This is a genomic window from Streptococcus cuniculipharyngis (assembly GCF_007859195.1).
In the GTDB taxonomy this organism is placed as follows: Bacteria; Bacillota; Bacilli; order Lactobacillales; family Streptococcaceae; genus Streptococcus; species Streptococcus cuniculipharyngis.
The window spans coordinates 172,139-287,481 of sequence record NZ_VOHL01000001.1 but is presented as its reverse complement, the minus strand read 5'-3'; the positions used below and the strand labels follow the sequence as shown (position 1 = coordinate 287,481).

General features: G+C 40.5%; 98 protein-coding genes and 10 pseudogenes (1 of these 108 cut by a window edge). 31 read left to right on the top strand and 77 right to left on the bottom strand.

Annotated elements, in window-relative coordinates:
• Positions 1–3,480: the 3' portion of a hypothetical protein gene (locus FRX57_RS07590; RefSeq protein WP_186600807.1), read on the top strand. The gene continues 1,296 nt to the left of window position 1, outside the view; the window shows 3,480 of its 4,776 coding nt (coding positions 1,297–4,776); the start codon falls outside the window, past its left edge; its stop codon occupies positions 3,478–3,480.
• 115 nt (positions 3,481–3,595) lie between these two features.
• A complete protein-coding gene (locus tag FRX57_RS01425) occupies positions 3,596–4,684 on the top strand; it encodes an iron-containing alcohol dehydrogenase family protein (protein WP_146565897.1) in 1,089 nt (362 codons plus the stop codon).
• A gap of 127 nt (positions 4,685–4,811) precedes the next feature.
• On the opposite strand, the gene FRX57_RS01420 is transcribed toward FRX57_RS01425, so the two are convergent.
• Positions 4,812–5,324 (bottom strand): helix-turn-helix domain-containing protein, encoded by a 513-nt coding sequence (locus FRX57_RS01420; protein WP_146565895.1) that lies wholly within the window; start codon positions 5,322–5,324, stop codon positions 4,812–4,814.
• A 247-nt stretch (positions 5,325–5,571) separates the two neighbouring features.
• Here FRX57_RS01420 and FRX57_RS01415 point away from each other — a divergent pair, with 247 nt between their 5' ends.
• The 6 genes from FRX57_RS01415 to FRX57_RS07725 all read left to right on the top strand — a co-directional run bounded on the left by FRX57_RS01415 (position 5,572) and on the right by FRX57_RS07725 (position 9,765).
• Positions 5,572–6,045: a hypothetical protein gene (locus FRX57_RS01415; RefSeq protein ID WP_246100889.1), complete on the top strand. Its 474-nt coding sequence runs from the start codon at positions 5,572–5,574 to the stop codon at positions 6,043–6,045.
• Positions 6,046–6,051: 6 nt separating this feature from the next.
• The gene (locus FRX57_RS01410) at positions 6,052–6,468 is read left to right on the top strand and encodes a hypothetical protein (protein ID WP_146565893.1); all 417 of its coding nucleotides are present in this window, start codon (positions 6,052–6,054) and stop codon (positions 6,466–6,468) included.
• Between the two features lie 411 nt (positions 6,469–6,879).
• A complete protein-coding gene (locus FRX57_RS01405; RefSeq protein ID WP_146565891.1) occupies positions 6,880–8,196 on the top strand; it encodes a Rep family protein in 1,317 nt (438 codons plus the stop codon).
• Positions 8,197–8,398: 202 nt separating this feature from the next.
• Positions 8,399–8,617, top strand: coding sequence for a DUF3173 family protein (locus tag FRX57_RS01400; protein ID WP_146565889.1), 219 nt, complete (start codon positions 8,399–8,401; stop codon positions 8,615–8,617).
• On the top strand, positions 8,610–9,587 hold the full coding sequence (locus FRX57_RS01395; RefSeq protein ID WP_246100887.1) for a site-specific integrase: 978 nt from the start codon (positions 8,610–8,612) through the stop codon (positions 9,585–9,587). Before FRX57_RS01400 ends, FRX57_RS01395 begins: the two co-directional genes overlap by 8 nt.
• 7 nt (positions 9,588–9,594) lie before the next feature.
• Positions 9,595–9,765: a hypothetical protein gene (locus FRX57_RS07725; RefSeq protein WP_246100885.1), complete on the top strand. Its 171-nt coding sequence runs from the start codon at positions 9,595–9,597 to the stop codon at positions 9,763–9,765.
• Between the two features lie 167 nt (positions 9,766–9,932).
• Here the strand turns inward: FRX57_RS07725 and guaA are convergent, their stop codons facing one another.
• Positions 9,933–11,498: a glutamine-hydrolyzing GMP synthase gene (gene guaA / locus FRX57_RS01390; RefSeq protein ID WP_146565887.1), complete on the bottom strand. Its 1,566-nt coding sequence runs from the start codon at positions 11,496–11,498 to the stop codon at positions 9,933–9,935.
• Positions 11,499–11,647: 149 nt separating this feature from the next.
• On the opposite strand from guaA, the gene FRX57_RS01385 reads away from it, so the two are divergent.
• From FRX57_RS01385 to FRX57_RS01365, 5 genes are all read left to right on the top strand, one after another.
• Positions 11,648–12,346, top strand: a complete 699-nt coding sequence (locus FRX57_RS01385) for a GntR family transcriptional regulator (RefSeq protein WP_146565885.1) — start codon at positions 11,648–11,650, stop codon at positions 12,344–12,346.
• A gap of 421 nt (positions 12,347–12,767) precedes the next feature.
• Positions 12,768–13,100, top strand: a complete 333-nt coding sequence (locus FRX57_RS01380; RefSeq protein WP_146565883.1) for a putative DNA-binding protein — start codon at positions 12,768–12,770, stop codon at positions 13,098–13,100.
• 9 nt (positions 13,101–13,109) lie between these two features.
• A complete protein-coding gene (gene ffh / locus FRX57_RS01375) occupies positions 13,110–14,672 on the top strand; it encodes a signal recognition particle protein (protein WP_146565881.1) in 1,563 nt (520 codons plus the stop codon).
• A gap of 165 nt (positions 14,673–14,837) precedes the next feature.
• Positions 14,838–15,374, top strand: a complete 537-nt coding sequence (locus FRX57_RS01370; RefSeq protein WP_146565879.1) for a YqeG family HAD IIIA-type phosphatase — start codon at positions 14,838–14,840, stop codon at positions 15,372–15,374.
• 5 nt (positions 15,375–15,379) lie between these two features.
• Positions 15,380–16,219 carry a VanW family protein gene (locus FRX57_RS01365; RefSeq protein ID WP_146565877.1) on the top strand — a complete coding sequence of 280 codons (840 nt, stop codon included), beginning with the start codon at positions 15,380–15,382 and terminating at the stop codon, positions 16,217–16,219.
• Positions 16,220–16,251: 32 nt separating this feature from the next.
• Here FRX57_RS01365 and FRX57_RS01360 read toward each other — a convergent pair whose 3' ends face one another.
• The gene (locus FRX57_RS01360) at positions 16,252–16,923 is read right to left on the bottom strand and encodes a hypothetical protein (RefSeq protein WP_146565875.1); all 672 of its coding nucleotides are present in this window, start codon (positions 16,921–16,923) and stop codon (positions 16,252–16,254) included.
• Positions 16,924–17,556: 633 nt separating this feature from the next.
• Here FRX57_RS01360 and FRX57_RS01355 point away from each other — a divergent pair.
• The 4 genes and pseudogenes from FRX57_RS01355 (at position 17,557) to FRX57_RS01345 (ending at position 23,836) form a co-directional block, all read left to right on the top strand.
• Positions 17,557–19,311: pseudogene (locus FRX57_RS01355) on the top strand (DUF4365 domain-containing protein).
• Positions 19,312–19,416: 105 nt separating this feature from the next.
• Complete coding sequence (locus FRX57_RS01350) at positions 19,417–20,178, top strand: DNA/RNA non-specific endonuclease (protein WP_146565873.1); 762 nt, start codon at positions 19,417–19,419, stop codon at positions 20,176–20,178.
• A 200-nt stretch (positions 20,179–20,378) separates the two neighbouring features.
• A pseudogene (locus FRX57_RS07670) lies at positions 20,379–20,489 on the top strand (DUF5960 family protein); the annotation flags it as partial.
• Between the two features lie 44 nt (positions 20,490–20,533).
• Positions 20,534–23,836: an Eco57I restriction-modification methylase domain-containing protein gene (locus tag FRX57_RS01345; RefSeq protein ID WP_146565871.1), complete on the top strand. Its 3,303-nt coding sequence runs from the start codon at positions 20,534–20,536 to the stop codon at positions 23,834–23,836.
• 446 nt (positions 23,837–24,282) lie between these two features.
• On the opposite strand, the pseudogene FRX57_RS01340 reads toward FRX57_RS01345, so the two are convergent.
• Positions 24,283–24,574, bottom strand: a pseudogene (locus FRX57_RS01340) (transposase); the annotation flags it as partial.
• Between the two features lie 111 nt (positions 24,575–24,685).
• On the opposite strand from FRX57_RS01340, the pseudogene FRX57_RS01335 reads away from it, so the two are divergent.
• Positions 24,686–25,054 (top strand): annotated as a pseudogene (locus tag FRX57_RS01335) (IS3 family transposase); the annotation flags it as partial.
• A gap of 132 nt (positions 25,055–25,186) precedes the next feature.
• On the opposite strand, the gene FRX57_RS01330 reads toward FRX57_RS01335, so the two are convergent.
• The gene (locus FRX57_RS01330; protein ID WP_186600806.1) at positions 25,187–25,657 is read right to left on the bottom strand and encodes a S24 family peptidase; all 471 of its coding nucleotides are present in this window, start codon (positions 25,655–25,657) and stop codon (positions 25,187–25,189) included.
• Between the two features lie 170 nt (positions 25,658–25,827).
• On the opposite strand from FRX57_RS01330, the pseudogene tnpA reads away from it, so the two are divergent.
• The 4 genes and pseudogenes from tnpA to FRX57_RS07585 all read left to right on the top strand — a co-directional run.
• Positions 25,828–26,277: pseudogene (gene tnpA / locus FRX57_RS01325) on the top strand (IS200/IS605 family transposase); the annotation flags it as partial.
• Between the two features lie 837 nt (positions 26,278–27,114).
• Positions 27,115–27,489, top strand: a complete 375-nt coding sequence (locus FRX57_RS01315) for a hypothetical protein (protein WP_186600805.1) — start codon at positions 27,115–27,117, stop codon at positions 27,487–27,489.
• A gap of 102 nt (positions 27,490–27,591) precedes the next feature.
• On the top strand, positions 27,592–28,662 hold the full coding sequence (gene xerS / locus FRX57_RS01310; RefSeq protein ID WP_146565867.1) for a tyrosine recombinase XerS: 1,071 nt from the start codon (positions 27,592–27,594) through the stop codon (positions 28,660–28,662).
• 133 nt (positions 28,663–28,795) lie between these two features.
• On the top strand, positions 28,796–29,542 hold the full coding sequence (locus tag FRX57_RS07585; RefSeq protein WP_186600804.1) for a PASTA domain-containing protein: 747 nt from the start codon (positions 28,796–28,798) through the stop codon (positions 29,540–29,542).
• Positions 29,543–29,568: 26 nt separating this feature from the next.
• On the opposite strand, the gene trmFO is transcribed toward FRX57_RS07585, so the two are convergent.
• Complete coding sequence (gene trmFO / locus FRX57_RS01300; protein WP_146565865.1) at positions 29,569–30,903, bottom strand: methylenetetrahydrofolate--tRNA-(uracil(54)-C(5))-methyltransferase (FADH(2)-oxidizing) TrmFO; 1,335 nt, start codon at positions 30,901–30,903, stop codon at positions 29,569–29,571.
• Between the two features lie 146 nt (positions 30,904–31,049).
• On the opposite strand from trmFO, the gene FRX57_RS01295 reads away from it, so the two are divergent.
• On the top strand, positions 31,050–31,946 hold the full coding sequence (locus FRX57_RS01295) for a transporter substrate-binding domain-containing protein (RefSeq protein ID WP_146565863.1): 897 nt from the start codon (positions 31,050–31,052) through the stop codon (positions 31,944–31,946).
• Positions 31,947–32,064: 118 nt separating this feature from the next.
• Here FRX57_RS01295 and topA read toward each other — a convergent pair whose 3' ends face one another.
• The 16 genes and pseudogenes from topA to FRX57_RS01220 all read right to left on the bottom strand — a co-directional run bounded on the left by topA (position 32,065) and on the right by FRX57_RS01220 (position 49,019).
• Positions 32,065–34,182, bottom strand: a complete 2,118-nt coding sequence (gene topA / locus FRX57_RS01290) for a type I DNA topoisomerase (protein WP_146565861.1) — start codon at positions 34,180–34,182, stop codon at positions 32,065–32,067.
• 103 nt (positions 34,183–34,285) lie between these two features.
• A complete protein-coding gene (gene dprA / locus FRX57_RS01285; protein ID WP_146565859.1) occupies positions 34,286–35,134 on the bottom strand; it encodes a DNA-processing protein DprA in 849 nt (282 codons plus the stop codon).
• A 150-nt stretch (positions 35,135–35,284) separates the two neighbouring features.
• Positions 35,285–36,061: a ribonuclease HII gene (locus FRX57_RS01280; protein ID WP_186600803.1), complete on the bottom strand. Its 777-nt coding sequence runs from the start codon at positions 36,059–36,061 to the stop codon at positions 35,285–35,287.
• Positions 36,051–36,905, bottom strand: coding sequence for a ribosome biogenesis GTPase YlqF (ylqF, locus tag FRX57_RS01275; RefSeq protein WP_146565855.1), 855 nt, complete (start codon positions 36,903–36,905; stop codon positions 36,051–36,053). The genes FRX57_RS01280 and ylqF overlap by 11 nt, the downstream gene beginning before the upstream one ends.
• A gap of 89 nt (positions 36,906–36,994) precedes the next feature.
• A pseudogene (locus FRX57_RS01270) lies at positions 36,995–38,507 on the bottom strand (tyrosine-type recombinase/integrase).
• An 82-nt stretch (positions 38,508–38,589) separates the two neighbouring features.
• The gene (locus tag FRX57_RS01265) at positions 38,590–38,826 is read right to left on the bottom strand and encodes a DNA-binding protein (RefSeq protein WP_146565853.1); all 237 of its coding nucleotides are present in this window, start codon (positions 38,824–38,826) and stop codon (positions 38,590–38,592) included.
• Positions 38,827–39,095: 269 nt separating this feature from the next.
• Positions 39,096–39,320 (bottom strand): annotated as a pseudogene (locus tag FRX57_RS01260) (helix-turn-helix domain-containing protein).
• A 1,267-nt stretch (positions 39,321–40,587) separates the two neighbouring features.
• Entirely contained in the window at positions 40,588–41,784 is a 1,197-nt protein-coding gene (locus tag FRX57_RS01255; RefSeq protein ID WP_146565852.1) for a hypothetical protein, read from the bottom strand.
• Positions 41,762–42,286: an isochorismatase family protein gene (locus FRX57_RS01250; protein ID WP_146565850.1), complete on the bottom strand. Its 525-nt coding sequence runs from the start codon at positions 42,284–42,286 to the stop codon at positions 41,762–41,764. The genes FRX57_RS01255 and FRX57_RS01250 overlap by 23 nt, the downstream gene beginning before the upstream one ends.
• Positions 42,283–43,380 (bottom strand): arginase family protein, encoded by a 1,098-nt coding sequence (locus FRX57_RS01245; protein ID WP_146565848.1) that lies wholly within the window; start codon positions 43,378–43,380, stop codon positions 42,283–42,285. Before FRX57_RS01245 ends, FRX57_RS01250 begins: the two co-directional genes overlap by 4 nt.
• Positions 43,381–43,638: 258 nt before the next feature.
• Positions 43,639–44,733, bottom strand: a complete 1,095-nt coding sequence (locus FRX57_RS01240) for a HesA/MoeB/ThiF family protein (protein WP_146565846.1) — start codon at positions 44,731–44,733, stop codon at positions 43,639–43,641.
• A gap of 449 nt (positions 44,734–45,182) precedes the next feature.
• On the bottom strand, positions 45,183–45,320 hold the full coding sequence (locus tag FRX57_RS07580) for a hypothetical protein (protein WP_186600802.1): 138 nt from the start codon (positions 45,318–45,320) through the stop codon (positions 45,183–45,185).
• Between the two features lie 152 nt (positions 45,321–45,472).
• Entirely contained in the window at positions 45,473–46,345 is an 873-nt protein-coding gene (locus tag FRX57_RS01235; protein WP_146565844.1) for a helix-turn-helix domain-containing protein, read from the bottom strand.
• Between the two features lie 88 nt (positions 46,346–46,433).
• Positions 46,434–48,302, bottom strand: coding sequence for an SAG1250 family conjugative relaxase (locus FRX57_RS01230; RefSeq protein ID WP_146565842.1), 1,869 nt, complete (start codon positions 48,300–48,302; stop codon positions 46,434–46,436).
• Positions 48,289–48,654, bottom strand: a complete 366-nt coding sequence (gene mobC, locus FRX57_RS01225; RefSeq protein ID WP_146565840.1) for a plasmid mobilization relaxosome protein MobC — start codon at positions 48,652–48,654, stop codon at positions 48,289–48,291. Before mobC ends, FRX57_RS01230 begins: the two co-directional genes overlap by 14 nt.
• Positions 48,655–48,656: 2 nt before the next feature.
• Entirely contained in the window at positions 48,657–49,019 is a 363-nt protein-coding gene (locus FRX57_RS01220; protein ID WP_146565838.1) for an SAG1252 family conjugative relaxosome accessory protein, read from the bottom strand.
• 339 nt (positions 49,020–49,358) lie between these two features.
• Here FRX57_RS01220 and FRX57_RS01210 point away from each other — a divergent pair, with 339 nt between their 5' ends.
• A complete protein-coding gene (locus tag FRX57_RS01210) occupies positions 49,359–51,119 on the top strand; it encodes a hypothetical protein (protein WP_146565835.1) in 1,761 nt (586 codons plus the stop codon).
• A gap of 101 nt (positions 51,120–51,220) precedes the next feature.
• On the opposite strand, the gene FRX57_RS01205 is transcribed toward FRX57_RS01210, so the two are convergent.
• The 29 genes and pseudogenes from FRX57_RS01205 to FRX57_RS01060 all read right to left on the bottom strand — a co-directional run bounded on the left by FRX57_RS01205 (position 51,221) and on the right by FRX57_RS01060 (position 84,978).
• Positions 51,221–51,523 (bottom strand): hypothetical protein, encoded by a 303-nt coding sequence (locus FRX57_RS01205; protein WP_146565834.1) that lies wholly within the window; start codon positions 51,521–51,523, stop codon positions 51,221–51,223.
• Between the two features lie 42 nt (positions 51,524–51,565).
• Positions 51,566–51,988 (bottom strand): DUF5945 family protein, encoded by a 423-nt coding sequence (locus FRX57_RS01200; RefSeq protein ID WP_146565832.1) that lies wholly within the window; start codon positions 51,986–51,988, stop codon positions 51,566–51,568.
• Positions 51,985–52,227: a DUF5965 family protein gene (locus FRX57_RS01195; protein ID WP_425472607.1), complete on the bottom strand. Its 243-nt coding sequence runs from the start codon at positions 52,225–52,227 to the stop codon at positions 51,985–51,987. Before FRX57_RS01195 ends, FRX57_RS01200 begins: the two co-directional genes overlap by 4 nt.
• 59 nt (positions 52,228–52,286) lie before the next feature.
• Positions 52,287–53,378, bottom strand: coding sequence for a toprim domain-containing protein (locus FRX57_RS01190; RefSeq protein WP_146565830.1), 1,092 nt, complete (start codon positions 53,376–53,378; stop codon positions 52,287–52,289).
• A gap of 43 nt (positions 53,379–53,421) precedes the next feature.
• On the bottom strand, positions 53,422–54,066 hold the full coding sequence (locus FRX57_RS01185) for a hypothetical protein (protein ID WP_146565828.1): 645 nt from the start codon (positions 54,064–54,066) through the stop codon (positions 53,422–53,424).
• Positions 54,067–54,167: 101 nt separating this feature from the next.
• On the bottom strand, positions 54,168–54,467 hold the full coding sequence (locus FRX57_RS01180; protein WP_146565826.1) for a DUF5966 family protein: 300 nt from the start codon (positions 54,465–54,467) through the stop codon (positions 54,168–54,170).
• Position 54,468: 1 nt separating this feature from the next.
• Positions 54,469–54,774 (bottom strand): DUF5962 family protein, encoded by a 306-nt coding sequence (locus FRX57_RS01175; protein ID WP_146565824.1) that lies wholly within the window; start codon positions 54,772–54,774, stop codon positions 54,469–54,471.
• 68 nt (positions 54,775–54,842) lie between these two features.
• Positions 54,843–61,814, bottom strand: a pseudogene (locus tag FRX57_RS01170) (DEAD/DEAH box helicase family protein).
• Positions 61,815–62,401: 587 nt separating this feature from the next.
• A pseudogene (locus FRX57_RS07575) lies at positions 62,402–62,548 on the bottom strand (calcium-binding protein); the annotation flags it as partial.
• Complete coding sequence (locus FRX57_RS01155; RefSeq protein WP_146565820.1) at positions 62,541–66,953, bottom strand: SspB-related isopeptide-forming adhesin; 4,413 nt, start codon at positions 66,951–66,953, stop codon at positions 62,541–62,543. The pseudogene FRX57_RS07575 and the gene FRX57_RS01155, both read right to left, overlap by 8 nt.
• 442 nt (positions 66,954–67,395) lie before the next feature.
• Positions 67,396–67,860, bottom strand: a pseudogene (locus FRX57_RS07830) (hypothetical protein); the annotation flags it as partial.
• 1 nt (position 67,861) lies between these two features.
• On the bottom strand, positions 67,862–68,854 hold the full coding sequence (locus FRX57_RS01145; protein WP_146565816.1) for a hypothetical protein: 993 nt from the start codon (positions 68,852–68,854) through the stop codon (positions 67,862–67,864).
• A gap of 116 nt (positions 68,855–68,970) precedes the next feature.
• Positions 68,971–71,802 carry a phage tail tip lysozyme gene (locus FRX57_RS01140; RefSeq protein ID WP_146565814.1) on the bottom strand — a complete coding sequence of 944 codons (2,832 nt, stop codon included), beginning with the start codon at positions 71,800–71,802 and terminating at the stop codon, positions 68,971–68,973.
• Position 71,803: 1 nt separating this feature from the next.
• Entirely contained in the window at positions 71,804–74,173 is a 2,370-nt protein-coding gene (locus FRX57_RS01135; RefSeq protein ID WP_146565812.1) for a VirB4-like conjugal transfer ATPase, CD1110 family, read from the bottom strand.
• A complete protein-coding gene (locus FRX57_RS01130; RefSeq protein ID WP_146565811.1) occupies positions 74,124–74,480 on the bottom strand; it encodes a PrgI family protein in 357 nt (118 codons plus the stop codon). Before FRX57_RS01130 ends, FRX57_RS01135 begins: the two co-directional genes overlap by 50 nt.
• A gap of 88 nt (positions 74,481–74,568) precedes the next feature.
• Entirely contained in the window at positions 74,569–75,420 is an 852-nt protein-coding gene (locus FRX57_RS01125) for a VirB6/TrbL-like conjugal transfer protein, CD1112 family (protein ID WP_146566678.1), read from the bottom strand.
• Between the two features lie 19 nt (positions 75,421–75,439).
• A complete protein-coding gene (locus FRX57_RS01120) occupies positions 75,440–75,682 on the bottom strand; it encodes a hypothetical protein (protein WP_029175065.1) in 243 nt (80 codons plus the stop codon).
• Positions 75,683–75,691: 9 nt separating this feature from the next.
• A complete protein-coding gene (locus FRX57_RS01115; RefSeq protein ID WP_425472606.1) occupies positions 75,692–77,584 on the bottom strand; it encodes a VirD4-like conjugal transfer protein, CD1115 family in 1,893 nt (630 codons plus the stop codon).
• Positions 77,584–78,072, bottom strand: coding sequence for a hypothetical protein (locus FRX57_RS01110; protein WP_146565806.1), 489 nt, complete (start codon positions 78,070–78,072; stop codon positions 77,584–77,586). Before FRX57_RS01110 ends, FRX57_RS01115 begins: the two co-directional genes overlap by 1 nt.
• A gap of 58 nt (positions 78,073–78,130) precedes the next feature.
• On the bottom strand, positions 78,131–78,727 hold the full coding sequence (locus tag FRX57_RS01105) for a CPBP family intramembrane glutamic endopeptidase (protein ID WP_146565804.1): 597 nt from the start codon (positions 78,725–78,727) through the stop codon (positions 78,131–78,133).
• Positions 78,705–78,938: a hypothetical protein gene (locus tag FRX57_RS01100; RefSeq protein WP_043026288.1), complete on the bottom strand. Its 234-nt coding sequence runs from the start codon at positions 78,936–78,938 to the stop codon at positions 78,705–78,707. Before FRX57_RS01100 ends, FRX57_RS01105 begins: the two co-directional genes overlap by 23 nt.
• 9 nt (positions 78,939–78,947) lie before the next feature.
• A complete protein-coding gene (locus FRX57_RS01095; RefSeq protein WP_146565802.1) occupies positions 78,948–79,325 on the bottom strand; it encodes a hypothetical protein in 378 nt (125 codons plus the stop codon).
• Positions 79,310–79,759, bottom strand: a complete 450-nt coding sequence (locus FRX57_RS01090) for a hypothetical protein (protein WP_246100883.1) — start codon at positions 79,757–79,759, stop codon at positions 79,310–79,312. Before FRX57_RS01090 ends, FRX57_RS01095 begins: the two co-directional genes overlap by 16 nt.
• On the bottom strand, positions 79,743–81,092 hold the full coding sequence (locus FRX57_RS01085; RefSeq protein WP_146565800.1) for a DNA cytosine methyltransferase: 1,350 nt from the start codon (positions 81,090–81,092) through the stop codon (positions 79,743–79,745). Before FRX57_RS01085 ends, FRX57_RS01090 begins: the two co-directional genes overlap by 17 nt.
• A 153-nt stretch (positions 81,093–81,245) precedes the next feature.
• The gene (locus FRX57_RS01080; RefSeq protein ID WP_146565798.1) at positions 81,246–81,998 is read right to left on the bottom strand and encodes a replication initiator protein A; all 753 of its coding nucleotides are present in this window, start codon (positions 81,996–81,998) and stop codon (positions 81,246–81,248) included.
• Positions 81,985–82,164 carry a hypothetical protein gene (locus FRX57_RS01075; protein ID WP_146565796.1) on the bottom strand — a complete coding sequence of 60 codons (180 nt, stop codon included), beginning with the start codon at positions 82,162–82,164 and terminating at the stop codon, positions 81,985–81,987. The genes FRX57_RS01080 and FRX57_RS01075 overlap by 14 nt, the downstream gene beginning before the upstream one ends.
• 437 nt (positions 82,165–82,601) lie before the next feature.
• A complete protein-coding gene (locus FRX57_RS01070) occupies positions 82,602–83,309 on the bottom strand; it encodes a CPBP family intramembrane glutamic endopeptidase (protein WP_146565794.1) in 708 nt (235 codons plus the stop codon).
• Positions 83,310–83,416: 107 nt separating this feature from the next.
• Positions 83,417–84,058 carry a putative quinol monooxygenase gene (locus FRX57_RS01065; RefSeq protein WP_146565792.1) on the bottom strand — a complete coding sequence of 214 codons (642 nt, stop codon included), beginning with the start codon at positions 84,056–84,058 and terminating at the stop codon, positions 83,417–83,419.
• A 14-nt stretch (positions 84,059–84,072) separates the two neighbouring features.
• The gene (locus tag FRX57_RS01060) at positions 84,073–84,978 is read right to left on the bottom strand and encodes an amidohydrolase family protein (RefSeq protein ID WP_146565790.1); all 906 of its coding nucleotides are present in this window, start codon (positions 84,976–84,978) and stop codon (positions 84,073–84,075) included.
• Positions 84,979–85,090: 112 nt separating this feature from the next.
• On the opposite strand from FRX57_RS01060, the gene pepF reads away from it, so the two are divergent.
• Entirely contained in the window at positions 85,091–86,881 is a 1,791-nt protein-coding gene (gene pepF / locus FRX57_RS01055; protein ID WP_146565788.1) for an oligoendopeptidase F, read from the top strand.
• 137 nt (positions 86,882–87,018) lie between these two features.
• The gene (gene guaC, locus FRX57_RS01050) at positions 87,019–88,005 is read left to right on the top strand and encodes a GMP reductase (RefSeq protein WP_146565787.1); all 987 of its coding nucleotides are present in this window, start codon (positions 87,019–87,021) and stop codon (positions 88,003–88,005) included.
• 44 nt (positions 88,006–88,049) lie between these two features.
• On the opposite strand, the gene FRX57_RS01045 is transcribed toward guaC, so the two are convergent.
• The 11 genes from FRX57_RS01045 to FRX57_RS00995 all read right to left on the bottom strand — a co-directional run bounded on the left by FRX57_RS01045 (position 88,050) and on the right by FRX57_RS00995 (position 99,133).
• Entirely contained in the window at positions 88,050–88,388 is a 339-nt protein-coding gene (locus tag FRX57_RS01045; protein WP_146565785.1) for an ATP cone domain-containing protein, read from the bottom strand.
• 18 nt (positions 88,389–88,406) lie between these two features.
• Positions 88,407–89,474: an aspartate-semialdehyde dehydrogenase gene (locus tag FRX57_RS01040; RefSeq protein ID WP_146565783.1), complete on the bottom strand. Its 1,068-nt coding sequence runs from the start codon at positions 89,472–89,474 to the stop codon at positions 88,407–88,409.
• A 250-nt stretch (positions 89,475–89,724) separates the two neighbouring features.
• A complete protein-coding gene (gene cls, locus FRX57_RS01035; RefSeq protein WP_146565780.1) occupies positions 89,725–91,302 on the bottom strand; it encodes a cardiolipin synthase in 1,578 nt (525 codons plus the stop codon).
• 80 nt (positions 91,303–91,382) lie between these two features.
• Positions 91,383–93,053, bottom strand: coding sequence for a formate--tetrahydrofolate ligase (locus FRX57_RS01030; protein WP_146565778.1), 1,671 nt, complete (start codon positions 93,051–93,053; stop codon positions 91,383–91,385).
• 28 nt (positions 93,054–93,081) lie between these two features.
• Positions 93,082–94,101, bottom strand: a complete 1,020-nt coding sequence (lplA, locus tag FRX57_RS01025; RefSeq protein WP_146565776.1) for a lipoate--protein ligase — start codon at positions 94,099–94,101, stop codon at positions 93,082–93,084.
• The gene (locus tag FRX57_RS01020) at positions 94,092–94,985 is read right to left on the bottom strand and encodes an SIR2 family NAD-dependent protein deacylase (protein WP_146565774.1); all 894 of its coding nucleotides are present in this window, start codon (positions 94,983–94,985) and stop codon (positions 94,092–94,094) included. Before FRX57_RS01020 ends, lplA begins: the two co-directional genes overlap by 10 nt.
• A 17-nt stretch (positions 94,986–95,002) precedes the next feature.
• Positions 95,003–95,779, bottom strand: coding sequence for a protein-ADP-ribose hydrolase (locus tag FRX57_RS01015; RefSeq protein WP_146565772.1), 777 nt, complete (start codon positions 95,777–95,779; stop codon positions 95,003–95,005).
• Positions 95,772–96,104 carry a glycine cleavage system H family protein gene (locus FRX57_RS01010; protein WP_146565771.1) on the bottom strand — a complete coding sequence of 111 codons (333 nt, stop codon included), beginning with the start codon at positions 96,102–96,104 and terminating at the stop codon, positions 95,772–95,774. The genes FRX57_RS01015 and FRX57_RS01010 overlap by 8 nt, the downstream gene beginning before the upstream one ends.
• A 15-nt stretch (positions 96,105–96,119) precedes the next feature.
• On the bottom strand, positions 96,120–97,103 hold the full coding sequence (locus tag FRX57_RS01005) for an MsnO8 family LLM class oxidoreductase (protein ID WP_146565769.1): 984 nt from the start codon (positions 97,101–97,103) through the stop codon (positions 96,120–96,122).
• Positions 97,093–98,292, bottom strand: a complete 1,200-nt coding sequence (locus tag FRX57_RS01000) for an NADH-dependent flavin oxidoreductase (protein ID WP_146565767.1) — start codon at positions 98,290–98,292, stop codon at positions 97,093–97,095. The genes FRX57_RS01005 and FRX57_RS01000 overlap by 11 nt, the downstream gene beginning before the upstream one ends.
• A 1-nt stretch (position 98,293) precedes the next feature.
• Entirely contained in the window at positions 98,294–99,133 is an 840-nt protein-coding gene (locus FRX57_RS00995) for a lipoate--protein ligase family protein (protein WP_146565765.1), read from the bottom strand.
• Between the two features lie 141 nt (positions 99,134–99,274).
• On the opposite strand from FRX57_RS00995, the gene FRX57_RS00990 reads away from it, so the two are divergent.
• The 4 genes from FRX57_RS00990 to FRX57_RS00975 all read left to right on the top strand — a co-directional run bounded on the left by FRX57_RS00990 (position 99,275) and on the right by FRX57_RS00975 (position 102,868).
• Positions 99,275–99,988, top strand: coding sequence for a phosphopantothenate--cysteine ligase (locus FRX57_RS00990; RefSeq protein WP_146565763.1), 714 nt, complete (start codon positions 99,275–99,277; stop codon positions 99,986–99,988).
• The gene (gene coaC / locus FRX57_RS00985) at positions 99,954–100,499 is read left to right on the top strand and encodes a phosphopantothenoylcysteine decarboxylase (protein WP_146565761.1); all 546 of its coding nucleotides are present in this window, start codon (positions 99,954–99,956) and stop codon (positions 100,497–100,499) included. Before FRX57_RS00990 ends, coaC begins: the two co-directional genes overlap by 35 nt.
• Positions 100,492–101,058 (top strand): ECF transporter S component, encoded by a 567-nt coding sequence (locus FRX57_RS00980; RefSeq protein ID WP_146565759.1) that lies wholly within the window; start codon positions 100,492–100,494, stop codon positions 101,056–101,058. Before coaC ends, FRX57_RS00980 begins: the two co-directional genes overlap by 8 nt.
• Positions 101,059–101,149: 91 nt before the next feature.
• Complete coding sequence (locus tag FRX57_RS00975; protein ID WP_146565757.1) at positions 101,150–102,868, top strand: phospho-sugar mutase; 1,719 nt, start codon at positions 101,150–101,152, stop codon at positions 102,866–102,868.
• 35 nt (positions 102,869–102,903) lie between these two features.
• On the opposite strand, the gene FRX57_RS00970 is transcribed toward FRX57_RS00975, so the two are convergent.
• From FRX57_RS00970 to FRX57_RS00935, 8 genes are read right to left on the bottom strand one after another with little or no spacing between them, the layout of a single operon-like run.
• On the bottom strand, positions 102,904–103,521 hold the full coding sequence (locus FRX57_RS00970; protein ID WP_146565755.1) for a lysozyme family protein: 618 nt from the start codon (positions 103,519–103,521) through the stop codon (positions 102,904–102,906).
• Positions 103,518–104,492, bottom strand: coding sequence for a nucleoid-associated protein (locus tag FRX57_RS00965; RefSeq protein ID WP_146565753.1), 975 nt, complete (start codon positions 104,490–104,492; stop codon positions 103,518–103,520). Before FRX57_RS00965 ends, FRX57_RS00970 begins: the two co-directional genes overlap by 4 nt.
• Position 104,493: 1 nt before the next feature.
• Positions 104,494–105,747 carry a serine hydroxymethyltransferase gene (gene glyA, locus FRX57_RS00960; RefSeq protein WP_146565751.1) on the bottom strand — a complete coding sequence of 418 codons (1,254 nt, stop codon included), beginning with the start codon at positions 105,745–105,747 and terminating at the stop codon, positions 104,494–104,496.
• Positions 105,737–106,183 (bottom strand): GNAT family N-acetyltransferase, encoded by a 447-nt coding sequence (locus FRX57_RS00955; protein WP_246100881.1) that lies wholly within the window; start codon positions 106,181–106,183, stop codon positions 105,737–105,739. The genes glyA and FRX57_RS00955 overlap by 11 nt, the downstream gene beginning before the upstream one ends.
• Entirely contained in the window at positions 106,183–106,788 is a 606-nt protein-coding gene (locus FRX57_RS00950; RefSeq protein WP_146565749.1) for an L-threonylcarbamoyladenylate synthase, read from the bottom strand. Before FRX57_RS00950 ends, FRX57_RS00955 begins: the two co-directional genes overlap by 1 nt.
• Positions 106,788–107,612 carry a peptide chain release factor N(5)-glutamine methyltransferase gene (prmC, locus tag FRX57_RS00945; protein WP_146565748.1) on the bottom strand — a complete coding sequence of 275 codons (825 nt, stop codon included), beginning with the start codon at positions 107,610–107,612 and terminating at the stop codon, positions 106,788–106,790. The genes FRX57_RS00950 and prmC overlap by 1 nt, the downstream gene beginning before the upstream one ends.
• Positions 107,612–108,691: a peptide chain release factor 1 gene (gene prfA, locus FRX57_RS00940; protein ID WP_146565746.1), complete on the bottom strand. Its 1,080-nt coding sequence runs from the start codon at positions 108,689–108,691 to the stop codon at positions 107,612–107,614. Before prfA ends, prmC begins: the two co-directional genes overlap by 1 nt.
• A gap of 11 nt (positions 108,692–108,702) precedes the next feature.
• Entirely contained in the window at positions 108,703–109,281 is a 579-nt protein-coding gene (locus tag FRX57_RS00935; RefSeq protein ID WP_146565744.1) for a thymidine kinase, read from the bottom strand.
• Between the two features lie 113 nt (positions 109,282–109,394).
• Between FRX57_RS00935 and FRX57_RS00930 the strand changes: the two genes are divergently transcribed.
• Positions 109,395–110,339: an FAD:protein FMN transferase gene (locus FRX57_RS00930; protein WP_146565742.1), complete on the top strand. Its 945-nt coding sequence runs from the start codon at positions 109,395–109,397 to the stop codon at positions 110,337–110,339.
• Between the two features lie 81 nt (positions 110,340–110,420).
• Here FRX57_RS00930 and FRX57_RS00925 read toward each other — a convergent pair whose 3' ends face one another.
• From FRX57_RS00925 to FRX57_RS00895, 7 genes are all read right to left on the bottom strand, one after another.
• Positions 110,421–110,729 carry a hypothetical protein gene (locus FRX57_RS00925; protein ID WP_146565740.1) on the bottom strand — a complete coding sequence of 103 codons (309 nt, stop codon included), beginning with the start codon at positions 110,727–110,729 and terminating at the stop codon, positions 110,421–110,423.
• 335 nt (positions 110,730–111,064) lie between these two features.
• On the bottom strand, positions 111,065–112,108 hold the full coding sequence (locus tag FRX57_RS00920) for a DUF6568 family protein (RefSeq protein ID WP_146565738.1): 1,044 nt from the start codon (positions 112,106–112,108) through the stop codon (positions 111,065–111,067).
• Between the two features lie 713 nt (positions 112,109–112,821).
• On the bottom strand, positions 112,822–113,028 hold the full coding sequence (locus tag FRX57_RS00915; protein WP_146565736.1) for a Blp family class II bacteriocin: 207 nt from the start codon (positions 113,026–113,028) through the stop codon (positions 112,822–112,824).
• A gap of 442 nt (positions 113,029–113,470) precedes the next feature.
• On the bottom strand, positions 113,471–113,659 hold the full coding sequence (locus FRX57_RS00910; protein WP_146565734.1) for a hypothetical protein: 189 nt from the start codon (positions 113,657–113,659) through the stop codon (positions 113,471–113,473).
• Between the two features lie 35 nt (positions 113,660–113,694).
• Positions 113,695–113,901, bottom strand: a complete 207-nt coding sequence (locus FRX57_RS00905) for a Blp family class II bacteriocin (protein WP_146565732.1) — start codon at positions 113,899–113,901, stop codon at positions 113,695–113,697.
• Positions 113,902–114,114: 213 nt separating this feature from the next.
• Positions 114,115–114,306 carry a class IIb bacteriocin, lactobin A/cerein 7B family gene (locus tag FRX57_RS00900; RefSeq protein WP_146565730.1) on the bottom strand — a complete coding sequence of 64 codons (192 nt, stop codon included), beginning with the start codon at positions 114,304–114,306 and terminating at the stop codon, positions 114,115–114,117.
• 65 nt (positions 114,307–114,371) lie between these two features.
• Entirely contained in the window at positions 114,372–114,575 is a 204-nt protein-coding gene (locus tag FRX57_RS00895; RefSeq protein ID WP_425472605.1) for a Blp family class II bacteriocin, read from the bottom strand.
• Positions 114,576–115,343 lie beyond the last annotated feature (768 nt).

Below are 115,343 nucleotides of genomic sequence, written 5' to 3'. Positions count from 1 at the left end.
TCGCAATCACTATCAAATCGTGCCAGTGAATCTAGAAGTACTAGCCAGTCAATTAGTCAATCAACTTCCCAAGAACAATCGGAGAGTTTATCTGCCTCAACAAGTACGATTCACTCAACATCGGATTCGATTAGTCAGAGCACTTCACAGTCAATCTACACCAGTCAGTCCGAATCACTCAGTACCGTTGAGTCAACCTCATCCTCTGAATCAACAAGCTTGAGTCAATCTGAATCATTAAGTACAAGTGAATCAACATCAGAATCCGATTCTGCAAGTGCAAGTCAATCTGAATCACTAAGTACAAGTGAATCAACATCAGAATCCGATTCTGCAAGTGCAAGTCAATCTGAATCACTAAGTACAAGTGAATCAACATCAGAATCCGATTCTGCAAGTGCAAGTCAGTCTGAGTCACTAAGTACCAGTGAATCAATGTCAGCGTCAGACTCTGCAAGTGCAAGTCAATCTGAATCACTAAGTACAAGTGAATCGACATCAGTATCTGAATCAACAAGCTTGAGTCAGTCTGAGTCACTAAGTACCAGTGAGTCAACCTCAGTATCAGATTCAACAAGTGTGAGTCAGTCTGAATCATTAAGTACTAGTGAGTCAACCTCAGTATCAGATTCAACAAGCTTGAGTCAGTCTGAGTCACTAAGCACTAGTGAATCAACCTCAGTGTCAGATTCTGCAAGTGCAAGTCAGTCTGAGTCACTAAGTACCAGCGAATCAACCTCAGTATCCGATTCAACAAGCTTGAGCCAATCTGAGTCACTAAGCACCAGCGAGTCAACATCAGTATCTGAATCAACAAGCTTGAGTCAGTCTGAGTCACTAAGTACCAGTGAATCAATGTCAGCGTCAGACTCTGCAAGTGCAAGTCAATCTGAATCACTAAGTACAAGTGAATCGACATCAGTATCTGAATCAACAAGCTTGAGTCAGTCTGAGTCACTAAGTACCAGTGAGTCAACCTCAGTATCAGATTCAACAAGCTTGAGTCAGTCTGATTCACTAAGCACTAGTGAATCAACCTCAGTGTCAGATTCTGCAAGTGCAAGTCAGTCTGAGTCACTAAGTACCAGTGAATCAATGTCAGTGTCAGATTCTGCAAGTGCGAGTCAGTCTGAATCATTAAGTACCAGCGAGTCAACCTCAACATCAGATTCTGAAAGTGTCAGCCAGTCTGAATCACTAAGTACAAGTGAATCGACATCAGCCTCTGATTCAACAAGCTTGAGTCAATCTGAATCACTAAGTACAAGTGAATCAACATCAGAATCCGATTCTGCAAGTGCAAGTCAATCTGAATCACTAAGTACCAGCGAGTCAACTTCAGCGTCAGATTCTGCAAGTGCAAGCCAATCTGAATCAACAAGTGTGAGTCAGTCTGAGTCACTAAGCACCAGCGAGTCAACCTCAGTATCAGATTCTGCAAGTGTGAGCCAATCTGAGTCACTAAGCACCAGTGAATCAACCTCACAATCTGAATCAACAAGTTTGAGTCAGTCTGAATCATTAAGTACTAGCGAGTCAAGCTCACAATCTGAATCAACAAGCTTGAGTCAGTCTGAGTCATTGAGCACCAGCGAATCGACATCAGTATCTGAATCAACAAGTGTGAGTCAGTCTGAATCATTGAGTACCAGTGAGTCAACCTCAGCATCAGATTCTGCAAGTGTCAGCCAATCTGAGTCATTAAGTACTAGCGAGTCAACTTCAGCGTCAGATTCTGCAAGTGCAAGCCAATCTGAATCAACAAGTGTGAGTCAGTCTGAGTCATTGAGTACAAGTGAGTCAACTTCAGTATCAGATTCTGCAAGCTTGAGTCAGTCTGAGTCATTGAGTACAAGTGAGTCAACTTCAGTATCAGATTCTGCAAGTGCAAGTCAATCTGAGTCACTAAGCACCAGTGAATCAACATCTGCATCAGATTCTGCAAGTGCAAGTCAATCTGAGTCACTAAGCACCAGCGAGTCAACTTCAGCGTCAGATTCTGCAAGTGCAAGTCAATCTGAATCATTAAGTACTAGCGAATCAACCTCAGTGTCAGATTCTACAAGTGCAAGTCAGTCTGAGTCACTAAGCACTAGTGAATCAACATCAGTGTCTGAATCAACAAGTGTGAGTCAGTCTGAATCATTAAGTACCAGCGAATCGACATCAGTATCTGAATCAACAAGTGCAAGTCAGTCTGAATCACTAAGTACCAGCGAATCGACATCAGTATCTGAATCAACAAGTGTGAGTCAGTCTGAGTCACTAAGCACCAGCGACTCAGTCTCAGCATCAGAATCAACAAGTGCAAGTCAATCTGAGTCATTGAGTACAAGCGAGTCAACCTCAGTGTCTGAATCAACAAGCTTGAGCCAATCTGAGTCACTAAGCACCAGTGAATCAACATCAGTGTCAGATTCTGCAAGTGCAAGTCAGTCTGAATCACTAAGTACCAGTGAATCAACCTCAGTGTCAGATTCTGCAAGTGCAAGTCAGTCTGAGTCATTGAGTACAAGCGAGTCAACCTCAGTGTCTGAATCAACAAGCTTGAGCCAATCTGAGTCACTAAGCACCAGTGAATCAACCTCAGTGTCTGAATCAACAAGCTTGAGTCAGTCTGAGTCATTGAGTACCAGTGAATCAATGTCAGCATCAGATTCAACAAGTGCAAGTCAGTCTGAGTCACTAAGTACAAGCGAGTCAACCTCAGTGTCAGATTCTGCAAGTGCAAGTCAGTCTGAATCACTAAGTACCAGCGAATCGACATCAGTATCTGAATCAACAAGTGTGAGTCAATCTGAGTCATTGAGTACCAGTGAATCAACATCAGCATCTGAATCTACAAGTGCAAGTCAGTCTGAGTCACTAAGCACTAGTGAATCAACCTCAGTGTCAGATTCTGCAAGTGCAAGTCAGTCTGAGTCATTGAGTACAAGCGAGTCAACCTCAGTATCAGATTCTGCAAGTGCAAGTCAGTCTGAGTCACTAAGCACCAGCGAATCAACCTCAGTATCCGATTCAACAAGTGTGAGTCAGTCTGAGTCACTAAGCACCAGTGAATCAACATCAGTGTCAGATTCTGCAAGTGCAAGTCAGTCTGAGTCATTGAGTACAAGCGAGTCAACCTCAGTATCAGATTCTGCAAGTGCAAGTCAATCTGACTCACTAAGCACCAGTGAATCAACCTCAGTATCAGATTCAACAAGTGCAAGTCAGTCTGAGTCATTGAGTACAAGCGAGTCAACCTCAGTATCAGATTCTGCAAGTGCAAGTCAATCTGACTCACTAAGCACCAGTGAATCAAGGGCAGAGCTACATAATAGTAAGCTTTCACTCAAGGCTAGTGCAAGTAGTCAAGCCTTGGTAGCTGTTCAGCAGCAATTACCAAAAACTGGTGAAGAAGATAACAATGCCCTCTTATTAGGATTAGGTCTTGTTGGTGTATCCAGGTTCATGAAACGCAAAGACAAAAAATCTTAGTAAAATAAAAATCAACAGGCTTAAGGCTTGTTGATTTTTATTTACGATACTATTGACAAGTCAGATCAACTTGTGGTAAAATTCAGAAAATAAACGAAATAAAGGAGATGATTGAATGACCACACTGACCATGCCCAACTACAGTTATGGAGAAAATTGCTTCCAAGAAATCCCGCAAGTCTTAGCCGCCTATGGCTTTAAAAAGATTGTTTTTATCGGCGGTGAAAAAGCCTTGGCTAGTGCTCAAGAGGAAGTGAAAGCCATCTTGCTAGAACATAATTTTCAGGTGACAGGCAGCTTTATTTACGGCAAAGATTCCACTCAGGCCAATATTGACCGCTTGGCTAATCTTAAAGAGGTGCAAGAAGCAGAGCTCATCTTTGCCTTTGGCGGTGGTCAAGCACTAGACACAGCCAAAATGGTTGCCAAACAAGTCAAGAAACAAACCATGACCTTTCCCACCATTTGTTCCAATTGCTCCGCAGGGACAGCCATTGCTGTGATTTATAAGGAAGATCATTCGCTGGATACTTATGGTTATCCTGACGCTCCGCTTCATATCTTTATCAATACTAGAATTATTGCTCAAGCACCGGTAAAATATTTTTGGGCCGGTATTGCTGATGGTATTTCCAAGGCCCCAGAAGTGGCTAGAGCCAGTCAAGAGGCAGAAAAAAGAGGTGTCGTCCTTCCCCATACAGCAGTTTTGGGCCGAGCTGTTGCTTTATCGTCTAAGGAGGCATTTTACACTTATGGTCGCAAAGCCCTAGACGATGTAAAAGCTCAACGTCCCTCACTAGCTGTAGAAGAAATTGCCCTTGCCATTTTAATTTCTACTGCCTATGCGTCAAATTTAGTCAATCAACCTGAATTTTACTACAATTCTTGCCATGCCCACGCCTTCTATAATGGAAGCACTGCAGTTCCCCGAGAAGGAGAATACCTGCATGGTATAGTCGTTGCTTTCGGTGTTATGGTTCTTCATGCCTACTATGATGAGGAAGAAGAGCTTAGAAAAGTTGCTCAATTTAACAAATCTCTGGGATTTCCGACCACCTTGGCTGAGTTAGGCCTAACTATCGACGACTTAGATTCCGTCTTAGGCCTAGCCATGAAAACCTCGGAATATCAACACACACCATTTGACAGAGAAACATTCCATCAAGCCATCTTAAAGTCAGATAGTCTTGGCAGAAATTTATAAGAAAGAAAAAACCTTGCTCCTAAGGGGCAAGGTTTTTTAATAACAATAAAATCTATTCCCACTCGCTAACAGTCACATATTGATTGACTAGAGTAGTTGATTTTATAGCGTTTGATAATACAGTAAGTTAGTCTAAATTTGTTTCGTTTGTATCTTTTGGTGCTGAATTGGTGTTGATACCAGCTAGCCTTGTTAGGTCATTTTCTTTACCTTTGAAGTTAATGGCAATACGCTCGGCAAGTGAAACATCTACTTTATCGCTATAAACAGCTTCCAATAGACCATGGTAAAAAGGTTCATTTCCAGTTAAATCAATTAGTTGATGAGCCTTTTCAATTTCTAATCCAGCCTTTTTCATACTTTGGAAAGTATTGTACATAGTTTCCATTTTATCGTATAGAATAGCTTTTCTTTCCTCTTCGGTTTTATCTGTTACATCAATTACTTGTCCAGATGTTAGATAATCGGTTGTGGTATCTAGAATTTTTGCTAGTTTAGTGAGATAATCTAAATTTGGCTGGGTTTTACCTCTTTCCCAATCACTGTATGTGTTTTGCTTTATTCCAAGTTGTTCGGCTAATTCTTTTTGAGTTAGCTTTTTATTTTTTCTCTTTTCTTTTAATCTACCAGTGAAACTCAATATACTACCTCCTTTTTATCGAAAAAAACGATATTAAGCTTTACAAATATCTGGAAATCCGATATAATGATTTTATCGAATATTTCGATATACAAATTATACCAAACTATTCTAATGTTTGGCAAGTGAAAGTGAGGTACCAGCCTATGATTGCATGAAAAAAAGTCCTTGATTAAACAATCAAAGACTTATCAAAATAACTATGATTAGATTATATCATATCATGTCAAAATAGAAAAGGAGACAAGTGGATAAGGATTATAAAGACTATAAAGATATTATGCAAGCCACAGGTAAGTCATTTAGTGCCGTTAAACGGTGGCGATTAAAGATTGAGGAGTTATCTGGTTATGAGTTTAAGAAGGTCCGTATGCGTGTTAGTCGCAGGCGTGTGCAAGATGTCTTTCAATTTACTGATGAAGAGTTTGAAAAATTTATCAGACTATCCCATCGGTTAGATGAAACCAAAAACATGAACCAATCAGTAGTTGAGATTTGGGGCGACTTAAAGGCTCGTGAAGAACGCCAATTAAGGATTGATGTGGCTAACTTGAAAACAGGACAGGCTAAGCTGATACAGGCTCTTAATGACAAAACTAAAGAAATTACTTCCCTAACATATAGGGTCAAAAAACTAGAAGATGAGAGGGCTAACCTCGACAAAGAAGAAACAGAAGTACAAGGTTTCTTCTCAAAATTAAAAAAGAAAGATAAAAGGTAAGAACTAATGTCAAACAATAAATTTAAACTAACAAGCGAATTATCACTGAAAGAAATGGCTTTGGATGGCCGACAATTCGATATTCCTAAAAAAGTCTTGGTGGATTTTTCAAAAGCTCGCCCACGTTATCAGTACAAGGATAATAAACAAACAGATGTGGTTGAAGCTTACATCTTAGGGGCTATTGATGATAAGACTGCACAAGCTATTGAACAGGGGTTGATTGATATTGATATGGTTAAGTCAATTCGGTTAGAAGTCTTAGGTGGTTTAGATGATCTTGAGACAGCTATTGAGCAAGAACAGGTCGCCTATGTGGAATTGCTTGATACCAAGGTCATGGCTCAATGGGTCGCACAGGGTAGTCGTGGTGGCTTTCGTGAGTTGAAATTGGTCGCTAGTGGTTTGAAATGGTTGGTCTAGATTAAAAATTGGAGAAATTCAGTGAGTGAAGCCAGCACCCTCGCAGGCGGGGCGAAGACCCCTAGCCAGAGGGGGTGCGTTGGCTAGACACTCACGCTAAATTTGTCCAATTTTTAAGCAAAAAAGTTTTTTTAGCGTGAGTATATATCCATATATCCAAAATCCCATGCGCGCACCATTCTTGGACTTGACGACAGAATGGTGCAAAACAAGGAAAAGCCTTGATTTGACAGCGTTTAGGGGTAGGCAGAACCGAAGGTGCCAGCGGACGCGTTCCCCAAGAAAACGGCGAAAATCATGGATTTATACTTGGATATATACGTGGATATATTCTCGCAAAAAAGCTAGTATATATCCACTTTGAAAGAGTGTAGAAACATTTGCGACAATTAGAAAATTCGAGGAGTATAGATGGTAAAACGTATTAGAAACAGACGATTTTTATTTGAACAACAATTAAAAGCAGATTACTGGGATTGGTCAAGTGAAGAGAAAGCTTTATTTGATAACTGGCAGGAAAATAAGCAAGAAATCTTTCAGATAATTTTTGACCGTATCCGTCAGCTAGTAGAAGATGATGAGTTTGTCGAGGTTGCCCTCGTTGTCCATGATAAGGATATATCCTACGGAACAAAATTGGTAGAGCCACATATTCATGCTTATCTTGATTTTCCTAAGTTGATTGATTTATCACGTTTGGCTATGGCCTTAGGCTTGGGACGTGAACGATTAGAAACTCCAAAATCAAAAGGTGGTCGAGCCTATACCCGTATCAATGCCCTAGCCTACCTTATCCATGCCAAGGATAAGGACAAGTACCAATACCCTGTTAGTGATGTAGAAACTTTTGGCACTCTTGATTACGAACGCTTTATTGAACAAAATAGAGTAGATTTTGACAATTACGCGGCTACTCGAAAACGTGAAAAATCAGATGAAAGACTAGATTTAGTTTATGATCAGATCGTCCGTGGTGAGTTGACAGAAGACAATATTTTAGATGATGATGGCTTACGTTACTTATGGTCACATAACCAACAAAAATTTGATGAAGCTTTTAAGGCTTATGGTAAAATATCTTCTCGCTTAACCCTAAAAGCTATTGAAAGGGGAGATTTTAAGCCGACAGTTCTCTATATTCATGGCCAGTCTGGTGTTGGTAAAACGCACTTAGCTAATGAGTTAATTACAAGAATTGGTTTAAAAGCTAAGACAGCAGGTTATAACTGGAATAGATATGACGCAGGAACAAAAAATATTTTTGATGAGTATTTTGGTGAAGAAATTATCCTACTAGATGACCCACGCTATGATAGCCTATTGCCATCAGATTGGTTAAAACTACTTGACCCACTCAATAAGTCGCACTTATCAGCACGCTATAAGAATAAACTTGTCATTGGTCGTATTATCGTCATTACAAACTATATGAGCTTGTCAGAGTTTTTTGGACAAATTCCCAAAGAAGATCTCAATCAATATCTAAGACGTTTCCATAACGTGATAGAAATTACTAAACTAGGAACCATGAGACAACACCGCCTATCTGAAATCAGAGAACTAACCGTGCCGAATACAGATGGCTACAAGATGTTAAATTTTGGCGAGTTTGAAGTCTTATCTGATTATCAACAAGACCAGTTTTTAGATAAAATGTTAGAAGATTATATCTACCCTAGAATATTACCCAAACAAAGAAAAGATGTGACAGATGAAGGGGTAAATTAAAGTGAAAAATAGATTGGTTGTGTTCATGAGCGACAAGCTATGTTTGAAAGACGATTATAGATTCTGTTATGGTGGGATTAGGTCTTACTTTTTAAGACCTATCACATGGCAGAGCATAAAAAAAGAGATGCAGTCGAAGAACTACATCAGGGATTTATCAAAGTAACTAACTATATTTTAACATGAAAGGAAAATAAAAGCTATGTTTGTAGTGAAAAATGATTTAATGAAACTTGGTTTTAGTTCTTGGCAATCCTATATGCTTATTAGACAAGCTAAGGCTAAATTAGCTAGTCAAGGTTTAACATGGTATGAAAGCAAGGGATTGGGTCGTGTTCCTCTTGAAACAGTTGAGGAGATTTTAGGTGTGAAAATTGATGAAGAAAGTTTGAAAGATATGGGAGTAGAAAAACATGCCTAAGTTAGCAAATATCTATCCATTACCTAATGGGACATTTAGAGCGTCTGTGTCGCTTGGATTTGACCCTGTAACAGGTAAAAGGATACGGAAGTTCAAGAATGGATTCAAAACTCAAAGAGAGGCTCAAATTTGGCAGTTACAGGTACAATCAGACTTTGGTAAAGGTGCATTATCATCTAATAGTTCAATGACTTTCAAAAAATTTTTAGATGATTATTTTATTCCTGATTATCAAAGTCAGGTCAGGCAGCGTACTTTTGATATGACACGGTCAAAGTTTAGGCGATTAATCTATTTTGAGAATATGAAACTATCAGATATTCTTGCACCTCATGTGAAGCAGTGGCAAAACGCTATGTTCATTGAGGGATTGTCTAATAACTATATTCGCTCTGTTCATCAAATATTACAGCAAGTCTTTGATTTAGCTGTTCGGCTAGGTATGTTATCTAGTAATGTAGCTAAACAAGTTGGCAATGTGAAAAAAGACCGTCCAAAAGTTGACTTTTGGACGGTTGAAGAGTTTCAAAAATTTATTGGTACGTTTGACAAGTCTAATATTTATGACTTGCTCTACTTCACAACATTTTGGTTTTTCTTTATGACTGGTGTCCGCACTAGTGAATTACAAGCTATTGAGTGGTCAAAAGTAAATTGGGATACTGGCTCTGTTTTGATTGACTGCTCTATGTATTATAAGAATCAGAAAGAGTGGTATATTACTGATACCAAATCAATTTCTGGTGTTAGATTGATATATCTTGATGACGATACTCTTGAAAATCTAAGAGAATGGCAGAAAGTTCAATCTGAAATAGGTAATCACCGCTTTATCTTTACTTTGACGGACAGCCCTTTGGTAAAATCAACCTTAAAAAGGGTCTTACAGGTACATAGTGATTATGTTGGTATAAAAGCTATCCGGATTCATGATTTAAGGCATTCTCATGCTTTCTTTGGGTATGAATGATTTGGAAATGCAAAATCGCTTAGGACATGCTGATATTAAGACGACACTGGGCACGTATTCTCACTTACGACCGAATGCTATGAAAGAGGTTGCTAGTCGTATGACAGGGCAAGTAGTAGTTGCTGAAAACAATATCAGACCAAGTAAGTTCAATGGCAATCAACATCGCCAAAAATAGAAGTCGTGGCTTTTGGAAAACTAGCGTAGTCTGTTTGACAAAAACGCAGACTGGAAACAATCGAATTTTATTCGGTTGTTTTATTTTTTTTGGTGCTGAATTGGTGCTAATAGCAAAATAAAACCGCTGAAACACCTGATTTCATGCGGTTTTTTGAGTAACTTATTCTATTCCCACTCAACAGTTGCGGGTGGTTTGCTAGTGATGTCATAGACAATGCGGTTAACGTGGTCAACTTCGTTAACGATACGGACAGAGATTTTTTGCAGAACTTCCCAAGGGATTTGTGCAAAGTCAGCAGTCATGCCATCAACAGAAGTGATGGCTCTAATGGCGATGGTATAATCGTAGGTCCTACCATCTCCCATGACACCAACGGAACGCACACCAGTATTGACCGTAAAGTATTGCCAAATATCACGGTCAAGGCCGGCAGCAGCAATTTCTTCACGCAAGATAGCGTCAGATTCACGCACGGTAGCTAATTTTTCTTCGGTAATCTCTCCCATGACCCGAATGGCTAGACCTGGCCCAGGGAAGGGCTGGCGCCAGACAATCTCATCAGGCATGCCAAGGGCAGTTCCCAAGGCACGCACCTCGTCCTTAAAGAGGGTATTCAATGGTTCAATCAGTTTGAACTGCATATCCTCTGGCAGACCGCCAACATTGTGGTGGGATTTGATGGTTTGGGCAGTTTCGGTACCTGACTCAATAATATCCGTATAGAGCGTACCCTGAGCAAGGAAGGCAACATCTTTTAGCTTGCTAGCCTCATCATCAAAGACATAGACAAATTCGTTACCGATAATCTTGCGTTTTTGTTCTGGGTCAGACACCCCAGCCAATTTGTCAAGAAAACGGTTGGCAGCGTCAGCCTTGATGATATTGAGGCCAAATTTACCTCCCAGCATGGTCATGACTTGGTCAGCTTCTCCCTTACGCAAAAGACCATGGTCAACAAAGATACAGGTCAACTGGTCGCCAATGGCACGTTGCAGCAGGACACCAACAACAGATGAGTCTACACCACCTGATAGCCCCAAGAGAACCTTCTTGTCGCCTACAGTTTGACGGATTTTCTCAATTTCCATGTCAATGAAATTATCCATTGACCAGTCGCCACGAGCTCCACAAATATTGAAAGCAAAGTTACGCAACATGTCGTTACCATAGACCGAGTGACGGACTTCAGGGTGGAATTGAATACCATAAATCTTTTTAGCTGGGTTTTCAATAGCAGCGTAAGGGCAGTCAGCTGATTGACCTGTACGGACAAAATCCTCTGGAATTTCCGTTACAGCATCACCATGACTCATCAAAACCAACTGCTCAGCAGGTGTATCGGCAAAGAGGGCTGATTTTTCATCTTGGTTAAGGGTGGATTGACCATACTCACGATTACCAGCATGGCCCGCAGGGACAACTTTGCCACCCAAGGTGTGGGTAATTAATTGCATGCCATAGCAAATCCCTAAAATGGGAATACCTAACTCTAAAATTTCTGGATCAATATTGAATGAACCGTCAGCATAAACCGAATTTGGCCCACCAGACAAAATAATACCAATTGGATTAATGTCACGAACGTCCTGGGCTGATAACTGATGGCTCATCAATTCAGAGAAAACACCAAATTCACGAATACGGCGGGTAATAAGCTGATTGTATTGGCTACCGTAGTCAAGAACGATAATTTTTTGCAAATCAGCGGTTTGCGGTGAAATGTCAGTCATGATAACCTTCCTTTTTTTATAATACTTGTTCCATTGTATCATATTTTACGAGATTAAGGACAATTTTTCAAAAGTTTATCAGATAAATCCATATCAGAAACAGAAATATGCTAAAATAGGAGGAAGAGAATCAATAAGAGAGGATAAGTATGCTACCAGCCTATATACAGATTCGTGATAAGATAAAAGGAGACATTGACCAAGGTATTTGGAAAATCGGTAGTCGCTTGCCGAGCGAGCGGGATTTGGCCGAGCAATTTTCCGTCAGTCGCATGACCTTACGTCAAGCAATTACTATTTTGGTGGAGGAAGGGATTGTTGAACGTCGCGTAGGAAGTGGCACCTATGTGGCTAGTCAACGGGTACAGGAACGTATGCGGGGAACAACCAGTTTTACCGAGATTATCAAATCACAAGGAAAAACACCTTCGACACGCTTGATTTCCTATGAAAGAATTTTGCCGAATGAGCAAGAGGTTAAACACCTTAATATTCCTCCGAACTCTTACATTATTCGAATGGAACGGGTGCGCTATGCTGATGATCTCCCCGTAGTTTATGAAGTGGCCAGTATTCCTGAAAAAATTGCCAAACAACTAGACCGACAGGCTGTTAGTGAACATTTCTTTCAATCACTAATAGATGCGGGTTTTACTGTCGGCAAGAGTCAACAGACCATCTCAGCTAAAGTGGCTAATTCAAAAGTGGCTACAGACCTCCATATTGCAGAAGGATCGGCTGTTTTGACCCTTAAACAAAGTTCATTTCTTGATGATGGAACCTGCTTTGAATATGTTCGAAGCCAGTACGTGGCTGAGCGGTTTGAATTTTACCTGGAAAATAATTAAAAGAATCCATGAAAATAGATATTATAGGGTCTGTTGGTTCAAGAAAAACAACCTGGGCAAGATAACTTTCCAAGCTTTACCAGATCCTGCATTACGAGAAAGACAAGACCGTCTGGGAGCCAAATTCAACCAGTGATAGACAATGTGTACATGAAGAACAGGATAAAATTTCTTGAAGAGCAGTACCACGCAAGCGATTAAAGGAAAGTTTTCAGTCCGCTTGTTTCAGTGGTCTTGGGAGTATCAGCAAAATTGCTCCACTATTTTCCAAGAACTCGAACAGTACGGTGAGAAGTAGTAAGAAAGCTGAAGAAATCATTACTTATCATTTTAGGTCTGCTATTTCCCAAAAGTAAAAATAAATCGAGCCAAAACCTCAATAGGATTGGCTTTTTTAGGCTTTTTTGATAAAATGGAGAGTATGGAAATAGAAAAAACCAATCGCATGAACGCCTTGTTTGAGTTTTATGCAGCCCTGTTGACCGACAAACAGATGAACTACATCGAGCTATATTATGCTGATGATTACAGTTTAACGGAAATTGCGGAAGAATTTCAGGTCAGTCGTCAGGCTGTTTACGACAACATCAAGCGGACAGAAAAGATTTTAGAAGATTATGAGATGAAACTGCACATGTATTCCGATTACATTGTTCGCAGCCAGATTTTTGATGACCTTTTGGAAAAATATCCAGAAGACCAATACTTGAGAGAGCAGATTATGACCCTCAGTCAAATTGATAATAGAGAGTAGGAGACTATTGTGGCATTTGAAAGTTTAACCCAACGCCTGCAAGGGGTGTTCAAAAATTTACGCCGTAAGGGCAAATTATCAGAAAAAGAAGTCCAAGAGGTAACCAAGGAAATTCGTTTGGCTCTCTTAGAAGCTGACGTGGCCTTGCCCGTTGTCAAAACCTTTATCAAACGTGTGCGTGAGCGCGCTGTCGGACACGAGATTATCGAGACCCTTGATGCGTCCCAACAAATCATTAAGATTGTCAATGAAGAATTGACAGAGATTTTGGGAGCTGAAACTGCAGATCTTAACCAGTCAGCAAAAATTCCAACCATTATCATGATGGTAGGTTTGCAAGGGGCTGGGAAGACGACCTTTGCGGGTAAGTTAGCTAATAAACTGATTAAGGAAAAATCAGCTCGTCCCTTGTTGATTGCAGCTGATATTTACCGCCCAGCGGCCATTGATCAATTAAAAACCTTGGGCCAACAAATCAATGTTCCTGTTTTTGACAAGGGAACAGAAGTAGCCGCAGTGGAAATCGTGGCTGAGGGCTTGGCTCAAGCTCGGGAAAATCATAATGACTATGTCATCATTGATACGGCGGGTCGTCTGCAAATTGATGCTAAACTCATGGAAGAGTTACGAGATGTCAAGGCACTGGCTCAACCAAATGAAATTCTCTTGGTTGTTGATAGCATGATTGGTCAGGAAGCAGCCAATGTTGCCTTTGAATTTAACCAACAACTGGACATCACAGGGGTTGTCTTGACCAAGATTGACGGGGATACCCGTGGCGGTGCCGCCCTATCAATTCGTGAAATTACAGGCAAGCCCATCAAGTTCACTGGTACCGGCGAAAAAATCACTGATATTGAAACCTTCCACCCTGACCGTATGGCTAGTCGTATCTTGGGCATGGGAGACCTCTTGACCTTGATTGAAAAAGCTAGTCAAGAATATGATGAGAAAAAATCACTTGAACTGGCTGAAAAAATGCGGGAAAATACCTTTGATTTCAATGATTTTATTGAACAGCTAGATCAAGTACAAAATATGGGGCCAATGGAGGACCTCCTGAAAATGCTGCCAGGCATGGCCAACAATCCAGCCCTAGCCAATCTCAAGGTGGACGAAAAAGAGATTGCTCGTAAGCGGGCCATCGTTTCTTCCATGACCCCTGCTGAACGTGAAAATCCTGACTTGTTAAGCCCTAGCCGTCGTCGTCGTATTGCCGCAGGGTCTGGTAATAGCTTTGTGGAAGTCAACAAGTTTATTAAGGACTTTAACCAAGCCAAGGGCATGATGCAGGGGGTCATGTCTGGTGACATGAACAAGATGATGAAACAAATGGGACTTAACCCTAACAATCTTCCTAAAAATATGCCAAATATGGATGGTATGGATATGTCAGCCCTTGAAGGCATGATGGGCCAAGGCGGTATGCCTAACCTCTCTGCTTTGGGAGATATGGACATGAGCCAACTTCTAGGTGGTGGTCTCAAAGGCAAGGCCGGCAGTTTCTTCATGAAACAAGCCATGAAGCGTCAGGCTAATAAATTGAAAAAAGCCAAGAAGAAACGAAAATGAAACTAAGATCCCCCAAAACCTCTCAGATTCAAAAAACTGAGAGGTTTTTCATCATAAAAATGAGTTAATGTCCGTGAATAAGCTAGTCATTTGACATTTCTTGTACTAATATGATAGAATAATATTCATAATCACTTTTTATTTACTGAGAAAGGGAGAAAAGATATGCTAAAATCACTTTATCCTTATGAATTCCTTGACAGTGTTTTTGCTATTGATTATCAAAAGCTACGTGATAAGGGGTATAAGGGGTTGATTTTTGACATAGATAGCACCTTGGTCCCCCATGGTCGCCCATCAACTCCTGAGATTGATGCCCTCTTTAAGGAGATTCAAAACTTAGGCTTCAAAACTCTTTTATTGTCCAATAATAGTGACGAAAGAATTAAGGAATTTACGGTCAATATTGATAGCTTATACATTCCCTTGGCAGATAAACCTAAAACTGACAATTACCTCAAGGCGTTGAAGTTGCTTGATTTACCCAAAGACCAGGTTGTGATGATTGGCGATCAGCTCTTCACCGATATTCTAGGGGCCAATCGCAGTGGCATAGCTTCAATCCTCGTTCAATTTTTAATGCAAGAAAATGAAACAAAAATCGGGAAAAAGCGCATGGTTGAAAAACTTATTTTAGCAAGTTATGGTCTGCAAAAAGCCTATCAGCACCGTCTCGGGGATATTGAAAAGAAAGGAGTTTAATCGTTATGGTATTTTGGAATAAAGATTTGCTATTTTGTGAAATCAATCCCACCTGCTACGCGATTTCAATGCAAAAGGAAATTTTAAAGCGTCACCTTCAAGATTTTAGGGCAAAGAAAAATTTTGCAAGAACCCTTAGTCAAGATATTTTGCCTAACTTAGTGGCTAGTCGTGTCTCGGGATTAATTAAACGTGGTCCAGGAATTGATCCTGTTCTCCAAGAAAATAAGGCAGTTAATATTGATTTAGCAGCCCAGCATATCCACAAAATTGTTATTCACCCCGGAGAAGAGTTTTCTTTTTGGAAACTAGTTGGGAAGATTACCAAACGTAAGGGCTACCTAGATGGTCGCGTTATTATGGGGGATAAAATTGAAGCTGGCATGGGCGGTGGACTCTGTAATTTAGCCAATACTATCCATTGGGTTATTGTTCATAGCCCAATGGAAATCACTGAATTTCACACCCACTCAGATGCCCTTGCACCGGATGAGGGTCCTCGCCAACCGTTCAGCAATGGAACCTCTATCAGCTACAATAATATTGATTATCGCTTTAAAAATCCAACTGACCAACCTGTTCAACTCTTGGTTTGGTGTGCTAACGAAAATCTTTACGTAGAATTACGTAGTCAAAAAGAGTTTCCTTATTCTTACGAGTTAGTAGAAGAAGACCACCATTTCAAGAAAGAAGGGGAGAAATTCTATCGTAATTCTAAAATCTATCGGGAGACGATGGACCGTCAAACCAATAAAATTTTGGAAAAAGAATTGATTCTTGATAATCACTCAGAAGTTATGTTTGATTACGAACTGATTCCTAAAGAATTGATTAGGGAGTCATAAAAACCACTGAAATTCAGTGGTTTTTATCGTTATTATGATGATTGCTGAATGTAATCACAGACCTTGTCAATTTGTTCAGCAAAGCTTCCATCAAATTGATTGTCAAAGAAAGCACTACCGATAGTAAATGTCCAAGGGTTGGCATCTTTGACCTCATCAAGCCGCTGATAACTATCAATGCTACCTGCCAAACAAACAGGTGCCCCTACCTGCTCAACAAACCCCTTGTTTAGGGCCACGGCATCACCTGTATACCGGTAACCCAAAAGGTCAAAACCATAGACCCCTTTAGCCAAGTATTCTTTTGCCTCAGCAACCATGTCTTCAAGGCTTCCCTCTAAAACAGAAGGGCGGCCAGTGATTTGACCAACAAAAGGCATGTATTTTAGGTTATTTTCCTGACAGAATTGATTAATCTTATCAGAAAAAATCGTTCCCATCAAGATATCACAGCCACAATCTAAGGCAGTTTTCGCACCTGCCAAACCTTCTTCCTCAGTATAGGCAACGACTTCAAGGAAGGTTGTTTTCCCCAAGGATTTCATCTTGGCATAAAGTTCCTTCATTTCTGCCAAGGGGAGGGGCTTTTCTTTAAATCCCCAAAATTTGGCCTTGGAGTTTTTGCACTCTTCAAAGATTTGTGCCGCATTTTCGACAGTCGAATCATTATAGGTTAACATCACAATTAATTCAGGTGTGTTCATAAGATAGAGCCCTTTCCATACAAAAATCTATCAAGTAATCTAATAGTATTATATCATATATACAAGAAAAACAATAGTAAAATGTTCCGAAGCAGGTATCTTTTCTTAACATTAAGGTGTTTTCTATCTACTTTATCATCCCTAAAAGGAACAATCGCTGTGCATTAATCAACAAACATATTATTTTAAGATAGATTTAGTAGAAAATAAATGACCCTAAGGGGATTAAAGGTTTTAACTCTAATATTTAAAATAAAACTAAAAATTTATGAACAATTGACCCAACACTGTCTAAACCCGTGATAATACTGGGATAGAAGCATAAAGTACATTGATTAAAAAATGTACTTTACTTTTATTTTGTACTTTTGAATAGGGTTATTTATTGTACATAATGATTAGTTTATTTTGTTCTTTGTATCTCTGTTGAAAAGTACATTTATCATCCACAATTTGATAAAATTCAGTACTTTTAAAAGTACATTTTTTCAGTTACTTTATATTATAGAGGATTTTGGGATAATGCTATTTTTCTCGATTTGATAGTGAATTTTATAGACGCAATTACTAACAAAGCTCGAAATACGCTATAATATAATTAATCGATTTATTTTGATAAATGGAGGTACTGCATTGTCTAACAATAAGAAAATTGAAACATTGGGAGTTTCTTACCTAACATCTTTTATCAATAAACATGAGTTGCTTCAAACTTATTTTGATAGTAATGATAAAACACCAGCGTGGGATGGAGAAATCCATATTTTAAAATCTGCATCGGAAAGAAAGAGCGATATACTGGGAAAGGTACCTGTTCAAATAAAAACTACAACAAGGAAAGTTAATGAACTAAAAAATTTTCAGTTACAAGTGAACGATTTAAAATTATACTTAAAAACTGGGGGAGTTGTGCTATTTGTCGTTTGGCTTGATGAGCATAATAATCTGAGAAAAATATTTTATAAGTCTCTTCCCCCATTTACAATAAAAAAACTGCTTAAACGAAGCAATTCAAAATCAACTATAACACCCTTAAAAAAGATTACGATTCAAATTCATGAGTTAGAAACCAAAATACTTTATCCAATGTTATGTGATTTCACCAATAATAGTGGTAAACAATTTAGTTTTGTTAACAGTGGGGGACTTTCAAATGTAAATTTACCCGATTATAAAAGTTTAAAATTTTATCATTATGGAGAGTCCACTAGGAGTTTTCGATTATCAAAGACAACATGATTTATTCGTTTATGTTGTTGATAAAGAAACTGGTCTTGAAATTCCTGTAGAAGAAACTATAGAAGTTTTTGAAATGTTTACTGATACAAACTTGACTTTATCCATAGGTGACTCTTATAAATTTGAAAATATTACTCGTCATTATTTTTCAAATGGGAATGTCGAACTACATGCAGGTAACGGTTTTAAACTAACTTGTAATGAAAAAGAAGGTAAATTTAAATTAAATTACAATAGACCGAACTTATTGTCAGAAGCTATATATTGTACCCGTTCGCTTATTGAATTAAAAGAAAAGGGATATATCAAATTAAATGAATCAAAGATTCAATTTGATCGTAAAACACTTCAGAGTCTTGAAAAAATGACTTTAGAAATTCACCTAGATGAACTTTTAAAAATTTCTCAGTTCCTAGAAAAGCTAGACATAAAAAAAGACATAAATTTATCACTTTTTGATGAATCTTCCAAAAAGAACTTTGATAGTCTATATAAAGGATTAATTTTGAAAGAAGAAATCAAATCAAATTTCAATGAATCAAAACTACTTCACTTGAACATATCATTACCTTGTACCAATTTGTAAAATCAGGTCTTGGTACTATGATAGATATTTTTAATGAAACTCCTTGGTGTAGAGTTGAAGATTCTGAAGGAGATAGAGACATATCTATTTTTGAAGCATTCGAAACTAATGATTGGCAAAAAATTGATAATTGTAATTTTGATTCTGTTATTGCCTCTTTCCAAAGATTAGTTGATAATAACTTAAATTATGAAAGTGCAAATGATACAATAATCAAAATTATTTCAGCTTCAGATTTGGTAGATGATAAATCAAGAAAAAACTTGTTGTTAGAATGGGCTCAAAGGCTTTCAAATTGGAACATGGAATATTTTGGTAATACTGAATTTGCTATCATAAATGATTTACAAATTAAATCTCGAATTAGGGATTTAAATGATTTTGAGTTCAAAACGTTGAGTGAAATCATGATCAATAACAACGGGAATAATGAGGTTTGTTTTGTGGCTTCCATTCTATTAAGATCGAAGCCACAAGCCAGTTTATATTGGAATAATTTGGATGAAGAAACTCGCGAGAAATATGGGGAATATTCAATTTATTATCTGTTTAACCAATTGTGATGAAGTTCCAAAGATCATTTCAATGTAATATATCTTAATTTTGATTAATAATCATTCATAATAGTATTAAATACTATGATTAGCTTTATATAACAGGAGGATAAAATGGGAAAAAGTATCAGATACTCAAAAAAGTTGAAGCCATCTAAACAAAGTATAGAAGCAACATATTCAGATTTTAGAGAATTAAACTTATTGATAGGATCTGAAACAGTTGAATACGCTGGATTTTTTATTCTAAATAACGGAAAGTGGTTTAGCCGTTCTGACTACCCAAATTTTTTAAATTTTAGAATTAAGCACGACCGTAAAAATATATATTTAGAAAAAATTGAAATGCAATTATCTCCCCAAAATAAGCGTCTTCGAGATAAAAGGAAAAAGATTGATAAAAATTGGAAAAATCATAAAAACAAGCCACAAAATACATATGGATCCAAGTTTGTTTCAACCTATAAAGACATATTTAACAGAGGTCACCTAGTAGCTGATGCGTTATTAGAATTTTCGGATAACTCTGAATTATATAAATGGCAAGATTTTGTAATGCTCACAGATTGGTGCAATAGAGCAAATTCAAATAATGAAGCTTGTGGTATGTATTATTTTGAAGAAATAATTCTAAATTCTTTAAAGAGTGGAGTAGAGTTAAATTATAGAGTGACGCCTGTCTTTAAGAAAGTAGAGGGGATTAATAAATTTGAAGTTCTACCTCGTGGGATTATTCTTGAAGCAAAAATAACTAATAATAAGGAATTTGTTACTTCTCATAAAAATAAGCTTTTTCCTTCCAATGAACTTAATGTATTTATTCCTAATGCACAAGAGAATTACATTATCAATTATGAAACAGGTGAAATAACATGAGTGATTTGTTTATTATAGGTAACGTTTTTGATTTAGCACATGAGTTACAGATTGGGAGAGGTAGAATACGATTACGCTAATAGTGGTGTACCTATAAAAATAAATTTTGGTTATAAAAGAAAGACTAAAAATTTATGAACAACTGACCCAACATAGTCTAAAACCTTGACAACACTTACTGATGATATCCTCAGAGCAATGGCAAGGACGGACGAGACCATTATTTCTATTTTACTGTTGAATTCAGTAAAACAGAAGTGGGAGTGAGGAAATTTAGATATAGAGGAAATACTCTTTCTAGCGATTTTTAGCTGTGGTATAATAGAATGTAATAAGATAAACAGGGAGTAAACAAATGTCGATATATATTGATGACTTACTTAGAGAGTTTAGGAGTAGAACTCTAAAAACAGAGGACGATGTAAAGATATATGCTTATAGTGATATATTTTCCCCGATTCAAAAAGAGTACGCACCGCATACTACATTTCAATCAGAAAGAACCTTTGTTAAAGGTGGTAGAGCGGATGGGACGATAGCTAATTTAGTTATTGAGTACAAAAAGTATAATCACTTTGAAAAAAGCAAGGGTGAGTTTGAGGCGCTATTTGGACGTGATCAAAGCAAAAATGATAGTGGATTGTATCAATATATATTAAATAGTATTATAGGTGATGTAATTGACGATTCGATTCTAGAAACTTTCGGTGTCGGATTTGATGGTAATGAGTGGTTATTTGCAAGATTTGCAAAAGTTGTTGAAGAACATAGTATCGATTTAACTCGGACACGTTTTGAGGAAATATACGAAAGTAATGAGACTAAGTGTCCATATAAATTTACATGGAAGAAGTATAATTTTAGAGATGGTCTTGAGCAACTAATTCTTCTATTTAATTCAACAGAAAAAACGAAAATCACCAAGGAAAATTTATCAGCAGTTTTTTCTCCTAGGAACCAAAAGATTTCAGACGGAATTCAGAAAATCTATAATATTATAGATTCCCAACTCTTGCTGGATGGAAACCAAAGAACGAAGACTCTTTATTATGAATGGGATAGGACATTCGGAGCTATGTTTGGTAATGAGGAACAGGAAACGGAATTCAATGAAACTTCTGATGCTATAAAAAAACTTTATGGTGTGGAAGAGCAAATTGATATAGATTCTAAGCTTTTCCTTTTTTCAACGCAGACATACTTTAATATTTTTCTGAAATTATTGATTGATTCTTTTATAAATAAGATGGTCAATCCAGCTTTAGTAAATAATTTTAGTCCAACATGGAGTGAAGTGGTTTCATTGTTTGAAGGAAGGGATACAGAGAATTCAAAAATAATCTCTAACTTTTTTGAAATCCACTATTATGAATGGTTTACTTATCTCTATGATAAGTCAGATACAAGTGAAATGTTGGAAATCGTTAAGGATATCTATGTGATGCTCAGTAATTTCGATTTAGCAACCTATAAGTTAAGGCCGGAAAGCGTCCAAGATGTTTTACAAGAAATCTATATGACTCTTATCCCTGATAAAATCAGACATCTTTTGGGAGAATATTTTTCACCTGATTGGGTTGTTGAACATTCATTAGATAGAATCGGTTATACAGGGGAACTTGACAAAAAAATAATTGACCCTACCTGTGGTTCAGGTGCCTTTGTGATTCAAGCTCTAAAAAGAACGATTCATAGCGAAAATAATAGTGTAAACTTTGGGGCTGCGAGAGTAATTACAGGCAACATTGTTGGTTTTGATTTAAATCCAATTTCAGCAGTTTCCGCAAAAGCGAACTACATACTGACTCTGTTTTCATCGATAGAGGGAAAATTCTCTGATTTCCCTGAACCACTCGCAATCCCGATATATATTTCAGATTCCGTATTATCACCTATCGTATATTCAGAAGAAAATAGAGAAACTTTTAAAGCTCAGACTTCTGTAGGAGATTTTGTAATACCGAAGTTTGATAGCTTTGATGCAGGAAGCAGATTTTTAGATGATATTAGCGATTCTGTTGAAAAAGATAGACCATTTTCAGTCTTTGAGGCACTCATTTTAAATAGACTTGGACTTTCTAAATCGCAAAGAAAAGCTGTTGCAGAAATGTACGAAGATATGATACGCTACCATAGAAGTGCACAAGATTCATTTTGGGGACGTATTTTGAAAAATAGCTTTGCTCCAGTAATGCTGAAACAAAGGTTTGATTATGTAGTCGGTAATCCACCGTGGATAGCGTGGAAATCAATGAGTAAAGTCTACAGAGAAGGAACCTTAGAAGTTTGGAAGAGCTATGGAATTTTTGAAAAGAATGCCTACGACAAGAAAACGACACATGATGACTTTGGAATGGCGGTAACATATGTCGCACTAGACCAATATCTTAAGGAAAATGGAAAAATGTACTTCCTGCTTCCGTGGACATTTTTGAAGTCAACAAAAGGTGGAGAAGGTTTTAGGAAACTTTCCATAACAAGAAATGACCAACAAATTCCGGTTAAAATTACTTCGGTAGATGATTATAACGATATCCAAATTTTCAAACCAAAACACACCGTAAGAACAATAGGGGTGCTATTTGAAAAAAATAAGCTAATGTCCTATCCAATGGACTCCTGGTATGAGTGGTCTTATAAGGAAAAAGTTCCATTTGAAGCACATTTTAGTTGGAATCAGGTTTCAGAATATATTGAAAACCGAAAATTATCTGCGAAGCCGATTGATGAGTCTGATATTCAATCGTCTTGGTTAACTCTGGAAGCAGATGAAATTGCACTAGTCAACAATGTATTACTAAATGGTACGACTGCAGAATACAGAGGAAGAAAAGGTATTGAACCTGCTGGTGCTAAAGGAGTATACGTACTACAAACTCCATCTAAAAATAAAGATGGCTCGTTGAATATAATAAATGATATGTCTCGCCAGAGAAGGAAAGACTTGAAGTCAAAGGGTGAACAGAGAGGGATAATAGAAGATACATTTGTATATCCAATGTTAGGAGGTCGAAATATCCAAAGATGGAAAGTAGTTTCAAATGAGTTTATGTTGGTTCCTCACAAAATTGATACCCCATATGGACTTGATGAAACTATTTTAGCTGCAGAGGCTCCAAAAACTTATATGTGGTTAGAATACTATAGAGATGGGCTTTTGGCTAGCAGAATACAGAGTGGGAAATTCTATAATCCAGACACGCAACCATGGTATCGATTGGACAATGTTGGTGACTATACATTTGCAGATTGTAAGGTGATTTGGAAAGAACAAGCAAGTAGTTTTGCAGCTGTTGCAATCGGGAACTATAGTTCTATACCTAATGCGGATTTATCTCTGTTTGACGGTAATGATAAACCTGTTGTAGTGGATTCAAAAGTTCTAATGTTAGCAACTGAAACCATGGAGGAAGCGTATTATATATCAGCTATATTAAATTCAAAAAGCATAAGAGATATTATTGATGCATATTCAGTGGGCTTAAATAGAGGCGTAGATGTGTTGAAAAACATTAGAATTCCTAAATTTGATGAGAACAACAGTTTACATGTTGATATTGCAAGAAAATCCGAAGCTATTCACCTAAATGCCAAAAAAGATTTAAGTATCACTGAACTAGAAAGTGAACTGGATGCGTTGGTGAAAATGCTTTATTAAAAATCAAACTTTTGCAATAGAAGAATGTCGATACGATACTCATTTAAAAAAACTTAGCATAAAATACTAGGAGCGAACGTTTTAGTGTAATAAGTAATAATAAATGATTAATCAACAAATAAAAAATATATTTCTGAAAAATAACCGTTTTTCGGAAATATAAAAAAGAAATTTCCATGATTGACTTGTAACTCATTCCAATCTTATGATATAATTTATATGCTTTTGAAGTAACATTATTGAAAACACAACGTTTTGAAACTATATGGGATAGGGAGCTATGCAACCAGGTCTTAAGAAAGCTCGTAAAGCTAGCCATTTCTCAAAACGTTAATTATCAGCGATATATCAACATTTCAAAGCATTCAAGAGTTTAGGCTCTTTGTCAATTGTAGTGGGTAGACGAAAAGCTAACACCTAGAGAGGACGAAATTCGTTCTCTCATTTTAGATGTTTAAAGCAATATAAATCTTTGTTTTTAAAGTTCGTAAAGTTCCTCAAGCCGAACGCTTGCCTCTTGATGTCTTTAATGAGTTTATTAGTCGCTTCCAGTTTAGCGTTGAAATATGGAAGCTCCATGGCGTTCGTGATGTAAGTTTTATATTTTAGAAATGTCTTAAAAACAGTCCTAAAGGTAGGATTGATAAGATTCAGATTGTCCTCTAGAAGCTCGGAGAAATGTTTCGAGTTCTTCTCTTGGAAATGGAAGAGTAGGATCTGGTAGAGTTCGTATGAATAGGTTACACTAAACTAGACAGAATTTATAAAGTGTTCTACACTAAAGAAAAAAGGAGTAAAACTGTGTCTAGAAAAATTCGCCGTTACTTCACTGATGACTTCAAACAATAAATCGTTGACTTGCACAATGCAGGAAGAAAACGCAGTGAGCTGATTAAAGAATATGATTTAACGCCCTCAACCTTCGATAAGTGGGTCAGACAAACAAGAACAACTGGTTACTTCAAAACTATCGATAATCTGACAGATGAACAAGGTGAGTTGATAGAACTCAGAAAACGAAATAATGAACTGGAAATTAAAGCAAGCAGCAGTGATTATGGCACGAAAAGGAGAATAATCACGTCTAACAAGGACAAATACAACATTTCATCCATGTGTCGATGGTTGATCATTCCTCGCTCTAGCTATTACTACAAAGCTGTAGAGCCAGTATCTGAAGCAAAACTTGAGGAAAAATTCAAAGCCAACTTCCTCCAAATTTTTGACTTCATTCTAAAACATAGATAACACCTTTCGGCACATTTTGTGTAGAACTTGAAACTAGTCTAAAAAGAAAAAAATCACAGCTACTGTATTCCATTTAACTGGACTATAGTAACTGTGTTTTTATTAATTCTCAATCGGTTTAAAATGTCCTACAATCTCACCAATTATTTCAGGTTTTTCTTCAAATGGAGCGAAAATCGTGTCATATTTATTATTGATAGGCATAAACTTGTAGTATGTGCTATGCTCATATACTTTTCTAAACATAGGTTGTCCATTAAACACAACTAGATAGAGTTTGCCGTCTTCAACCTCATTTGCAAATTTAAGTAGAACAACCTCACCCATAGGTATCTCAGGTTCAAGGGAATCATCTTGCATCCAAAGTGCAAACTGATACAGAGTCTTTGTGTAATCATAGTTCAAAGTGAAGCTAGGAATTTTACTGGAATCATTCAACGCCTCTAAGAATGATTTCATGTTATATGTCTTATATGGATATTTTGTTGCCGAAGATGGATTATTAAGCTCTTGACTTGGAACAGATTTCCCAGTCTCCCAATGGGAGATTGCAACTTTAGAAACTTCTAGCAATGAGCCGAGTTTACCTTGGCTCAATTTTTTATTATGGCTTCGAGCCAGTTTTTCTCGTAGAGAAAAACAAGAAAACCACCAGCTATGCTGGTGGCTGCCAGGCTTAGAGCTTCCATTTCTTTTTCCTGATATAATCTAATTGTTCAGGTTAGATAAAGGAGGAAAAAGAAATGGTTAAAACCAGTTACAGTTTATCACATACCAAATGGATGTGCAAATATCATATAGTTTTTACACCTAAGTACCGGAGAAAATCCATTTACTACAAAATTAGGCAGGACTTAATTGATATTTTCCGTCATCTATGTCAATACAAAGGGGTGGAAATCATTGAGGGCCACATGATGCCAGACCATGTTCATATGCTTGTCTTGATACCTCCAAAACTTTCGATTTCTGATTTTATGGGATATTTGAAAAGCAAAAGTGCTTTAATGATATTTGATAAACACGCTAATTTGAAATATAAGTATGGAAATCGAAAGTTTTGGGCTAGAGGCTACTATGTTAGTACCGTTGGGTTGAACGAAAAGACGGTTGCGAAATACATTCGCGAGCAGGAGAAAAATGACATTGCACTTGATAAATTGAGTGTCAAAAAGTATGAATATCCATTTTCAGATGGCAGTTTGCAATTCACAAATTTTCATCAATATGTTAAGACCTCATCTAAGATAAAGTCTATCACGGATGATGGCAATAAACGTTTTTCTTATGTGACGAAATTTTTAAACTATGTCTTCGGAGAGATAAAAATAACAAGCCTAGATTACTTAACACTTGATATGGTGAGAGAGTTTCTGATGCACTATGGTTTAGGAACCTTGCCTGGCGATACCAAGCACAGAAAGAAAAGTACAGTGGAGATTTGTGTAAACACCGTACTTGATTTTTTAACACTCTATCTTGATGAACGAAAAGGGAAGGCTTTGCTGACATCTAAGGAGCTCTATACGACTACCTCCTTTACAAATAAGCGAGGAAGGTTAATCAAGCGTAAGGAGCCGAGTTTTGAGGTGTTTTATGACGATAGCAATACTGAACAAGTAATCTTTCGTGACATGCCAAATGCTGCCTTTGAAATGCTCTTTGCTCATATCGCCAAAAATCACAAAGACATACTCATGGTAGTTGCACTAGGAGCGTTTGCTGGTTTACGACTATCTGAGGCTTGTAATGTGAGAAGAGAGGATAGTCCGTTAGGACCAGGTATTCTCTTCCACCAAAGCTACGGTGAAACTTCCAAAGTAGAAATAGACTTAAGAAAAGAAATTCCCCTCAGAAGTGATTTTAAGCCCACAGGACGCATCAAGAAGGAGCGGATGCTCGCCGTCCCATATATCATCTTTCTAGAAGTATTTGTGGACACCTACAATGATTATATGGCGTATCTAGTATGATGTCTATTATCAGCGTTTCTGAAAGATTATCCGAGAAGAGATGATCCCAATATTCCTTTGAAAGTGCTTGGGTTTATTTACAAAACAATAGAGTTAAATGCAGATACTCCAAAAATGAGAGAGAAGATTAGTCAATATTTATTAGATAATAAGTGGTTTTATATTGGGATAAATAAAGATAATCAGTGTATTAAAGATCATGATACTCAGCTTTTAAAGAAGCGAATAGTTAGCTTTTTAACAACTGAGCCTGGAATTGAATCGATGGAGGCAATTTTTAAACAAAAATTTCCCATGTCACACCAATATTTTAAAGAATTTGCAACTGTTAATAATCTTAAAGAAGTTAGTCAATTTTATCTGATGGATTTTCTTTGTTATTATTTGGAGAAGGACATATTTGGAAAGAATTGGACACCCCACTCAACATAAAAATGTAAATTTCTTTAACATTTTTCCGAAAAACTATAATTTTCTTGAAAGATGTTAAGGGATATGCTATACTAGAGTTACCAAGATGATTGGAGAATTTTTATGAATCGGCAACAACTGCTAATCAAAATCGAACACCTTAAAACTAACATGCCCTGGTATATTTTAGATTATTACCAATCGAAACTAGCTGTTCCTTACAGCCTAACCACCTTATATGAATATTTGAAAGAATACCAGCGTTTTTTTAATTGGTTACTTGAATCAGACCTTGTTGAGGCTGAGCAAATTGCTGATATTCCCTTGAACACCCTGGAAAACTTGACCAAAAAAGATATGGAAGCCTTTATTCTTTATCTACGCGAGCGCCCCTTACTCAATGGCAATCAAGTTCAAAATGGTCTCTCCCAAACCACCATTAACCGCACCTTGTCAGCTCTTTCTAGTCTTTATAAGTATTTAACAGAGGAAGTTGAAAATGAAAATGGTGAACCTTATTTTTATCGAAATGTCATGAAAAAGGTCATGACCAAAAAGAAAAAAGAAACCCTAGCAGCTCGAGCCGAAAACATCAAGAAGAAACTGTTTCTAGGCGATGAAACCATGGCCTTCTTAGATTATGTTGATCACCACTACCAACAGCAATTATCCAATCGTGCCTTGTCCTCCTTTCTGAAAAATAAAGAACGAGATCTAGCCATACTAGCCCTCCTACTTGCCTCAGGAATTCGCCTCTCAGAAGCCGTTAATCTAGATATAAAAGATTTTAATGCTCAACTCATGATTGTTGATGTTGTCCGTAAGGGAGGCAAACGAGACTCTGTTAATATTGCTAGCTTTGCTCAAACCTACCTTAAATCTTATTTAGCTATTCGACAAGATCGTTACCGCCCAGCAAAAACGCAAACCGCTCTGTTTCTCTCTCTTTACAGGGGACAGGCTAATCGAATTGATGGGTCTAGTATTGAAAAAATGGTAGCCAAATACTCAGCTAGTTTTAAAGTACGGGTTACTCCCCATAAATTACGTCATACTCTAGCTACCAGACTCTATGATGCAACCAAATCTCAGGTTTTGGTCAGTCACCAATTAGGACATGCGAATACTCAAGTCACGGATTTATACACCCATATTGTTGATGACGAACAGAAAAATGCCCTAGATAAACTTTAATTTACATAACTAAATTTATGTAAATTAAACTAGTCATTCTTAAGACTGATTTTGTTCCACTTTGAGTCAAGCTACCCCCTTCCCGTTTAAAATTCTGCTATAATCAAGGTATCATTAAAAGATGGAGAAACTAATGACAAATAAAACAATAACTAACTTAGGTAAAAAAAGTAGCCAAGGCCTAGGCAAGGCTTTGGGAAGTGTTAGCAAGATTTTTGGTTTGCTAGATACTGTTGATATTGTCAGCAAGGTAACAGATAGTACCATTCCTATTATCGACAAGGCTCTAGACCGTCGACATGAAAAACAAAGTCGTTTAATACGTTTGGACAATCTGATTCATATGGATGTCCTAGAAGCCAAGGCTCACTTAGAAAATCAAGGATTTACCGTTAGTACCATTTTAGCCAAACCTAGCAAGGCCTATCAAACTGCTCGACTAAATGAGGTGGTGGCCATGTCACCCAAAGGGGGGAATCTGCCTACGGGTTCTTTGATAAAACTCTATTATATCAATCAGGAAGTTATTGACGAAAGTAAATTAGAAACCAGTCTACCAGATGTGACAGGAATAGCTTTGGATCAGGCTCAAATGCTCTTAGAAAATCAAGGATTTACCGTGGTGTTGCAATCCTTGCCGGCTAAAAAGGAATTAGCAACAATGACTGCCAATACTGTTTTAGCCATGTCCCCAAGACCTAATGTCTTTCAATCAACAATCAAGACAGGTGGGATCATTAAACTGTCCTATCTTGAACAAGATAACCTATTAGCTAGTCAAGAATTAGCTCAAATCAGCCTTGAAAAACAGGCCCAACGTCAACAAAAAGTCCTTGACAGTTTTAACCAAGTGGGGCAATTATTAAATAGAAAAAAATAGTGAGGATTTCTCACTATTTTTTATTTTCAAAGAGATAAATAAGCTTCTAAATCGGTCAAGGCACGTTGGGCGATGGCCTCGTAGCGTTCCTTTTTATCACGAATACGTGGTCCATCTAGTTCTTGAATAATTCCAAAATTAACGTTCATGGGTTGGAAATGCTTACTTTCAGTATGGGTAATGTAATAAGGCAGGCTACCGATAGCAGTTGTTCGTGGAAAGACCACTTCTTCTTCTGCCTTGAAGAGACGAGCAGCATTGATACCAGCGACCAAGCCACTAGCTGCTGACTCAACATAACCCTCGACCCCTGTCATTTGACCAGCAAAGAAGAGATTTTCCTGGCGTTTAGAACGGAAGGTCTGCGTTAGTAGATTCGGTGAATCCATGTAAGAATTACGGTGCATAACGCCATAACGGACAAAATCAGCATTTTCTAAACCAGGAATCATTGAAAAGACCCGCTTTTGCTCGCCCCACTTGAGATGGGTTTGGAAACCAACAATATTATAGAGGCTACCAGCTGCATTGTCTTGACGGAGTTGAACGACCGCATAAGGCGTTTTATAATCACCGTCTCGTTTGCCCTTATAATCATCTGGATATTCCAGTCCAACAGGCTTCATTGGGCCATAGAGCATGGTTTTAACCCCACGTTTGGCCATGACTTCAATAGGCATGCAGCCCTCAAAGTATTTTTCTTTTTCAAAAGCATTGAGCGGTGCTTCTTCAGCATTGACCAGAGCCTCATGAAAGGCCATAAATTCTTCCTTGGTCATAGGACAGTTGAGGTAGGCCGCCTCTCCCTTATCATAGCGTGATTTGAGATAAACCTTATCCATGTCAATGCTTGATTTGTCAATAATCGGTGCTGCCGCATCATAGAAATAAAAACCTGAGCCGTCATTTAGTTGATGGATTTTTTCAGCCAAAGCGTCCGATGTCAGAGGTCCCGTCGCAACAATAGTGATGGCATCTGTTGGAAGCTCTGTAATCTCATCACGACTGACCTCAATCAGTGGGTGTTGATGGATGAGGTCAGTCACCATTTGAGAAAAATTTTCACGGTCAACAGCTAAGGCACCGCCAGCAGGCACACGATGGGTTTCAGCTGCTTTCAAAATCAGTGAGTCCAAACGACGCATTTCTTCTTTCAACAGACCGACAGCATTTGTCAAAGCATCCCCACGTAGAGAATTTGAGCAAACCAGTTCGGCAAAATTCTCCGTCTTGTGTTGGGGTGTTGGCTTCATCCCACGCATTTCATAAAGTTTAACTTTAATGCCTCGTTTGGCAATTTGATAGGCCGCTTCGCTCCCTGCCAAGCCAGCTCCAATGACATTGATATAATCTACTGTCACAATTTTCCCTCCTTGTTTGTCACTTTGCCTATTATAGCAAAATACTAATAATTTTGCTATTATCTTGCATGATGGTAAGCGTTTAATTTGTAAGCGATTCAAAAATAAGTTATAATTAAGGTATCATTTATTGAAAGGAAATGTTCATGAAAACATCTCGTCTATTAGCAACCTTAGGCTTAGCTGCCCTTCTCACTGCCTGTTCAACGAATAATACCAGCTCATCGTCGGATTCTACGGCTAAAACAACAAAGACAACTTGGGAAACCGTTCAGGAGCGTGGGGAGTTGATTGTTGCTACACCAATGACCTATCAACCAACCTCTTATTACAATGACAAGAAGGAATTAGTTGGTTACGAAGTTGACATGATGAAAGAAATCGGTCAGCGTCTCAAACTGAAAGTAACATTTGTCGAAACAGCCTTTGACCAAGCTTTCTCATCTGTTGATAGCGGTCGAGTTGATGTCTCGCTTAATAACCTTGATATTACACCTGAACGTTTGGAAAAATACAATATTTCAGAAGCCTACAAGTACAGTGTCAGCGGTTTGATTGTTCGTGCAGATGGCTCATCAGGCATTTCTGCCAAGGATCTTAGTGACTGGGCAGGCAAAAAAGCTGCCGGTGCTGCTGGAACCAACTACATGAAAATTGCTAAAAAACAAGGAGCGGAATTAGTTACTTATGATAACGTTGCTGGGGATGTTTACTTAAATGATGTTGCCAATGGGCGGACGGATTTCATCCCTAATGATTACATCTCTCAAAAATTATTTGTTGACGCCATGAAAAAAGATAACCCTGACTTAAATGTCAAGGTTAGCGATGTGATTTACAATCCCAGCCAACAAGGTATTATCATGAGTAATAAGGATGACAGTCTCTTTAAAAAAATTGACGAAGCCCTGTTATCAATGAAAGAAGATGGTTCCCTAGCTAAACTTGCTGTGAAATACTATGGTGAAGATGTCAGCAAACCTTATGAATCAGATCAGGAAATTCCAACCATTGATATTAGTGATGTCTCAGACGCAGGCTAATAGTAGGTTTAATGAGAGGACTTAGTTTTCCAATTGTGAAACTAAGTCCTTTTTAACAAAACATCTGTTTACACAAATAAATTTATGTAAAACGAAAAAAAAGTCAAGTAGATTTAAACTACTTGACTTTTTCTTCTTGGTAATCACAATCTTCAGTATTACTACAAATGACCTGTTTGGCGCCACCACGTAATTTTTTCTCGATGAGATAGGACTGGCATTTAGGGCAAGCACGACCGACAGGAATATCCCAGGAGGTAAATTCGCAATCTGGGAAACGGTCACAGCCATAAAAGAGGCGATTTTTCTTACTCTTCCGCTCAATGACTTGGCCTTTTTGACAAATTGGACAGGTAACACCAATTTCTTTGGTGATAGCCTTAGTGTTGTGACAGTCAGGGAAGTTACTGCAAGCATAGAACTTGCCATAACGTCCCAATTTAATCACCATATCGTGGCCACAGAGGTCACAAGCAAAACCTGCAGGTTCATCTTTGATTTGAATTTTTTCGATTTCTTGCTCAGCTTTGGCTAATTCTTTTTCAAATGATTGATAAAACTGGTCAATCACCTTTTGCCACTGGGCCTCTCCAATTTCAATCTTGTCCAATTTGGCTTCCATATCGGCTGTAAAAGCAATATTGACAATGTCAGGGAAGAATTCAACAATTAATTGATTGACGATTTCTCCCAACTCTGTTGGCTCAAAACGTTTAGCAGCTAATTTGACGTAGTAACGTCTTTGAATGGTTTCCAGAGTTGGGGCATAAGTTGACGGCCGTCCTACACCATTTTCTTCCAAAGCCTTAATTAAGGTCGCTTCTGAATAGCGAGCTGGTGGCTGAGTAAAGTGTTGTTCTGGGTTGAGCAACTCTTTTTTTACCACTTCTCCTTCTACCATATCGGGTAACATTTTATTTTTATCCGAGTCATTATAAACAGCCAAATAACCGTCAAATTTAATTTGGCTTCCGTTAGCCACAAAGATGACCCCGTGCTGTTCCAAGTTGACCTTCATGGTATCAAAGACAGCCGCTGTCATTTGGCTAGCCACAAAACGATTCCAAATTAAGGTATAGAGTTTTAACTGATCCTTATCCAAGTATTTAGCAATAGATTCTGGTGTTTGATGGACATTTGATGGTCGAATGGCCTCATGGGCATCTTGAGCACCAGTGGCATTTTTAACCTGACTAGCATGTTTGGAATAGCCCTTGCCAAATCTTTCTGTGATAAAGTTAGCAGCATCTGCCTTAGCAACTGGACTGATACGAGTAGAATCCGTCCGCATATAGGTGATTAAACCCTGTTGACCACCACTTCCCAAACTAATCCCCTCATAGAGCTGCTGGGCTACCATCATGGTTTTCCGGGTGCGGAAATTGATTTTATTGGCAGCATCCTGTTGTAAAGATGAGGTCGTGTAAGGCAGAGGGGCATTTCGCCGACGCTCTTTTTTTTCCACTTTTTGAACAAGAAAATCTGGTCCATCCAGTCTTGCTAAAACCTGCTGAACATCTTCATTGGTATTGAGGTTTAACTTTTTACCATCAAGACCGTAAAAATGAGCTTGAAATTTTTTGTTTCCTTTTTTAAAGAAACCATCAATAGACCAGTATTCTTCAGGTTTAAATTGCTTAATGTCATTTTCCCGATCAATAATCAATTTGAGGGCAACAGATTGCACACGGCCGGCAGAAAGGCCTTTTTTGACCTTGCGCCAAAGGATAGGGGAGATAGAGTAACCGACAATACGATCTAGAACGCGGCGAGCTTGTTGAGCATCAACCAAATCCATATCAATTTGTCTAGGTGAGACAAAGGCATTTTTAACCGCATCTTTGGTGATTTCATTAAACACTACCCGGTTTTTATCATGACTATCTAAATTAAGAATATGGGCTAGGTGCCAAGAAATCGCCTCACCTTCACGGTCTGGGTCACTTGCCAAATAAACTTGTTTGGCTTGTTTAGCTTCCTTTTTTAAGGAATTAATCAAGGGTCCCTTACCGCGAATATTGATATATTCTGGTTCATAGTTATTTTCAAAGTCAATGGACATGCTGGATTTTTTCAAGTCCCGAATATGTCCCACACTGGCTACAACCTTGTACTGACGCCCAAGGTATTTTTCAATCGTTTTAGCCTTAGCAGGTGACTCAACAATAACCAAATTTTTTTTCGGAGTTGTTTTTTTGCGACTGCTTTTCTTCTTTGTAGCAACTGTACTTGCCATAGTATCCTATTACACTTTCTTTGAGAGTTGAAACTCCTAGTATAATATACCACTTTTGGTCAACTGTCAAGAATTTTATCAAAGCTTGTGAAAAATTTAAGTTTTATTCAAGAAAAGCATACTCTGATAAGATATCGTAACCTGAGCTTGTGCAGATAGCTCCTTCCTTGATGAGATGGTGACAACCATCTGATAATCCTTCAATAATATTACCAGGAACAGCAAAAACATCACGACCTTCTTCTAAGGCCCGCTCACAAGTGATCAAGCTACCTGAACGTTGTTTAGCTTCAACAACAACGACTCCTTTAGACAGCCCAGCAATGATCCGATTTCGTTGAGGAAAGTGATAGTTGAGAGGCTGGGCCTGAGGATGATATTCAGATAAAACGAGATGATGTTTAGCAATGTAATCTTGCAAGGCTTTATTTTCTTTGGGGTAATAGGTGGCTAAACCTGTGCCAATCACTGCAATAGTTGATCCCCCATTTTTTAAGCTGGCTATATGAGCGGCAGTGTCAATCCCTCTAGCTAGGCCGCTGACAATAACAAACCGATTACCCAGTTCAGAAATAATTTTTTTAACGGATTTGACACCAACTGTTGAACAATTTCTAGACCCAACAATGGCTAGTTTGGCTCGAGTTAAGAGTTCTAGATTCCCTTGATAAAACAAAAGAACCGGAGGATTGTGGATTTGCTTTAGTTCTAGCGGGTATTCCTTATCCAAAATGGAAAGATGAGGAAATTGATTAAATTCCTGTCGCAATTGTTTACTATCTAATTGTTTGTAGCTTTCAATAATCTTAATCGGTTGCTGGCAACCTGAAACAACAATCATATCCCTTAGGGATAGAGACTTCTGTTCTTGTTTTTGATAAGCCAGAATATTAAGAATATGCTGGTTGGTTAAGCCTGCCCTTTTTAATTTATAGAGTTCAAAATTATTCATGATTACCTCCTTGTATCTTTTTATTCGTAAAAAAGAACTCACAAAAATGCGTGTTTCTATGTCAATACATTGAAAACAGAGGGGAAGATATTAACTCTAAAATAAAAAAGAACCTTTTTCACATGACCAGTATGTCATGTGAAAAAGGTTCTATCTAGTATTAAGTGCTTGAGCAGCTAGTGATTTGACTGGTTCAAAACTCCGGCGATGAATAGGGCTAGGTCCTAATTTTGCTAAGGCGTCTAGGTGTTCTTTAGTACCATATCCTGCATTGGTGGCAAAACCATAATGGGGATAGATACTGTCATAAGCAACCATCAATTGGTCTCGAATGACTTTGGCTACAATAGATGCGGCTGCAATGGACTGAGATTTCGCATCTCCTTTAACAATAGATTCTTGAGGAATAGAAACCGGCAACTCCATAGCATCAATTAGCAAGGCATCGGGCTCTGGCACATTGTTTAAGGCATCTAGCATGGCTAATTTAGTTGCTTCATAAATATTAACCTCGTCTATGACAGTGGATTCTTGAATCCCAATACCGACAGCAACGGCTTGACTCATAATATCGTCGTATAGCTTAGTATGTTGTTTTTTCGGAATTTTTTTGCTATCATTCAGTCCTTTTATGTGACAAGTTTCAGGTAGGATGACACAGGCTGCGACAACTGGCCCAGCCAAGGGACCCCGTCCGACTTCATCGATTCCCGCAATCAACTGGTAGCCCTGTTGGAGATACTGACGCTCATAGGTCAGCATTTCAGCCAAACGTTCCTTTTCAGCTAATTCTTTTTGAATGGCTTTTTTACGTTGAACAATAGCCTGTTGGACCCCCTTACGGCTGTCTTGTTCAAATTCTGCCCAGCGTTTATCTGATAAAGAATCAATCTTAGCGAGTTCTTCTTTGATTTCTTTAACGGTCATTTGTCGCAATTTCTCCAATTCTGTCTAAGGTATAGGTTCCCAATTTACCATCTCTGACTTCTTTTACAAATAGTTGGTAAAAACGGTCATAGTCCTCTCGAAAACCGAGTTGTTTAGTGAGCTGCATAATGATTTCAGGGGCTTCTTCTGACAACTCAATTTGCTTAAAACGCTCTTCCAGACGTTCTGGATAATACTCCTTGAAATAGTTTAGACCAAAAATGGTTACTTCATCCATAGGTAAAAGATGATCTTTGATGGCGCCAGTCAGGGCTAATTTCAAACCAACCACCTGATCCTCAAATTTAGGCCAAAGAATGCCAGGAGTGTCTAAAATCTCCAAGTCTTTATTGGTCTTTAGCCATTGCTGGCCCTTGGTTACACCAGGTTTATTACCAACTTGGGCAATTTTTTTACCAGCTAAGCGATTCATTAAGGTAGACTTTCCCGCATTTGGAATACCAATAATCATGGTTCGTAAGGTTTCTTTTTGAATCCCTCGTTCGCGCAAGCGAGTTATTTTATCGGCCATCAATAATTTAGCTGCTTCAGTGATTTTTTTAACCGTTACCTGTTCCTTGGAATTAATAGCCAAAGTTCTTATGCCCGCTTGTTCAAAGTAATGACGCCATTCTTTGGTTTGGGAAGAATCTGCCAAATCCGCTTTATTTAAAACCAATAATTTTGGTTTATCGCCAACAATCTTGGTCAGCATGGGATTTTGACTGGATAAAGGTAACCTAGCATCCACTAAAATGGTCACAAAATCAACAAATTTTAAATTTTCCTGTACCTGTCTTCTAGCCTTGGACATGTGGCCAGGAAACCATTGAATGTTAGCCATGTGTTATAATTCCTTTCGTAGCAAGGGGTTTCAGCCCCTTGTTTTGTAAAAATCATGTGAGTCACCAAAAAGTCACCAAATGTTAGACACTATTCCCAAACCAGCCGGTATGATTGCAACTGATTCTGATTATTTTTTATACAAATAATATCAAAGGAATGATAAATGTTAGATAGGTCTTTGCGGACTTTCGGCAAAATATTCGAAGCGATATGCCTTACAGTATAGCTTGGAGCAAGGCCAATAGCTTTTCTAAACTCATCTACTGCAAGTTCAATTTTTCCCTCCGAGATATGCTCCTCAATCACTTCTTGCAATAAAGGAGAATATTTGCAAGACCACTTTATTGATGGCCTAAACTCAAACCCGTTGTCTTGAGCAAACTTGTTCAGAGTAGCAAGAGCTTGTTCCTGATCAGATGGGAGTTTGTGAGTATATCCCATTGTCGTCTCAAAGTGAGCATGCCCTACACGTTCCATAACTTCTCTAATGGCAATGCCTGAATCACCAGATTGCAAATAAGTGATATACATATGTCGGAATGAATGCGGGGTCACATGCTTTTTCCATTTGAAGCCATACCTTTCCTCGCATGTTGCCAATAATTCCTTTTCAACTCTCGCTAAAACTTCTCTGAATGAGTGTGATGTAATCGGCGAACCATATTCTGTTCTAAAAATACTCGGAGAGGTTCTGAAACTTGGGCAAGGATTAGCTTCAGTATAGCTATCAAACTCTTTACCACGTTCTATAGTTCTTAAAATTGCTTCACAAGCTACTTGGGGTAAAACAACCTGTCGCTCAGAGTTAATGGTCTTGGTGCTATCAAAATAATAATCTTCAACTCGTAAATCGTTATACTGGAGCGATTTATCAATCGTCAATACACCTGTTTTCACATTAAAATCTTCCTCTGTGAACGCTGCTTCTCCAATTCGTATTCCAGAAAATAAAAGCACGATGGCTAAGTCATAATAGCTAGGATTTCGACGCCTTCTCAAAGTGTCAAAGAAAGCATGTAACTCATGGATTTCTAAAAATTTTGCTTCGCGTCTCCTACTTGCCTCTCGTTTTTTTTCAAGAGGTATATCCAACTTAATAGCTGTCATCGGTGAATAAGCAATGATGTTATATAAAACACCATGATTAAATATCTTATTGCACGTACTCTTTATATGCGTCATTGTTGACGGAGAAGCATCATACTTAGACATATAAGTTGAAAGACTATTTTTCATCAACAGTGGTGTGATTTTACACAGTAAGTAGTCATCTCCTATAATCTGCCCTAATCTCTTGATAACCAACTCTTCCCGTTTTACTGTCTGAGGCTTAACAGAGACTGACCAGGATTCTAGCCAATTCTGCTTCAGTTGACCAAATGTTTGAATCGTTTCAGGCAAGTATCTATTTTCAGTTACTGAGATAGCTTCAGCGATTTTATCTTGAAGTTCACGCTCGACTTGCTTTCTGGCACGACTAGTATTTTTTGTGTAGGAAACAGTGACATTCTTCCACTTTCCAGTCAAAGGGTCTCTGTATTTATCACCTATTTCATAGCGAATTGTTCCCTACCTTTGTTTGTCTTGTTCTATAGTACATACTTCCATCCTCTCAATAAAAAAGAAAACTGAAATAGTTCTAGTAGAATAAATTCCCATCTACCATTATAGCACGATTTCCCTTATTTTACCACTATTCGCTGCTTCCAGCGTAAAAACTCCTCAAAACCATCGAGGTTGATAAAAACCAATTTGTGAGTAGGGGTGATAACATATTGCTTAAATTGTCGATGTTCTCGCATCTCAGTAATCCAGCGATTCAAGGTATACTGATTCAATCCTTCCCAGCGTTTCAGAAGAGATTTTTTATCCCCCCACTCAGCTATTGCATTTTCAACGGGCACATATTTTACTTTCACATTTGCCTCCTTATACTCTATAATTTATGACCTCCGTGGGTAGAACTGGTTCGGTTCCTCATGGGGATTGCACCCGCTGTCCTTTCTCGCTGGCAGCCTAAACGGTTAGAAGTATCATTGTCCTCACTTGTGTCATGGCAGATAGAGAACCACTCTATTTTATAGCTGATAATTCTCGCTCATGTCACGGCGTATCTGACTAATTTGCTCCACAAATGATTAAAGTCCCACCTTGGTCTATTCAATTTTCAATGAACAGCTAGGAGAGACTATTTTATTCTATGTTTTATTCTATCTGGACAATCTGTTAATCCTAATAGGTAATCCGTACTAACGTTATATAGTTTAGAAAGCTACACAAGAACATCTGCCGTTAAGGCAACCTCTCCTCTCTCAATTTTTGCATAGTTTGTATGAGAGAAGGAAAGTAAATTAGCAACAAACTTTTGAGTAATATCGTGATCTTCCCTCAAATCCCTTATCCGTTGGTACATCTAGCTTTCTCCTAAGAAAAGTATAATTTATTTCTAAGAGAAATTAGGGAAATTGTCATAATATGACAGTGTAAATCGAAAACACCAAAATAGCTTAAAAATATAAAGTGTTCTGTATTTAGTAAACCAGGGGAAAATTTATCTTGAGAATCACGTCGTTAATTTATTAACATTTTTAAATAATAATTCGTTGATTTTCACTAAGGTGGAAAAAGCATAGAGAGTTTATAAGAGAATGTGACTTAAATCAGAACCGTTGATAATCTAACTGTTAAACCGCGACAACTCATTGAACTCTGCAAGCGAAATGAAGAATTTGAAATGCAGGTAGTTATCTTAAAGTAAACAGCAATTATAGTGACCTCAAAAAGCAGATAACCACCGCCAACAAGAGAAAATACTGTTTCTTATCTATGTGCTTTCTATTGGATATACTGTATTTCAGCTATTACTATCAGGCTTTGATACCTATTCCATAAATGGAATTATAGAAAGAAGTAAAAGCAGTACTCTTGGAAAACAAAGCTAAATTTGGTACAAAGTAAATTCAACACATACTCAACAGTCATAGCCTCTACCTCTATCATTATCGAATTAGTCGGATCTTAAAGATCATAAAATTTTTCTGCCTGTATTCAGAAAATAGGCTTCAAATCCCATTAATCAGGTACAAATGTGGCACCTATGTCCAATCACTTGAACAGATCCTTTTGACTATCGTCAGCCGTTAAAAGTTCTAATAACTGATTAGATCTATATTCGTGTTCGTCATATATCTCTTCCATTCTGATAGAGGTAATAGTTTAACTTACGAGTTACTTCAGTCTTTTAATATCAGACGTTCTCTGAATCAATCTATCCTTATGATGATACCACAACTGAGAGCACGTGCCCGCCTTCAAGATGGAATTTGTTAAAAGAGCGATTTTAGTCTTTGAAAAAATTAGATATTAAGACATACGACAATCGCATGAAATATTTTCAATATGAAAACAATACTTTTACTTAGCTATTTTGTTATAGAGCAAGCATTGAATCTGTTCTAAACTACTGTACTATAGTTCGGAAATAACTATTTCATGCGATTATTATGGTTAAACTCACAGATTATACCCATTGACCAAATTATCCTCGTGTTTATAGCAATCTCAATTATCATACCCCTTTGGTGAATAGAATATTTGCCTAACTACATTTTCTTTATCATATTTTTTTCGAAAAAGTTTTGTCTTTTTAATTTACTAGTTCTCCCCAAAAGTCCTACAGTCTAGCCAAAATTGGTGGGTTTATATCTTTTCAAGCCTTTAACCTGGCTGGAAGAATTTCCAGATTTAATTAATTTCTCCTTGATGAATACCATGCCTACAAAAAATAATTCGATACAAGTAAGTAAAATAACAACTAAATTTGACCAAAAATAATCCCATTCTTTATTTATAAAATTGTTATAAGTTTGAACTACCGCTAAAATACTAGTTGGAATACCTACTTTAACAAGAATGAAAAGTTCAATTATTAATCCCAAGCAAATTAGAATACTATAGTACTTAGATACAACTGAAATTCCGTCATACTTGAAACAATTTTTTATGAACTTAAGCGAATCACTCATCAAGGTTCTAGAATTCAGGATATCTGCTACAACAAAATACAAATCAGTTTTTAAATAAAATTTAAATTCAAAAATTAACCCTACTACTAAAAGGAGGATTGCAACCCTAGATATATTATAGAAAAACGGAACTTTCGTAAAATTTGCAACTAAAATAAAAAATGATAACAATGTAATGTCACAAAGCATTCCAGATAAATAAACTATTATACGCTTTGGCTTTTCCAGTAACCAAATATTATCAATTCGAGTCTCAAAAACAAAATAAAAGAATCTTCTTCCTATACCAATAAATCCTAATTCGCCACCAAGAAGCCTAATAGATAAAAAATGACTGAATTCATGGAACATTACTAAAATAAAATCTAAAACTGTGACCGTAATGGTTGTTATGAGTAGAGATTTTGAAAAAAAGATATTTGTATAATCTAACAAAGAACTTGGAAAATGGGGAAACAAAAACAAATAAACATAACTTATATATAATGCCCATAAAAAAATAGTGACCTTATTGAAAATAATTTTCAGTACTCTCTGACTTATCCATGGAAAACTTATCCCTTTTTTTTGAATATTTTCAGATGTAATCAATTCTCCATTAATTATTTCAAGAAAATTTAATTCGACTAGTTCACTAATGAAATTTTCTATTTCATAAGTAGAAAAGGAGGATAATTCATGCTTAATTAATTCCAAATTCTCTAATTCCATTATTGATTTGATAATCTCATATGCATCATCTGAAACTTCAATATAACGATTTAATTTTCTCCTTCCAACTATATAAGAGTCCTTTCCTTCTCTTTTAGAAACAAAGTCTGAAAAGAATTTAATTTTTTTTTCTGAACTCATCAAAATATAAAACCTCAACTTCTCCTGACCAATCTAATATACAACCCACAAAATCAATAATGTCTAAATCTTGCATTTCATAAGTATCTCCATTATTAACTGTTGCAGTTGCATCCTCAATATACGTAACTTTATAACCTCTATCTGAAGCAATGATTGAGGAAAATAGGCAACAATACTCAGCATTAAAACCTGTAATAACAATTTCATTAACTTGATAATCTGATAAAATATCATTCAACTCTTTACTTTTAAATATATTTGGAGAATCTTTTTCTATAATAAAATTGGAAGATTTGGATAGTTGCTCATCCAAAAGTCCATCTACATTTCCACTATAAATAATACTTTCTTTATCATTGTCAATATGTTTTGTGCTGATAATGATGTCCCCATTCGATTTAAAAATTCGTTGTAATTTCAAAATATTTTTTCTAAGTATTTCAAATTTTCCTCTAGAAAACATTCCATTTTGACAATCTAAAATAACCAACGCCTTCATAAACTATACTCCATTATTTCTACTAACTTTTCAAAAATTTTTTTTACATTGTAAAATGATAAATTATTTTTATCGAGTAGCGGATTGTATTCGACAATGTCAGCACCAATTATATTATAATTCTTTAATAAATCTAAATATTTTAATATATCAGAAACCTCGAAACCCTCTGGCACTTGATAACTGGTTCCTGGATTTATTAATGGCTCTAATACATCAATATCGATTGAGATATAGACATTTTTGACTTTGCCACTTGAAAAGTATCTTTTAAAATTATCATAGTCACTAAATACTTTATCATCACCAACGTTATAAAATGGGAGCTTTGGCTCTCTCACCCCAATATGTATAATTTCATCAATCCTTTCTATCTCCCTAATCTTTTCAATATAGTTATGATGGTTTAACGGAAGTTTTCTAAAAGTTCCAGAACAATCATAATGAGCATCAAATTTTACAAAAACTATATTTTGTTTCAAATCAGTTGATAGTGACTCCACTATTGAAGAGGAAATTGAGTGATCTCCCCCCATAACTAGAATTTTTGAACTTGAATTTAATGATATGACTTGTTTAATTCTATTCTGAAAATCTACTATCGATTCTCCCGAAAGATAGAGAATATCTCCAATATCTATTACCCTACCCAATATATTGCTTCGGTATGGATATTCACAATTCTCCATAAAAAGGTTATTATAATTATTTGAAATACCCGAAAAATATCTTCTAAAATATTCCGGAGCAACTTTTGAGCCAGTTGTTCCCGTAGAACCCGCATCATAAGGAGCTCCGATAAATACAATATTAGAATCTGTGTTTAAATCACTTAATAAAGTATCAGGCTTAATTATCGGAGGGAGATTATAATTTAAATCTGATTCCACTAAATTAACTTCTTGTAAATAATTTAAAATTAAATTCTTTTCACTAGAATCCTTATCATAACAACCAAGAGGTTCTTCAATCATCTCCAGAATTAAATTATAAGTATATTCATTTATAATAATCTTCTGACCTGTTTGCAAATTCGATAATTCAATACTATTCTCTAGTTTTCTAGCTGATATATCTTCTTTTTTTATCCTCATTTTATCTCCTAAAAAGGTCTGTATTATACAGACCTCTCTTTGTATATGAAAGAATCTTGTATACTTTTACAAAACTCCTAATAAAACTAATCAAGACTCTGGATTAATTGTATTACGTCCGCCGCGCTTAGTAAGCTCAACCGAGTCTAATACTTTAATTTCAATCTTTTTAGTTTCTTTTTTTGAATCTTTCATATTTCCGCTCCTTCCTACAGATGTAGTATTGATTAACGTCCCTCTCCAGGGACAAGAATAAACCTATTTTTGACAATTACACATTTGATTTTTTTCAACTGGTAAATATGAAATTGTGTAATCTCTATAATCCAAAGTAAATAGCTGATTAACAACTCTAGGAGATTCAAATTTTGTAATATGTCTAATAAAGTCAAAAATCATAAATGAAGTGATGCATGAAGAAGTTGCTGCTAAACAATTATTTTGTGTCGCATATCCATGTTTCTTTACTTCAGAATATTTAAAGTAACCCTCAGCTGAAAACTGTTTTAAATTAAGTTCTCGACAGTTAAAACAACTCGTTTCATTAGGAATGATTGTTTGAAAATATGAAGAGGCTTCACTATTCCCTCCATAGATCCATGCAGTTTGTGTATTATGACACGCTTCATTAATCCATTTATATATCCAAATTGAAGGTTGATCTGCCGCACAGAATACAAAATCAATATTAAATTCTTTTATTAGTCTTTCGACATCCTCAGTGCACGTTATCTCTAACTGAAAAGTAGTAAACTGAATGGAGCTATCAAACTTATCTAATTTTTCCTTCGCAGCCTCAGATTTCAAACTCCCCACATCAGATTCAGAATATAACAATTGTCTATTTAAGTTAGATAAATCTACTTTGTCAAAATCTACTCCATAGAGTCTTTGAACCCCTAAAGCCGCTAAATTCATTGCCAAGGAAGAGCCTACTCCACCCAAACCAACAATTAATACATTAGAATTTATGATTTTCTTCATGTAGTTGACTTTTTCTGTTCCAAGATAATCAAAATTTGATAAAAAATTCATTGTACGACTATGACGCTCAATCTCTCTAGGGGTCAATGAACTCTCTACTGTTATTGCATAATCTTCTAGAATCAAAGGATAGCTTGAAAGACTATCAATAATTTCGGTTACTTCCTCAATTCTTAAGTCCTTGTATTTATTTTTTATTTTTTTATATATATCCTCAATGGTATTACTTCCATTACAGTTACATAATATTTCGTAAACTAAACCACTTGGATCAGTTACCTCTAATGCAAAATCTGGAGTTGCTCCAATTGATAATTTCTCACCATATGGTATTAAAGATAACTGTTTTTTAAAATATGGAAATTTCATATTCTTCCTCACCTTAAAATACCCCTTATATGTATTCATAAGTATTTTATCAGTACTTATCGGAATTTAAAAAATATCCCAACAGTATAACAAATGAATCTATATAGATAAACTTTTTTCAACTAAATACCATTTTTATATTTTTATGCATCGAAATATGTTCTTTAGGTCTATGAAAATTTATACTATTATCTTTGACCTAAACATTCTCTAATGCACTAAATAAGTAACTTTTTTCGTTACTACATCTATATATACACATGCAATTCTGGCTATCAGCGTTTCATCATCAATTATACTATATCTTACTCAGTTACTCAGAAAATAGCAAATCGCATAGAATTAGATAACAAAACCAACACTTTGGTGTTTTTATAACTCTTGACTAATTGACTAAAACACTAATAACAATGACTTATTGCCTACATACGATATCAATAAAAATTATATTACTTCACATAAGAATTCGCTGGACCAGGATCAATCTCATTCATTGGTTTCGGTTTATTTGTTCCACCTTTACCAACAGCTAAAACCAGTCCTCCCAACAAAGACATGACAATGAGTTTCTTTAAAAGCTTCTTCATAAGAATCTCCTTTAAGTTTTGATAAGTTTATTCTAGCACCCAAAAATTCATTTGTCAATCTTTTTTATAAGTTTTTGTTATACTTTTTTTTTATATACTTTTTTGTATTTACAGAAACAAGAAAACGATACCCGTAAGCATCGTTCAAATATCTAATTTTGAAATTTATCTGAGATATAGTGCTCTACTGCCAGAGCCTTCTCTGTATTATCTTCGATTTGCTTATACAAAAAATGTGCAGTCTCAAAGTAGGTTTTAACCGTCGTTCTTTCTGAAAAATTTTGACTTAGATTTCCCAACAACAAAAATGAATCTGCTAATAAATAAGTTGTTCGATACTCTTGGCATAATTTAATAGTCGCAGTTACTTGTTTAATAGCTGCTTCCATATTCTTTTGTAGCCAAAAATAGCGACCTAGGTTATAGTTAAATTTGATAGACAACTCCAATTCCTCTATTGTATTTAAAGTCAGTTGCTGCAAATGACTAGTTAACTCTTCCTTCATCATATCAAACCTAGCTAGATTATCTGTATCATGATAGAAATTAAAAAGCGTATTGGAAATTTGAAGGTGGTTTATATCTGCCTTATGAGTTGATTTTAATGCCTTCTCTAACCGCTCTATCGCTCCCTCTCTTCTATCGCGAACGTAAAAATCCACCAATGAAGCAATCCATTCCAGATATATTTTATCTGACAATGATAAGCGGTGAGATTTTTCTTTCTCTAAATCATAGATATATTTCAAAGATTCATAATTTCTTTGAGTAATGAACGTTTTAGCTATTTTTTTAAACTCAATAAGATCTGTACTCTCATTCAAAATTTGCTCGTCAAAAAAATAATCCATACTAACATTGAGTTTTTTAGCCAGTTGATGCAATAATTCTGAACCCGGAGTATATTCTCCGTTCTCCAAACGACTAATTTGACCTTGCTTACAAATGCCTTCTGCCAATTCTTTTTGAGATAATTTCAATTCTTTTCTTCTGCTCTTAATCCGAGTAGCTAGTAAGCTTCCCACTTTATTTCCTCCAGTCTATTACTTCTAACTGTATTTTATCACGATTTCTAAAAAAATTCAAATACGTTATATTTAAAATACATTTAAATTACTCTAGTGAAATGTCAAAACCACTCTCTTTACTATCGATTGCAAAATTTATAGTGTTAACTAATTTCCCCAATCTCCTCACATGATGTTCATAGTCATCTATGGCTGTATTCATCTGTTTTTGACAATCTTCAATTTCTTTCTCCACCTGCTTCAGTTTAATGACTGGTGTCAGGTTCATCTTGGCATAGTCGTATCTGGCTAGCCGTCTGTTTTCTGGGTCAGAGTTATTAAGATTGAGCAGGACTTCTGCTACTTTATTGAGATGAGCGACCTTATCCTGCAACTCCGTGACGGTCAAATCCAACTGGGCGATGTCCTTGATTAACTCATCTTTGACTTCCTGGTAAGATTTGTTGTTTATGTCTAATTCAATAAGAAGATTGAGCTCTGCTATTTTCTCTTTGAGACTGGCCATAGTCGGGCGTCTGCGTTTCGGGATATGCTTGCTGTCGTGAGTGAGTTGACGGATTAGTTCACGTCCTCGCATGTAGCGGTTGAGATCAGAGTTCGCTTTATTGTAGATGAAAAATTGGGCTGTCTCTCGGATAAAGACATGGTAGGACTTGCCCTGCTCGCTCTCATGAATATCCAAGTTACGGTTTGGGATAAAGACTAAGCCATCTTTTTTGACACCATAAGTCATCTTGATGAAGATACCGTCCTTGACCAACTTGTCAATCTGGTGGTCTGCTAGAACCACTTCAAATTCCTGAATCTTATCTCGTTTCTCCTTGAAGTCCTTGTAGGCTGCTAGAAGCTCCTCACTAGGGAGTTTATCCTTGTCCTGTGCTTCTTGGTAGGTCTTAAAGTCGGAGATAAGGTTCGTCAAATCAATATTTTGTGTGACTTCTCTTTGGTCAAAATAATCCTCGAAGAACTGGAGATCATAGAGGTATTTTGTACTGACCTTTTTATTCTCAATGGAGATGGTTCGGCCGTCTTCGACCAAGGTAAAGGTCACATGCTTTTTCTTCGGAGAGATTTTCAGATTTACCTGCTCTGCCATGTCCAAAAGATGAGAGAAGTCACGTGCTCTAGGCAAAAGAAAATCCAGTCGTTTCTCAATGGCTCGTTTGGCAAAATGCTCTCGGAAATAGTCCTCGGTGTAGGGCTGTCGCTTATCCAGCTGCTTACCACGAATGACCTGCCTCATGTCTCGGTCGGTCATGGAAAATCTGGCGTGCTTGCGAGAGAAGTCCATCTCCACGTTGAGAGCGGGAGCCTTGGCCATAAAGTCCTCAAAGTTCTTGCTGTTCTCCATGAGAAAATAGAGCCGTTGTTTGAGTTCAAATTTGTGATTGCTCTTTCGGTAGGTTTCAAATTGTTCGTGCGAATAGCGATCGGGCGGAATAATCTTTGCTCCTGCTTCCTTGGCCAAGCGGTCAGAAATCATGCGAAGATTCCTCTCTTGGGCGTAGTCCCACTTGAGCTTCTTGTCAGAATGGAGGTCAACAGAGTTTATCAGAATATGATTATGCACATGGTCTCTGTCTGTGTGGGTTGCGACGATGAAACGAAAGTTGCCCCCTGTTAATTCCTTGATGGTCTCGTAGCCAATGCGATTGATTTCTTCAGCTGTCAGATTATCTTCAGGAGAGAAAGACTGAATCAAGTGATGGGCGTGGATTTTGGTCTGCTTGATTTGCTGGCGGTCGTTTCTGGAATCATAGAGCCTGTCGTTGTTCGTCAAGTTTGCCTGATACATCTCCACCAGCTCCTCATAAGTGGGAAAATCCAAGTAATTGCTCATGCCAAAATCGGAGACCAGCTTCAGCTGCTCTGTCTTGTCAGGATTGAGGATATACTTGATAAGGCTCTTGCGGTATTTGGTGCTATGCACCGCAAAATGCTTAGTGATGACCATAAAACTCCTTCAGCTGCTGGCACTTGATGTTAAAGTCCTTCTCAACTTCCTTGATGAGTTGACTAATACCTTGCACCAAGAGCTCACGGTCACTTAATGATAGAAGATGAGTTTGGTTGACAGTCCGTGCGATTTGATTAAGGTTATTTCCGATACGTTTCAGTTCAAAGATCAGGTCGTCATAGTTACTGGTATCAATGGTCAGAAAGGTCATGTTAGGATTGAGCAGCATCTTTATGGCATAAGCAGAGAAATTTTTACAGCCACTCTGCACGATACGGTCGTTCAAAGTTGCTAACTCCTGGTCCGTTAGAAAGACTTTTTTGAGGTTAGTGCGGTAACGATTTTCCATGTCTAGCCTCCCATGTACTTGTCACGAAAATCTGAACCGATTGGGATAAACTTCTCGACTTCTGCCATCAGCTCCTGCACACAGGTTAGGATAATTCGTAAGTGCTCTGCCGTGACCTGCTGGGTCTGTTCAGCCAAGACAGTCACCTGTAAGATGTCACGGCTAATTTGTTCAATCTTCTGGGACTGCCAGAGGGTAAACCAGTCAGCTACCGACTGCCTCCCTTCGACTAAATCCATCAGCTTTTGACGAACAAAGGGGGAAAACTGGTCAGCGTGTTCCTGTTTCATCAGTCCCTGAATCTGCTCCAGTTCCTCTGGTGTCAGATTGATTTCCTTACGGATAATGCGATAGTAGTCTGTCATCTCGTTATACTCCTTCTCTACTTGCCTCTATCGGGTCAGCCCCGATACCGTGTGGGATACGGGTGCTTCCTAAAAGCCTCATCGCTTCGCTTTTCGGCTTTTGCGAGCTCAGTTATTGTGTCCACAATAACCCAAAATCTAATCGCCAGCTGACCCCAAACCTTGCAGGTTTGTCAGCCGACGATAAGAAAACATGGTGGCTTCGCCCCCAAACCCCCAATCAAAAATCAAGAGTTGATTTTCTAAACCTAGATAGAGTGTAACAAGACAGAGCTGGAAAAATTATCACGGGAAATGGTATAATACAAATATAAAAATTACTCATCCAAGGAATGAATTATGACCAAATCATCTAAACAAATTGAACAAGATGCTGTTGATTATTTAAAAATGGCCTTAAAAAAATCTAAACACATTGATAGAGAGATTTCTGAAGGAGATAGAGAACCTATATGGGATGGTCATATCTATTTTTACAAAAATATCCAAAAACAAAATATTGATTTAGTTGAGAGAATACCAGTTCAAGTAAAAGGTAGAGATGATTATTACAATAAAAATGTAGGATACTCTATAACAAGAGATAACCTAGAGCATTATCTACATGAAGGTGGAGTACTTTATTTTGTTGTGTATCTTAAAGGCGATGTACCAACTGTCACCTATGCTTCATTGACACCTAAAGTAATTAAGAAAATTTTGCTGGCTAGCGATAAGAAAAAACCAGATATAAAAAATATTTCCGTTTCTATGAAACCTCTCCCTGATAATGAAAAAGAATTAAATTTTGTATTTTTAAATTTTATTCAAAAACGAAAACACCAAAAAGGATTTACTCATATTGAATGGAGAAGCCATGAAACCCTATTGGAAAGTTCTAAAAAATTAGATGGTGATTTTCAGTTTAAATTTATTGGAAAAGATCATCTAGATCTTCTTGAGTATGCAAAAGCTGGTGAACTAGATGTTTATTACAAAGCAAATGGTGCTCCGATTCCCGAACCACTATTAGACGACATTTTGGATTTAAAATTATTTGAAGAAAGAGAAATGGTAGTTCAAGTTCAAGAAAAAGAGCGCATATATAAAGCAACTTTTATTTATGAAACCAAGAATGACTTTACTATAGATTTTCATAATGGCTGTTCAATAAAAGTACAAAAAACACCTGAATTAGTAACACTAACCCTTAATTACTCACTTTCAAATATTCTCTCAAAAAGACTAGACGGATTAGAGTTTATTTTAGAGCTTCAAAAAAATAAAGGAATCATTTTAAATGGTCATAAACTAAATTTCGATGATAAAAATATATCTAAAATTGACTTTGATTTTTTTAAAGAATCTTTAAATGCAAATATTCGACTAAAAGAACTAGTAGATAAACTTAAAATTTCCACAGATCTTGATAGCACAGGCTGGTCACAAAAGGATGCTAGGACAATTGAATTACTGTATGATGGTATCGTAAATGAACAATTAGTAACTCTAGACCGTACAGACTATAATCCTGTTCAAGTCATTCAATTTGCAAATGTACATGTTTTGCTATTTCTAATTCCAGAAAATGAAGGAGCTCAAAATTATAGATTATATAACTTTAGTGATTATGATATGACACTAATCAATGAAGATAAACAACAATTTTCAAAATATGAAATAGTTGATTTAGAACAGTTACTACTTGTTGACAATTTTGATATTTATGATTACCTTGTGTCATACTTATCAAATGAAATTAGAGTTGAAAATATGGACCTTGGTTTATTGAAACTGATAAACTATGCTGATTATAAATGCGACCAGAAGGCCTTACAGGCCTGCTTAGAATTTGCTCTAAGAATTGTAGATATGGATAAATCTGAAAACAGTATCCTCAATTTACTACAAGTAAAAAAACGTTTAAATAGTTTAATCCAAAAAGATTATACTTATCTGCACTCTTTAATGAACCACAAATTAGCAGAGATTCGATTTGCTGCAAATTGTATCTTAGGCTATATAGAACAAGCAAAGTACTTATTCGAAAACGAATTCTCCGTTGAACAACAAGAAATTTTTACTGAGTACCCTATTTATAAACTCCTCACTTCAAATTAAATAAAAATGTCAAATATAGTCATAATCACTATTTATATGGTTAAAGCAGAGACGACAATAGACTAATAATTGTATTAAAAGAGAGCTAGAAGCCACAACTTCTAGCTCTCTTTCTTACTCTGCTTAAACTGTTCTATACGTTTTTCCAACTCTTCTGTCTTTAACCTTGCTCTGGCAGTCTCAATACGGTCATCTAAACTCTCTTCCTGAACAACAAGGCTCGTTGGTTCAGGATAACTTGCTGGCGCTTCTTGCTGCTCTTGGTCAAAAACTAAATTGATTAACTTTTCAACCTTGTCTAACTCTGTATCCGTCATGGCTGATAAGGTATGAATCAAAGACTTGAAACGATCTGATGATGGTGAAACGTTCTTCTCTTTAGGTTTGAATAGGTCTCTTAACATGGTGCTCCTTTCGCAAAAAACAGTCCCATAAGGACTGTTCGCTTAGACAAGTGTATCCATCGCCTTTAGAATGGCGGTGATGGTTTTGATGGTGTTGCCTTTCTCATTGACCAATCCCTGCAAACGGTCAAGCTCCAACTGGTAGCTGCTCATGTCTGCTTCATGACTGGTGAGCTGTTTCTGAAGGTGCTCCTTGTAAATCGTGGTTGGGTCTTTGTCCAAAGTAGGGCTGGGAAGTGCTACTACTGATGGTGACATTTCGGTATTTTCCTGCGAGGCTTGCTGTAATTCACCAGCCTTTAGTTTTTGAAATTCTGCCTGATAATCAATCGTTTCTGTTGTAGGACTTGGTGCTGGGTCACCTTTACCAAAAAGTGCCGCAATCTTAGCGCGTTCCTGGTCTGGTGTAGTGGGTGTTGTTTGGTCTAGTGAACCGTCATAGGTCCAGTCTGTTTGTGTCGTCATTCTGTTCTCCTTGTGTCATTAGGTTCTTGTGGGGCATGGGGCTTAGACAATTTCCCAAAAGCTCGCTCTAAAGCCTCGTCAAAGCGTATCTGACTGCTCGTTTGATAAGTGATAAAGGTGGCGTACATGGCTTCCTGGAGTTGGTCCTGATAGATTTTGAGGCGCTCTTCCTCCTTGGCCACTTTCTCAGCCTGTTTGCTGACTTTTTCTTCTAAACGAGCCACTTGGCTCAAACTCATAGGCATTCCTCCTTCTTTGGGTCTGGGTCTAGCTTATCAAAGGTCCCTTGATTTTTTCATCACAAGTCAAGAGTGGGAGTTCTAGGAGAATAGACAGCCTGAGAACGCTCCTCATAAAACTGACAGAGCCAATCGTCCAAACTAGGTTCCAGCTTTCGCCTGATTAACTCCTCATTCCAATCAGTTTTGCCATCTAAAAGGTCTAACGGTGGTAAATCCTGCTCCAGGGGAAAGCCCTGGTCTTTTAACTTCTCAATAAAATCTCGCCCTGCTTCATCATTATCGACAGCTAGCGTGAGAAACTGTTCATGATGTTGAATGTACTTCGTCGTCTGTAAAATCACATCCAGATAGTGACTTAATCGTCCCTTGTCCAGCTCATCAAGAAAACGAAAATCTCCCTTTTCCTCCGAAGCTAGACGGATCACATGGTAGGCAATAACACTTTTCTTTAATCCTTCCATCGATACCAGACGGACATCCGATAGCTCTTCCTTATGGCATTCATAATAACTCATCAAATCAATCACAGATTCCGCAAAGACAAGCCGCTTGGGTTTACCTATAGTCAAACTAATCCCTGCATAACCGTGAGTACCTTTCATGATTTTCTTGAGCCGTCCTCGGTCATATCGGTCTGGGTGTTCCTTAATCCCCTGAAGGCTAGCTCCCACCAATCGCCCATGATGGTCCTTACTCTTAAACACAACCACAGGCTCGGTATGGTTGTCGCTCTGCCATTCCCCTTGAGCAAGAAGTCCTTGCCGACCAAAGGTGTTGATGGTCTCATCAGATAAGTGACGGATGGTCTTGAGATAGGTGCGAGCAGAACCAAAGTCCTTACTTTCAGGAAGATAATAACGAAACGGTTCCAGTTTTAACACCTGTACCTCCTGCTCTGGAAAATCTCCCTTGTCCAAAAAGTGAATGGCTTCCTTGAAGCTAACCCCTGCTATCAGCTGGACAAAATCAATGACATCGCCCTGAATATCCCGTGAAAACCACTTGAAGGTATTGGTGTTGGTAAAAATCTTGAAAGAATCGTGTTCTACCTGTTCGTAAAGGGTGCTGGATAAACGTTTCAATGGGATACCAAAGGCCCCTGCCACGTCAACGATGGACTTCTTCTTAATCATCTCTAATGCAATCATCTCATTCTCCTATATGAAAATAAGCAGAAGGCTGGCCTTCTACTTAGGGTGTTGTGGTTGAAACTGGCAATTCAGGAATCGCTTCTGGCTCTGGTGTCGTCTTTTGTGCTTGAGTAAGAGCTTCTGATAAATCTGTCGAATAGGTTTGAAGATGGTTGACCAAGAGCTTATCTCCCAGTTTGGTGTAGGTCAAGCGTAAGAGGCGTTTCTCCACTTGATTGGTCTGAGCCTTGTCTTTTTGTTCCAAGTCTGGAACGTAGGTCACTGTATAAGACACCTCGGCTAAGACCTCATTTGAAGCATGATTGAGGTAAATATCGGCCTCCTGATACTGATAATCCAAGATATAGTCCTTGTAGACCTGCTGGAGGGTATCTTCTTGGCGAGTCAATTCTTCACGGTAGGCTGAATCCGTCAAATAAGGCTTGATACGCTTGTTATTTTCGCCCAGTTGTTTCTTGGTAAAGTAGTGACGGAGAAACGCCTCAACGCTCTCTTGAGATAGCTGACTGGCTTTCTCTTTTTTTGTCTGTTCATCTTGTAGTTTCTTAGCCTCCTGCTTGATAGCCGCCCTGGTCTCATTGGTCACACTTTGCTTACCTAAGCTATAGCCCATAGTCGAGACAAAGGCTAGTAAAGCAAGACTGGCTACACTCACTAGGACAATCTGCTTGGTTTTATCAATCATCTGTTTTTCCTCTTTTCTATAGTGATAGACCAAGCATACCATGAGGAGATTGGGGATTTTATCACAGAAAAAAGGACACCCGAAGGTGTCCAAATGTGGGGTTAAGCGAGGCGTTTTGTAAATCGTTTGCTTATTTTTTTAACCAATAATCCAGCCAACAAGACATTTATCCCGACAAAAAAGGTCGGAAAACTGAGCCAGCCATTGGTCTGAAAATCTCTGACAAAGAGGTCTGTTTCAGTAAACAACAGGTAAAGACCATAAACCTCCATAAAGGCTAGAAAGAGACCTCCTCCAATGAGCAATAAGCCTGTCGCCGCCAGAAACAAGCGGTAAAGTAGGAGAAGAATCCCTCCAATAGCGATGAGAATGAGAATAATTTGCCCTAACTCTTCAAACATCTTATGCCTCCCCTAGCTGTCTGCGATAGTACGTCGCCTTAGTGTTGTCCAGCTCCTCCAGTCGTTCAACCAAGTCCCAATACTCTACCCGTGTCCCCTCATCGAGGTCTGGGAAGAAGGTCTCACGATTGGTCATGATAACCTCTAATTGACCCGTGACCTCACGGATGGAAAAACTCACATCACCTGTGGCTGTCTCGTATTGGGCTTTCAAGTCACGATAAGCCTCGTACTGGTCAGATGTACTGAACCCCTCACTCAAAAGGTTATCTAGTTGGTGTTTCATGTTTTCAAATTGGTCTGTCATGATGGTTCTCCTTTTCTTCTTCTACCATTAGTTTACCGCGTTCCATTCCTTTTGTCAGCTCATTGCTGCTAAATGTCCAAAGAAAGTTGGTCGTCAAGGACGATTTCTTGCTGATTGGGCGGATTAAGAAAGGGAGCTAGGGCTTCTTCAATGACCTCTATAGGCTCCCCTGCTTCAATCAGGGGTGAAAGAACATCGTATTGGGCTTTAAGGTTTTGATAATGTTCTTCCTTACTAAAGACCCTCTCAATCTGTTCCTTGGCAACGGCTGCCTTATCCCTCATGGTCTTGGCCAAAGCCTCGGTTGTTTCTTTGTCCTTTTCAATGTCGTCAATCACATTGTTAATCCGCTGGAGGATACCAATAGGGGATTTCAAATCCAGACTAACCGAATACTGATTATCTCCGACGACCCTTAAGGTGACCAGTTCAGGAACAGGTTCAGTCATGCTTCTGGTTGTCACCTTCAAGGCAAAGCCTCGGTAGTGGGCAAGCGTCCGGAGTTCCTTGGTTTCTGAGCGGTTCTGACGAATCAGTTGGTGTAGGTACTCCCCTGCCTCGCCTTTTTCGGTGTAGGTTTGGCTACCAAAGGACATGACAAAATCCTTGCCTTTACTATTTTTTGACCGCTCAATGTCCTGGTCATAAAGACTAAGGCGTTTCTCCATAACCGGCAAATCTCGCTCCGCCACCCGTATGGTTTGACGGTAATCGTCTTTAGTTCGCTCAAAGGCACGCCGTTCATTGTCCAAAAGCCCCAACTCATTTTCTAGCTCCATCTTGAGTTTAAGAAAGGGATTGCCCGTAGCCAAAGCCTTGAAATCAGAGGCGGTCATGGTCTGCTCATCAATGTCTTCTGCCGCCCGAACAGGCTCTTTAGAGGTCATAATTTGCGTGATGTACTTGAGCTTATTCTCTTGGGTCTGCCAGAGGTAGTTGTCAAAACTCCCTTTAGTAATGTAGTGATAAATATCTACTTCTTGGTGCTGGTTTCCCTGACGAATCAGCCGACCATTTCGCTGGACAATATCACTTGGTCGCCAAGGCACGTCTAAATGATGGACAGCTTTCATCTTGGCTTGAACGTTGAGACCTGTTCCCCCTTTTTCCGTTGAGGCCATGAGAATCCGCACCTCACCACTATTGACCTGACGAGATAGACTATTCTTCTTGTCGTCAGTATTGGCATCATGGACAAAGGCAATCTGGTTGGCTGAAATCCCACGCTCGACCAAGAGGTTCTTCAATTCGTTATAGATGTCAAAAACAGTTCCATCTTTCTTGGGTGTCCCAATATCTGAAAATATCATCTGGGTACTTTCTGTCACCATATTTTCCCGATAAATCCGCTCCACATTATCCACCACCTGAAGAAGTTTTTGACTGTCTGACAGCTTGTAGGCAGGGGCAATCAATCGCATGTCAATGGCTAGTTTTCTAGCTTCGCCAGTTATCTTTAACATGTTGTCCACAGTCGGCTCTACCAGACCGTTTTTGATGTCCTCAGACCGTGCCACCAGCTCCTCTAGGTAGTAACGCTGACTATCCGTCAACTCACTCTCTACGGGGATAATCCTTGACTCTGGCACAGGTAAGTCCAACATATCTGAAGTTTGAATATCAGCTGTTTCCTTATAAATCCGCATGAGTTCAGGCAGGTTGACAAATTTCTTAAAGCGTTTCTTAGGCTGGTACTTATCTCCCGTTGGAGACAGTTCCATTGAATTCTCAATCTGGCCAAAAGCTCCTACCCAAGAATCAAAGTGTGCCACCTGATACCGCTCCAGCACATCTGGCTGGACATAGTTCATCATAGTGTAGAGTTCGCTGATGGAATTAGAGACTGGTGTCCCTGTCGCAAAGATGACGTGACGATTATCATGTTCTGACTGGACTTGCCGCACCTTCATCTCCATGTCCACGTTCTTCTTGGCTGTGATATTGGTAATCCCTGCTACGTTACCTAAGCCTGTGATGGGGCGGATATTCTTGAAATGGTGGGCTTCGTCCACAAAGAGGCAGTCAATCCCTAAGTTCTCAAACTCGATAAAGCTATCCCTATCTAATTTTTGAAGTTCTTCTAAGCGTTCTTCCAGAGAGCGAATGGCTCGCTCGGATTCCTTGACTGTGTAGTCATTCTCACTATTCAAGTAAATCTCACGCATCTGGCTCAGCTTATCCAGAATATAGGCTTCTTGTTTGGCCTTACTCATGGGAATTTTCTCAAACTGGCTATCACCGATAACAATGGCATCATATTCTCCTGTGATAATACGTGAGACAAACTGCTTCCGGCGAGATTTGACAAAGTCCTTCTTGGTCGTCACAAAAACTTTCTTGGTCGGGAAAAACTTGAGGATTTCCTGGCCAAATTGAGCGGTCAAACTAGAAGGGACAACATAGAGTGGTTTATTGACCACCCCCAACTCTTTCAACTTAAACCCTGCTCCAAGCATGGTCAAGGTCTTTCCTGAACCTACTTCATGAGCCAAAAGGGCTCGCTTTTCCTCCACGATGCGTTGAATGGCATTTTTCTGGTGAGGACGTAAGGTGATATTTTGAGCCAAGCCATCAATGACCAGATGGCTGCCATCATAGGTTTTTGACACCGTTCGGTTATACAGGCTATTGTAGGTGTCCGCAATCAAGGTCTGAACTTCTGGGGAGGACAAAACAAAGTCCTGGAAAAGTCCCTGCATATCCGCTTCCCTACTCCGCAATAGGCTAGTTCTTTCGGCATCCGTCACCTGCTTTTGCTTATCACCCTCTTTGACCGTCTGTGTAATAGTAGGCTGATTGGAATTAAGCAGGTTCTCAAAAACCTTTCGTCCACTATCATAACGTGAGCCCTTAACCCCTAAAGTATATTCCTGTGCAGAAACAGGACGATTAGTAAATACCTTAGATAGAGTATAGGTCCCATCAATCGGACTAACCTCAATCACCTCAGTTAGGCTTGGGTCGTCTAAGGGTCTCTCCTCACCCAGAAGAACCGTATAGGCAAACTGGCCATAAACTTCGGTTGGAATCCAACGAGAGCCAATGCGGTAGGCAATATCTGCCAAGCCAATTTGACGGGGCTTAACAGCCTCAAGTAAAGTCTGGTAGTGCCTCCAGTCTGCCAAGTTATTATCTTCTTTTTGAAGCAAATCCACCTGGTCAAGCTTGGTTAAAATATCGCCTGATAGAAAATCCTGACGAGAGACATAGACTGCTTTTCCTAAAAGGGCATAAGCAGGGTCCAACAGAACCAAATCCCCTAATTCCTCAATCACATCACCTTCTGTTTTGCCTGGATAAAGAGACATCATAAAGGCAATATCCACCCCACGACCATCTGCCAGACTGGCATTGAGGGCATCCTGAGCCGTATTGACGGCTTTGAGAATACGGTCTGGTCGCACCAAGGCTTTCTCAAAAGCCAAGGACTTCTTATACTTGACCTTCTTGTCCACAGGGTCAATGTATTCATCTTCCAGACTAGCTAGAAGAGAATACTTATCATCACTATCAAATAGATTGCGGTTGACGTTACTATTGAGGTAACCATGCCGTCTGACAAAGCGGTCATACTGGTTGTTTAAGTCACCAAGCAAGCCTTCAAAGACCTCACGGTCATAATCATAGTCCCGCTGGAGGTCAATCATCTCCTGATAGGTGTTGCGAAGGTTGACCATGCCCTTGATACGGGCAACCTCCTTATCAGACAAAGTTCCCTCATAGAAGACCGTTTTCTTAAAAAGTCCCTTGTGTCTGCCCGTCTTCGTCGCCTCTTTGGATAGATAAACATCAACGGCTGTCTCATCGGTCATGTTCAAGGCCACAAAACGCTCAATAGCTGCTTGAGAGTGCTTGGCATCCCAAGCTACAAAGTCCCCAGCTTCTGTGACATAGTAGCTGATTTCCTCTGTCTTAGCCCCTACTCGAATGCCTTCACGGTCCCGGTAGTAAATCGTGTCCCCCTCATAGCCGAAACTATAGCGTTCAAGGCTATCCCAAATGGCTTGCGGAATGGTCTTGTCAACGTTTTTCTCCATCAGGACTTGAGACTGGATAAAGATGTTGTCCTTAACTTGTGGAAGAGTAACCTGCTTCAAAGCCTCATTCAACTCTAGCACTAAGTCCTGTCCGCTTCCCTTCAAGGACAAGGTTCCACCGTTAAAATTTTTAACCTCATAAGTTCCCAAAACTTGGGAATTATTCTCACCGTCAAAGTAGGGATTGAGCCAAATACGGTCGTCCTTGGCATACCGCTTGCTTCCCAAAAAAGCAAGGTCATCTGTCAATGCTCTCTTGTTCAAATCCTTTTGGAAGAAGAGAATGTCCGTTGTCACATTGGTTCCTGCAATAGCCTTAAAGGCTGAATCAGGCAGACGAACCCCACCCGAGAACTGAGTGGTAGCCTTGATGTCCTGTAAGACATTGTCTACCTGCTTGTCCATGGTTCCTGTTGAGGAAATGACCGCTACCTGACCAGCGTCATGAACCAAATCCAGCGACTTTTTGATAAAGTAGTCATGGATCATATAAGGCTTGTCATAACGGTTGTCCGCAATCCTAAAATTGCCAAAGGGAATATTGGAGATGACCAAATCAAAACTATCCGCCTGAAAGGGCACATCTTCAAAACCTTGGACAAAAATGGTGGCACTAGGGTGAAGCTATTTAGCAATAGCTCCCGTAATACCATCCAACTCCACGCCATATAACTCACAGGTGTCTCTCAACTGGGCTGGCATAGCCGCAAAGAAATTCCCTGTTCCCATAGACGGATCCAGCACCCGTCCGCCTGTAAACCCATCTGCGACCAACTTATCCCACATAGCTCTCACAATAGCTGGGTCGGTATAGTAAGCAGTCAGAGAACTCTGCTTCATATCGGAGTATTCCTTATCAGACACCAATCTCTTTAGCTCTGCCCGTTCTATCTCAAACTGAGGATTGTAGTCGTCAAAAAAACTATTGGCTAGACCGCCCCAGCCGACATACTTGGCTAATATCTCCTGTTCAGGTGGGCTTGCCTGCCGCCCAGACTTGTCTAGTTCTTTAACGAGACGGATTGCCGCAAGATTGGCTTCCACCTTAGCCCGTGTCCCTTTAGGGTAAAAATCGGTCAAGTCCTCTGGAAAGGCAAAATTCTGAACAGGCTCAACCTTAACTAGCTCAGGCTCCTTTTCAAGCACACTAGGCTCGTCTTGAATAACCGCTTGGTCTTTTGGAGCCTCCGTTCTTTCTGCAGGACCTTTGTCTGAAGTGGGGTCTGTTTGACTGTCATCTAGGAAAGAAAAGAGGTCGATGTCATCAGAATCCTTTATTACTGCAAAGTCATTACTTTCTTTAAAAGCCTCTGACTTTTCTGGCCGATAAACAAGTTGGCTCTTTTCCAATGCACCAAGCGAGCCGACATAAAATACAGGACTGTCTAGCACATCATCATCGGGTAAAGCAGCTAACGCAACCCTAATCTGCCCCTGGTCTTCCCTAATATCTGCGACCTCAAACAGATGTTCACCATAACTGGCTAAACTTCCCAGAGGATACGTCTTTTGAACCTCTTCCTTGAGTTCTGACAGGCTATCATCAAAAGGAGTTTCCTGTTCTCTAGCCTGAAGTTCTTCCAATAATAAACGAGACGCCTTGTCTGGCTCTGCTTGAGCCATTCGCTCAAAGATTTTGGCCTCCTCTAGCTTCAGCCCATCTTTGGTCATGCAATTGGCCACAAAGACCAAACGCTCATAAGAGAGGCTGCTCTCAAGGAAAAATGTAACGCTATCTCTGTCTAATCCCTGATCAATCAATTCAACCGCAAGCCTCAATTGATTGACCGTGGCATGAGAGTACTACCCTAAATAAAGCAACTCTTCCTTGGGCAAACGGTATTTCCCAACCGCATCTAACAAGACCCCTCGGCTACTCTCTGGAAAGTCCTCAATAGGGAAACCAGCTTCCTCTAAAAGCTGGTAGTTTCTCGCCAAGAGCTGACGACTGAGGTCTACCAATTCTGCTAGTTCCTGAGAACCTGGCTCTCTAGCCAATTCATCTGCCGACCCATCCGCTTCCAGATAGGTAAAAATCGTCTCCCCTTCATAGATGGGGGTTTGCCTGCGTTCCTCATCAAAGTCACCCAAACGAAATTGTAACGGTCGCTCTAGTTTGGCTAATTCATCGTAGTGGCTTAAAATGGCAAACTTTTGGGTTAGGTTCAAGTGTTCATAGGCCTCATAGTGCTGGCTCTTGCCTAAGCGACGGTCATAAGAAGAGAGTGGTTCAGCTTGATTGGTCAAATAGGCCGTTACCACATTATCAACTTCTTCAAATCTGACGGTTTCTTCCTGATTCACCTGACTGAGCTCTGCTTTTTTCTGGTCGAACTGAGTAATGATCTCTGCTTTAATGCCCAAGGGCAAGTCCTGATAGGCTGGCAAGTGCGCCACAAGTAAACTCGTCTTATCTAACCTGGCCACCGGTTGACCGTAATGGGCAACCAGATCTTGGTCAGTGGTTTCAAAGGTTAGTTCTGGCTTTGGGGTAGTTGGGGCTTCATAGTTCAAAATAAACAAATCAAGGTCTCGGCTAATGCGGTCTGCTAGGTTGTTAGCCACCTTAGACACATTGATAAAATCCACCTGTTCCATTTGCGACACCAAACGCTTCAGTGAGACACCGTGATAGCTTCCCTGTTGGTCTAGAAGTTGACAATAAACGGCAAGATTATAGGTCGCAACCAATACCACCATATCTTTTTCAAAAGGGGTAAGTTGAGGGATTTGCCGTAAACCAGCCTGAGCGAAATGATAAGCATAAGCGCCCAAATGTTCAAAAGGTTGGTCTCCTTGGCTCAGAAAGGCAACTAGCTCCTCACTCACATCGTAGGGAGTTGGGAAAAAGGGAACATGACCTTCCTGCTCGATAAAGGTTTCCAAAAGCCTTTCCCAAGGCTTATCAAAATGGTGGGCTTGAAAGCGTAAAAAAGCCTCCTTAATGGCCAAATCTTGGTGTTGATGCTGACGGAGGCGGTGGCTGATGGCTTGTGTATTCATCTAGTAGTTCTCCTTTGATTTTCTTTAGTCAAAAAGGACTGAGAAAGCTCTCAGTCGGTCATAGACAGCTCTCGCTGTGCGTCTACTTGAGGTCTTGCCAAGTCTGCCATGTAGCTTTGTAAGAACTGGGAACGACTATCCAACTTGTCTTGGGCAAGAGCGAGATGAACCAAGTCCCCAAAGTAATCGTCACTATCTGCATCCAGCTGGTGGCGAATCAAATCATCTAAAGTCTCCAAACTATAGGGGTCAAAGTTGCCCAATTCCCAACCATCAGACAACACCAAATAAGTAGACGACCGACCTTGGAAGACCTCTGAGATAAACTCATTCCCATCCCCTGTTCGGTAGAGGTTATCTAGTAGTCGGGTCAGGTCTTGCCTAATCACCTCACTCTGCTCATCCGCAACCAATCGCAGTTGCTCATCCAACAGATAAATGTTGTCTGTCGCCATATAGTAAGCATAGAGGTCATTCAGAAAGGTTTGACTGGTGATTTGGGTCTCCACACTCATGACTGCCTTAGTAAAGGCTGACGTATCTTGGTCCAAAAAGTGCTGCATAACCTGTCTCATCTCTTGGAATGTTGGAGTGCGACCTGATAGGATTTCTGCCAAATCAGCTACCCCATCGCCATCAGAATCAGGGCTTAAGGGATTGGTTCCTAAAGCCAGTTCCTGGGCATCTGTGAGACCGTCTCGGTCACTGTCTTGGGTGTAAAAGGTCTTAGGCATGGCTATCCTCACTTTCTACGTCTCCCTTCTTACGGTACGCCCCATAAGCTAATCCTAACATCAGGCCGCCACCAACCAGACCAAGAAGGGAAGTCGCCTCTCCTGTTTGTGGGAGACTAGCAACTGGACCTGGTGTTTGTGGAGGAACTGGTGTTGGAATTGGAGTTCCTGGCACTTCTGATTTTGGAGTAGGAGGTGTCGGTGGGATTACCGGCTCAGGGGTCGTCGTTTTAACTGTATTAGAGGTAATGGTAACCCCATTAACCATATGGCTAAAGGTATTTTCCACTTCCCCAGCCGCAATCCGTTTCATCTGAAGGTAGATATCTGCTTGGAAGGTGGAATCGTCTGAAATGCTGGTCAGAAAAGCCCTATCAAAGGAAATAGACACTTGACCAGATGTGGTATCAACCGTTTGAAGCGTGTACTTGGTCACTTCTGTCCCCGATTTTAGGACTGTCCCATCTGCCAAGGTCACGTCCGTCATCAGGTAAGCCTGATAAACACCGTCATACTGGTCATGGGTTTCATCGTAATCATCACTAAAGCTATACGCTGTAAGAGCTGTCGCACGATTGGCTGGAATATGTGCGCCTTGAAGACGATAGGTAAAGACCTGATTGAGGGGAATTTCTTTACCGTCCAAACTTTGGTCCTTGTGAGATAGGTCAATGACCACATCTTTTTTAGGGTCGAGTTTTGGCGCATTATTGACAATCGTTTCTGTTACATAAGCCAGTCCAAAATCAATCTGATAGGCCGTATTGGCATAATCTCCACCCGTTTTTACCAAATCTTTTTTAATGGTCATGGGATTGGTCACAACCAAGGTCTGACCTGTCTTGACATAGGTGTCATAAAAGGTCTGTGGATCATCTGCCGTAAAGACTTGAATGGCTCCTTTAGGCACAAATCCCCTACCTGCCATGGCATCTTGAACCGTCTTTGGTGCTTCACTTAGAGAAGCGTACACCTTAACGGATAAGCCCTTGACTGCTTGCCCTTGACCATCAATCACCTGAATTCCTTCTGGATTTAGCTCCAAGGCCTCTTCTGGGTAATCGTCCACCATAAAGAAACCTTTGGCAATCTGGTCTTTGGTCGCAGACATGCCCTTATAGGCACTGTAATCCATGACAATCTTGTAGTAATTAACGGTATCAGGTAAGACCGTCTTCCCATCAATGGTCACACCCTTGTCAGTGGTGTTGGATTTTTTAGGCGTAACAATCGGAATGAAGTTGGATACGTCTTCCGTCTCGTAGGCCAATCCAAAATCAACTTGATAGGCTTTATTGGTATAGGTCTGACCCGAGTTATAAAGGCTGTCCTTGACGGTCATAGGGTCAATAATAGTTAGAGATTGACCGGTCTTGACATAAGTCTCATAGAAAGCCTCATTGTCTTTAGGACGAAAGACTTGGAAAGCTCCTTTTGGTGAGATTTTCTTGGCCAACAAGGCTTCTTTCAAACTCGTTGGTACCTCTTCCAAGTTCTGATAGGTCTCTACCAGAATATCCCTTACCGTCTGACCGTCTGGTGTTAAAATCTGAATAGCCTTGGTGTCAATCTCTAGGGCTTCTTCTGGGTAATCGTCCACAACGTAAAAACCCTTGGCAATAGCATCTTGAGTCGCCACAATCCCCTTGTACTGGTCCAAATCCCAAGACAAGGTATAGAAGTTTTTTGAACCAACAAGCATGGCCTGACCATTGATAACAACACCATCACTGTTTTTGTTGGTCTTATTTGGTGTAATCAAGGTCGTTGTGGTTCCATCACCAGGTGTCCGAACCGTCACAGGGTTTGAAGTGACGGTGTAGGCGGTTGGTGTTCCCTGATTGATGATGAGCTTGTAAGTGTTAGTGTAAGTCGCACCATCATTGACCACCGTACCGTACAAAACAGGAGCTATCAGGCGATAGCTCTTCGCTAAGTCCTTATTGACTTCAGACAAGAGACTATCTTTAGCTGTCAAGCGAACCAGGTGCTTAGAACGATCATAAGCAAGGTCATAAGCCGTGTTCTGTTCTTTGGTTGTCGTTTCATTCAGGACATAACCTGCTGGCAAGTAATCCTCAAAGATGAGGCTAGTTGTCGTGATACGATTTGGGGATAGATTCCCCACTTCCAAAGGATAGTTGACGGGAGATGCCTTAGCAACTAAACTCTTGTCAATAGACACACGGTCACTATTTTCCACGTCCTTATGGATACCTGGCTTAGTAGCTAGACGATAACCATGAACCTGAACGTTTGGAACAGTCGGTGGCGTAGGCATTTTTTCAAAGACGGGTTGGGTCGGTAAAGCCACTTTCACCAGTGCCAAATTTGGCTCCTCAACAGGGGTAGTCGGTTTTGGGGTGAAAGTTACTAGAGGTTCCGGGGTAAAGGTCTTTGGCTTATAGACAGACGGGGTGTAGGTTAAGGGTTCTGGAACAGGGTCAAGGTTAGGTTTGACCAAGGGTTTTGGTGTGTACGGTCGGACGGTTCGTGCCACAGGCAGGGTATTGAGGGCAAACCAATAGGTCTTACCTCCCACCTGAGTGGGCATATCCCCCTGACCAAAGGTTACTCGGTAAGTATTTCCTGAAGTCACCGTTGAGACAATCGCCCCCTTATAAGCATAGCGGCTGGAGGTCGTGTCCCACTCTTCAGGTGTACCAATCTCATGAGCCCGGTTAGAACCCAGCGACCGTGCTAGACCTTCATCCGTGACCTGAACAGTTGACCCATTGATAGGGACAAATTTACCCGATGAATCCTTAACATACTCTAGTCCGATGTTGTTATGGTTGAGTGACGAGTGGGTAAAGACACCTGGCTGCTCCTTGGAGAAGGTCACTTGACTGCCGTCAGCTAGGGTGTACTTGGCGTCTACTCGAAATTCCATCTTGTCATTTCGCCAGTCGCCCGTCCCGTCTCCACGATAGGCAATAAAGCCTTCTGTCGGGTCATTAGGAACAACCAACGTCACGCTATTGGTGCCTGCAGGCGAAACAAGGTTGGTGATGTCATAAGTCACACCTGTAATCTTCTTGCCCGCAAAACTAGCGTTTTGAAGGTTGGAATAGTTGAACCGCAAGGTCTCCCCTGTCCGAAATTGGTCATAGACAAAGAAGCCTGTCGAATCAAGAATCCGACTATAGCCTCCCAACATGGCATCTCCCGTGCTAATTATGTGATCGGGATTGCGAGTCGCTGCTCCGTGCTGGGCTTGGGGTTCCCCACGATTGAGGTCAAGAGCCTGGGCAAGGGCTTCTGAAATGTAGCCCTCTTCACCCTTTTGAATTTCAGCCAGTTCTCGGTCATAGCGAGCTTTTTCAGAAGCATTGTAGGCTTCATTGGCCTTGTTGGTCGCATCAGCTTCAGCTTGCTTCTGGGCATTGCGTTTTTTGATGGCTTCAATCTCTGCTTGACGATTGCTTACTTGAGCTTGCTTGTCCTTATTTGCCTGGTCCACCGCTGCTTGACCACGGCGATTTTCCTCATCAATCGCCGCCTGACCTGCTTGATTCCGCTTGGTAATAGCCTCATTATCTTCTTTTGCCTTGGCTAAACCAGCTACGTTTTCAGCTTCGATTTGTTTGTTTTTAGCCGTTTGAGCGTCAGCTTCCGTTTTTTTAGTCACATAGGTGTCGATAGCAGCTTGGTTCTGCTCACTAACGCCTTTGACCAGTTTGGTATAGCTCTCATAGGCTTCGGGAGATGTGCCATCGCCTGATGTGATGGTCTTATCCGTCACCCTTACCTTGACATTTGAAAAACGCTTGGTCAAATCAGAAACACTAGCATTGACGTCCTTCTCAAGGTTTTTCGCCACGTCTTCTGCTTGTTTATGACTGGTTTTCAGAGTTTCGTTCTCTCCTTCAATCCGTGCCACTTCCGCCGCATGATCTGCCTTATCTGACTGGTACTTAGCTGTCACATCTTTCAGCTCGGATACCTGCTTATCCATATCAGCCTTAGCGGTGTCAAGGCCTTGACTGGTTTCTTCAGCTGTCTGGGTAGTTCCAAGGTCCATGTCCTGACCTGGTGTAATCGTCACCCCCTCTGCCTTAGCGTCATTGATTGCCTGCTTTAGTGGTGTCTCATCAATAGTCACAGGCATGGTTCCTTGGGATTTTCCTGTTTCCGAAAGGCTAGTGTTATGCTCCACTGTCTCAATAGGCTGGGCTTCAGGAAGGTTGGTCGCTGGATTATCCGTCAGAACAATGGAAGTTTCAACTGGTGTCGTGGCTAACTCATCTGCCTGAGCAACCCCGCCACCTAGAGCAATGACAGCTGTTGCGACTGTTCCTAGTGCAACAGAACAAAGCGTACGGTATTTCTTACTTTTACGAAAGACATGTTTCTCACCCTTTTCTTGGGTAATAATTGGTTTCACTTGAATGGGTAGGGTCATGGGACACTCCTTTATGGTATTATTTGGTTGATTGCCAGAAGAATTGGCTAATCTTGCCCAATCATACCAAGAAGGATTTGCTTATTTTATCACGGCAAAAAACCACCCACAATTGTGGATGGCAGTATTATTATGTCACATAAAGGAAAAATTATTTTGTGAGGAAGTCTTGCAGGATATCAAAAACCTCATTTTTTGAAAGTTCAATATCTGAATTTTGAGGAATTGATTCAATATTTAAGGATAACAATGATAGGAATTGCAACATATCCTGTTGAACCTTTTCCCTGACATTCAAACCTGACAATGTGTCTTCTTGACGAAGTAAACCAGCTAAACGAGTAACATCATTCAAGTGTTTCTTAATTTTCTTAGTTAGCCCTTGTTCACCATTCTTAGCACGTTCACTCATATCAAGCCAGGCCTTTGCCTTAAATACAATCAGCCCTTTTGTACTCAATACAGAGTAATCATTCACTACTTCTCTCTCATTTACTAGCAATTGATAATAGTCCTCGTCTAAAAGCAAGGCAGATAAACTTGCATCCTCATCAAAATGTACCGGTGTTTCTCGACTAACCTTTTTCAATGGGGATTCAGGTAGAATACTGAATAATTCGAGCATTTCTGGAAACCCAGGCTTAGTTGTTGTAAAACGAAAAAGTTGGGCTCTATTGTCCTTCTGACTACCCACATACTCACCCTGTTCCAAAAAAGAGGTCAAGGTATTATAAAAATCCCTATTTTTTAATTCATCAATGATGACCATGTCGTAATCTTTTGTCGTCCGACTTTCAAATCCATTGGCATCTAATACAATAGAAGTTGCGGTTCCACCAATTAAGACATAATTATCTTTATAATCTTGAAATATCTCTTTAAAAATAGGTTTAAAATTAGCTGGCATATTATTCTCCTAATAGGGTTAAAATTTTCTCTTCTAGTCTTTCAATGTCTTCTTCGATACGTGGATCTTCATTAGTTTTTAGAATTAAATACAATGAAAGAGGATCAACTATCGTCATATTTACCGATTCAGACCAACCATTTTTCTGATAATCAAAAGGGATTGGTTCATAATACCAAATTTCTAAGCGATGTCCTTGAAGGATATGTTGCTGAAGCTCCTTTTTAATGCCTCTATACTGTTTCTTAGAAATAGCATAGCTTCCATAATCTTCTGTATCCGCAAGCATACCCAGAATTGATAATGCTTGTAGATTTGTAATTGTTAGGGCGACCTTGTTTTTCAATTGCTGAAAATCCTGGTCACTAATTGTTACAACCTCTTTAATAGGATTATCCAACAATTCTTTAGCTTCCTCAAATATCATCCGTTTTGATTTTGCCAAATGATAGGACTTTTGCTTGTTGACCAACCATTGACGCTCTTTAAACCCTCTAAAATAACGATATAAACTAGGCCTAGAAAGTCCTGTCAACTGGCAAATCTTATCCATATCAATAACGAAAGTTTTAGTATGTAGCAACAAGGTAATTAACAATTTTTGTTCAATCGGTGATAGAAAACTGCTAGTCTGAATGATGTTAGGTTCTTTAGAAAATAAAAATCCTAATTGTGGTATAAAAGCATTTTCTTGATAATCAAGATAGGCTGCCCCAACCTGTAATAATTTTTTCTTTTGATCATCAGATAATTTATTAAAAACTAGAATGACTTCCTCACCAACCTGATTTCTAATCACTTGAGCGTGCTTTACAAAACTATCTAAGCTACCTGTCCTTCTCTCTTTGAGTAAAAGGAAGGATTTTCCTTGTACCACTAACATCGAATAGTCATAACGCTTTTGAAAAACGATAGGCAGATTTAGCCTTATTGGCTGTATTTGAGCGTCAAAGTGAAACGCTCTAATAATAGTTTTGATTTTATTCGTATTCATTTCTACTCCGTTTTTATCATTATAATTGTATTTTATCAAACGCAATTATAAAAATCAAGTTTTTTGATAAAACAAAGAATATGCTAACAACACTCAATTTTGTTAGCATATTCTTTTTATTTCATCGTATAGGCAAAACTCATGGCCGCATCTGGTCCACTAATTTTTCGAAAGGTGTAGTTTGGATTTCCATTGACGTTGGTTTCTGAAATCAAGAATGACCCATCTGGGTAAACTTTCTCGACAAATGCCACATGCCCGTATGGAATAGGTGTGCCGTGACTGCCTCCCGCAAAGGAGATAATAGCCCCTGCTTGAGGCGTTGAACCTGTCTCACCACCTAAAGCGGCAGCCGACGCTACCCAATCTTGACCATTTCCCATAACGCTAGTAATAGGAATTTTCTCTCCGTTTCGTCCTCTGAGCTTGAGACCCAATTGGTTGATACGTGCCGCAACTCCCCAAGTACACTGGCCGTAGGCATAGCCCATCCCGTCACCACCTCCAGGGATAGAATTGTCAAAGAGGTCTCCTCTAACAGCTTCTAGGGCAGCTGGGTCACTCTGGGCTGTCCCACCATTTGGTTGACTAAAGCCCTTTTCAATCTGATAGTACCACTCGGCAGCTCTTGTTTGGCGTTCCAAGAGCTTGTCACCACTATTGCCCTCCCAATAGGTCAGAAAGACCTGGGCTAGACTAGCTGGACTGCCCGTATTCTGGAAGAAATCTTTGAGCCAATTGGTGTAATAGGGATTGTCTCCCTCAAGCATAAAGTCCAACTGAAGCTCTAAATCATACCAGGGCTTGCCCTTTCTCTTGGCGTACTCCAGAAGCAAGGTGTGGCGACGTGAACCGTCTGCGGTGTCCGTCCATTGACCTAGACCAAGTCCTCGACGAAGAATGTTGGGATAGCTACCGTTGTAGATGGCAGGACCACCCATCGCCAGCCAGTTAGGGTCGTCCCATGAGCTATCGCTTGCCCCAACAGGTGGGCTCAGGTAATCTCCTTCTGCCCGTTTTGGATTGATAGCTGATTCAACCGACCAGTTGCCTAAGATGGCTGCGATAGCCTGATTGGTCGCTCCCGTAGCTTTTAGAAAGATATAAATGGCTTTGGCTCGTTCAAATTCATCCCCACCAAATTGACCGATATTGGGTAAGATAGTGGTCTGGACTTGAACCACCTTGGGAAAGTAAAAAGCAGGATTGACCATCACCAACTTCTTTTGGTCAGGATCATACTTCTCGTAGGAGACTTTAAGTCCTGTACTATCCTTAGTCTGACCAAGCACATCTCCTGCTACTACTTTTTGCCCCTCAACCAGGCGACCGGTGTGAATGCCATATAAGCGTAAAGAAATGGCAGTTACCTTTTTTCCAGCAGTGATAAGAACATCATCACCGTCCAGATGAACAGTACCATCAAGAGGGGCGATAACAGTTTGGCTTTCCTTTGCTTCTAGGATAATAAACTCTTGCATGGTGGGCTTACCGTCCAAATGGTAATAACCATAGCGATAGGTCATAGGCAAGACATCATCGTTCGTCTTCCCCTCAAAGGGATTGTCCAGTTCCTGTAAGCTGGCATAGATACCTTCCTCCGACAGTTCCTTGAGGTCATCTTGTTCCTCTTTGGACAATTGATAAGGTGGCTTATCATAGAGGTCGGACATGGTCTTGAGACTACTACTGCCATTTAAGTCCTGCCAAAGCGTAGATAGGTAATCTTTATAAGTGCTAGAGGGTGGCAAGACACTTATCCTATCTCCTAAGGCATAGTCCTGAAACTGGCTATTCATATAAGCCATGACCTCATCTATCTTGGTGTAGTAGGTAATCCCCTTTTCGCTGGTTCGGGTCTGTTCCGCATCCTCCCAAGTCATGTGAGTATAGGCTTTTGTCAATTCAAACTCATCTTGTTGGATAAGGGTCTGACTGGCAAAGCCTAAAAAGAAAGACATCATTAGAAGCAGAAAACATAAGAGACCAGAAACAATCCAGGTGACAGGATTGCCAATTATAGTCATAAAGGCTTGTTTGAAACTGGAGATGAAACTTTGCACAACCCTACCAACTTGTCTAGTCTGGTGGGCTCGTCTTGCGACTTGCCGTTTAAGACGATAAAGGACCTTCTCATCTTGCTTCGTCAACCGCCACCCTTTTCCAGAACGCCAGTTTTGGTAACGTTCTTTAGTATTTCTAGCCCGTCTGACCATAAATCGTGAGCTGGCTTGCGAGAGCTTGACTGTCGCTTTGCCTGTCTCAATGCCTGCTTTCGTATAGCGTGCCACCTGATAAGTGGTGTCCACCATCTCCCTAGCCCCTGCCAAGTCGTCATCTTGACTGGTGAGGTAAAGGGCTTCTCGCCCAATCAGTTTACTTGCACGTTTGACCTTGTTCGTGGGTGACTTGTGCTTGGTGGCTGTCTTAACCTGTTTCAGCTCTCGTTTGCTTTGTGAGACCTCTTGTTCCGCCTGCAAGCGGTCAAAAGACTTAGCTTGATAGAAAAAACGAGAGCCTTTGGCATTATCTGCTTGGACAAATGTTTTTTCCTTTTCCTTTGTCTTTTCTTCTTCCTTGACGGTTTTCAAGTGTTGCCTGGCCTGCTTGTGTCTGGCCTTAGCCTTGGGTAAACGATGATGCTTTAATTCTCGATGGGATAGGTCATAGGGATTGGCAGAAAATAAAAGGCTCTCGAACCGCTTGTTCTCCTCTTCTTTGATGTCATCAAACTCTTTCTTAGCACTAGAGACCGTTTCCCGATAAGCCACTTGTGCTGGAGAGTTAGACGACACCAGGCGATGAAAGAGAAAACCTCGTCTACCTGATTGAGAAATCAAGTTTTGCCTTGCTTCCTGTCGCTTGAGGCGATAGGTGTGTCTGCCCTGTCTGAGATTGCTTTTCCTCGTGAGCCTTGCTCGCTTCAATTCTTTCTTGGTGACAGCCATCCTACTCGTCCTCCCGCTTTACCTGAACCATCTTATCGGGATCTGTGCTCATCAGGTCAAAGAGTTGAGTATCAGCTGGAATCCGGTTCTTGAAAGGCACAACCGTGTGACCAGCCTTAATAAGACCAGCTCCCCGTTCTGGGTTGACCAAGTATTTCTCCAATTCCTTAGACAAACCAAGCAGATGAACTAATTCTTCTCGGTCATTTTTGGCCTGTTTGAGCAGAATCATAAACTCACTATTGGCCAAAATTCGCCTCCCATTGGCGTCCATCAAGAGGGTTTCCACGTTTTGGGTAATCCCCGTTGGAATGGCCCCGTACTTTCTCACTCGGCTCCAGAGCTTGAAGAAGAAATTACTGGCGTATTCATCTAACAGTAGGAGCTGCATCTCATCGAAGTAAATCCAAGTGGTCTTACCCAGTTGTTGGTTTCTGACCACCCGATTCCAGATTTGTTCAAAAACTACCATGAGGGCAATGGGTTTGAGGGCTTCTCCTAGTTTTTTGACATTGTAAATCACAAAGGACTTATCCGTCGTCACGTTGGTTCGGTGGGCAAACATATCCAGAGACCCTTTGACATAGAGTTCCATGTCAAGAGCCAGATTACCTGCTTCTGGTTCAGGTTGCTTGGATAAGACAAAGACCCATTCTTCTAAGGTTGGCTCTAGGAAATGTTGGTAGGTCAACCGCGTCACTCGGTCAATAATCGATTTCTCTCGACCGTCCATCTGGCGGTCTAAGAGCTTGCCAATCCAAGACAAGAGGAACTCTGACTTGAGCTTGACAGGGTCTTCATCAAAGCCATGACTAGATAAGTCTAAGACATTCAGAAAGGTCTGGCTATCTGGTGCAATAATAATGCTTTCCCCATCAAAGGCTTGACCAATCAAGCCATACTCATTTTCGGGGTCAACCACGATAATATCTGTCTTGTCATCGACTTCTTTGAGCCTAGTGGTGGTTATTTCATGCTTGGTTCCCATGCCCTTACCTGCCCCCGATGTCCCTAGGATAAGACCAGACGGGGTATTGAGAGCCTTACGGTCAATGGTGATGATGTTATTTGAAATCTGGTTAATGCCATAGTATTTCCCTCCCTTGTCCTGCAAATCCACCGAAGTCCAAGGAGATTGCACGGCGATATTGGAGGTCAAGAGGCTGCGAGAAATGCCTTGAAGAAAGTTTTTCCCAAGAGGGAGAAGGCTATTAAAGGCGGCTTCCTGCATATAAGGCAAGGGGTCAATAATCAAGTCGTGAGAGCCAGCAACCTGTCGCATATCATTCAGGGCTTCTTTGAGGGCTTCTGGGCTGTCTTCCAAGAGACCAATCAGAAAGACCGTCTCAAAGAGCTTATCTCCTGTTTTGGTCATGGTGCTGAGGAGGTCATCCGCTTCATCAATAGTGGTTTCTAGAACATGACTAGCCTTTTCCAAATAGATGCCTGAGCGGGCCATCTTTTGTTGCTCACCGATTTTCTGAGATTCCATCAAGGTCTTCTTGGTTCTAACCTTGGCCATAGCTTCTGACTTTTGCGACCCTTGGCCATGAAAACTGATGATGAGTTCCCTATCTGTCTGCATGAGGTCACGGATAAAACTGTCCCCTAACTCTGTCCCATAGTCCCTGACATAGACCACCTGTAAATAACGGTCATCAATGGCCATGTAATCCTTGTGCTTAAAGGACATGCTTTGTGGTGCAATGAAATGCTTGGTCGTTAGACCTGATAGAGCCAAATCCTTATAGCTAAACGGTAAGTGATTGTCCCCTCGAAGCATATCCGCAAGGTAATTGACCCTAGCTTCTCCCTCTAGGAGATGGAAGGTACAGTCAATTTCAGCCAAACCATTTTTGACGTACTCACCAACTTGGGATAAGGAGCGATGAGCTTGTTTGGTTGAGGTATCCGTCCGCCCAAAGGTTATCAATTTGATAGTGTTAAAATTGTTTTCACCATTGTCCAAATTCTGGTTCATCATCTGGTTCAGTTCCTCACAGAAATGGTTGTAGCCATCATTATGTAGGGGATAAAGCACACTTGAACGGAACTTATCTAGGTTGACCCGTTGATTAAAGAGGGTCAGCTGAAAATGGGTGCGGTCATCTAGGGCGTTAATCATGTCCGAATACTTGTCCACAATAAGTGATCGCTCCTCCAGCCCAACGGTCTGGTAATTGACATCACCCAAAAGATAGCTTTGGGAATAATAGTCAGGTGTGACTTGCATGAGGCCATTCTCAAACAATCCTTGATAAGCGATAGTATTGACGGTTGTTGGTTGAAGTTCTTGACGAAGCTCTTTTTGTCGCTTCTTATCAGTCGCAGATGGCTTGGATTTCGTTGATGGTTTTAGTAGGTTTCGCATGGGTATTTTCCTTTCCAGTTAGGGTTCGTACAGGTACAGTAAGGGCAAACCGTAGGCGGTAATGCAGGTAGTGTTCAAAGGCTAGGTGATTGGGGCAATAGACCCCAAATAGAAGCAAGGGAAGGGTAAAACTCCCTGTAAAACCATAGACAAACCAGTCCCCAAACTGCCAAAAAAAGAGATTGAGTCCTAGGACTAGAATGGTTATCGCTAAAGCTGGCAAGACAAAAATGACCTGCCGTGTGGTAAATCCTAACCAAGCTCGGTGCTGGTATTTTGAAATGTCCTTAAAGACACGGGTATTCATTCAATAATCCTCCATAACTAAGATATGATTGACAAAAACGGAGCAGACCCTCTACTCCGTTATCGTGTTAAGCTGGAACAAGGTCGTCCTACATCCCTAAAATACTTCTGGCTGTGCGTTGAGAGCCAACAAGGGCAATGATAAGCAGGATGGCTTGGACAAAACTCCCAAACATGATGACGAGAGCCTCACCATCTCCTGCTCCGTTTGCGACCGCAATTTTTCCAGCCGATTCAAAGAGCGGCATGAGGGATACAATCAAGAAGATGAGAATACCCTGAACACCATAGACCATAATATTTTTCAGGTAGCCAATGCCTACCCCACGCCACTCATCACTCAAAAAAGTTGGGAGAGTGATTGGGGCAAAGGGAAGCATGAGATAGAGCTGAATAAAACGAATGGTCACCATGAGATTAACCATAGCGGCACTAGCCATTCTGACCAGCCAAATCAAGAGGGCAAAAGAGGCAATAATCATTTTCCCGACGGTGCCAGCCCCTTTTAGACCTGATAAGGTGTCATAAGTTTGACCACCTTGGGCAGTTACGCCTGCAATTCGGGAGAGGGCATGGCCAGCTAAGCCCAAAATGGCTTCCACAATCACCGTGGTATTAGCCATCACCACTCCCACCATGATAAAAGAGACAATCATCGGGGCAATGGCCTCAATGGTCATAGCGCCACCAGAGCTGGCAATCTTCTTGGCTAATTTTGAAAACTCCAAGATTAAGACAAGGGCTAAGATAGCCACGCCAATCGGACGCATGACCTGCTCGGTGACGGCTGTCATGTAAGACCAGACGGTTGGGTTATAGTCTGATAGGGATTTGACCAAATCAGCGGTCGATTCCAAGTCTAAGGAGAAGCCCTCAAAGAGGTTATCTGAGGAGACTTTTTCTGAGACCAGAAAAACTAGCTGAGAGAATAAGTTATTCATCACATTGCTGGTCTCCTTCTTAAATGGTAATCTGGGTCACAAAGGCCCCAGCAGCTCCGACCATCACCCCACCGACAATTTCCAAGATGGCATTACGGACACCTGGTCCACCGTCTTTGATGTTTGTCGCTAGGTTAATGACCCCAATCACGACAAGAAAGGCTCCTGTCGCTACCAGCCCTTTTTGAAGCAGGGACATGGCTTGAGCAAACATGGAGCTGGCATCAACTCCATAGGTTAGGTTTGGTAGTTTTTGTATCATCTGTTTTCCTCATTTCTGTTTTAGTATTGCGGTAAAGCGAGGGTCTTGACTCAGGTTTCTCACTCGGTGTCCCCTTAAATCAAGCGGTGGTTCTCCTGTCAAGGCAAGGTCAGGCTCCCACCACCAGTCGTCACCTTCCTCATCTGCCAGATACTGCCAGTTGGGGTGCTTAAAGGGGTCATACTTCTTGGCATAGAAGGTAGGGGTATTGGCAATTCTGACCAAGCAATCCCCTCGATCCATGTTGCCCACTTCGTCTGGTGTCATCAGGTCACGGGCAATCTTTTGATGACTAAGAGAACCAGACCCTGTTTGTCCAAAGGACCGACTGGTATTTCTGACATCAATGGTTTGTTTCCCTAAGAGAGCCGACATAAACTTAAAGATCTCCTCGTCATTGCCTCCCAGATAAAGTAGGCTGTCACAGTTACCCAAGATGGTCTTCCAGGCATCTTTTTCTTTGTAGAGGCCTTGGAGCTGGGCAATGTTTTGTAAGATAGGGACAAGGCTGATATTTCGGGAGCGAACGGTTGAGGTCAATTCCGCAAAGTCTGGAATCTCGCCGACGTTCGCAAACTCATCCAAGTAGGCTCTGACGTGAATAGGAAGCTTTCCCTTAAAGTCCACATCAGCCTGTCTAGTCAAGGTGGAAAAGACCGTCGAGAAAAAGAGGGCTGACAAGAAGCGAAAGGTAGAATCATTGTCTGGAATAACTAAGTAGACCATCGTTTTTTGGATCCCCCAACTTTTGATGTCCATGGTATCAGTTTTTGTCAAATCAATGACCGACTGGATGTTAAAGAGAGCAAATTTGGCAGTTGTGACTGCAATGACTGAATCCAAGGTCTTGTCCTTGTAGTTCTGAAAATCTGCCCAGTTTCGCATGGTAAAGTTTTCTGTGCCATAAGTCTTGGCATACCGCTCAAACATGACCTCTAGGACACTCTTCTCAGCCCCGTCCGCCTTATGAAGAAGCTTAATCAACTTGGAAATTTCCGCAAAAGAGGGGTACCGTCCCCTCTTGCGACGGTCTTCCAAATCTTGTTTCTCCTTAGCCTGTAGAGCTTTTCTCTCTTTTTTTGACAAACGAGCTTCTTCCATCAGCTGTGCTCTGGTCTTTGGTGGGTTGTAAAAATCAACCAGGTAAGAAGCGATGGCACGAACCAAAGTCATCGACGCCTCATCCCAGAAGGGATCGCTGCGTGACCCATTGCCCTTGGTGTTATTGAAGTACACCGTCAGCATACGGTTCAAATCATTCTCCGTTTCCACATAGCGAAAGGGATTGAAACCATTGCTGGTCATCATGGACACCAAGTCTAAAATCTTTATCTGGTAGCCTGCTTTCAGGAAGAACTTTCCTGTCTTTTGAGGCAAATGGTCCTTGGGGTCAACCACAATATTGGAACAGTTGGCCTGAATCAGATTGGCTGTAACAAAACGAAAGGTCTTGCCTGCACCTGACCCACCGATGACAACCAAGTTTTTATTGCGGTCAAACTTAGGTCGCTTCTTCTCTAGGAGGGTGAGGCGAACGGTCTTAGCTAGTATGGTATCCAAAAAGGGATTTTTACTGGCAAAGGCTTGGCTCTCTTGTTTTGTCCCAAAGCGAGCTGACCCATATTCCTGCCCTTCTCGGTAGACCTTGGCTCCTGAAGTCGTGTAGAGATAGGTCAAGCCCATAGCTCCAAGACCAGCCAAAAACCAGAGGCTCGAACCCAGGGTAAAGTCAAAGACCCAGGGCTTAGCCGCTATCTCATCCTGTCCATTCATCAAGAGGTAGGCCCACCTATCAAGAACTGGCAGATGATTTAACTCATCATAGAGGAGGCTCAGACGATGGCAAACATAGCCTAAAGCCAATCCCATCATGATGAAGACAAGTGGTTTTGCTTTAGACATCACAGCACCATCTCTTTCGTTTTCACCGCAGAAACCTCACTCAGAACAATGTCTTCCTTAGCCAAAGCAATTTCCTCATCTAGTGTCTTGTTCGTCACCAAGCCCTTGAACTTGTCTGCGTCATTGACCAGTTCTTTTAGGAGGGTGTCTAGGTGGGTATCCAGCAGAGCTCTATCCTTGGTGTAAAAATAGAGATAATCGTCTTGAAAAGCGATCGCCAAAGGCAAATTGTCCTTAGCTAACAGATCTTTTAGATTCTCAGTATCTACGGGCTTATCTAAGAGTTCTGTTTTTAAGTCAATGCCATCAATGGCAAACGGGGTCTTAACCAAATCTGCCAGAGTTTGAAGACCAATTTTATAGGCTGTTTCTTGATGAAGGCCTCGTTTCACAGACCAGTCCAGAATCTTAAGCAGGGTTCTTAGCGTTAAAAGGCTAGTTCGCTCTAAATACTGAAAGGCTTGGCGTTCCTGTTGTTCACTCGACATAGCTTCTCCTTCCATTGTGGGATAGGCTTATCTTAAACCAGTCACCTCGCCTTTTTTATCACAGAAAAGTAGTTAGTAGCACCAAACCATTCCAGACCAGATGAAGCATGGTCGCCCCTACTAGATCCGTCTGTTGTCGCATGACGCCCAAACCCAATCCTAAGCTCCCATAGACTAACCAGCCGCCTAAACTATCTGGTTGATGAGCCAAGGCAAAGACTAGGCTTGTGACCAGTAAGGCTTGATAAGGCTTTGGAAAGAGTGACCAGAGGTACCCACGGTAAACCAACTCTTCAACCAGACTGGCATTGGTTAGAAAGAGGATAAAAACCATCAAAGGGAGTTGGCTTTGAACAGAAATAAGGCTCGTTTGATTGGCTGAGGTCACCGGCCATAGAATCCCGACAAGAACTGACATCAGAAACATAGAGCCTAGACAAGTCACCAACCAAACAAGGCGAGACTGATCAAATTTATACCGCGAAGACTTCTTCAAGAGCCAGGTCAGACTTGTCAAGTAAAGGAGCTGACAAACAAGGACTTCCCACAAGGATAGCTGGTCTCCTAAATACAGAGATACTAAAATAGTATTCACATACTGGTAGAGATAGAGACCTATGAATTTCCAGATTCTAGCGTCTAAATAGGTCTTCATAGTCCACCTCCAAGACCAGCACCATTTTTTCCACCCACTTGGTCTGGGGCATTTGGCAGGTGGACTTGTAGTGCCTGATTTTCTGATAAAGCCGATTGAACTCGCTGGGGTACTGATAACTCCCCGCAAACATCTGCCGTGTCAACTCAGCCCAGCTCATCTCTTTTTCTGCCAAGAGAAGAGCAAGGTTTTCCCAAAATAATTCCGCCATAGCCCCCTCCTAAACACTCAATAAAGCTTTGAGAGCTTGTCGCTTTTCCGCTTTCAGTTCACGAGGAAGAAAAGTCCGTAAGTCTTCTAGGGTTACATCAGGATAGACATGCCCCTTATCGACGATCAGCGGTAAACGAAGGCTTCTTGCCCGATTGTCCCAGATGATGTCAAGAAATCGAGAAAAAGGGAGGTTATCCCTGCGTTTGTATATCAAACAGGTTGGGGTTAAAAAGGCAAAACAGTCTGGAGACAACCGCATCCATTCTAGGACATCTTCTTTCTTCAGTTGCTCAAAGTCCACCAGCTCATATGCAATGCCATAAGCATCTAGGGTCTCAATCAAAGACTGGTGTCGGTCTTGGTGTTTACTTAGATAGAGTCGCATATCACACCCTCCTTGACCTTGGTTAGGTCTTCCATCACAAACCCACCAAGGATTCTGGTCATATTGACAGGAACCCTGCCCTCACTAAAGCATTTCACTGTTACTAGGCTCGTCAGGATACCGTCCTTGCCTTGATGGGTGTAATTCTGCCCATAGGCTCTAAAAGCCAAATCCCCATCCTCTGTCAAGAAGCTGTCCACTCCGTTTTTGATGTCCCTCTCCTCCAAAAACTCAAAAACCCGATGGAGATTGGATTCGTAAAAGAGGGGGAGGTTCATCTCCTTGTGGTAGTCATCCTCAAAGGTCACAATCATTTCGCAATCATAGTTGGGTAAGATAAGGAGCCTTTCTGTCAGTCGCTCCACCTCTGCTTGATGAATAGCCTCATCCAACTCTGAACAGGTTCTTATGGATTCTTTATGTAGTAGTTTCATGGTTCTCCTCCAATTTCTTTAATTCTCGTGCGATAGCAGCGATAACAGGAACTGAGACACTATTTCCAGCCTGCTTATAGAGCTGACTCTTACTTGAAATCGCCTCTGCTCGGTCGAATGCCCAATCTGGAAAGCCTTGTAGGCGAAAACACTCTCTTGGTGTGAGCTTGCGAATCCTCAAACGATAAAGTTTATCTCCCAGCAAAAATCCTGTCACCTCAAACCATTTGTCCTTGCGGTATTCCAGGGCTGCGATAACGACACCTTGTTGGGAGCTGGTCGTTAGGGTATTGGCGATTTGTTTGTCTACCCGTCCACGTTTAGAGTTAGACTTTGGATAGGACAGGTTGACCGAATCCCCTACTTCCGCCTTGGCATAGCCTTGCTTAGTCGCCTCACGGATTTTTAAGTGTGGTGCTTCGTGACGTAACAAGACTTTTGGAATCTTATCACCACCCTGCATGGTGGTGAGGGTCGGGGAAAGACCTTCTGTATGATAAACTCGTCCTGCTTGATCAAAGCTAGTCGGCAAATTTCCAGCCACTAGTACCCCATGCCTGTCTTGAACCGTTAGGGTAAACATGGGGTCTTGATTATCCTTGAATCGTCTACCATTCTGCCGCTTATTAAGTCTGTCAGGTGATAGAACGGGAATGGCAATCTTTGTCCCCTCCCCCTTGTTTACGGTTAAAGTTGGCGACAGTCCAGTTGCCAGATAGACCTCTCCACTCATGCCCCGACCTGATGGATTGACATTGCCTAGTCGTTCAAGATGAGTTGGGCTACCTTGTCCTCGGAGAGGAAATACTGGTCGGAAACTTCGCTTTCGAGAATGTCCGATAAGAAAGACCCGCTCCCTGTTTTGGGGAAGGCCGAAATCTTTACTGTTAAGCACTTGCCATTCGACATGATACCCCAATTCATCCAGCGTATTGAGGATTGTGGCGTACGTCCGTCCCTGGTCGTGACTGAGTAGCCCCTTGACATTCTCAAAAAATAGATAAGGTGGTTGGATTTCCTTGGCACATCGAGCAAGCTCAAAGAAGAGAGTACCGCGAGTGTCCTCAAATCCCAGTCGTCTGCCTGCGAGAGAAAAGGCTTGGCAAGGAAAGCCCCCACAGAGGACGTCCACTTGTCCTCGGAGTTCTCTGAGTTGGTCATCGGTGATTTGGGTAATGTCATGGTATTCTAATTCTCCTGTCGTGTCGTGAATGGCTTGGTAGCTTTGTCTGGCGAAACGGTCAATTTCGCAAAATCCGATGCAGGTATGACCCTGGCTTTCCATGCCTAAACGAAAGCCCCCAATCCCTGCAAAGCAATCAAAAAAATTCATCTGTTTCTCCTTTCAGGTATCAAAAAAGACCTTACTTCTCGTAAAGCCTTGGTTAGATATGGTCGTCCATTTCTGGAGCATTTTTGAGCTCAATCGCTAATACGATGAGCGACAATATCCACATGCCTAGCAAAATTTTCCACCACATGGTTCTCACCTCCTTTCCTGTTCTTGTCGGCGTTCCTTATTCCACTCTGCCAGAATGCCATTAAAGACATACTCCGCTATGGCCTCTGCCGTTCTGGCAAATCTCATGTTCTCCAAAGCATACTGATACCTAGTCTCAAAATGCCTCATAACAAACTCTGCACTTGTCTTAGAAAACTTCTCACGAATCAGCTGGTCATAGACCAATTGGTAAATATAGTCCTTGTCATAGGTGGTTGGCTTATCCACTTTACGAGTGAGCCCTTTTTCCTCCTCATCCTCTGAAAGACAATCACTCTCTTTAGTCTCACTATGTTCAGTCTCATTATCTTCAGTCTCACTAGGGGCTGAAATTAAGACCGGGCCCGTCTGCTTTTGAGACTGGCCCCGTGTTTTTTGAACACCACCCCCGTCTGAATTTAAGACGGGGGTAGGTTCATGTTCTAACTCACCCAGATAAATCTTGTTTGCGAGCCGTCCTTTTTCACTGGATGACTGTTGGACTTCCTCAATCAGACCATAGTCTCTCAGAGATTTCTTAATAGCCAAGAGTTTTGAGTTAGAATAAATCAAGTAGATAAAGCCCTGCTCATCTATCCAGCCCCTACTCAAAGACAACTCCAGTCGATCTTTCAAAACAGCATAGGCAACCTTAACCTCCAGCTTCATGTCCTTGTATCGCTCACTCTCAAATAAGAGTTTTGGGAGCTTGTAATACCGTTCTGATGTTTGATACTGATTTGCACTAATTCGTTTCATGATTGTCCTCCAATAATTTTAGTTCTAGTTGCCCCCCTGCTTTGACGTTAACCAGGCCACTTGTTTCTAATTCTTCTAGTATTTCTGTCGCTTTTGGTAGTGTTACTCCCATTGTAAGCATAAGGTAGCCAACGACACCAAGTCGAGTTGATTCTACAATTTCCACGATTTTCCTCCTTGTAAAATAAAAAAGGCAAGAACACTCTAAACTGTTCTTGCCTAAGCAATAATATATACTCAATATCCTAATTATAATTCAAAAATTACTGATTTTGAGTCACCAAAAAAGTCACCAAATTTTACTTACTATTGCTTATTATTGCTCAATTATCAAATGCCACTTACTAAATCAAAAAATTTTGATAGAAAGTAAAAACCCTTATAAATCAAGGGTTTAAAGGCATTTTATTCTCTAAAACAATTCAATTTTTATCCACAAATAGTTTAGCTGACCATTCAACCATTGAATAGTAGCCATAAATTAGCCTGTTATTTCCTTTCATTTTCTAAGCTGCTAGTCTCCATTATATCATAATTTTTACTTTTTTAGTAATATTTTAAACTATTTTAGCTTAATTAAATCATTCGACTTTGCAAGACTGCTTATCCAATTGTTAAGAAAAGGTAAGAGATGATTGAAATGAGGAACAGAAGACTATTATTTAACAGATGAACCAAGATAGCATCTTTAATGTTGCCTCGGCGCGCATAGGCTAAGTAAAAAATGACGGCTAAAGCAAAATAAATACTGAACTCAACCCCATTAGGATCTAAAGGATTGAGATGAGGTAGGGTGAACAGGAAGGAAACAACCAATAACCGAGGCCACTTCTTGTCTTCGTTAAAGAAATACTTGGTGACAAACCCACGGAAGACTAGCTCTTCTAGAATAGGGGCAAACACTCCAATCGCTAAATTAAAACAAATAAAATAGAGAGGAAATATTTTCATCAGCTGCTCATTAGTTGCCATGAGTGCAGCATCGTTGTAAGAGACCGCATTACCGTTAACCAGATAGTTGAGTAAGCTACCGACAATAGCCACTAAACGGGTGGCTAAGAAAAAGAGAAAAGCAATACCAAAATCACGTTTAGTAAAGGGTTCTTGTTTGACCTCTTCTGACTCATAAGTCGTATAGGCCTGCCAAACTTTTTTGATGATTAAAGGAACAGAAATCAAATAAGTCATGCCGAGAAACCACTTTAATGGCATAGGGGTGCGAGCTTCCAATCCTAAAAAGAGCATGGGTACTAAATTAACAGAAAGTGCTAAAACAAATAAGCCCAACTGCTTGATTACTTTTTTCACCATTATTAAACCACCATTCCTTTCATAAGGCTAAAGCAAGCAAGATTATCTCCTTGTTATTATTGTAACAAAAATTTAGGGAAAAGACTGGCAGAAACTGTAAAACGGTTTCAAATATCTCGGTAAAGCAACTGTAAGCCTCCTTGACTGACTAGAATATCTGCTGAGAAAACTTGTGTCGCATGGGCTACTGCTAGCTCTTCTAAGTCAAGTAAATCGTGCGAGAAGCTAGGTTGTGATTCGGTACATACTTCTAAAAAATACCAACTTGTTGGGTCTTCACTGTCAGCAGCTAGATAGTGACTTGTTTGGGGTGCTAGATGGTGAAGCTGGGAAATCCAATGGTCTTTGACAACCTTGATTGCCTGTGGTTTAATCTTGATTTTTGTTAGTAAAAGGTATTGTTGATTAGGAGTCACCTGATATAGAGGAGTAAGTTTTTCTTGTACAATGTAGGGTCTGAGCTTTACCATCTCTCGGCGATGAATGGCGAGAGGAGTCAGTTGTGCAAAGGCTTGAAAATGAGCTGAATTGATGTGAGTTTGGTAGGCTCCCTCGTTCTTATAAATTTCAAAAACGAGACAAGCAGTTGGCGAGTCTTCCCTATGGGCTGAGTACATGGTTAAAGTTCCTGCTTCTGTCTGAATGGATTGACTGAGGTTAGTGGCACCGAGGTCTTGAAATACTTTGAGGTATTCTGGCTTGATTTCCAACCAAAATAAGCGAACAAGAGGCAAGTCTTTATCTAACATGCGTCTTTTCCTTTCTAAATTAAACTAGTGATGTTGTGATAGTAAATCTTCTGACTGATTTCTTCGGGCAACTGAAGACTATCCAAGGCCTGAATAATTTCTTGGCTGGGTCCCGCCGGTAGAATTCCTAAGGGAGCATCTGTCCCAAAAAGTACCCTGTCATGACCGAAATACTCAATGGCTAGTTCCAATCCCTTGGCATTACCCAGGAGAGCTGTATCCACATAGAATTTTTTAAAATCTTGAGCCAAGTGCTTCGGCAAAATATGATTGATTCGCTCGGCAAAATAAGGGACCATGGCTCCGGCGTGGTGGACAATTATTTTTAAGTGGGGAAATTCTTGAAAATAGCCGGCTTCAACCAATTCCAACATGGCTTGGCTTTGCTCATATTCCCAAGAAAAGATGATATTATTATCAGGTTTTCGTTCATCAAAGACAGGGTGCAACCAAATAGGAAGGTCTAGCTGGTGACATTTCGCAAAAATAGGTTTAAAGCTGGGATCTGCCAGAGACTTGCCTAGGTGGCGAGTAAAAAGTTGAACCCCCAAAATTTTTGGATTTTCTTGAACGAAATTTGTCAAAATCTCTAGACTTCCCTTGATGTGATTGAGGGCTAACATGGCAACTCCTCCCCTGAATTGATTAGGGTAATGGTTAAGAATGTCAAGAAGTTCCTGATTGGCCTTCTTGACCAGCTCAAGGGCTTCTTCTGCTTCCAGGTAGTCTTCTGGGTTTAGATTAACAAAAGAAATAATTTGTTTAATGTCGGGTGAGGCATGGCTCTGTCGCAAAGTCATGTCAGACAAGACAGGAGTTGCCAAGAAAGGCATTTTAGAGGGGAGTTTAGGATCTAAGGCCAGCATGTCTTGATAGAAATTTGGTGGACAAACGTGGGCAAAACAATCAATTTTTAGCATGACAAAAACCTCCTTAATTGTTGGCATTATTATATCACATTTCAAACTTCTTCTCCTTCTTTAACTTAATTATGTTATAATGGTAACAAAGATATCCAAAGGAGATTAACCGATGCAAGCTATGCCTAAACGTCAGGACATTGACCCACAATTAACCTGGGATACTAGCCTGATTTTTAAGACAGTTGATGACTACAAAGCCGCCTTGGCTGACTATGACCAGTTGGTTGGGAAATTTGAGGACAGCTATAAAGGAAAGCTAACTGACGCTAAAACCATTACAGCTGCTTTAAGTGCCTATGAAGAATTGGTCATCTTACGCGATAAATTAAGCCATTATGCCTTTTTGCCTTTAGAAGTTGACCGCTTGAACACAGATTTGGCTAGTTTATCCAATGACTTTGATTTGCTAGTGGAGGCAACGACTCCACGATTAGCCTTTTTAGACATTGAACTGGGAGCCTTAGACATTGAGAACTTACAAGACCTGATAGCTGAGCACCCTCAATGGACAGCCTATCTGCAGCGTCTCATTGACCAGAAACCCCACCGGTTACCGGCTCTACAGGAGGAACTCTTGGCCAGCCTAAGTCCTGTTTTCAATCAACCTTATAATGCCTACAACACGACAAAATTTGAAGACATGACCTTTGCTCCCTTTACCGCTAATGGGAAAAGCTATGAGAATAGCTATGTCTATTTTGAAAATGACTATGAATTCAGTCACGACACAGAACTGCGTCGCCAATCGGCAGAAAGTTTTTATGCTACCCTAAAGCAATACAAGAATACGGCCGCTAATAGCCTCTTGGCTCAGATGAAAAATGAGCAGATTCAGGCCAAATTGCGTGGGTTTTCTTCTACCATTGACTATCTGCTCTTCCAGCAAAATGTGTCGCGTGACTTATTTGACCGCCAAATTGACCTCATTATGACAGAATTAGCTCCCCACATGCGACGCTATCTTAAATTAGTGGCTCAGGCTCACGGCTTGGATAAACTAACCCATGCTGACTTGAAAATTAGCATGCCCTCAACCTTTAATCAACGCATTAGCCCTGAAGAATCCAAGGCTCTCTTATTGGATTGTTTAAGCGTGCTGGGGGCAGACTACCAAAAAATGATTGAAGAGGCTTTTGATGACCGGTGGATTGATTTTGCTCAAAATGAAGGCAAATCAACAGGAGGTTTCTGTGCAACCCTTTACAGTGGCCCGTCCTATATTTTATTATCTTGGACTGGTTTAATGAATGAAGTCCTAGTTCTAGCCCATGAATTAGGACATGCAGGGCATTTCCAACTGGCTAAAAAACAAAGCGTTTTAAGTTACGAACCCTCTCTCTACTTTATCGAGGCGCCATCCACTGCCAATGAGGTCTTAACCTGCAACAGTCTGCTCAAGAACAATCCAGATCCCAAGTTTCAAACTTACCTCATCAGTGAGTTGCTGAGCCGGACTTATTTCCATAATATGGTCACCCACCTGCTTGAAGCCGCCTTTCAACGGGAGGTTTATACACGTTTGGACAATAATGAATACCTCAATGGCGATATTCTCTGCCAAATCAAACGAGAGGTCATTCAAGAATTCTGGGGACCAGACTTTGAGATTGGTGAAGATGCCGGCCTGATTTGGATGCGTCAGCCCCACTATTACATTGGGCTCTACTCTTACACCTACTCAGCTGGCCTAACCATTGGGACAGTCATGGCCAAACAATTGGAAGACAATCCGCAAGAAGTCGTTGGTAAGTGGTTAGAAACCCTGTCCTTAGGGGCTAGCCTGTCCGCTCAAGACTTGGCCAAACATGCTGGCGTTGACGTCACGACAGACCAACCTCTCAAGGAAACAATAGCCTATGTAGCCTCTTTGGTTGACCAATTAGAAGAATTGGTTCAATAAAAGAAAAATCCGAATATTTTCCAAGCCATTTCTTGTTTTTTTAACAAAAGATGGCTTTTTGAATTAATCTCATTTTTATGGTATGATAAATAGGGATAGGTTCCCACAATAAATCATCCTTTGGAGGAAGTCTTTCTATGGAACAGTTTACCGTCTTTGATTATGAAGATATTCAGTTGATTCCCAACAAGTGTATCGTTGATAGTCGTTCAGAATGTGATACCAGTGTCACTTTAGGGAAACACACCTTCAAACTACCTGTTGTGCCAGCCAATATGCAAACCATTATTGATGAGACTTTGGCGGAAACCCTAGCACAAGAGGGGTATTTCTATGTCATGCACCGGTTTGAAGAACATACTCGTCTAGACTTTGTCAAAGACATGGCTCAAAAAGGCCTCATTTCATCTATCAGTGTTGGGGTCAAACCTGAAGAATATTACTTCATTGAAAGCCTAGCTCAAACAGGGGCCAAACCTGACTATATCACGATTGATATTGCTCATGGACATTCCAATGCGGTGATTAAGATGATTCAGCATATTAAACAACACCTGCCAGAAACCTTTGTCATTGCTGGTAATGTGGGAACCCCAGAGGCGGTTAGAGAACTGGAAAATGCAGGAGCTGATGCGACTAAGGTAGGAATTGGCCCTGGTAAGGTCTGCATTACTAAAATTAAGACTGGTTTTGGCACAGGAGGCTGGCAACTCTCTGCCCTACGTTGGTGTGCCAAGGCTGCTCGCAAACCTCTGATTGCTGACGGTGGTATTCGTACCCACGGTGATATTGCTAAGTCTATCCGTTTTGGGGCTAGCATGGTCATGATTGGCTCCCTTTTTGCCGGCCATGATGAGTCACCTGGGACGACTGTTGAGGTCAATGGTCAAAAGATGAAAGAATATTTTGGCAGTGCTTCAGAATACCAAAAAGGTGAGAAAAAGAATGTAGAAGGTAAAAAAATGCTAGTGCCTTACAAGGGCAGCATTAAAGATACCTTGGTTGAAATGCAGCAAGATTTGCAATCCTCCATTTCTTATGCTGGTGGTAAAGACTTGGCAGCCATTAAACATGTTGATTATGTCGTTGTTAAAAATTCCATTTTTAATGGCGATGCTTACTAAAATAAGACAAAATCCCTTGGAAAATGCCAAGGGATTTTGTTTGTTTAACGAATTTGCTCAAAATTAAGGTGGACGATAATCTTATCACCATAGCCACTACGTTCTAAATCACGTTGCAAGCGATAAGAAATATAATGCTCAGCAATGGTAATGTAGCCAGCCTCTAATAAGCGATGCTCTACTAAAGACTGAACCATGCTAATGGTTGGACGCTCCGCCTGAGCTTCTTGTAAATCAATGACCACCTTTTTGGTGACTTGGGCAAGGTCCTGAGCCAATTTGTCATCAATCACATAGACTGTTTTAGCTGCTTTGAGAATGGCTTGATAAATTTTATCAGGGTCAAAATCAGCGATTTGACCATTGCGTTTTGTAATTTGCATGCGTAACTCCTTTCTGGTTTAGAAAATAAGGTCTTGACTGGGTCTTACCAGACCACGTTCATGCAGACTTTCTGCAATTTGAATGGAATTCCAAGCTGCCCCTTTTAAAAGATTATCCGACACTACCCAAAGATGAATCCCATTGGCGATATCTAAGTCCTTACGAATGCGTCCAACAAAGGTCTCTCGTTTACCAACTGCCTTGATGGCTTGAGGATAAATTTGCTGGCTAGGGTCATCTTCTAAAATAGCTCCAGGAAAATCAGCAATAGCTTGCTTAACAGCTGCAATATCCGCCACTTCCTTGGTTTCCAGATAGACAGATTCAGAATGGCCTGATAGAACAGGAATGCGAACGCAGGTCGCTGAAACCTTGATGGTGTCATCTGCCATAATTTTTTTGGTTTCCTTGGTCATCTTCATCTCTTCATAGGTGTAATCATTGTCCGTAAAGACATCAATTTGTGGCAAAGCATTGAAGGCAATCGGGTAATGACGTTTATCGCCACCACATGGTAGAATGTCAGCTGTCAAGTCTGTTGGGTTTTTGCCCTCAAAGAGCACTTGACGGAGTTGATTTTTGGTTTCTTCAATGGCCTGGGCACCTGCTCCAGAAACGGCCTGATAGGTTGACACGATAATGCGTTCCAAACCCCATTTTTGCCGAATTGGTTCCAGGGCAATCATCATCTGGATGGTAGAACAGTTGGGGCAAGCAATAATACCCTGATGATTGTCAAGGGCGTGCGCATTAACCTCGGGAACAACTAAAGGTACCTGGTCATGTTGCCGATAATAAGAGGTATTGTCAACCACTACTGCTCCTGCCTTGACTGCGTGGGGGGCAAATTTGGCAGAGGTAGAGCCGCCTGCTGAGAAGAGGGCAATGTCAATCCCTTCAAAAGACTGCTCAGTCGTTTCTTCCACCACAACCTCTTGCCCCTTAAAGGTCAGAACCTTACCTGCTGAACGGCTAGATGATAAGAGCCGAATGCCATCCACCGGTAATTGGCTTTGTTCAAGCATTTTTATCATTTCAGTCCCGACTGCTCCAGTAGCACCAACAATAGCAACCTGATATCCCATTTAAAATCCTCTTTTCACATTTTCAAATCATTCTTATGTTGATTATATCATGTTTGCCAAGAGAAAAAAAGTATTTTGAGGTTAAAAGCAATAGAAAAAGCCCCTAAATAAAGGGGCTTGGGGCACCAGTGATGTGATAGGCCGGTTCACACAACCTACCAACGTCCGCTCCTGCGTTAATGACGTCCCCAGCGCAATAGTGACCCAGAGGTCACCTATCGACTCATCGCATATTTCTATTTTACCATACTTAGAGCAAGGGAGCAATGGTTTTGACTAAATGACCTGTGATTTTTGTTGAAAGGCTTTCCTTTTTAAGACTTTCTAGCGTCACTTGCTGACTTTTAGCCAATGTTTCTTGGAAATCTCGTTCAATATGGCTGATGGCAGAGGCTTTATAAAGATAGGTTGCACACTCAAAATGGTGATAAAGGCTACGATAATCCAAATTAATGGTACCAACGACAGCCTTAATCTGATCACTAACAAAGACTTTGGCGTGAACAAATCCTGGGGTATATTCATAAATTTTAACCCCTGCTTTAATCAATGGTTCATAATAAGTTTTGGCTAAGGCATAAGGCACTGGCTTGTCCGGAATACCTGGCATAATAATAATTACCTCAACCCCACGTTCAGCTGCAAAACGGATGGCATGCTCAAGCTCACTATTTAAAATTAAGTAAGGCGTCATGATATGAACATAATCATGCGCGTGATTTAAAATGTCAATATAAACATTTTCGCCAATCTTATCCGTATCAAGCGGTGAATCACCATAAGGGATGATATAGCCATCAGTCTCAATTGGTTTTTGATGTTGTCCCAAATAGGCCTGAAAATCAGGATTTTGGTCAGTGATGGACCACATTTGGAGGAATAAAATCGTAAAGACATCTACAGCTTTGCCCTCCAACATAATTGCCGTATCCTTCCAGTGGCCGAAGCGTTCAATATGGTTAATGTACTCATCTGCCAAATTAACCCCACCAGTAAAAGCCACTTCACCATCAATAACCACAATCTTCCGATGATCACGATAGTTATAATAAGTTGAAATAAAGGGGGAAATAGAGGAAAAAGCCTTGGCCTTGATACCTAGGGTCGCCAAACGTTTGGTGTAGTCAAAAGACAGGGTGGAAAACTCAATCATGCCATCATACATGACCCGTACTTCAACTCCTTCGTTGACTTTTTGCTCCAAAATGGCAAGAATCTCTCCCCACATCAGCCCCTCGTCAATAATGAAATATTCCAAAAAGATATATTTTTTCGCCTGGAGAAGTTGTTTTTTCAATTCGGCAAATTTTGCTTCACCGCTGGGAAAATAGGTCACCTTAGTTCCAGTATAAACAGGGAAGCCATCTCTTGTCCGTCGAAAATACTTAACAAGATTATAAGTGGTAGAATGCTCTTTTTTCAACTCATTAACCACAATCGTATTTTCAGGAAGGTAGGGCTGGCTTAGGGTTGTCAAATCAGACAAGCGAGCCTTGAGTCCTCGATAGCCCCAATCCAGCTTGGTGTAAATCAAAAATAAGACACCCAAAAGAGGGGTAATCATAATGAGCAAGAGCCAGGTGATGCGAGAAAGGGCATCCATTTCACTATTAACCAGGTAAAGAACGGCAAAAATTTCTAAAATAATCTCAACAGCTCGAAAATATGATTGGTACTGCTGGAACCATGAAAAGGCGGACATGAGAAAGAGCACCTGCAATATTAATAAAATCGCAATAACTGTGGTTCGGCTAAATATGCCTCGTAAGAGGCTACGCCGGCCCTTATCCAATAATTTTCTCGTTTGTAGCTTTGATTTTTCCTTCATTGTCTTCCTTTCATTTATTTATCACTCCATAATATTCTAGCATAATTTGGGTGAAATTTGAAAGGATAGGTCAGCAAAATCTAAAATAATCCCTTGGCCTGTCCATCAGCTGTGACATCCATGTTAAGAGCGGCTGGTGCTTTGGGAAGACCCGGCATGGTTAAGACATCACCTGTCAAGGCAACCACAAACCCTGCCCCTGTTTTAGGAACAAATTCACGGATGGTGACTTCAAAATCGTTTGGTGCCCCTAGTAGGGCAGGATTATCTGAAAAACTATACTGGGTTTTGGCCATACAGATAGGCAATTTATCCCAGCCATGCTTGGCAAAGGTTTCTAGTTGCTTTTTAGCTTTGGCCGATAATTGAAGAGACTTACCACCATAGATAGATTTAACAATTTTTTCAGCCTTTTCTTGGAGACTGTCTTGGTCCTGATACAGTCGGCGATAGTGGCTACTTTTTTCAGCCATTGTTGCCAGAACCTGTTCTGCTAACACCTTGCCACCAAGGGCACCCTGTTCCCAAACCTCAGTCAAGGCTACTGGCAGTTCAAGTTCGTTACAGAGGGTTTCTAAAAGAGCCAATTCAGCTGGGGTATCAGAGACAAAACGATTGAGGGCAACCACAACTGGGATGCCGTAAGCTATCATGTTTTTTACATGGCGCTTTAGGTTAGCAAACCCCGCCTTGATTGCTGGAAGATTTTCTTGAGCAAGATTGTCCTTGTTCACCCCTCCGTGCATTTTTAAGGCACGTAAGGTAGCTACAACCACAATAGCATCAGGACTTTTAGGTAGATTTGGCACCTTGATGTCTAGGAATTTTTCTGCCCCTAAATCAGCACCAAAGCCAGCTTCTGTCACTGTATAGTCCGCCAGGTGAAGCGCTGTCTTTGTTGCTATCACAGAATTACAACCGTGAGCAATATTGGCAAAAGGACCTCCATGAACCAAAGCGGGGGTGCCATAAATCGTTTGGACAAGATTAGGTTTGAGGGCATCTTTTAACAAGAGAGCCAAGGCTCCTTCAACCTGTAAATCGCTCACATAGACAGGCTCCTGCTGCCAATTATAGCCAAGGACAATCTTGCCCAAACGAGCTTTAAGATCAGTCAAATCACTGGCCAAGCAAAGAATGGCCATAATCTCACTAGCAACAGTAATATCAAATCCATCTTCACGAGGGAGTCCATTTACAGGCCCCCCCAAACCAATGGTAATTTGTCGTAAGGCACGATCATTCAAATCCAAAACCCGTTTCCAAATGATACGTCTAGGGTCCAAACCTAGCTCATTCCCCTGCTGTAGGTGATTATCAATGAGGGCAGCTAGGGCATTATTGGCCGTGGTGATTGCGTGCATGTCACCGGTAAAATGGAGATTGATATCTTCCATAGGCAGTACTTGAGCATAACCCCCACCAGCGGCTCCTCCCTTGACCCCCATAACAGGACCAAGTGAAGGCTCCCGTAAAGCGATTATAGCTTGGTGCCCTTGATGATTGAGAGCATCAGCTAAACCGATAGTGACTGTTGATTTGCCCTCGCCAGCAGGAGTTGGATTAATGGCTGTCACTAAAATTAATTTGCCTAAAGGATTATCTTCTAGTGACTGAATCTTATCAAAAGAAATTTTTGCTTTATGCTTACCATAAAGTTCCAAATCATCTTCCGTGAGTCCTAGTTTAGCTGCAATTTCAACAATGGGTTTTAGTTTTGTCTCCTGTGCAATGCTAATATCCGTCTTCATCTACTTCCTCCTCATGTTTACTACTACTTTAACTAAAGATCAAATCAACAAACTCTTGAGCTGATATTTTCCCCAAATAAGTACTTAAATCAAGCTGGTTCAAGGCTTGTAGCAAGTCTTCTTTTTCCATTCGTAAGCCAATCAAGGCCTGCTCCAAGTCAATAATATCTCCTTGCCCAAAAAAGTCACCATAAATACGACAAGCTGCAATGCGACTATTAACAACGTCAAGGTGAACATCGAGGGTCCCAATGGCAAAGCGGCCATCTCGGTGGTAGCTATATTGAGGCGAACGACCATAATTCCACTCCCAATTTTTATATTTTTTGGCCACTAATTGGTCAATGGCTTGCCAATCATTCTGACTCAGCTGGTAACGTTTGGCTTGAGAAAGATCAGCAATACCAAGAAGTTTGCAAACCATGAGATTTTTAAAGTCTTCAACGCTGATCCCTTGATAGGATGGTGCTAAATAATGGCGTAAACTTCCCACGCGACTGCGAACAGAGCGAATTCCCTTTGATTCAATCTTTTTCCGATTGGGGGTCAGAACTGCCTCCATGCTTGCATAGTCTACATCCAAAAGCAGGGAATAGCCCCCATAAACTCTCCCTTGACTAATGGTCTGGGCAGCACCAGATACTTTTTTGCCATCAATCAGCAAATCATTGCGACCTGACTGGACTAGACCTGTAGCCCCCAACTCATGTAGAGCTTTGATAGCAGGGGCATAGGCCCGCTTAAAATCACCAAAAATTCCCGTATCCTGTATGAGGTAGCAAATATTGACTGCCCCGGAATCAACATAAACAGCCCCCCCTCCGGTGTCTCGCCGGACCAAGAGAATTTGATGTTTTTCCAAATAATCATGGTTGACTTCAACCATAGCATTCTGGAACTTGCCAATCTCCACCTTAGGATCACAATAGTAGGGAAACAAAATATCATCATCTAAAAACAGATACTCTTTGGCATAAACCTGAATCGCCAAAGCCACGGCCCCATCTTTCAAGTACTTGCCATCACGAATAGGCTCAATTAAATACATGCTGCCTCCTTTTCTAGCATCAATTGGCGGGTTTCAGCAGTCAAACTAGCAATATCCTGTTTAAACTGGACTGTTCGTTCGCGAATCGGAAGAGGCAAACGGTAGTCTTTATGATTTAGGGTCACGAAAAGAGCATCTGGATTATCAGCCACTCGTTGCCAAAATGGGTGCTTAATAAACTGGGGCGTGGTATGACCGACACCAATTTCAAGATAAATGACCTTGCCTTCTTCATGCTTTGCTAAAAAATTCTCATAGCGATCTTGTTGGGCCCAGAAATCAGAATCTTCCACCATCCCCTTTTTCTCATGCCGTTTGTTGATTTCAAAGGGGGAGGCGCATTTCGGGCAACGAGGAATCAAAACCTCGGGTACTTTCATGTCTCGTTGCTCAGCAATCATTTGACGGATTAGGGAATCATCACGATAAGTTTGGGCATGGCAATACTGGCTACACTGCCACAGACCATATTCTCCCTGAATATGGAAAAGGCGTTGGGAATCATAATTGGCAGCCCAAAAGGCATTGTCAGCATTAGTTGTGATAATGTGATAGTCCTTTTGGTGAAGAATGGCCAATAAATCAAGATAGGACTGACCAACCGGTTGGTCCAAGTAATTAAGAGCAACAAAGCGACTCTGAAAGGCCCAATATTCCTGCCAATCTTCAAAATCAAAGAGACTGGCCTGCAACATGTCCAAAAAGCCATACTTGTCAATAAAGTCCGGAAAAGCATTTTCAAAGCGGGGCCCAATATAGGTGAAGCCATCAGCAGCAGACATGCCTGCACCGATACCGACAACAAGAGCGTCTGCTTCCCCAATGAGGGCAGCTAATTGCTGGGCTTGCAAAGATTCACTAGAATAAGAAAGATTTTTCCACATGGTTTCTCCTTAATAGCCTAAAGCAAGAGTTGCTGATAGTATGCCTGATCTTGCTGGGTAAATTGGTTAAAAATAACTTGAAGGGAACAATTTGCTGTCGCTAACCACTCCCTGACGGTGGTCACAGCTAACTCAGCAGCTAATTGGGGCGGGAAACCAAATTGACCGGTTGCAATCGGACAAAAGGCCAAACTCTGTAACCCCACCTCCTGTGCTAAATTTAAACAAGCCACATAACAGGCTTTTAACATGTCCTGCCGAATCCGTGAGACCGGTTGACCTGGCTGAATATAGGGACCTACCGTATGAATCACAAATTTAGCCGGCAGGTGGTAAGCGGCTGTTAATTTAGCTTGTCCCACCGTTTCTTTTCGTCCCTGATGGCGCATGAGTTCAGCACAGGCCAAGCGAAGGCGTCCTCCTGCATAGGTATGAATGGTATTATCAATGCAGGCATGATTAGGAATAAAACACCCCAGTAAGTCACTATTGGCAGCATTGACAACCGCATCAACCGCCAAGTGTCTAACATCTCCTTGGTGTAACCAAATTTGCGGAAATCGACTAGCCTGACAATGGGCTAGAGAAAACTTTTTCTGTCGCTGATGGTAGTGACTCAAAAATTCATCCTCTAGGGCCAAATAAGCCTCAGAAAAAGCTTGGGGAGGGCATTGATTGACCAGCCCCCGCCAAATTTCCTCGAGATTCTCTATTGCTAAACCGTCAGTTGCCCCCACTGGTACTGTCAAAAGGGAAATCATTTCCTTCAATAAAGTGGATTCTGATTTAGGCATCTTCTAAAGCTGCAAAGTCAACCAGAGAGACATCAGTCAATTTAACAATCCAATTCTCCTCTGCTTTTTCAGAATTAAGCAGGCTAGGGGTTACTTCTAAAGCCTGATTAAAGGCTAACACACGACCAGCCAAAGGAGAATGAATCCCCATCACGGTTTTCGAAGCTTCAAGGTTAAGAAGAAGATCGTCAGCAGCTACCTGCTCTACTTGCGCTAACTCCACATAGCCCACTGTTCCGATATCATCTTGTAATTCAGCTGTCATGCTGATGGTGTAAATTTCCTCTTGTTTATCAATTAAAAGATAGTTTGCAATTTTTTTCATAAAGTTTTCCTTTTTCTACATGTGATATACATCTGCTAGCAAGGCCAAGGCTTCTAGCCGTTGTTCAATTCTTGGCAGTAGGGGAATTAACAGGAGTTCATCTGCCTGACAGCTAGCCACCAAACTGTCTAATTGCTTTTTGACCTCTTGAGGGGTGCCCACGACCATCCGGTGACGATTCTTGGCAATAACCTGCTTTTGTTGGTCAGATAAGGGATAAGCCAAGGCCTGTTCTCTACCGGGGAACTGATGAAATTCATTAAAGGCATGATTGCCCAACATCCAGATGTCTAAACTTTTAGCCATCATTTCTGCTTCTAACTGACTCTCGGCAATGACCACAAAAACAGCTAAAAGAATTCTAGCCTGAGGCATGATGGGACTTGCTACAAAATGTTGACGATAACTTTGAGCTGCCAAAGCTCCTTTTTCTTTTGGAAGGTTATCAATATAAGGGAAAATGCCAAATGTGTAACCCAAGCCTAAATCAGCTGCTAGTCTTGCTGTCTCGCCGCCAGTACTAAGTAGCCACATTTGTGGCAGATCCGTTAGGGCTGGTTGAACTGGAAGATTTTCGTTACCTATCAAATAATTCTTGATAGTTGCCAAGACTTGTCCATAATCTTCGGCGGAGTGTCTACTATGCAAGGCCTGAGTGACCTGTTTGGTCCCTAAAGAGCTCCCAAGCCCTAAATCAAGTCGATTGGGATGAAAAGCCAAAAGGCTTTTGACCGTCTCAGCAATCTTATAGCTACTATAATGCAGAGCCATGATCCCACCAGAACCAATACGAATGTGGTTCGTTTGATTAAGGAGTTGGGTCATGACAATTTCAGGACTACTAATGGCAAATGCGTGAACATTATGGTGTTCAGCCACCCAAAACCGATGAAACTTTAGTTCTTCTGCTCGTTGTGCGAGTAAAATCGTCTCTTTTAAAGCTTGGCGGGCATCTTTTCCTTGGTCAATAACCCCATAATCTAAAATACTAAGTTTCATCACACTGCTCCTGATAATTTTTCTCCAACTGGCGAAACAGTTGTCTCACCTCTTGAGGGAGCGACTTTCCATAATCCATCAAAGGAACCAGATCCTTAAAAGACGCCTCTGGAATGGCTAAGGCAGATAAATCCTCTGGTTTAATTTTCAGCCTAATCTGATCTGTCTGCCCTAATCGTATCTTATGGACAAATTCTGGGTCAACAACAAAAGGGGTTGATAAGCCAATGAAATCTGCCTGCTCCAAGGCCTCTAAGGCTTTCTCTGGACTATTAATCCCTCCAGTTGCCATTATTGGCAAGCGACCAGTAAACTGTTCCTTCATGACTTGATTAACCAGACGGCCCTTGTTGGGGCCAGACCTTAGTTGGTTTCTAAAGACATCTTGTCCCCAACTAGCGATGGCTAAATAATCTAATGGATAGATATCCAAGGCCCAGTTAATGAATTGGCAAAACTCCTCAAGGCTATAACCGATAGCTTGTCCTCTAGTTTCCTCCGGAGTGCCTCGCCAACCCAAAATGAAGTTTGCTCCCGCTTCTGCTCTGACCACTTCGGCAACCGCCTGGAGAATATCTAGTCCCAGACGTGAACGATTCAGTAAGGATTGACAACCATATTGATCTTGCCTCTGATTAGAAAAGGTCGAAAAGAAGCTTTGAATGAGTAAGCGCTGGGCAGAAGAAATCTCAACACCGTCAAAACCAGCCTTAATGGCACGCGAAGTAGCCTTGGCATAATCTGAGATAAGGTTCTTAAGGTGAATCGCTGTCAATTCTCTAACCTGATGAGGCCGAGGGGATTGAAGAACCATCGGACTGGGGCCATAAACATAGCCAAAGCGCCTCAAACTATGACTAGAAAAGCGCCCTGCATGGGTCAGTTGTAAAATTGCCTTAGCCCCATCACTTTTCATGACTTGGGCTAACTGGCTCAAGCCTGGAATATCCTCATCAGAACTAACACTAAATCCATATTCAAACAGTTGACCAAAGGGGCTGATATAGGCCGCTCCAGTGATTTGCAGAGGAGCAGACTGGCAACGACGATGCGCATAGGCCAAATCAGCTGAACTAACCTGCCCTGCTTGACTGGAGGAATTCGTCACCATAGGAGAAAGGACAAAGCGGTTGGCTAAGGAAATTCCATTAGGCAAGAGCAACGGTTCAAACAAGTCCTCATATCGCATGTTACCGTATCCTTTCTAAATCTTTTTGTCTTTGTTGGGAATGACGTTGCTGACGCTGAAAGGCCTCTTCTAATTCTGGCTTTAGTTCTAAAGGAGTCAGACTCAATCCTAGCTCTTCCTCTAAACAATAATAGAGTTGTTTAACCACATCATCCACGGTCAAATCAAATCCTAATAGATCGGATAAGGTCGCCATACTATCGGGATCTATTTGTGGAAAAAAATGCCTATCTTGTTTGTCCGCCTGGCCAAGATGATAAAATTCCCTGATCATCTCTCCTCGTAGTCCTTGATTACCTGAAACACTCAAGTAGACTGAACAAACCAGACCATTTTTTACCCTTCGCTGAGCCAGGCCAGCAAATTTTTGCCCGGCAATGCTCAAATCATACTGCCCTGGGCAATATGACTGGCTGATTTCAAAGGCCTCAATACTCACGGGAAAATCCAAAAAAAGTTGTCTCACTAGATTGGCCATTAACTGATAGGCTTGATGAATACTCAATTGAGTCGTTGATAAAGGGAGAAACAGGGAAAAATTTAAAATCCCTTGGTCTGCCACCACTGCCAAACCTCCCATTTGACGAACAAGAGGTTGGTACCCCCTTCGGTAAATAGCCTGAAGCCCTGCTGCAAATTCAGGCAGATTTTTGTCTGCTAGTCCTAAAATAACCGTTGATGCCATAGGCCAGATATGAAGAATGCTCTGCTTTGGATACTGGTTTACCCGTTCCAAAAAAACATCTGTCCAAATCAAAGGCCCCAAGGGATTATCTCGTCTGTCTAAACGATTATCAAAAACCTGCATCGGATAATTGCTTAAAATGTCAAGCTTAGCCATCTTGTCAAATAACCCTTTCTAAACTAAACAAATGGTACCCCTTACATTTTAGCATAAGCTGACTGAAATTGATAGTCCAAGAATGTTTGTAGTCTGATTTACTATTTTACGAATGTCGGTTTTTCATGTATAATGGACCATATGAAGATTTTAATTACCTCTGGAGGCACAACTGAACCCATTGACGCCGTCCGTGGCATTACTAACCATGCAACTGGCCGTCTAGGACAACTCCTAGCCCAACTATTTTTAGATAAGGGACACCAGGTTACCCTCGTCACTAGTCCAGGGAGCTACCGTCCTGAAAAACATAAGAGACTTAAACTCATTGAAGTCAGCACGGTTAACTCTCTTCAAAACGTTCTAGAGCACTTGGTCAAAGATCATCAGGTTTTTATTCATAGCATGGCAGTTTCAGATTACAGTCCTGTCTACATGACAGACTTAGAAGACGTCATGGCCAGCAAGGACCTCTCGCAACTTTTGAAACGTCATAATCATCAAGGAAAAATTTCATCTTCTTCCGACTACCAGGTGCTTTTTTTGAAGAAAACACCTAAACTGATTAGTCTGGTGAAAAAATGGAACCCTGACATTCGCTTAATTGGTTTTAAACTCTTGGTTAACGTGCCCAAAGAACAATTACTACAAGTTGCTCGAACAAGCTTACACAAAAATCAAGCTGACCTCATTGTCGCTAATGATCTTTACCAAATCAAGCAAGATCAACACCAAGCCTACCTGGTCTCAGCAGAAGGTTATCAGACCTTGACCTCAAAACCAGCTATTGCTCAGGCCATCTATGAAAGGGTTATTTCCAATGACAAAAACCATCCTCCTCGCTGTCAGCGGTAGCATTTCTGCCTATAAGGCGGCGGATTTAGTCAGCCACTTAAGCAAGCAAGGCTACGTGATCCATGTCTTAATGACTCAAGCAGCGACAGATTTTATCACCCCTCTCACCATGCAGGTCTTATCTAAAAATCCCGTCCATTTGGATGTTATGGAAGAAAAAATTGCCGGCCGTATCAATCATATTGACCTTGGTAAAGAGGCGGATCTCTTTCTCTTAGCTCCCGCCTCTGCCAATACATTGGCTCAGTTAGCCCATGGCATGGCAAATAATATGGTGACAGCCACTGCTCTAGCCTTACCAGCAGAACTGCCTAAGTTAATTGCACCGGCTATGAACACCAAAATGTACAACAATCCTCTAACCCAGGCCAACCTAGCCAGCTTAAAACAGCTTGGTTATCAAGAAATCCCACCCAAGAGTGCTCTGCTAGCCTGTGGTGATCACGGCCAAGGGGCCTTAGCAGACCTTGATATTATCTTAAAGAAAGTTGAAGAATCTCTCAGTGAATAAGAAAAAATCATCAAACATTGCCATCATTGCTATCTTCTTTGCGATTATGATTGTGATTCAGTACCTAAGTACCACTATTTTTAGTATTTTTCCTTTTCCAATCAAACCTACCCTCGTTCATCTACCCGTTATCGTTGCCTCCATTGCTTATGGTTACCGTATCGGTATTCTTCTTGGTGGTCTAATGGGCCTGCTTAGCCTGATAACAAATACTCTGTTGCTCTCCCCAGCTAGCTACCTCTTCTCTCCCTTTGTCGAGGGAGGAAACTTTTATTCCCTACTCATTGCCTTTGTTCCTCGCCTACTAATCGGTTTTACCCCTTACGTCGTTTATCGTTTGATTCACAATAAACTGGGCTTGATCCTAGCTGGAGCTATTGGCTCGTTAACTAATACCATCTTCGTCTTATCGGGAATCTTCATCTTTTTCGCAGAACGCTATAACGGTGATATCAAACTCCTACTGGCTAGCATTATAACCACTAATTCTCTAGCAGAAATGCTAATCGCTGCCCTGGTCACCACGAGCCTCGTTCCTCGTCTCCTCGGCAGAAAATAAGTCAGACAATCATGGGTATAATCCATGATTTTTTTTAAAAAATATGCTATAATGAAAGCGTTTAAGGATAATCAAAATTAAGGAGAATGCCATGACTTATCAAGAAAACTATCAAAAATGGTTAGCTGTTACCAACCTTCCTGACTATCTTCGAGAAGAATTAGTCGCCATGGATGAAAAAACCAAGGAAGATGCCTTTTATACCAACTTAGAATTTGGAACGGCAGGTATGCGAGGCTACATCGGAGCTGGTACCAACCGTATCAACATTTATGTTGTCCGTCAGGCCACCGAAGGACTTGCCAAATTGATTGAAAGCAAAGGGGAAGAAGCTAAAAAACGTGGGGTCGCTATTGCCTACGATTCTCGCCATTTCTCACCAGAATTTGCCCAAGATGCTGCTAGCGTCCTCGCCCAACATGGCATCAAAGCCTACGTTTTTGAGAGCCTTCGCCCAACACCAGAACTCTCATTTGCGGTCCGTCACCTTAATGCCTTTGCTGGCATCATGATTACTGCCAGCCATAACCCTGCCCCATTCAATGGTTACAAGGTTTATGGGGAAGATGGCGGCCAAATGCCACCAGCAGATGCCGATGCCCTGACTGATTTTATCCGTGCCATTGAAGACCCCTTTGCCATTGCTGTCGCTGACTTTGACGCTGCTAAAGCTGAGGGGTTGGTGGAGATACTTGGCGAAGCAGTTGATGCCGAATACCTCAAAGAGGTCAAAGAGGTTAACATCAATCCAGAATTGATCAGCCAATACGGCAAGGACATGAAAATTGTCTATACTCCTCTACACGGTACAGGAGAAATGCTGACCCGCCGTGCCTTGGCCCAAGCTGGCTTTGAGTCTGTTGAAGTCGTTGAAGCCCAAGCCATGCCAGACCCTAATTTTTCAACCGTCAAGTCGCCTAACCCAGAAAGTCAGGCTGCCTTTGCTTTGGCAGAAGACCTAGGGCGTCAGGTTGAGGCAGATGTCTTGGTGGCAACAGACCCAGATGCTGACCGCCTAGGAGTGGAAATTCGTCAGGCTGATGGTTCCTACAGAAACCTATCTGGTAACCAAATTGGCGCCATCCTTGCCAAGTATATTCTAGAAGCTCATAAACAAGCTGGTAGCCTGCCAACCAACGCTGCCCTAGCTAAATCTATTGTCTCAACAGAATTGGTGACCAAAATTGCCGAAAGCTATGGGGCAACCATGTTTAATGTTTTGACAGGTTTCAAATTTATTGCTGAGAAAATCCAAGAGTTTGAAGAAAAGCACAACCACACCTACATGTTTGGTTTTGAAGAAAGTTTTGGCTATCTTATTAAACCTTTTGTGCGTGACAAAGATGCCATCCAAGCCGTACTGTTGGTCGCAGAGATTGCAGCCTACTATCGGTCGCAAGGCTTAACCTTAGCTGATGGCATTGATCAAATCTACCAAGAATATGGCTACTTTGCTGAAAAAACCATTTCAATTGAATTATCAGGGGTTGACGGAGCCGCTCAAATTAAAGCCATCATGGCGAAATTCCGTGAACAGGCACCAAGTCAGTTCAACCAAACAGCTATTACACTTTTTGAAGATTTTGCCAAACAAACGGCAACTAATCAAGAGGGGCAGGTGACTGAATTAAGCACACCTCCAAGTGACGTCCTCAAATATACCCTGGCTGATGACTCTTGGTTCGCTGTTCGTCCATCTGGAACAGAACCAAAAATCAAGTTTTATATCGCTACCGTTGGCGAGAGCTTAACCGAAGCTGAGCAAAAAATTGCTGCCATCGAACAAGAAATCAACGAGTTTGTTAATTAAGCAAAAAGTAGAAGAGACTTATCTCTTCTACTTTTTTAATTGATTAACTGACTCATGACCTTCAAAATCATCAAATTAAGCTTAACTTGTTCAACATAATAGCTATTACCCCCATTTTGATAAAGATAAGGATTGCCATAAAAGATGGCAATGGGATGGTAGTATCGGTAGGTTTTACCAGTCACATTCCCTAGACTGGGGGCAACAACATCGCGTGAGAAACGTCTAGCCAGATCTAAATTGGTTTTGCCACCACGTTCTGCTACATAGGCAATATAATTTGGTCCCAAATTATAGGCCTGAACAGCTGTCCAAGTGTCTGTTCCGGCTTGATTGGCCTGAGCCAAGTTATCCTCAAGTAAGGTTAACCCTTGATTCAAACTCTCTTTAGGACTAGTAATACTACCAATACTTCCGCTAAAACTCTCACTAGCCTGTAAAATGTCCTGACCCCGCCCTTTACTCTCGGTATAAATCATGGCCAAGACTAAGTTTTCATCAATTTTCTCAGTCTGTTGCCGATCAGCCAAAACCTGTCTAACCAGAGGAGCATAGGCTAGCACCGCCTTGCTATTTCGATAAATGGTCATTAGACTGAAAATCAGCAAAAAACCAAGCAGTAAGCCTATCAAGCGGCCTAAAAATTTTATCATTTATTTCTGATATCCTGAATATTTTTAATAAGAATAGAGTAAGTACCGTCCTCATGCTGAATAAACTCTACCATTTCAGCATCCTGATAAACCTTGTTGGGAACAATCAACTCAATCCCATTGGATAAGGAAAGCTTTTGATTTTCTAGCTTTTTAATCTGGCGAGAATGATCAATATCAGTTAGTTTAATGGGGTCGGGTATTTTTTCCTTGACCTGATCCACAAAACTCAGTCGGGCAGTCAAATTATCTTCAAAGAGCTGATTAGCTAATTCTTCTGGCGATAATTCCTGTTTTTCTTCCAGCTGGTCATAGAGGGTAGATTTCATCTTTGACTGAAAACTAAAATCATCTTGATGAAATTGGTCGGCAATTTTTTGGGCAGTCTGCTCCAAGACCTTGATTGATTTTTTTACCGATTGCTGAGGCTCTATTTGGAGCAGGTTTTCTGAAAAATAATTGGCAAAACTACCATTATGCTTCAGCCGTTTTTCAATCAAGTAATAAGCCAGACTTTGACGATTGATGACTAGAGCTTCATCAGGTGCTTGTGCTGCACTAGGAAGATTGTTTTGACTGAGCTTAATGGGCTGGTCTTCTTGTCCAATATGAGCCAGTTGTTCCTTCAAGGCTAGGCGTAAAAAAGCCCAATGGCTCTGCCCTTGTCGCTCAAACTCAATAAAAACCAAATCGTTGACCTTTTGATCCTCACTGCCGATAAATTCTTCCTGCCATAACTGGCTAATGGCTACTGAACTAGCTAACAAATCATCATCCAGATGGCTAAGGAAGGGACTATCAGGGGCAAATTGACCTCGTTTAGCCTCATCAGAAAAGATCTTGCTCAATTTTTTTCGGAAATAATCGTCCAGGCGTGGGGTCAAACTAATCTCCCTATCAGACAAATGCAAGTCGGTATCATTGGGGCTGAATTGGTGGATAATTATTTTTTTAAGGTAAAAATCATTCATCTTAATCGTACAATGGGAACTTATCTGTCAACTGCTTAATGCTTTGGCGAATCTCGTCTAGAACACGTTCATCATCAGCATGTTTCAAGGCCTTAATCATCAAGTCAGCAATCAGCTGACTTTCTTGAACCCCCATGCCACGACTAGTAATGGCTGGTGTTCCAACACGAATACCAGAAGTTTTGAAAGGCGATAGGGTTTCAAAAGGGATAGAATTTTTATTGAGGGTAATATTAACAGCTTCCAAAATATCTTGGGCAAGCTTGCCATTTTCCACCACCTTAGTCACATCAACCAAGAAGAGATGGTTATCGGTCCCACCTGAAATCAGACGGAAATCACTGTCGTGAGCAAAGACTTGGGCCATAGCTCTGCTATTGTCCAAAACAGCCTGCATATAGGTTTTAAAGGCTGGGTCAAGTGCTTCCTTGAAAGCCACTGCCTTAGCTGCAATCACATGCTCAAGCGGCCCTCCTTGTATCCCTGGGAAAATAGCTGAGTTAATTTTCTTAGCCAAGGCCTCATCATTGGTTAAAATCAAACCACCACGCGGACCGCGCAAGGTCTTGTGGGTGGTTGAAGTCACCACGTGGGCATGCGGGATAGGGTTAGGGTGAAGTCCTGCCGCCACCAAACCTGCGATATGGGCCATATCCACCATGAGATAGGCTCCCACTTGGTCAGCAATGGCACGGAATTTAGCAAAATCAATGGTCCGTGAATAAGCAGATGCTCCTGCCACAATCAATTTAGGCTGATGTTCTTCGGCTAAGGTCAAAATCTCATCATAATCTAAAGTCTCTGTTTTAGGATTGACCCCATAGGCAACAAAATGATAGCTTTTGCCTGAAAAATTAACTGGTGACCCATGGGTCAAATGTCCCCCTGCTGACAAATCCATCCCCAAGACGGTATCTCCTGGTTCAATCAGCGCCATGTAGGCTGCCGTATTGGCTTGGCTACCTGAATGTGGCTGAACGTTGGCAAAACTGGCTCCAAATAATTTCTTGGCACGTTCAATAGCTAAATTTTCCACCACATCGACCACATCAGTCCCGCCATAATAACGCTTGGCTGGGTAGCCTTCAGCGTATTTGTTGGTTAAGAGAGACCCTTGAGCTGCCATGACAGCTTTAGACACGACATTTTCTGAGGCAATAAGCTCAATATTATTTTGCTGGCGATGTCCTTCTTCCTCAATGGCCTGCCAAACTTCTGGGTCAAAATCACGGTAATTATCCTGATCAAAAATCATCTCTATCTCCTATTCTTTTAAAAAATCGTACTTGCATTTTATCTCCCTCATAACCACAACGGCGATAAAATTCATGAGCATTTAGACGCTGACTACCTGAATTCAAACGGATAAAAGCAAATGCCCGATTGCTAGCTTCCTCTTCCAAAGCCGTCAACAGTTCTCGACCAATCCCTTGTCCTTGATGGGAAGGCAAGACCACCAAGCCCAAAACATTAAAGCCTTTGGGAGCATAGAGACTTTCATAAACCTGACTGTCCAAAAAGCCAACTAGTTGCCCATCTTTTTCATAGCCTAAGATAAAATGGCTCTCATCAACTAGTAACTGGGCTAATTGCTGAGCAACAAAGGCTTCTTCTACAGGATAGCCCAAAACCTGAGCAAGCTCTGCAAGGGCTGGGACGTCATTTTGAGTTAGCGAACGCAATCCCATCATCAATCCTCCTCGAAAATCAGTTCAGGTACTCGATCAAGTAACTCTTCCCTAGTAATACTGCCTTGGCGTAAAATCCTAGCCTTTGGTCTTGACAAGTCCAAAATGGTTGAATCCACACCTAAAATGGCCTGGTCATCAGCTACCCCTGTGACCTGACCTGCAAAATCACGCATAATCTCAGCAAAAACCCTACCACTGGCTTGACCTGACACATTGGCAGAGGGGCCAATCAAGGGGCCTGTCCTTTGGATAATCTCCCTAGTTAGGGGGTGATTGGGGAGACGAAAACCGACAGTTGCTAGACCTGAGTTAATCCAAGCAGGTACACGTTCATTACTCTGTAAAATAATGGTCAAGGGACCTGGTAAAAAATCCTGATAGAGCTTGGCAAGACAGGCTGGTTGCTGTTGCGAATAAGCTAAGATATCATCAAAACTAGCTACATTGAGATTAAGGGCTTTTTCTCGTGGACGTTGTTTGAGCTGATAAACACGGTCAACCGCTTTTTCATCAAAGGCCTGGGCAAATAGACCATAAACCGTTTCTGTCGGCAAGACAACTGCTTGACCTGCCTGAATCAGTTCTATGATGTCTTCTAATACCATTAGGAAACCACCACCATTCTATCCTTACCAAGGCTATCTTTTAGCACACGAACTTGCTTATCTGGAAAGGCTTGGGCAAATAAGTCTTGTACCGCCTGCCCTTGTTTATAGCCAATTTCCAGATAAATTTTTCCCTCTTTATTCAAATGAGCCGGAGCTTGTTTAGCTAGCTGACGGTAGAGGGCTAGCCCATTTTCTTTGGCAAAAAGGGCCAGATGGGGTTCAGCAGCTAAAACATTTTGCCCCACTTCATCCTTATCTTCCTCAGCAATATAGGGGGGATTGGAAACAATCAAATCAACAGACTTCGTCAGCCCTGTTAACATATCTGACTGCAAAAAAGTCACATCCAAGCCTTGCTGTTGGGCATTTTCTTGAGCCAAGCTCAAAGCTGCTGGAGAAATATCTAAGGCAGTCACCTTCCAGTTTGGACAATAACGGGCTAAACTAAGAGCAATAGCACCACTGCCCGTTCCCACATCCAAGACGGTCAAATGTTCTGCCGGATTTTCTGCCAAGATTAAGTCAACCAGTTCCTCCGTTTCTGGCCGAGGAATGAGCACTCGATGATCAACCAGTAAGTCCATCCCATGAAAATGGGCCTTGCCCAAAATATACTGGGCTGGGACATGCTGCTTCAACTGGCAAACAATCTTTTCCAGGAGTTCCTGATCAGCTTGGCTAGGGACCTTGCCTTGATTGAGGATAAAATCGGTATAGGTCCAACCCTTCAGTTGGCAAAAAACAAAGGTTAAAGCCTCTCTTTCTTCCCCCACCTGCTCTAATTGGTCGCCATAACTTTTAAAAAGGCTAGCATAAGTCATTAGTTCGCTAATTTCTCTAGTTTTTGTGTCTGATCGTAAAGGACCAAGGCATCAACCACCTCATCCATCTTACCACCAAGAATGGTATCTAATTTTTGCAAGGTTAAGCCAATACGATGATCGGTCACACGGTTTTGTGGGAAATTATAGGTCCGAATACGTTCAGAACGATCCCCAGTACCAATGGTTGATTTCCGCTCGGCGTCCTGCTCATCTTGGGCAATTTGAGCAAAATGGTCCGCCACACGAGCACGAATAATTTTCATGGCTTTTTCACGGTTTTTCTGTTGAGTCCGTTCTTCCTGCATTTCCACCTTGATATTGGTTGGCAAATGGACAATTCGCACAGCGGTTGCTACCTTATTGACGTTCTGACCACCCGCACCTGAGGCATGGTAGATATCCACGCGCAAATCTTTGGGGTCAATATCATATTCCACCTCTTCCACCTCTGGCATGACCAAGACCGTTGCTGTTGAGGTATGAACACGCCCCTGGCTTTCAGTCACAGGAACACGTTGGACACGGTGAGCCCCCGATTCATACTTGAGTTTAGAATAGACAGATTGACCAGAAACCATAGCCACAACTTCTTTTAAACCACCAACACCGTTGGTTGAAGCCTCCATGACCTCAAACCGCCAACCTTGGCTTTCCGCATACTTTTGGTACATGGCCAAGAGGTCTCCTGCAAAGAGAGCGGCCTCATCACCACCCGCTGCCCCTCGAATTTCCAAAATAATGTTTTTATCATCATTAGGGTCTTTAGGCAAGAGTAAGATTTTCAGCTTCTCTTCGTATTCTTCCTTGGCAGCCTTGGATTCTTTCAATTCTTCCTTAGCCATTTCTTCCAATTCAGCATCACCACTAGCGTCCTTAATCATTTCTTCCGCGTCAGCAATGTTTTGGATAACTTGCTTGTATTCACGATAAGCGGTCACTGTATCTCGCGTGCTGGCTTCTTCACGAGATAATTCCATAAACCGTTTGGTATCTGAGACCACTTGAGGGTCACTGAGCAACTCTCCTAATTCTTCATAGCGGTCTTCTACCGCCTGCAGTTGATCATAAATATTCATCTTTTTCTCCTTTATTTAGTGAGGGCTTCGGGCTTAAAGTAATGCTTGCGACAAACCGAGGTGTAGCTTTCATTGCCGCCAATCTGAATTTGATTCCCTTGATAAACAGGACGACCATTTTCTGTCCGTAAAACCATGGTCGCTTTCTTGCTACAAAATTGACAGATGGTTTTAATCTCATCAATCTTATCTGCAAATAAGAGCAAGTATTTAGAGCCTGCAAACAGTTCGTTTTGGAAATCATTCTTCAAGCCAAAGGCCATGACCGGCACATCTAACTCATCGACAACTCGGGCCAGCTGATAAACATGGTGCTTTTTCAAAAATTGACTTTCATCAATCAAGACACAATAAGGTTTCGGGTCTAAGCCTTCCACATAATCATAGATATTGGTGTCATCAGAAATCGGCAGAGCCTCACGCCGCATGCCAATCCGGCTGGAAACCACCCCAAAATCATCTCGCGTGTCCAAGGCACTGGTCATAATAACCACCGGTTTGCCTTGTTCCTCATAATTATAGGCCACTTTTAAAATTTCAATGGTTTTACCTGAATTCATGGTTCCATACTTATAATATAGCTGTGCCATCTTCATCTCTATTCTAAAACAGTTTCCTTATTATTCTATCATAATTTGATCAATTTCGCACTGGAAACCTTAGAAAAATTGTCAGGTATCAGGCTTTATGATAGACTAAAAACATGAGTATTTCACGTGATAGCCTACAACTCATGGGAACCCGCATTGACCTAATGATTGATAGCCAAGACAGTCAAAAACTCCTAGCAATTGTCAGCAAACAACTGGAAGATTACGAAAAACGTTTTAGTGCCAATAGTCAAATATCCGAGTTGGCCCAGCTTCATGCCAAGGCAGGACTGGCACCCTATCAAATCAGTCCCGATCTCTTTTCTCTGATTGCCTTAGGAAAAGAGCATAGTCTTGTCCCTAAGAGTCAACTCAATATTGCTCTAGGCCCTGTCATCCAAAGCTGGCGAATTGGCTTTGCCGATGCTAGACTACCAACCAAGCAGACCATTCAGAAAAAATTAGCCCTCTGTCATCCCCAAGATATTTTACTCAATACCGACCAGTCTAGTGTTTTTTTGCGAAAACAAGGCATGAAACTAGACCTTGGTGGCCTAGCCAAAGGCTACATTTCGGATCAAATCGTGACTTTCCTCAAAACACAAGGTGTGAACTCAGCCATGATTAACCTGGGGGGGAATGTCCTGGTCTATGGTAAAAATCCACAAAGCCCAAGTGGACTTTGGTCAGTTGGCATTCAAAATCCCCAAGCCAGTAAACGCGGCCAATATCTCCTGACCCTACCGGTAAAAAATCTCTCTGTCGTGACCTCTGGTAGTTATGAACGTCGCTTGATCCACCAAGGCCAGAGCTACCATCATATTTTAGATCCAAGGACAGGCTATCCCGTTCGTAGTTCCTTGGTCAGCCTGACCCTTATTTCTCCCTCCTCCCTCCAAGCAGACCTTTGGGCTAGCCGTTTATTTGGTCTTGATAAGGACTTGATTTTAACCCAAATCAACCAGCAAAAGCAGCTGGAAGGCATTCTCATTGATCACAACAATCAAATCACCTTCTCCAAGGGTCTCCACTCCTATGTCAAAAATCTGTCATTTTAATCACTAAAAAACGACACTATCCTCAAAAGATAATATCGTTTTTAATAGTTTACTCAGCTTGAACTAACCTAATTTCGAAATCTAAATACTCTTCTGCCATCTGCAGTTCAAATTGATAATGCTCCACTTTTTTTGTTCCCCCATCATATAGTACAAAAACATTCCAAAGAAGAAAAAATAAACAAAGGGATCCATAAAGATAGGCACAATCAATAACCACAAAAATACTCTGAGAGGGCCTACAAAAGGATCATAGTTCCATAACCATACGAGACAAACGATAATATTTAGCAAGAATAGAGAAACCCAAACACCCAGCCAGATATAAGCTTTTTTGAGTTCCCTTTCTGCCCGTCTCAAATCTTGAGCCAACAACTCCAGTCTTCCCATACTTCTCACCTCGCTTCGTTACCCTTATTATACTACTCGGGATAGAAAAAGCAAGCGATTGCGCAGATTATCCAATATCTCGGAATGACACAATAAAATACCCTAATAACACCCAAAGTAATCACAAAAATGTACATAACATTATCCGTTCCAACAAGTTGGGGATAGCCTATAGATGCTCTTAACGAACTTCCTACTAAAATTGCTATCGCACCGTCAATACAATGATAGTCACTTGATTTTTATCATGTTGCAATTTTGACAAGTTTAGTGCAACACTTTCTTGAAAAATTATTTCGCTATTTCTTGAATAATCATCTAAGTTTCCTAAATGGTCAATCATTAGGAATAGTGGTCATTTTCTTTTTTATTCTGAGATTTTTATATGTAATAATTCCTAGAATCATAGAAAAAATTCCGATAACCAAAGGAGTATTTAAATTGCTTTCTCCTGTTTTTGGTAGTAGCGTGTTTTTAGTAATTGCTTGCGGAAGAGTCTCTGAAGATGTAGTCTGTGAAACAGTTTTCAAATTTTTAAAAGAAGATTTTTTTGGCTCCTCCTGTTTTGTAGTATCAATTACATTGTTTGCAAGATAATTACTTGTTAATCTAGTAGTCTCAATATTGACATTTTGTTGTTTAGTTACACTATCTGCTTTTGAGCTTTCAAGTAATGTTACTTTTTTCTCAGTAATCATATCACTAACCTCAGTCTGATTTTGATTGTTTAGGTGATTAGCTAATTCGCTAGATATATCTTCAACAGATGTTCTAATATCATCGCTTTTTGATTCTTCTACTGGTTGTTCTGGTAATTTACCTAAGTAAAGATAGTCATAAAGTTGTTGGGCTGTGATTCCACCACCAACCCAGCCTGAAACAGGTTGTCCATTTTTCAAATAAAGAACTGAAGGGGTTCCTGGAATACCAATTGTTTTAAATAAAAATTCTTTGGCATCATCGTCAAAATCGTCTCCATCAGTATCATAATATTCTAACTTATTATCAATAAGTTGATTAAATACCTTCAACTCTGGTGAAAACTGACGACAATAATAGCACGTTCCACGACCAAAATAGAGAGTATGTTCCATTCCGTCGGCTGTAAAACCTTGACGAACATCCATGATATCAACTTTTTTGAATTCGGAAACATTGGCATTATACTCTTCAGTTGTCACTTCTACAGTATTCTCAGTAGTTATCATACTATCCGACTGATAAGATGACGTTTCCTCAGATGTTTGATCTGACGAAATTGATGAAGGTGGTGTGTCCAAAATATCTGCTTCAGGACTCTCTGCTTGAACAATACTAGTCCCAAAAGTCACTAACACAACTGAACTAAATAATAATGATTTGAATAATTTTTTACTCATTATAGATCTCCTTTATCGTTTGATAACTTTATTATAAATTTTTAATCGTAAAAAATTTGTATAAATCCTGAACAGTCATTTAACTTTCCTAAATGGTAAAAATTACTCTTTCATCAGCTAAATGTTCAAATTTTATTTTAATTTCTTATCTCTTTTCGAGAAGAAAAATTAATGTTCTGAACTCATTTAGTAATCAAAAAAACAGAGAGTCATGAATGACATGGCTCTCTGTTTGACTATTCTAATCTAAGAACTAAATTAGTTTAACTTAGCTATTGTTTATTAAAAAGCAAGAAAAATAATAATACTGCAAATGATATTATACCAACTATAGTTAACAGTAGTGGCAAAAAACTTAGATTCCTAGTAAAATTTTAAATTAATGTCAAAATAAATCTAAAAGATAATACTGAACCAACTATCTTTTTTATATTAAGATTATCATTCATCATACTATTAATTAAAAACACGTTTTTGCAGTTCCTGCAATTGCTTCTGTATTCATAATAAATACCACCTTGTTAAAGCCAGACATCTCTACTAGCAAGTTAGTATAGAAGACACCAAATAAACTCTAAATAGTATGACATCAGCTCTATTTTTTATTATTTTTATTGCTTAAATAGTGTTTCTTTTCTTCTTTCAGAGCTTTCCTACTAAGAAAATAAAATATTAAACTAACACATAAAGCTATTATAAAAATATTCATCCTACTACCCAATCCAACAAGTACCATAATAACCTGCCGCTCCACCTATGGCTCCAAGAGGACCTCCTGTAAAGAAACCAACTGTTGCAGAGCTAATCCCTCCTGCTAAGACAGCTTTTCCTCCGTCAATTCTATTACATCCACCCCCTTCTATATTAGCAAGATGTTCAATATTCAAAACTTCAAATTGTGCCATTGCTTTTGTATTCATAGTGAATACCTCCTTAGATATTAGTTTTATCGTGTTGCAACCTTGACAAGTTTAGTATAGCACTTTTTATAATTTTTTTACTCCAAATCCTGAAATGTCGTTTTTTACTCATGAATTGTCATTTTTTAGCTTTTTCCAACCATTCAGGAAGAATGAACTACCACTCAAGATACTACAAACACTCCTATTAGGATTAATAGACACACAGCAAAAAAGACAACTTCAAATAAGAAGTTTGTCTTCGATTTATTGCTCTATCTAATTTTCACTTCGTTATTTTCTAAAATATGAAATTAAAAAAAGTAAAAAAAAGAATAACAGCGAGATTGATAAAATAATATAATCTTTCAAGTCTTTAGTTATATTTGGGAAAATAATTGCAGATAGAAGAAATATCATTATTATAAAAGCTGAAAAATTTAATTTTTTCACTTCAACAATCTCACTTACACAAAGCAACTGCGGCTCCAGCTCCAGCCATTGCACCTCCAAATACACCTAACGGACCAGAGACAGCTACTCCTGCTATAAATCCACCGCCTGCTGCTGCCATAACACCCCAGACACAATTATTTTTAGAATTCCCGGCAGAAATATGTATTAGTTGTGATTCTTCTAAGTTGTAATACATTTTAAAAATCTTCCTTTCTTTTATTATGATAATTACTAACGACAGCCAATAATTGCTCCCGCTGCAGCTCCAACTGCTGTACCTATACCACCAGCTAAGGGGCCCCCAACTAAGCCTCTACTACCTCCCCAAACTGCACCTCCAACAATCGCTGCAATACATTTATTTGAAACACCTCCTTCAACAGTCGCAAGGTGTTCTGTATCCAAAAGTTCAAATTGTGAGATTGTCTTTGTATTCATAACGAATACCTCCTTAGATTTTATTTTTGTCATGTTGCAAGATTAATAAGTTCAATATAGTTATATCAACTAAAAATCCATATAAGTAGATCAATAATTCTTTCGGCAGTTATTAAGATAAGCATAATTTTAGCAATTTCAATACAAAGTTTATTTCTTCGAATGTAACCAATGCACAAAAAAACGAGTGATACAAATAGCCAGATTAAATCTTTAACCATAGATTATCGCTTTTCCACCACCTACAATACAAGCGACTCCTGCACTTATCGGTCCAGAAAAAGCACCTGCAATAATAGCTCCACCGATACAATTTCCTACAACAGAACCCCAATTAATTTTACCGCCGTATACATCTGTCAATTCACTCTCAGATAATATTTGAAAATCTACACATGGTTTCATAGTCTTACTCCTTCTCTATTTAAATTTATTACCAATCATTCCACCCATACAGACAAAACCACCTGCTATAGCTCCAACATGCGCTCCAACAAATGCACCTGGAATTGCTCCAACTCCTCCAGCTGCTGTCCCCCATGTCCCTGACCAGCTCCTGCTAACATAGAAGCACCCATATCCCTGATACAATTATTACTTGAATACCCCCCTTCAACAATCGCAAAGTGTTCTATGTCCAAAAGTTCAAATTGTGAGATTGTCTTTGTATTCATTGTGAATACCTCCTTAGATATTATTTTTGTCATGTTGCAACTTTGACAAGTCTAGTATAGCGCTTTCTTAAAAAATAATTCTTCCATTTCCTGAACGGTCATTGAAACGCCCTAAACTGTAAAATTTAGTCATTTACGACTATAAAATAACCATTCAGGAGTTTCAGAAAAAACAAACCTCCTATTTGAAGTTTGTCTGCTATTTATTACTCAACCTAGTTTTAAAAGTTAACCAACCAACCTAACAAATCACTAAATATCGGTTGTAATAATAGGAGCAGGACAAATATATAATCATGTTTATATTTTTTAACAGTCTAGGGTCCAGAATAGAAATAAGTGATGATTATAACAAGTAGTAAAATAGATATCAACACAAGCATCCGAATATGTGACGACATCATGAGCCGATTATTCCTCCCCAGGTAAGCTTTCCTCCCTGAATTGTTTCTAAAGTAAAAGTATCTAATTCTTTGAACATATATTGGCAATTTTTCATTTTTATCCTAAAATCAGACGAACTGTACAATAAAGACTACCTGCTATAGCTCCAATTCCTATGCTTTGCAATTCACAGAAACAATAATTTCACTAAATCTTATTTCTTATACGATGATAAAAATTTTAAAACATATATCAGGTAAGAAAGCCAAATAAATAGTCCTTTTCTATAAATAAGGAATAGTAAGATAAAAGCACTAACTATAAATATATCACTAGTATCTTTATCACATTCTTTCACAGCTTTATAAATAGAGTATATTTGAA

Coding starts and splice junctions, on each gene's coding strand:
- FRX57_RS01425 (WP_146565897.1), top strand. CDS start 3,596: ATGACCACACTGACCATGCCCAACTACAGTTATGGAGAAAATTGCTTC.
- FRX57_RS01410 (WP_146565893.1), top strand. CDS start 6,052: ATGTCAAACAATAAATTTAAACTAACAAGCGAATTATCACTGAAAGAA.
- FRX57_RS01405 (WP_146565891.1), top strand. CDS start 6,880: ATGGTAAAACGTATTAGAAACAGACGATTTTTATTTGAACAACAATTA.
- FRX57_RS01400 (WP_146565889.1), top strand. CDS start 8,399: ATGTTTGTAGTGAAAAATGATTTAATGAAACTTGGTTTTAGTTCTTGG.
- FRX57_RS01395 (WP_246100887.1), top strand. CDS start 8,610: ATGCCTAAGTTAGCAAATATCTATCCATTACCTAATGGGACATTTAGA.
- FRX57_RS07725 (WP_246100885.1), top strand. CDS start 9,595: ATGCAAAATCGCTTAGGACATGCTGATATTAAGACGACACTGGGCACG.
- guaA (WP_146565887.1), bottom strand. CDS start 11,498: ATGACTGACATTTCACCGCAAACCGCTGATTTGCAAAAAATTATCGTT.
- FRX57_RS01385 (WP_146565885.1), top strand. CDS start 11,648: ATGCTACCAGCCTATATACAGATTCGTGATAAGATAAAAGGAGACATT.
- FRX57_RS01380 (WP_146565883.1), top strand. CDS start 12,768: ATGGAAATAGAAAAAACCAATCGCATGAACGCCTTGTTTGAGTTTTAT.
- FRX57_RS01370 (WP_146565879.1), top strand. CDS start 14,838: ATGCTAAAATCACTTTATCCTTATGAATTCCTTGACAGTGTTTTTGCT.
- FRX57_RS01365 (WP_146565877.1), top strand. CDS start 15,380: ATGGTATTTTGGAATAAAGATTTGCTATTTTGTGAAATCAATCCCACC.
- FRX57_RS01360 (WP_146565875.1), bottom strand. CDS start 16,923: ATGAACACACCTGAATTAATTGTGATGTTAACCTATAATGATTCGACT.
- FRX57_RS01350 (WP_146565873.1), top strand. CDS start 19,417: ATGGGAAAAAGTATCAGATACTCAAAAAAGTTGAAGCCATCTAAACAA.
- FRX57_RS01345 (WP_146565871.1), top strand. CDS start 20,534: ATGTCGATATATATTGATGACTTACTTAGAGAGTTTAGGAGTAGAACT.
- xerS (WP_146565867.1), top strand. CDS start 27,592: ATGAATCGGCAACAACTGCTAATCAAAATCGAACACCTTAAAACTAAC.
- FRX57_RS07585 (WP_186600804.1), top strand. CDS start 28,796: ATGACAAATAAAACAATAACTAACTTAGGTAAAAAAAGTAGCCAAGGC.
- FRX57_RS01295 (WP_146565863.1), top strand. CDS start 31,050: ATGAAAACATCTCGTCTATTAGCAACCTTAGGCTTAGCTGCCCTTCTC.
- topA (WP_146565861.1), bottom strand. CDS start 34,182: ATGGCAAGTACAGTTGCTACAAAGAAGAAAAGCAGTCGCAAAAAAACA.
- dprA (WP_146565859.1), bottom strand. CDS start 35,134: ATGAATAATTTTGAACTCTATAAATTAAAAAGGGCAGGCTTAACCAAC.
- FRX57_RS01280 (WP_186600803.1), bottom strand. CDS start 36,061: ATGACCGTTAAAGAAATCAAAGAAGAACTCGCTAAGATTGATTCTTTA.
- ylqF (WP_146565855.1), bottom strand. CDS start 36,905: ATGGCTAACATTCAATGGTTTCCTGGCCACATGTCCAAGGCTAGAAGA.
- FRX57_RS01255 (WP_146565852.1), bottom strand. CDS start 41,784: ATGAGTTCAGAAAAAAAAATTAAATTCTTTTCAGACTTTGTTTCTAAA.
- FRX57_RS01250 (WP_146565850.1), bottom strand. CDS start 42,286: ATGAAGGCGTTGGTTATTTTAGATTGTCAAAATGGAATGTTTTCTAGA.
- FRX57_RS01245 (WP_146565848.1), bottom strand. CDS start 43,380: ATGAGGATAAAAAAAGAAGATATATCAGCTAGAAAACTAGAGAATAGT.
- FRX57_RS01240 (WP_146565846.1), bottom strand. CDS start 44,733: ATGAAATTTCCATATTTTAAAAAACAGTTATCTTTAATACCATATGGT.
- FRX57_RS07580 (WP_186600802.1), bottom strand. CDS start 45,320: ATGAAGAAGCTTTTAAAGAAACTCATTGTCATGTCTTTGTTGGGAGGA.
- FRX57_RS01230 (WP_146565842.1), bottom strand. CDS start 48,302: ATGGTCATCACTAAGCATTTTGCGGTGCATAGCACCAAATACCGCAAG.
- mobC (WP_146565840.1), bottom strand. CDS start 48,654: ATGGAAAATCGTTACCGCACTAACCTCAAAAAAGTCTTTCTAACGGAC.
- FRX57_RS01220 (WP_146565838.1), bottom strand. CDS start 49,019: ATGACAGACTACTATCGCATTATCCGTAAGGAAATCAATCTGACACCA.
- FRX57_RS01210 (WP_146565835.1), top strand. CDS start 49,359: ATGACCAAATCATCTAAACAAATTGAACAAGATGCTGTTGATTATTTA.
- FRX57_RS01205 (WP_146565834.1), bottom strand. CDS start 51,523: ATGTTAAGAGACCTATTCAAACCTAAAGAGAAGAACGTTTCACCATCA.
- FRX57_RS01200 (WP_146565832.1), bottom strand. CDS start 51,988: ATGACGACACAAACAGACTGGACCTATGACGGTTCACTAGACCAAACA.
- FRX57_RS01195 (WP_425472607.1), bottom strand. CDS start 52,227: ATGAGTTTGAGCCAAGTGGCTCGTTTAGAAGAAAAAGTCAGCAAACAG.
- FRX57_RS01190 (WP_146565830.1), bottom strand. CDS start 53,378: ATGATTGCATTAGAGATGATTAAGAAGAAGTCCATCGTTGACGTGGCA.
- FRX57_RS01185 (WP_146565828.1), bottom strand. CDS start 54,066: ATGATTGATAAAACCAAGCAGATTGTCCTAGTGAGTGTAGCCAGTCTT.
- FRX57_RS01180 (WP_146565826.1), bottom strand. CDS start 54,467: ATGTTTGAAGAGTTAGGGCAAATTATTCTCATTCTCATCGCTATTGGA.
- FRX57_RS01175 (WP_146565824.1), bottom strand. CDS start 54,774: ATGACAGACCAATTTGAAAACATGAAACACCAACTAGATAACCTTTTG.
- FRX57_RS01155 (WP_146565820.1), bottom strand. CDS start 66,953: ATGACCCTACCCATTCAAGTGAAACCAATTATTACCCAAGAAAAGGGT.
- FRX57_RS01145 (WP_146565816.1), bottom strand. CDS start 68,854: ATGAATACGAATAAAATCAAAACTATTATTAGAGCGTTTCACTTTGAC.
- FRX57_RS01140 (WP_146565814.1), bottom strand. CDS start 71,802: ATGGCTGTCACCAAGAAAGAATTGAAGCGAGCAAGGCTCACGAGGAAA.
- FRX57_RS01135 (WP_146565812.1), bottom strand. CDS start 74,173: ATGCGAAACCTACTAAAACCATCAACGAAATCCAAGCCATCTGCGACT.
- FRX57_RS01130 (WP_146565811.1), bottom strand. CDS start 74,480: ATGAATACCCGTGTCTTTAAGGACATTTCAAAATACCAGCACCGAGCT.
- FRX57_RS01125 (WP_146566678.1), bottom strand. CDS start 75,420: ATGAATAACTTATTCTCTCAGCTAGTTTTTCTGGTCTCAGAAAAAGTC.
- FRX57_RS01120 (WP_029175065.1), bottom strand. CDS start 75,682: ATGATACAAAAACTACCAAACCTAACCTATGGAGTTGATGCCAGCTCC.
- FRX57_RS01115 (WP_425472606.1), bottom strand. CDS start 77,584: ATGTCTAAAGCAAAACCACTTGTCTTCATCATGATGGGATTGGCTTTA.
- FRX57_RS01110 (WP_146565806.1), bottom strand. CDS start 78,072: ATGTCGAGTGAACAACAGGAACGCCAAGCCTTTCAGTATTTAGAGCGA.
- FRX57_RS01105 (WP_146565804.1), bottom strand. CDS start 78,727: ATGAAGACCTATTTAGACGCTAGAATCTGGAAATTCATAGGTCTCTAT.
- FRX57_RS01100 (WP_043026288.1), bottom strand. CDS start 78,938: ATGGCGGAATTATTTTGGGAAAACCTTGCTCTTCTCTTGGCAGAAAAA.
- FRX57_RS01095 (WP_146565802.1), bottom strand. CDS start 79,325: ATGCGACTCTATCTAAGTAAACACCAAGACCGACACCAGTCTTTGATT.
- FRX57_RS01090 (WP_246100883.1), bottom strand. CDS start 79,759: ATGAAACTACTACATAAAGAATCCATAAGAACCTGTTCAGAGTTGGAT.
- FRX57_RS01085 (WP_146565800.1), bottom strand. CDS start 81,092: ATGAATTTTTTTGATTGCTTTGCAGGGATTGGGGGCTTTCGTTTAGGC.
- FRX57_RS01080 (WP_146565798.1), bottom strand. CDS start 81,998: ATGAAACGAATTAGTGCAAATCAGTATCAAACATCAGAACGGTATTAC.
- FRX57_RS01070 (WP_146565794.1), bottom strand. CDS start 83,309: ATGGTGAAAAAAGTAATCAAGCAGTTGGGCTTATTTGTTTTAGCACTT.
- FRX57_RS01065 (WP_146565792.1), bottom strand. CDS start 84,058: ATGTTAGATAAAGACTTGCCTCTTGTTCGCTTATTTTGGTTGGAAATC.
- FRX57_RS01060 (WP_146565790.1), bottom strand. CDS start 84,978: ATGCTAAAAATTGATTGTTTTGCCCACGTTTGTCCACCAAATTTCTAT.
- pepF (WP_146565788.1), top strand. CDS start 85,091: ATGCAAGCTATGCCTAAACGTCAGGACATTGACCCACAATTAACCTGG.
- guaC (WP_146565787.1), top strand. CDS start 87,019: ATGGAACAGTTTACCGTCTTTGATTATGAAGATATTCAGTTGATTCCC.
- FRX57_RS01045 (WP_146565785.1), bottom strand. CDS start 88,388: ATGCAAATTACAAAACGCAATGGTCAAATCGCTGATTTTGACCCTGAT.
- FRX57_RS01040 (WP_146565783.1), bottom strand. CDS start 89,474: ATGGGATATCAGGTTGCTATTGTTGGTGCTACTGGAGCAGTCGGGACT.
- cls (WP_146565780.1), bottom strand. CDS start 91,302: ATGAAGGAAAAATCAAAGCTACAAACGAGAAAATTATTGGATAAGGGC.
- FRX57_RS01030 (WP_146565778.1), bottom strand. CDS start 93,053: ATGAAGACGGATATTAGCATTGCACAGGAGACAAAACTAAAACCCATT.
- lplA (WP_146565776.1), bottom strand. CDS start 94,101: ATGTATTTAATTGAGCCTATTCGTGATGGCAAGTACTTGAAAGATGGG.
- FRX57_RS01020 (WP_146565774.1), bottom strand. CDS start 94,985: ATGTGGAAAAATCTTTCTTATTCTAGTGAATCTTTGCAAGCCCAGCAA.
- FRX57_RS01015 (WP_146565772.1), bottom strand. CDS start 95,779: ATGCCTAAATCAGAATCCACTTTATTGAAGGAAATGATTTCCCTTTTG.
- FRX57_RS01010 (WP_146565771.1), bottom strand. CDS start 96,104: ATGAAAAAAATTGCAAACTATCTTTTAATTGATAAACAAGAGGAAATT.
- FRX57_RS01005 (WP_146565769.1), bottom strand. CDS start 97,103: ATGAAACTTAGTATTTTAGATTATGGGGTTATTGACCAAGGAAAAGAT.
- FRX57_RS01000 (WP_146565767.1), bottom strand. CDS start 98,292: ATGCGATATGAGGACTTGTTTGAACCGTTGCTCTTGCCTAATGGAATT.
- FRX57_RS00995 (WP_146565765.1), bottom strand. CDS start 99,133: ATGGCTAAGCTTGACATTTTAAGCAATTATCCGATGCAGGTTTTTGAT.
- FRX57_RS00990 (WP_146565763.1), top strand. CDS start 99,275: ATGAAGATTTTAATTACCTCTGGAGGCACAACTGAACCCATTGACGCC.
- coaC (WP_146565761.1), top strand. CDS start 99,954: ATGACAAAAACCATCCTCCTCGCTGTCAGCGGTAGCATTTCTGCCTAT.
- FRX57_RS00975 (WP_146565757.1), top strand. CDS start 101,150: ATGACTTATCAAGAAAACTATCAAAAATGGTTAGCTGTTACCAACCTT.
- FRX57_RS00970 (WP_146565755.1), bottom strand. CDS start 103,521: ATGATAAAATTTTTAGGCCGCTTGATAGGCTTACTGCTTGGTTTTTTG.
- FRX57_RS00965 (WP_146565753.1), bottom strand. CDS start 104,492: ATGAATGATTTTTACCTTAAAAAAATAATTATCCACCAATTCAGCCCC.
- glyA (WP_146565751.1), bottom strand. CDS start 105,747: ATGATTTTTGATCAGGATAATTACCGTGATTTTGACCCAGAAGTTTGG.
- FRX57_RS00955 (WP_246100881.1), bottom strand. CDS start 106,183: ATGATGGGATTGCGTTCGCTAACTCAAAATGACGTCCCAGCCCTTGCA.
- FRX57_RS00950 (WP_146565749.1), bottom strand. CDS start 106,788: ATGGTATTAGAAGACATCATAGAACTGATTCAGGCAGGTCAAGCAGTT.
- prmC (WP_146565748.1), bottom strand. CDS start 107,612: ATGACTTATGCTAGCCTTTTTAAAAGTTATGGCGACCAATTAGAGCAG.
- prfA (WP_146565746.1), bottom strand. CDS start 108,691: ATGAATATTTATGATCAACTGCAGGCGGTAGAAGACCGCTATGAAGAA.
- FRX57_RS00935 (WP_146565744.1), bottom strand. CDS start 109,281: ATGGCACAGCTATATTATAAGTATGGAACCATGAATTCAGGTAAAACC.
- FRX57_RS00930 (WP_146565742.1), top strand. CDS start 109,395: ATGAGTATTTCACGTGATAGCCTACAACTCATGGGAACCCGCATTGAC.
- FRX57_RS00925 (WP_146565740.1), bottom strand. CDS start 110,729: ATGGGAAGACTGGAGTTGTTGGCTCAAGATTTGAGACGGGCAGAAAGG.
- FRX57_RS00920 (WP_146565738.1), bottom strand. CDS start 112,108: ATGAGTAAAAAATTATTCAAATCATTATTATTTAGTTCAGTTGTGTTA.
- FRX57_RS00915 (WP_146565736.1), bottom strand. CDS start 113,028: ATGAATACAAAAGCAATGGCACAATTTGAAGTTTTGAATATTGAACAT.
- FRX57_RS00910 (WP_146565734.1), bottom strand. CDS start 113,659: ATGTATTACAACTTAGAAGAATCACAACTAATACATATTTCTGCCGGG.
- FRX57_RS00905 (WP_146565732.1), bottom strand. CDS start 113,901: ATGAATACAAAGACAATCTCACAATTTGAACTTTTGGATACAGAACAC.
- FRX57_RS00900 (WP_146565730.1), bottom strand. CDS start 114,306: ATGAAACCATGTGTAGATTTTCAAATATTATCTGAGAGTGAATTGACA.
- FRX57_RS00895 (WP_425472605.1), bottom strand. CDS start 114,575: ATGAATACAAAGACAATCTCACAATTTGAACTTTTGGACATAGAACAC.